Genomic DNA, 115,343 nt, shown 5'->3' on the forward strand with positions numbered 1-115,343 from the left:
ATGCTGAAGGATTGCCGAACGGTATGGGCCAACTGTCTTCGCGTCATCAAGGCAAACATTGGTGAGCAGAGCTTCCGGACGTGGTTTCAACCCATCGTGCCGGTGCAGCTCCACAATAATGTGCTGCTGATTCAGGTGCCCAGCACCTACTTTTACGAGTGGCTGGAGGAGCACTTTGTGGAGGAGCTGAAGCGGGCCATCCACCAGGAGCTAGGGCCGGAAGGGCGCCTGGAGTACAGCATCGTGGTGGACCAGGGCAATGCCCAAACCAAGCCGCGTACGCTTAACCTGCCCACGGCCCGCAAAACCGCTGGTCCACCCTCCGCCGCTACCCCCGCCGCGGCCGTGGCCGCCGGGGCCCTTACTGCCTCGGCCCGCAACGTGGCGGCTGCTGCCGTGGCGCCCGCGCCCACCCCGGCCACCTTGCGCAACCCCTTCGAGGCCAGCAAAACCATTGAGCGCGACTATCTGAAGTCCCAGCTCAACACCACCTATACCTTCGAGAACTACATCGAGGGCGACTGTAACCGGTTGGCGCGGTCGGCGGGCTTGGCGGTGGCCAACAAGCCGGGCACCACTTCCTTCAACCCGCTGATGGTGTACGGAGGCGTGGGCCTGGGCAAAACGCATTTGGTGCAGGCCATCGGCAACCACATCAAAGCCACCAACACGGATAAGTTTGTGCTGTATGTGTCGGCTGAGAAGTTCACGAACCAGTTTATCGAAAGCCTGCGCTCCAACCAGGTGCAGGATTTTGCCAATTTCTATTTGCTGGTTGATATTCTGATTCTGGACGACGTGCAGTTTTTGTCGGGCAAAGACAAAACGCAGGAAATGTTCTTCCACATTTTCAACCACCTGCACCAGGCCGGCAAGCAGATTGTCATGACCTCGGACCGCCCCCCGCGCGACCTGGTGGGGCTGGAGGACCGGCTGTTGTCGCGCTTCAAGTGGGGCCTCACCGCCGACCTGCAAAGCCCGGACTTCGAGACGCGCATGGCCATCATCCAGAATAAAATGCAGCAGGATGGCATCGACATCCCGCCGCAGGTGGTGGAGTACCTGGCCCACTCCGTGAACACTAACGTGCGGGAGCTGGAGGGCGTCTTGATTTCGCTGGTGGCGCAAAGCTCCCTCAACCGCCGCGAAATCGACTTGGAAATGGCCAAGCAGGCCCTGCGCCACATCATTGAAGAGGTGGAAGCCGAGGTCAACCTGGACTTCATTCAGAAAACCTGCGCCGAATACTTCGGCGTGCCCCTGGACCTGCTCAAAGCCAAAACCCGCAAGAAAGAAGTGGTGACGGCCCGGCAGGTAGCCATGTACTTCGCCAAGGAGCACACCAGCCATTCGCTGAAAAGCATCGGCCACCACTTCGGTGGCCGTGACCACAGCACCGTCATCCACTCCGTGCAAACTGTCTCGGATCTGATTGACTCCGACAAAAGCTTCCGCAACACTATTGCCGAGCTACGGAAGAAATTTGCAGGGAAGTAGCCTCACCCCCCGGCCCCCTCTCCCGTGGAGAGGGGGAGCCAGCCGACAGACGTTCGACGCCGCCCCTTCGGCTAGCGCCTCCGGAACGGCTACCGATACTGACGGCAATGAACAGCATAGCCGCATAGCGGCCTACAGGTTTGTAGCCAGATAAGGCAGATAAGTTCAGAGCCGCGTAGCGGTGCAAGAGACGTTCTGGTGTTTCTTGCACCGCTACGCGGCGCCACATTTTTATTGCTTGTTGTTTCTACAATCCTTTGAGCCGCTATGCGGCCACTGTGCTACTACAAGCAGGTAGCCGTTCCGGAGGCGCTAGCCGAAGGGGCGGCGTCGAACGTCTGTCGGCTGGCTCCCCCTCTCCACGGGAGAGGGGGCCGGGGGGTGAGGCTACACCTGCGTGTCGCGCAGCGGGATGTTGTGTTTGGCGGCGAAGGTGCGCACCTGCTCGCGGAGCTGGCGTTTGCGCTTCGTGCCTTTCACCTGGCGCAGGCTTAGGGCGTAGGTGCCGCCTTCCCGGAGCTGCACGCGTAGCTGCTGCGGCACCAGCTCCAGGGAAGTAATGCCCTCGGCCGGAAATGCCTGCTTGGGCCGGAACAGGCCGTCTTTGTGCACGATGTAGGCCGGCGTAAACTCCAGGTAGCTCTGGGTGCCGAACACCGGCGCGTTGTGCACCAGCACGTAGCCCAGGTACACGAGGCTGAACACCAGAAACACGTAGTGCAGAAAGTGCATGTCGCTGGCCCCGGCGCCCGTCACGATAAGCGAAATAGTGTAGCCAATCCAGAGCACGCCCAGGAAAACCTGGCCCCAAAACGGAATGCGCTGGGTATTGGCGGGCTGAAGACGGATGCGGGTAGAATCTGGGTTCATACGGTACGGCAAGTGACAGAGGCCCGCAAAAGTACAGAGTTGCGGGTAGTTGTGCGGGATTGGAATCAGAGGGTACACCGGGGGCAGTGATAGTAGGGTCGGAAGCCGCTACTTTCGCCTGGCCGAGCGAGCTTCTACGTACGGCCGCCGGGCCGGGCGGGGTGTCTCGGCCACGTACCTTTTTCTATGACCTCTTCCCCTTCTCTCACTGAATCTCAGCTGCGGGCCGCCTTGCTGGGCCTGGCCGTGGGCGACGCCCTGGGCGTGCCCGTGGAGTTTGAAAGCCGCGCCCGGCGCCGCCTCGACCCCGTAGTGACCATGCGCGGCTACGGCACCCACTGGCAGCCCCCCGGCACCTGGTCCGACGATGCCTCCCTAACCTTCTGCCTGGCCGAAGCCATTGCCGACGGCTTCACGGTGGGCAAGCTGGCCGAAAACTGCTGCCGTTGGTACTACCAGAACTTCTGGACCCCGCACGGCTCCATATTCGACATCGGCATCACCACCCGTGAGGCCATCATGCGCCTAAAAGCTGATGCAGACCTAATCTTTGCCGGCGCCACCGACGAGTACAGCAACGGCAACGGCGCCCTGATGCGAATTTTGCCCCTGGCTTTTTACCAGGTAGATGCCCCGTTAGAAACTCGGTTTCAACTGATTCAGGACGTGTCGGCCGTAACGCACGGGCATATCCGGTCGGCGGTGGCGTGCTTTCTGTACCTGGAAGTAGCCCGTCACCTGCGCGCCGGCCTGGCCCCGCAGCCGGCCTACGCCGCCGTGTGCCAGGCGGCTCCGGAGCAGCTGCGGCAACTGGCTGTTCCGCCGGCCGAAATTGGCAAGTTTGAGGTGGTGCTCAGTGGCCGCCTCGACACGCTGCCGGAGGCCAGCCTGGCGAGTGGGGGCTACGTGCTGCACACCCTGGAATCGGCCCTGTGGTGCCTGCTGCGCCACAGCTCCTACGCCGAAACCGTGCTGGCCGCCGTCAACCTCGGCGACGACACCGATACCACTGGGGCCGTGGCCGGCGGCCTGGCCGGCTTGTACTACGGCGAAGCCGCCATTCCGCCCGAGTGGCGGTCCGCGCTAGCCCGCCGCGCTGATATTGAGGACCTGGCCGCCCGCGTGGCGGCTGCTACGGTATGAAGCCACAAGGCCGGCCCCGCCCGCCACTACCAGAACAGTAGCTGCGGACGAGGCCGGCCTTGTGGCAAAGTGGGCCACGCTATTTCAGCGTAGCCGAAGCCAGTTGCATTTCAGGCACGGCGCTCAGCACGGCCGACACCGGGCACTGGTCCTTGGCCCGCTGGGCGTACTGCTGAAACTCTTCCTGCGACAACCCATCTACTTCGCCCTCGGTGGTAAGCACGATTTTGGTGATTTTCGGTACCCCGCCCGAGGGGTCCAGCGTCACCTTCGACTCGGTGCGAATCTGCTTCACCTGCTTGCCGTCCTGGGTCAGGATGCTGGTCAGGAACATCGTGTAGCAGCCGGCGTGGGCTGCGCCAATCAGCTCCTCGGGGTTGGTGCCGCGCTGGCCCTCAAAACGAGCCCCCACGGAATACGGCGCTTTCACGGTGCCGCTCTGGGTTGAAATTTCGCCGCTTCCTTTGATGTCGCCGTTCCACACGGCTGTTCCGCGTTGGTTGATCATATGTGCTACTTGAAAAAAGTGGAAAACCTGACTACTGAGTGCAATACGGGAGCAAGTGCGAAAAGTAGATAAAAAATTATGTAGCTACACTGGTCGAGCTTTGTCCTGGGCTTACAAGTAAAGTGGGCGGCAGATGGGAAGCTCGCCAACCAGCTCCGGGCCTGTACCTTTGAGCAAACGTCTGCCAACGCTTTCAGCGTAGCTGAAGCCCGTTTTTTAGATTTTGAATCCTCCGCCTATGGGCCTGAAGTCTACCTTGAGCCGGCCGCTGGCCGCTTATGTTGCCCGCCAGTACGCCCGCTGGCAGCACGACCCCATTGGCACCCAGCAGCGGGTGCTGCGGGAGCTACTGCGGCAAGGCGCCCGCACCCACTTCGGCCGCGACCATGACCTGGGCACGGCCCGCACGGCTCAGGACCTGGCCGCCCGCGTGCCGGTGCGCGACTACGAAGGCCTGAAACCGTATTTCGAGCGAGTAAAGGCCGGCGAGGCCGATGTGCTGTGGCCGGGGAAGCCGCTGTACCTGGCCAAAACCAGCGGCACCACCAGCGGGGCCAAGTACATTCCACTAACCCGTGCCAGCATCCCCAACCACATCAACGGGGCCCGCGACGCCCTGCTGCATTACGTTCATAAAACTGGCAAGAGCCGGTTTCTGGATGGCAAGCTGATATTTTTGTCGGGCTCCCCGGAGCTGGAGACGGTGGGCGGCATCCCGACGGGGCGGCTGTCGGGCATCGTCAACCACCACGTGCCGGCCTACCTGCGCCGCAACCAGCTACCTAGCTACCCGACCAACATCATCGAGGACTGGGAAGCCAAGCTGGACCGCATCGTAGAGGAAACCCTGCCCGCCCCCATGACCCTGATTTCGGGCATTCCGCCCTGGGTGCAGATGTATTTCGACCGGATTGTGGCGCGCACCGGCCGGCCGGTAGGGGAGGTGTTTCCCGGCTTCGACCTGTTCGTGTACGGGGGCGTCAACTTCGAGCCCTACCGCAAAAAGCTGCTGGACACCATCGGGCGGGCAGTGGACAGCGTGGAGCTGTTTCCGGCCTCCGAAGGCTTCCTGGCCTTCCAGGACGAGCCCGGCAACCCCGGCCTGCTCTTGCTGCTGGATGCCGGTATCTTCTTCGAGTTTGTGCCCGCCGAGCGGTTTTTCGAGCCCAACCCGCCCCGCCTCACCCTGGCCGAGGTGGAGCTGGACCAGCAGTACGCCTTGGTACTCAGCTCTAACGCCGGCCTCTGGGGCTACAGCCTCGGCGACACGGTGCGCTTCGTCAGCAAATACCCGTTCCGCGTCGTCGTCACGGGCCGCATCAAGCATTTTCTGTCGGCCTTCGGGGAGCATGTCATCGGCGAAGAAGTGGAGCAAACCCTGCGCGCCGCCATGCAGCAGCACCCGGAGGTGGAGGTAGTAGAATTCACCGTGGCCCCGCGCGTGAGCGACGACCCCGCTGTGCCTTCCCGCCACGAGTGGCTTATCGAATTCGCCCGCCCGCCCCACGATGCCGCCGCCTTTGCCGCCGCCCTCGACACCGGCCTGCGCCAGCGCAACGTTTACTACGACGACCTACTCAGCGGCCACATCCTGGCCCCGCTGCAACTCACGCCCCTACCCACCGGCGCCTTCCAGCGCTACATGAAAAGCCAGGGCAAGCTCGGCGGCCAGAACAAAGTACCGCGGCTGAGTAATGACCGGACGCTGGCCAAGGGGTTACTTGCGGCGGGGTAAGGTGCCGAGGGCGTGGCTTACGCTCTTTATTTGCGCCAGCCGCATTTGATCATCCCTTAAAGCACAGCGTTACAATTTTAACTGTAATGTTCACCCTACTACTAAACTGGTTGCTGTCATTCGGTACTGTGGCATCACCGGCCCCTGGATTCCCAGATGCTCCTGTTATCACTGAAGCCTCGGTGGGCAAGGCCAGGATAGGAATGCCAACAGTTGAATTGCGTAGGTTGTACAAAGGCTGCACGTTTGTGCGAGTCTACGTGGCCAGGTACGGATGGTATGGGGAAGGAGACGAGCCTAAGGGAATTCAAGTTAGCCAAGGCACCCAGCCGCTGTTCGTATACTTCGAGGACTGGGAAAAGCCCGGCAGGATTAGCGGCCTGACTGCCCTGCATCCTACCTATCGAACTCGAAAGAATATTGGCGTGGGCTCTACTTCCGGGGCGCTACGAGTGGCGTTTCCGTCTATCAAAGTTGGACTGGACCCGATGGATGACTACGGGCAGAACTTGCAGATGGCTTCTTTAGATGGCAGTGCCATCACATATACTTTCGCTCGGCAGAAGAACATTGGTAGGTACACGGATGAGGTATTTGAGTCTCCTATCATAGTTACTACCGCCAAAATTTCCTGGATTACTGTTTTTCCGAAGAACGGCCAGAAAAACTAACGTCTCCTTTTGCTTGCATGTAGTCACTAAGCTCTGCCTTCACGCCGCCGCTTAGCCTACATGCTACAGCGCATAGTTGCGAAGCTGCCCTACCTGATCAATAATAGGACGCAGGTGAAGGCTAATAGCCCAGCAGGTATAAAACCCGTATCTTACCTTATGCTCCGCCTCGACCGAACCGCCACTCGCAAAACCACCCTCCACCATGACCAGGACGCCGAGGACGTGGCGTATTGGCTGACCAAAACCCCGCAGGAGCGACTGGCAGCATTGGAGCATCTGCGGGCTACTTCTCTCTGGTTCTATTACCGCCATGACCCTAGCCAATTCCCTGGACCAAGACTACAAAGAGTTTATCGAGTTATTAAACGCGCATAATGTGCACTATATGGTAGTGGGCGGCTATGCGGTGGCCTACCACGGCTACGTACGCCACACCGGTGATATAAACATATGGGTTGAAATAGACCCCGATAACGCGGCGCGCCTGGTGCAGGTAATGCGGGCTTTCGGCTTTGGCAATCTGTACAAAGAGGCGGATTTCTTGCAACGCGGAGGTATTATACAGCTTGGCGTTGCACCCATCCGCATCGATATTCTGAGTGAGGTCGATGGGGTACAGTTCACTGACTGTTTTGCGGCGTGTGAGCCTACTGTCTGGGACGGAGTAGCCATTAACTTTATCAGCCTGGCAGATTTACGGAAAAATAAAGCCAGCACTGGCCGCGCGAAAGATGCCGTTGATTTAAAGCAGCTGGATAAAGTAAAGCGTAAGCCGGGCACCCACTAACCCATGCGCCTCGCCTTCGACCTCGACAATACGCTTATTCGCTGTGGCTATGACTTTCCATTGGACCAGCCGCGCTGGCCACTGTTAGCGCGTTTGCTGGGTGAAGAAGAGCTGCGTCAGGGAATAGCAGAGGCCGTTGCCCACTGCCAACAGCACGGTTGGGAAATATGGGTGTATACTACGTCTTACCGCAGTGCGTGGCATATTCGGCGGTTATTTTGGCTGCACGGCATCCGGCTGCATGGCGTTGTGAATCAGCAACGTCACAACCGACACGTACGGGTCAGTTGTACCAAGCATCCGCCTACTTTCGGCATTGATCTGCTGGTCGATGACTCTGAAGGCGTACGGCTGGAAGGAGAGCGGCACGGCTTCGAGGTGGTAATAGTCAGCCCGCAGAATGAGAAGTGGGTGGAGCAAGTAAAGGCCGCCTTGCTGCACCACAGCTCGACCAAGGCCATTTGAGCTGGCAGCGTCGAAAAAATCGGAGGGCTAAGGCCATAGGGCAGCTAAAAAAGTGCGCCGAAAATTGGCGGAAAGCGGAACGGAGCCCGCCGCAGTTGCAAAAACTGCCAGCCACGGCTAGTCGTGGTCTGCAAATGGGGTGCATAAGGCACTTTTCGCAACTGCTGGGTTCCAGCGGCTTCTGAGGCCGTTGGCGCCGCCCGGAGGCTGAGGGTAGCTTTGATTGGTAGGCCGGAATGTCTGCCGGCCGGTCACCGTACTTATTGCTCAGCCGCCATGAAAACCGTTTACCTCAGTGCCCTGCTGTGCGGGGCCAGTGCCGCCTACGGCCAAACCACCGCCATCAAGACCAACCTGCTGAGCCCCGTTGTGCGGGCCGGCAGCGTGGCCCTGGAGCGGCAACTGAAACCGGGCACTTCATTGCAGCTCCATGCCTTTTACACGCCGGGTACTGGCCGGATACTGGGCGGTACTCGTGTGGAAGGTTACGGCATCACGCCGGAGCTACGGTTTTATGTGGGCGGCCAGCAGCTGACCGGCTTCTACCTCGGGCCTTACCTGCGCTACCAGCAGTTTCGGGTGGTGGAGAAGCTGGAGCCCTGCGACAGCTGGTTTGGCGCGTCCGGTAACTGCGCCACCTGGGGCCAGCCCACGGAGCGGCGGGGTACGTTGCGGGCGTTTGGCGTGGGCATTCTGTTTGGGAGACAGTGGCGGGTAGGGCAGCACTTCATCCTCGACCCGTTCGTAGGCCTGGGCTTCAACGGCAGCGTGGCGGAGACAACCGATTCGTTTGAGAATGACTTCGACAATACCGAGCTCTACAATGGCCTGGAACCCCGGCTGGGCCTGGCTATAGGAGTGGCGTTCTGACCAAAGGCAGCCATCTGAAGCTGCCAATTGCCCGGCAGCGGCTTTCTTTGCGGCCGTGTCCGACCTCAAACCCCACCTTCACGCCGCCTGCCTGGCCTACGTGCAGCAGCGCATAGCTGCGGCCCAGCAGGCCATGCAGGCCGCCCAGGAATCGGCCAACTCCGAGACCAAGAGCAGTGCCGGCGACAAGTACGAAACCGGCCGCGCCATGGCCCACGAGGAGCGCAACCGCAACGCCGTGCAGCTGCAAGAGGCCCTGAAGCTGCACGCCGAGCTGGAGCGCCTCAACCCCGCCGCGCCCTGCGACACCGTGCGGCCCGGTGCCCTGGTCGAAACCTCGCTGGGACGGTTCTACGTGAGCATCAGCGCCGGCAAGCTGGTGGTAGATGGGCAGGAGGTATTTGCCGTGTCGCCGGCCGCGCCGGTGATGGCCGCGCTGGCGGGCAAGCGGGCCGGGGAGCAGGCTGTGTTCAATGGCAAACCAGTGCGGATAACGGCTATTCGGTAGTAAACCTTCGACGCTTCTCGAGTGGCGTGACCCAAGCTCCGGGATGCGCAGCTGACGGCATTGTTCCCTACACAGCCCAATGGGGCCACGCAGCTTACCTACGGCTCGTGTACCTGATGTGCAGCTGCCCGGTGCTGGCCGAGCTGACCCAGGCCCGCAACCGGCAGCTGCAAGCCTGGGTGACGGGTACCGAGGAAGGCGACGTGTGCCGCGGCTCGGTGCGGCTGAAAAAATAGCGGAGCCGGCGCGGGTTGTACCTTTGCCGGCATACCAAGTTTTTCAATGCCTTCCGCTACGTTTCCTAAACGAATTACCTTGCTGGGCTCCACCGGCTCCATCGGCACGCAGGCCCTGAACGTGGTGCGCGCCCAGCCGGGCCGGTTTACCATCACGGCGCTGTCGGCCCACTCCAACGCCGAGCTGCTGATTCAGCAGGCCCAGGAGTTTCGGCCCGCCGCCGTGGTTATCGGCGACGAAAGCAAGCTGGGCCAGGTGCGCGCTGCCCTGGCCCACCAGCCCGAAACCGAGGTGCTGGCCGGCCCCGCCGCCCTAGCCGACGTGGCCGCCCGCCCCGACGCCGACATCGTGCTGACGGCCATGGTGGGTTACGCCGGCCTGCTGCCCACAGTGCGCGCCATCCAGGCCGGCAAAGACATTGCCCTGGCCAACAAGGAAACCCTGGTAGTAGCCGGCCAGCTCATCACCGACCTGGTGCGCCAGCACGGCGTCCGCCTACTGCCCGTCGATTCGGAGCACTCGGCCATCTTTCAGTGCCTGGTAGGGGAGGAGCAGAACCCGATTGAGAAAATCATCCTTACGGCCTCGGGCGGGCCGTTCCGAGGCCGCAGCCGCGAGCAGCTGGCCCAGGTTACGAAGGCCCAGGCCCTGAAGCACCCCAACTGGGACATGGGCGCCAAAATCACCATCGACTCGGCCTCGCTCATGAACAAGGGCCTGGAGGTGATTGAGGCCAAGTGGCTGTTTGGGCTGCGCAACGAGCAGATTGACGTGGTGGTGCACCCGCAGAGCATCATCCACTCCCTGGTGCAGTTCGAGGACGGCTCCCTGAAGGCCCAGCTCGGCCTACCCGACATGAAGCTGCCCATCCAGTACGCCCTGGGCTACCCCCAGCGCCTGCCCAACGAGTTTCCGCGTTTCTCTTTCCTGGACTATCCCCAGCTCACCTTTGAGCCCGCCGATACGGGCACGTTCCGCAACCTGGCCCTGGCCTTTGAGGCCATGCGCCAGGCTGGCAACGCGCCCTGCATCCTCAATGCTGCCAACGAAGTAGCCGTGGCCGCCTTCCTGCGCGACGAAATCGGCTTCCTGGAAATGTCGGAGGTGGTGGAAACGAGCCTCGCGCGGGTTTCGTACCTTGCCGCTCCCTCACTCGACGACTACGTGCTGACCGACCAGGAAACGCGCCGCGTGGCCCAGGAACTGGCCCGCGCCCGCGCTGTCTGACCCATCGGCACTTCTGTGGGCGCCGGTGCGTTGTTTGTGTCATTCCGAGCACAGCGAGGAATCTGGCACGCTGACGCGTGAATGGTTAAGACCGTCGTGCTGAGCCCCGCGAAGCATCTCTACCGCTTCGTCTGGGGCTTGTTCAACGAAGCGGGAGAGATGCTTCGACTTCGCCTCCGGCTGCGCTCAGCATGACTGTTTACCTGTTACCATTTACCTGTTACCTCATCACCTCCTCCCTTCATCACCTCATTCACCTAAAATTCCCTCATTCCTTTGGAAGGATTTATCATGGCCGGGCAAATGCTGCTGGGCCTCTCCATTCTGGTGGGCTTGCACGAGTTCGGACACTTTGCGGCGGCCAAATACTTCAAGATTCGGGTCGATAAGTTTTACATCTTCTTCGACTTCCTGTTTCCGCTGCCCAACGTCCTCAACTTCGCCCTCTTCAAAAAGAAAATCGGCGAGACGGAGTACGGCCTGGGCTGGTTCCCGCTGGGTGGCTACGTGGCCATCCACGGCATGATCGACGAAACCCAGGACGCCAACAGCTTGGCCGCCGAGCCCCAGCCCAACGAGTTCCGGGCCAAACCGGCCTGGCAGCGCCTCATTGTAATGCTGGGCGGCATCATCATGAACGTCATCACCGGCATCGTCATCTTCTCCCTGCTCACCTACACCCAGGGCGAAAGCTACCTGCCAGCATCGGAGGTGCGCTACGGGGTGGTACCTAACGACCTGGGCAAGGCTATTGGCTTCCGGCAGGGCGACAAAATCGTGAAAATCAATGGCCGCCCGTTCCAGGAGTTCAACGACGTGTACAGCCCCGACGTGGTGCTGGGCACCAACGCCTACTACACCGTAGACCGTGCCGGGCAGCTCGTGGATATTCCGGTGCCCGCCAACTTCATGGACCGCCTCGCCGACGACAAGCAGTCGGGCTTCGTGCTGCCTCTGGACCCCTTTGTGGTAAAGGAAGTAGTAGGCAGCAGCCCTGCTGCCCGCGCCGGCCTGCAACCCAACGACCGGATTCTCCAGGTCGGCGGCCAGAAGATTCAGTTTTTCCCCGAGTTGCAACAGGCCCTCAAGCAAGCTGCTGGCAAAACCACGCCCTTGTTGGTAGAGCGAGGCGGCCAGCCGGTTACGCTGCGCGTGAATGTGGATGAGGACGGAAAAATCGGCTTCATGCCCAAGTCCTTGTTGCGCTACGCCACCCGCGAATACGGCTTGCTGGAGTCGATTCCGGTGGGCACCAAGCAGGCCTTTGGGGTGGTGACGACGCAGATGAAGGCCTTTGGTAAGATTTTTAGCGGCGAAGCATCCTTCCGGAAGTCCATCGGCGGGCCCATCGAAATTGCCCAGCAGTACGGCGGCAAGTGGGACTGGCTGCGGTTCTGGACGCTCACCGGGCTGCTGTCCATGGTGCTGGCCTTTATGAACCTGCTGCCCATCCCGGCCCTCGACGGCGGCCACGTGGTGTTCCTGCTCTACGAAATAATAGCTGGCCGCAAGCCTTCGGACAAGTTCTTGGAAAATGCCCAGCGGGTAGGCATGATGCTGATTCTGGGCCTGATGGCCTTCACGCTCATTATCAACCCCATTCTGAAAAAGCTGGCACTGTAAAGCCGTAAGTTGTGACGCCTTGCCCCCAAAGCCGTGCTGCCCGCTGAAGGTGGCACGGCTTTTCGTATCCGGCTGTTTCTCTCGTGGCTACTTTGCTTCCCCATCTATGCCTGTCACCCGCCGCCTGCTACTGCCGCTGCTGCTCCTGCTACCCTTGGCCGTGGCCTGGGCCCATGCCTACCACGCCAGCATCCTGGAAATGCGCCACAACTCGCAGAAGCAGCGCCTGGAAATGGCGTTGAAAATCTTCACGGATGATTTAGAAAAGGCCTTGTCGGAAGGCCAACCCGCTCCCGTGCGCCTCGACGTGACGCCCCGCGCCCAGCTGAACCCGCTGCTGACCAGGCTGCTCACCCGCTCCGTGCAGCTCAGCCTGCGCCCCGGTCAGCCCGCCCAGCCCCTCACGCTGGTAGGGTTGCAGAAGGAAACCGACGCCTACTGGCTCTACTTCACAGCGCCAGCCCCGGCTACCCTCACCGGCCTCACCCTGCACCACCGCCTCCTGCTCGACCTCTTCCCCGACCAGATGAACATCGTCAACCTCGACGCCGGCGGCCACAAGCAAAGCCTGCTGTTTCGGGAAGGCCAGGAAAAGCAGGAGGTGAAGTGGTGAGGCCTCACCCCCCGGCCCCCTCTCCCGCGGAGAGGGGGAGCCTGACGACAGTTGTTCTACGCCGCCCTGTCGGCTCCCGCCTCCAGTACGGCTACCGATACAGATGGCACTGAATTCCCAGCCGCGTAGCGGCCTACAGATTTGTAGAATAGAAATAGGTAAAAAGCTCAGCGCCGCGTAGCGGGGCAAGAAACGGTCAAGCGTCTCTTGCCCCGCTACGCGGCGCTACATTTCTCTACGGGTGACGGCTACAAGCCTTGAGCCGCTACGCGGCCACTGTGCTACTACAGGCAGGTAGCCGTTCTGGAGGCGGGAGCCGACAGGGCGGCGTAGAACAACTGTCGTCAGGCTCCCCCTCTCCACGGGAGAGGGGGCCGGGGGGTGAGGCCCTACCACCCACTGCCCGCCCCCGCGTCCGGCTTCTTATCGTCTTCGGGCTTAATCAGCCGGAACTCTACGCGGCGGTTGGTGCGGGCGTCTTCTTCGGTGGCTTCAATGTCCTTGAGGCGCTGGGTGCTGCCGTAGCCCATGCTTTCGATGCGGTTGGGCTTGAGCTTGCCTTTCTGCTCGATGTAGCGCCGGATAGCCTCGGCCCGGTCCTGCGAGAGGGTCATGTTGAAATCCGGGTCGCCCTTGGTGTCGGTGTGGCCCGAGATGCTGAGGCGGAACGTGGGATGGTCGACCATGAACACGGCAATGCGGTCCAGCACCGGGTGCATGCTGGGCCGGATGGCGGCCTTGTCCTGGTCGAACTCGATATTCTTAAAAATGAGCGGCAGCTTGTAGTCTATCGAGTTAGTCATCAGCTTCATCACCGTGTCGGCTTTCAGCGCAAACTTCTTCTCCACGCTGAAAAAGTCGGGGCTCTGAATCAGCATCACGTAGTGCGAGCCTTCAATCAGGTCGAAGTCGAAGGTACCGTCGTCGCGCAGGTACTTGCTGGCTACCTCAATGCCGTTGTCGGTGTCGATGATGCTCACAATGCCGTTCAGCGGCTTCTGGCTCACCGAGTCAATCAGGGCACCTTCCACGTGGGTGACGGCCAGGGGCTGGGCCTCCATGGGCAGCGGGAAAGAGTAGAGGTCCAGGTTTTTCATTTCCTTTTCCTCCGAGCGGGCGTAGTACAGGCTCTTGGAGTCACCGTCGATGGTGAAATAGTACTCCGAGCCCTTGCCATTCACCAGCGGCCCGATATTGATGGGCTCCTGCCAGCGGCCCCGCGTGCGGTAGGTTTTGTAGATGTCGAAGTCGCCGAAGTTGAGCAGCTGCCCGCGGGAGCTGAAGTAGAGCACGTGGTAGAGCGGGTGGTAGAAGGGGCTAACCTCACTCTCACGGGTGTTTACGGTAGGGCCCAGGTTCTGGGCGCGGCCCCACTGCCCGTTCTTCTGCTTTACCGTAAACCAGATGTCGGACAGCCCGAAGCCCCCGAGCCGGTCGGAGGCAAAGTACAGCGTGTCCTCGCCCGGCGACAAGGTGGGCTGCGAGTCCCAGGCTCCGGAGTTCACGCCCGCGCCCAGGCTCTTGGGCATAGTCCACTGCCCGTCCTTGAACGTGGACACGTATAGGTCGCAGTTGCCGTGGCAGGTGGGACACTCGCAGCGGGCAAAGAACAGCGTCTTGCCATCCTTGCTGATGCAGGCCGAGCCTTCGTTATAGGGCGAGTTGATGGGCTTGGGCAGGGGCTCGGCATCAGTCCACAGCTCATTCTCCCGCCTTGACAGGTACAGGTCCTCATCCACCACGCCGTGAATGCCGCGCATCTTGCGCTTGGAGGAGAAGATCAGCTGGTTGGCGTCGGCGTTGAGCGTGGGGCCGTAGTCCTCAGCCGGAGAGTTTACGGCGTCGCCCATGCTGGTGTACACGCCCTTGGGCGGCCGAAATGAGGCTATGTTCTTGCGGTACTCCACCAGGTCGTAGTACACCTTGAGGGGCACGTATAGGTCGGCGTCTTTTTGCTCCAGGGAGTCGTAGTAGAGCTGTACTTTTTTAAGGTCCTGGCGGCGGTGTTTCAGGGCCAGGCGGTAGTATACCTTGGCCTGGTCGGCGTTGCCGGCCTTTTCCCAGAGCTGGCCCAGGCGCCAGAGCAGGTTGGTGTCGCGGTAGAAATTCTCGATGCCGAACTGCCCCACGTAAGTGCCGAGCAGGTTGCGGGCCGCCGTCCAGTTTTTGCGCTTTTCGGCCCGCTGTATCTCGCGCAGGGCTTTTTTATTGTGGTAATAGGCCAGGCGGTTCACGTTCGGGAAAGTGGGCGTGCCGTCGGCGCGGGGGCGCACGGTGCGCACGCTCAGCTTGCCGGCCGCCGTGCCTTTCTTTTGCTGGGCGCGCAACGCCAGGTGCGGCAGCAGGAAAACTACCAGAAGAACAGAAAAAAAGCGGAGAAAACGCGGCATAACGAAATACAGCACTGCGCCAGCAACGGCCGGCGCGAAAGGCATCAAAAATAGACATTTTTTGATGCGCTGCCTCACTTTCCGGCCGCCTGCCACCACGACCCGGCGCGGCAGCGGCGGAGCGCCGCGTTGGCGGAAATTTTGCCCGTCCGGCGGCCGGCAAGCCATGGCACGGCGCTTGTCCAATCCGTATCTTCGGGCTGCGCTTCGGTGTAAGTACGGCCGCAGGGCCGCTGCCCTGCCACTATGGCACCTGTCCGCCCGCTTGTTTTGCCTCTTTTTGTTTGCATGAGCCAATTTACTTTACCCGAATCGTCCTTATCCACTGTGCTGCTGATGTCCGAAGACCCTGCCGAAGTGGTGTCTATCGTGGCCGCCGACCCCGACCAGACCCTCTCCGGCGACGATGCGCCCGCCGTATTGCCCTTGCTGCCCGTGCGCAACACCGTGCTGTTTCCGGGGGTGGTGCTGCCCGTCACGGTCACGCGCAAAAAGAGCATCCGGCTGGTGCGCAAGGCCTACCGGGGCAATAAAATTGTGGGCGTGGTGGCCCAGAAGAACGGGCAGAGCGACGACCCCGGCCTGCCCGACCTCTACCAGGTGGGCACCATGGCCAAAATCCTGAAGCTGCTGGTGCTGCCCGACGGCAATACCACCATCATCATCCAGGGCCAGACCCGCTTTCAGATTGAGGAGCCGGTGCAAACGACCCCCTACCTCACGGCCCGCGTGAGCTATTTTTCGGAGGCGTTTCCCAATAAAAACTCCAAGGAAGTAAAGGCCCTGGTGTCGTCGCTCAAGGAAGCGGCGGCCAAGATGCTCAAGCTCAACCCCGAAATTCCGCAGGAAGCCCAGGTGGCCCTGGACAATATTGAGTCGCCGGCATTTCTGACTCATTTTCTGTCCTCTAACATCAACGTGGAGGTGGGCATGAAGCAGAAGCTGCTGGAAACCAACGACGGCGTAGAGCGCGGCACCCAGCTGCTGGAATTGATGCTGCGCGAGATTCAGCTGCTGGAAATCAAGCGCGAAATCCAAACCAAGGTCCACACCGACATCGACCAGCAGCAGCGCGACTATTTCCTGCGCCAGCAAATCAAGGTCTTGCAGGATGAGCTGGGCTTCGATGGCCCCGACCAGGAAGTGGAGAAGTTGCGCCAGCGGGCCAAGGACAAGCAGTGGCCCGAGGCCGTGGCCCGCCACTTCGAGAAGGAAATCGACAAGCTCACCCGCATCAACCCCCAGGCCGCCGAGTACCCGGTGAGCCTGAACTACGTGGAGTTTCTACTGGACCTGCCCTGGGCCGAGTACACCAAGGACAACTTCAACCTGAAGCGCACCAAGAAAATCCTCGACGACGACCACTACGGCCTCGAAAAGGTAAAAGAGCGCATTATTGAGTACCTGGCCGTGCTCAAGCTCAAGCAGGACATGAAGGCGCCCATTTTGTGCCTGTACGGCCCGCCCGGCGTGGGCAAAACCTCCCTGGGCCGCTCCGTGGCGCAGGCCCTGGGCCGCAAGTACGTACGCATGAGCCTGGGCGGAGTGCGCGACGAGGCCGAAATCCGCGGCCACCGCAAAACCTACGTGGGCGCCATGCCCGGCCGCATCATCTCTCAGATTAAAAAGGCCGGCGCCTCCAACCCGGTTATCGTGCTCGACGAAATCGACAAGCTGGCCTCCGACTTCCGCGGCGACCCTAGCTCGGCCCTGCTCGAAGTGCTGGACCCGGAGCAGAACTCCACCTTCACCGACAACTATCTGGAAGTGGAGTACGACCTGTCCAAAGTCCTGTTCATTGCCACGGCCAACTCCCTGGATACCATTCAGCCCGCCTTGCGCGACCGGATGGAAATCATCGACGTGACCGGCTATACCCTGGAAGAGAAAACCCAGATTGCTAAGAAGCACCTCTGGCCCAAGCTGCTCCACGAGCACGGCCTGGGCCCCAAGGATGCCAGCATCAGCCCCGCCGCCTTGCAGCGCGTCATCGACGACTACACCCGCGAGAGTGGGGTGCGCAGCCTGGAGCGCAAGCTGGGTGCCGTGGTGCGCAACCTGGCCAAGAGCAAGGCCATGAAAGAGTCGTTCCCGGCCGTGCTGGAGCCCAAGGACGTCAGCCGCATCCTCGGAGCCGCCATCTTCGACCGGGACCAGTACCAGGACAACGAAACCGCCGGTGTAGTCACGGGCTTGGCCTGGACCTCGGTGGGCGGGGACATTCTGTTTATAGAAAGTCTACTGAGCCGGGGCCGGGGCAAGCTCACGCTCAGCGGCCAGCTGGGCGATGTGATGAAGGAATCGGCCGTGACGGCGCTGAGCTACCTGCGCAGCCGGGCCGATGAGCTGGGCATCGACTACCGCCTCTTCGACCAGTACGACCTGCACATCCACTTCCCCGAAGGCGCCGTGCCCAAAGACGGCCCCAGCGCGGGCATTGCCATCTTCACCAGCATTGCCTCGGTGTTTACGCAGCGCAAGGTGCGCAGCCACCTAGCCATGACCGGCGAAATCACCCTGCGCGGCAAGGTGCTGCCGGTGGGCGGCATCAAGGAGAAGATTCTGGCCGCCAAGCGGGCCGGAGTGCGCGACATTATCCTGTGCCCGAAAAACCGCAAGGACATCGACGAAATCCCCGCCGACTACCTCAAAGGCCTCACCATTCACTATGCCGACCGCGTGGACGATGTATTGAAAGTAGCCCTCCTGGAAGAGAAAGTAGCCCACCCCATCAAGCTCGTCGTCCGCGACGAGCCCGCTGCGGCGCCGCTGCCCAGCGTGGAGGTCAACTAGACCACAGATAAAACGGATGATGAACGGATAAAGGTGATGAGCGGATAAAACGGCTGGGCGACGCTTACAAACGGAGGCTGATGCTGCTTGCCTCGGCCTTCGTTTCTAATACGAGCCTACAACAACTCGGAGTCTGACCGCACCTAGCGCCTTGCGTTTCGTCTATTCATCATCCGTTCTATCCGCTCATCATCCTGTTTATCCATTCATCATCCGTTCTATCCGTTCTTCATCTGTTTGATCTGTGGTCTGTATATTTCGTCTGATGACAAAACCAGTACGCCGTATTGCGGGGGTGGGCGCGGGCCTAAGCCTGGTGCTGATTGGGCTGGCCCCGACGGCCCAGGCGCAAATTGGCGGCCAGCGGGCCTTTTCCTTTCTCAACCTGCCCACCAGCGCCAAGCTGGCCGGGCTGGGCGGCGTCAACGTGTCGTCGCGCGACGCCGACGGCACCATGCTCTATGGCAACCCCGCCCTGCTCCACGCCGACATGGACGGCCGCCTGGCCCTGGGCTATGTCGATTATCTGGCCGACATTCGGCAGGCTACGACCGCTTACGTGTTCAACACCGAGCGGGCCGGCCGCTTCGGCCTGGGGCTGACGTACATGAGCTATGGCAAGTTTGAGGAGACGGACGCGGCCGGCAACGTCATCGGCGAGTTTTCGGTGAATGAGTACGCGCTGAGCGTGGCCGATTCGTACACCAGCGGCAGCATTACGGTGGCGGGCACGCTCAAGCTGGGCGTGTCGGGCATAGCCGGCAACCACTCGGTAGCGGCCCTGGCCGATGTAGGCGGCCTGTTCAAGCACCCAGCCCAGGATTTTACGGTGGGCCTGGTAGTGCGCAACGCCGGCTACCAGCTGAAGCCCTACGCCGGTGCCAGCCGGGAGCCTATGCCGCTCGATGTGCAGCTGGGCACTTCCTTCAAGCCCGAGCACCTGCCCCTGCGCTTTTCCATCACCGCCCACCATCTTCAGCGCCTCGACATTGTCTACCTCGACCCCAACCAGCGCGGGCAGCTCGATGAAAACGGCAACGAGGTAAAGCCCAAGAAAAGCCTGGGCGACAAAATTGCGCGCCACTTTGTGGTGGGCGGGGAGCTGCTGCTGAGCAAAAACCTGAACCTGCGCGTGGGCTACAACCACTTGCAGCGCCGCGAGCTGCGCCTGGTCAATGCCTCGGGTGGGGCAGGCTTTTCGGTGGGGGCCATGCTGCGGCTCAGCGAGTTCCAGCTCGACTACACCCACGCCTGGACCCACGTGGCCGGGGGCGCCAACTACCTGACCGTGGCCCGCAACATTAACGCGTTATTCCAGAAGCAGCCGTAGCGGGTTGCGGATCTTTTATAAACGGGCAAACCTTTGACGGCTTCCGTGGGTACTCTGCCAACCTGCCGTTTCTTTTACCTACCCTATTGCACTATGTTGGATTCAGCCGAATTCCTAACCCCGGCTCAGATTGTCGCCGAGCTGGATAAGTACATTATTGGGCAGCACGACGCCAAGCGGCACGTGGCCATTGCCCTGCGCAACCGGTGGCGCCGCCTGCACGCCCCCCTGGAAATGCAGCGCGAAATCGTGCCCAACAACATTCTGATGATTGGCTCCACGGGCGTGGGCAAAACCGAAATTGCCCGCCGCCTGGCCAGCATCTCCGGGGCACCCTTCACCAAAGTAGAAGCCTCTAAGTTTACGGAAGTCGGCTACGTGGGCCGCGACGTGGAGAGCATGGTGCGCGACCTGGTGGAGCAGTCCGTGAACATGGTCCGGCAGCGCCGCAAGGAGGAAGTGAAAGTGCAGGCCGCGCAGGCCGTCGAGGACCTGATTCTGGACGCCCTGATTCCGCCCGTAACCGCCACCAGCAACACCCCCAAGCCGGCGCTGGGCTTCCCTATTGCTGACTCCGAAACGCCGACTTCTGACTACGAGCTGAATGAGCGGACCCGGGAGCGGTTTCGGGAAAAAATTCGGGCCGGGGAGATGGACGACCGAAAAATCGATATTCGGGTGCAGCAAAGCAACGCGCCCGGCATTGGCGTCATCGGTGGCCCCGCGGGCCTCGATGAGGCTTCTATGGCTGGCTTGCAAGACATGCTGGGCTCCATGCTGCCCAAGAAAACCCGCAAGCGCAAAGTCACCATTGCCGAGGCCCGCAAGATTCTGCTCGATGAAGAAGCTGCCAAGCTCATCGACATGGACGAGGTGAAGGACGAAGCCATCCGTCACGCCGAAAACGCCGGTATCATCTTCATCGACGAAATCGACAAAGTAGCCAGCCGCAGTAGCAAGGGCGGCGGTGGCCCCGACGTGAGCCGTGAAGGCGTGCAGCGCGACCTGCTGCCCATCGTGGAAGGCTCGGCGGTGAGCACCAAGTACGGCATCGTCCACACCGACCATATCCTGTTCATTGCCGCCGGCGCCTTCCACGTCAGCAAGCCTTCCGACCTGATTCCGGAGTTGCAGGGCCGCTTTCCCATCCGCGTCGAGCTGCAAAGCCTCACTAAAGACGACTTTTTCCGCATTCTGAAAGACCCCAAAAACGCCCTCACCAAGCAGTACGAAGCCCTGCTGCAAGCCGAGCAAGTGGAGCTTAGCTTCGACGAAGCTGGCCTGGAGCGCCTGGCCGAAATTGCGTTTGAGGTCAACAGCGAAGTCGAAAATATCGGGGCCCGTCGCCTGCACACCGTCATGAGCCGCCTGCTCAACGACATTCTGTTCGACGTGCCAGACCGCATCGGCCCCCACGCCCGCATTCTTATCACCCGCGACCTGGTAGAAGAGCGCCTCCGCGACATGGTTCGCAACCGTGACCTAAGCCAATACATTCTATAGAAAGCGTCGACAAAATCCTGCGGCGCTACATGGCGTGACATCACGCAGCTATTCCCGCCAACTAAAGAGGCAGCTCAGTCTGCCTCTTTCTCATTTTCACCGTATTTCCCGGTACCTACTTCACCCTCTTTCTATGCACTACTACATCATCACCGGTGCCAGCCGTGGGCTGGGCAAGGCCCTGGCCGAAGCCGTGTTGCGCCAGTCCAATACCTCGGTTATTGGCGTATCGCGCCATGCCACCATCGAGCACGCGCGGTACCACCACCAGCCACTTGACTTATCAGACATGCTGGCCGTGCAAAACAACCTGCACAAAGTAGTCCCCCGCTGGCCCGATGCGGAAAGCATTACCCTCATCAACAATGCCGCCGTGCTGGGCGAAATCGGCTATCTGGGGGAGCACCAGAATGAGCACTTTGAGTTTGTATTCGATGTCAATGTGGTGGCCCCCGCCATGCTGATGAACACCTTCCTCAGCGCCTACGGCGGCTTGACAATTCCGCGCACCATTCTCAACATCAGCAGCGGTGCTGCCCAGCGCGCCGTCGATGGCTGGGGCGCCTATTCCGCCTCCAAAGCCGCCCTCGACGCCCTCACCCGTACCGCCCAAAAGGAGCAGGACCTGCGCGGCAGCAACATCCGCATCCGCAGCCTCGCCCCCGGCATCCTCGACACCACCATGCAAGAGCACATCCGCCACGCCGATGCCCACAGCTTCAGCGAAGCCGCCAAGTTCAGGGCCTTCCACGCAGAAAGCAAACTGGCCAAGCCAGATGAGGTAGCAGAAAAAATCGTTGCCTGGCTGCAACGCCCGGCTCGGGTGGGAGAGGATGTGGTGCTTAGAGTGGATACACTGTAAGAGAAAAAGCCCCACGCACATGCGTGAGGCCTTTTCTACAGATTTAATTACTAGTTAATAACCCGGGTTTTGTTGAATCAACCCATTACTGTTCAGAATTTCTCGCTGCGGGATAGGCCACAACAACCGGAAAGCCTGATTGGATGCAGCTAGGCTCGGAACAGTAGCAAGAGCCGTACCCGTGCGGCGCAGGTCGAACCAGCGGAAGCCTTCGTGCGCCAGTTCTACCCGCCGTTCGCGCAGGATATCAGCAATTAAGGCATCCTGCGTAGTAACAACTCGTGCTGCCAGGCCAGCCCGGGTCCGGACTTGATTGAGTAGCCCAACGGCCGTAGTTAGGTTTGCTGCGCCGCCAATACGAGCCAGTGCCTCGGCACGTGTTAGCAGTACTTCCGCGTAACGAATCAGGATAACGTTGTCGTCGCCGGCTGGGCGCGTGTACTTACGCGTTGTGCCCGCGGGCGAAGCAGCTGCATTAACTGTCAGCCGCCGATCACCGGCTTCGTGAGCCTGTTGTAAGGAAGTAGTAAACGCCACTTCCGTGCGGCCGCCGTTGGCCGCTGGGAAATAGAAGAACGCCAGTGAGTTTGCGTCGGTTGGGTCAAAGTTCATTTCCCAGATCGACTCCGAGCTGTTTTTGGCCGTGTACATCGACTCGTAATCGACTGGCAACGTAAGCACAGGTACCGTGGCGGCGGCGGCGGCAGCTGTAGCATAGTCGCGGTTGCGTAAGGCCAGACGGGCCTTTAGAGCATTAGCGGCTGGCTGACCCACAAATACTCCCCGACGGGTAGCGGGCAGGTTGACAATGGCAAACTCGATATCAGCGTTGATAATGCTTAGTACCTCTTGCTCAGAGCTGCGGCCGATGGGCGTTGCATCAGCGGGAGTGATGGTAGGCGTAAGTCGAACCGGAACGCCCAAGCCATCGGGGAAGCCGTAGCCCTCCGGCTTTCCGCCCCAGTAGCCCAGCAGGTTCATGTAGTGGAAAGCCCGGAGAAGCCGAGCTTCCGCAATTATCTGTTGCTTGTTGAATGTACTGGTGGACGAAAACTTTTCAGCTTGCTGAATAACATAGTTAGTGCGGTTAATACCAGCGTAAATGGTATTATAGATGTTAGTCAGCTCAACATTATCAAACAGAATTTGATTATTGAAAATTTGGGCAAATGAGGGGAACGTACCACGGTGACGAACATTATCGGCCCCCATTTCTGCAAATAGCTGGTAGCGTAGCCCCCAATAATTGACGCTCTGCAAGGCATCGTAGGCGCCAATTAGGCCGGCTTGCACGTCTTCCGGCGACTGAAAGCCGGCGTCTGCATCCAGACTGTTCAGCGGCTTGATATCCACAACCTCTTCGCAGGAAGAGACGCCGAAGCCCAGAGTAAGTAGAAAAGCGGCAGAAGCAACTGCCCGCAACAAAGGTGTTGTATTCATAAAGAAGGAGAAGCTGGATTAGAAACCAAAGTTTACGCCAACCGTGTAAGAACGGGCTTGCGGGAACGTCAGGAAATCGGTGCCCAACGAGATGTTGCTGCCACTGAACGTGTTTACTTCAGGGTCAAAGCCGGAGTAGTCCGTGAACGTTAGTAGGTTCTGAGCCTGCACGTACAGGCTCACGTTATTCAGGCGCGCCCGGGAAGCTAGGGCGCGGGGCAGTGAGTAACCCAGGCGCACATTGCGCAGGCGTACGTACGAGCCATCCTCAATAAACCGGTCAGATACTCGGCGGTTGTTATTGGGGTCACCCAGCACTGCTCGCGGAATGTCGGTGTTAGTATTGTTCGGTGTCCAGCGGTTTAGCACTGTAGCACTCTGTCCAAACACCCCGTTCATGCCTTCAGAGAAGGCGCGCGTGTTGTTATACACCTCGTTGCCGTACTGGTACTGCACAAACACTGTCAGGTCGAAGCCTTTGTAGCGCAGCGTGTTGTTTACGCCGCCAAAGAAATCGGGCTGCCCGCTGCCCAGAATCTCCTGGTCGTCACCCGTAATGAGACCGTCCGGCTGTCCGGTTAGGTTGCCGTTAGCGTCTCTGCCATTTATATCCCGGAACTTAATGTCCCCTGGCCGGGTAGCGGCACTCTGGTAACGGGCTGTGGCCCCATACTGAGCCTGGGCGGCCCGGTCCAGCGCGTCAATTTCCTCCTGAGTCTGGAAGATTTTCTCTACCCGGTAGCCACGGAAGGCTCCGAGCGGCTGGCCTACTTCCAGCCAGCTGGCAAAACCAGCGCCCTGCGGTGGACCAGCCAATCGCAGTACCTCGTTCCGGTTGAACGTAAGGTTGAAGTTGGTATTCCACTCAAACCCTCCTTCCTGGGCGTTGCGCACGTTTACCGTGGTCAGGCTAAGCTCCAAACCCTGATTACGCAGCTTGCCAACGTTACTCAGCACGCCCAAAAAGCCGGAGTTGCTGGGCAGAGTTTGGGTGAGTAGCAACTCCCTGGCGTCCCGGCGATAGGCGTCAGCGATAAACAGTAAGCGGTTGTCGAAGAAACCCAGGTCAAGACCAACGTTTATCATGTCTGAGCTTTCCCAGGTCAACAGGTCATTACCCAATTGAGAGGGTGACAGACCGGCCACACCGTTGTAGTTGGCACCGGGGCTAATCAGGCTCAGCGCAGCAAAGTTATTAATGTCCTGGTTTCCGTTGGAACCATAGCTGGCACGCAGCTTCAGCTCGCTCATCGGCGTCTTATCCTTCAGGAAGCCTTCTTCGAGCACCCGCCACCCAATGGAAGCTCCTGGGAACCAGCCTACCCGGTTTTTGCGGCCGAAACGAGACGAGATGTCCCGGCGAATAGTACCGCCAATCAAGTACTTATCCGCAAACGAATAGTTGAGCCGCAGGAATGAACCAAACAGGTTATAGCCAGTGCCAGTAGTGCTGGCTCCGGTTTTCTGGGCGCCGGCTGTCAACTCCCGAATACTATTACCAGGGAAGTTGGTTGCTGATGCCGAAATGGTTCGTTGGCGGCTTTGCTGATATTCAACTACTGCCTGCGCCGTGACGTTGTGCTGCTCCCCGAATAGTTTGGTGTAATTAAAGGCGCTAATGTGGTTGAAGTTTAGGTCCTGGGTATTCGCCGCGAAGGCTGAGCCGTTTACGCCCCGACCAGTATTTGTCGTCGTCGGGAAAAACGTGCGGTCATCAAAATTGATATAGTCGAGGCCGAAGGTAGCCCGGTAAGTTAAGTTCTTGATGAACTCTAGTTCCGTATACTGGGTGCCAATAATGCGCGAGTTTATAGCACTGATGAGGGGTTCTCGGGCTGCAGCCAGGGGGTTCTCGGTGGAGGCGCCAGGGTCCTTAGCGTAGCTACCGTCGGCTCGGAAGATTGGAATATCACTGGCCACCAGTACGGCTGCACTTAATACTCCATTGATATTATTGTCGTTTTGAATGCGGTTGTTGTAAGCCCGGTTAACCCCGATGCTGAAGCCCGTCCGGACACGGGTGCTGACATTGTGGTCTAGGTTAAAACGGCCACTTAACCGCTTGAAGCCCGACTCAATGATGATGCCTTTCTGATCAAAGAAGCCACCCGACATACGAAATCGGGTTTTTTCGTTTCCACCCGCAAATGATATCTCGTAGTTGCTGACCGGAGCACGACGGAAAATCTCATCTTGCCAGTTGGTGCTCGGTGCAGTACTAGGATTCTGGAATACGGACACGTCGCGGATACCGTCACCGTTGTCGACGGCTTCCAGCACACCACCATTGTTGCGGGTACTCGCTTCACTGAAGTTAAACGCAGCTAAGTCCGCGTAGCTCCGCCACGGCAGAGCACTGATGTTGGAGGCAATAATCTGTCCTTGCGCGTTGCGTGGGTAACGGTTCTGCACCATTTCCAGGAACAGTTCCGTCTGCTGCTGGCCAGTCAGACCAGGCACACGGCGCCAGGTTTCGGCAAAGCCAGTGTAGTAATTGAAGTTGACGCGTGTTTGTTGCGCCCGGCCACGCTTGGTGGTAATGATTACTACGCCGTTGGCCCCACGCGAACCGAACGGAGCCGTGGAAGCAGCATCTTTTAATACCTCGAATGATTCAATGTCGTTCGGGTTCAAGTCAGCCAGCGCATTTGTTTGTTGGTTGCCAACGCCCACGCTGGAATAGCTACCTGTGTTAATAGGAATACCGTCCACCACGTAAAGCGGTTCGCTACCTGCTGTGATGGAACCAGCACCGCGTATTCGCACGGAAATGCCCGAGCCAGGAGTACCGGAGTTTTGCGAAATCTGCACCCCGGCAGCTCGGCCCTGCAGCGCCTGATCGACGCTGGCAACAGGCAGGTTCTCTACTTCCTGCGCTTTTACTGATGCAATAGCCCCTGTAACTGTTCGCCGCTCTTGAGAACCACCGAAACCCGTGATAACTACCTCGCTGAGTTGCTTGGTGTCTGGGGCCAAAGCCACGTTGATGGCGCCCTCGGCAATAGGCCGCTCCAGTGCTATGTAGCCAACCGAGCTAAACGAGAGCGTGGTGGCATCAGCCGGTGCAGTAAGTGAGAAGGTTCCATCTGAGTTAGTCGAAACCCCATTGGTTGTGCCTTTAACCAGTACTGTGACTCCTGGCAACCCTTCACCTGTGGTGCGGTCAGTAACCCGCCCAGAGATGGTACGAGTTTGGGCAGAAACCTGGACCACACTTATTGCAGCCAAGGATAGCCCGATTAGTAAGTTTTTTTTCATGAAAAGGTGTGTTTTGTTAGGGGATACAAGTCAATTAAACAAAAATAAGTAACAAAAGCGTAAAGAATACATCGATTAAATGATAATATTATAAAATCAAGTAGTAATAAATATTTAAGTATAATGATAATACCCTCTCACGAGGCCATATTATGTAAATAATCATAAAGAATGTTGTACTATTTTAATAATTAAAATTAACAGTTTTAATGAAAAAAGGCCCTGACTATTAGAGTCAGGACCTTTCTAAATACAAAGTTGAAAAGGTCGTGCTTTTAACGCACCACTACCGCCGTAAAGGTTCGCTGCTCAACGCGGCCGTCGGCAAGTGTGGCTTGAACAAGTAACGTATACGTGTTTGCACTACGGCTGGAATTTGGGTTCGTGCCAGCACCAACCACTGGGCCATCAGCTGTATTTCGCAAGGCGGAGGCCGGCACGTTGAGAGTAGCCGTCCCATTGCTTACCGGGAGAGTGGCAACGTCAACCAAGCGAACTGTGGAGCCGACCAAGTAGCGGCTTACAACTTTCAAAGATGTTGGCTGCTCACCTTGCAAGGTAATCTTAAGCGTGACGGGGGTATTGAGTCTAAAGTCAGCAGCACCTAGATCAATATTATCATTAAAGATGATATTGGTGCGGGGAGCATCTTCCAAGTCCGGCTCTTCTTTTTCGCAAGAACTTAGAGTAATAAATGCGAGAAAAAGAAAGAAGAAATAGTGCCAGTGCTTTTTCATGAAGCAGTATGTTTTAAAGAGGAAATTATTGACCTGGATCCCAGAATACTTTCGGCGTAATCAGGTCGGCAGGGGTGCGGGCAGGCGTGTTCTCCGGATTGGTAACACGCTCGAGGTCCGAGTACGGGAGAATGCGTGGAATCCGGGCTAGCACCGCGTTTGAAGCCAGTGAAAGGGCTGGGAAGCCTGTGCGGCGCCAGTCAGACCAAGGCTCCATAGCTACTCCGTAGTTGGCAACAAATTTCTCCTCAATGATCAGGCGAAGCGCGTCGGCTTGGGCAGTAGCAGCAGCAAAGGCGGCTGAGCGGGCTGTTACATAGGTTGTAACATCAGCCGCTGCTACACCAGCCATTTCCATAGAAGCACGAATTCCATTTTCAAAGAAAGTGCGAGCTACGGGCGCATTACCAGTCCGCAGATTGTGCTCAGCTAAAATGAACTGATATTCAGCGTACGTGAACATGCGTATTGGCGCATCGCCCGCATACGCAGTGCCGGTCAGCGCACCGCGCAAATACGTGTTCATGCGCGAAAAATTCACGGCCTGAACCACACCCGTTCCATTTTGCACACCGATATACTGAGTGGAGCTAGGAGCTAAGGTGAAATAAGTCGGCCGGCGTGGATCGTTTGTCGAGTTCATTAAGTTCACCAGCGTCGTGCTGGGGAAAAACGTGCTCTGACGACGGTTCTCAAACTGGTCGATGGGGTTCTGGCGGCCTGAAGTGGCTTCAAACCGCATCTGGAAGTTATCACCCACGTTCCGCATAAGCAACGCATTGCTGGACAGCAGCGCGTTGATACGCGTAGTAGCCTGACTGCTCAGCTTAGGATAGTGGTGGATGAACAGGCGAAGCTTAACCGTGTTGGCAAACCGGATCCACTTGTCGAGGTCTCCATTGTAGATAAGGTCATCCGCACCAGGTTTAAGGGTAGAATTCTTACCTAAGTCAGCAATACCGGCATCTAGCAAAGCCAGAGCCCCTGCATACACCGCCTCCGATGACTGGTAGCGGGGTTTCACATTTTCCTCGAACTTAAGCGCATCTTCCAGGGGCACGTCGCCAAAGGCATCGGCTGCAATAGCGAATAAAAAGCCCTGCATGATTTTGCCGATGCCTGAGTACGCGGGGCTGGTGCTTTCGGTCTGCGTGATAAGCTTCTGGGCGTCAGCCAGAGCGCCGCCGTACAAGTTGGTGCGCCACAGGTTGTTTATGTCTGTGGCTGTGATGTTGTAGCGGTCAAACTCGACCGTCTGGGTACCTAACCCGCCCTGGCCGGCAAACTGCTGAACGAACAGTGAGCTGTAACGGTGGATGTCGGAACCCATCAAAAAGGACAGCTGCGTCTCAGCCGATACCAGGATGTTGGTAGGCTGCGGGTTCAGCACCGAGTTAGGACTCTGATTGACGTTCAGGAAATCGTCGCAGGAGCCCAGCAGTCCCAACGAAGCTGTTAGAGCCAGGTATTTAGTGAAGCGAGGGAATCGCATGTAGGAGCAAAAATTAAATGGTTAGAAAGTCATGCGCAGCGAGGCACCGTACGTCCGGGATTGGGGTAGCGCGTTAAACTCCAGGCCTTGCGAGTTGCTTACCCCTTGGGCATTAACTTCCGGGTCGATGTGCGGTACGTTCGGGGCGTACAGGAACAGGTTACGGGCATTGATTCCCAGTTCAACTCCACCAATAAAGGTCTTGTCCAGTAACGTTTTGGGCAGAGCATAGGTCAGGGCTACCTCCCGTAGACGGAGCCAAGAAGCATCGAAGACGACAAACTCAGCGCGGCCGAAACCATACATGTCGTTGAAGTAGTCTTCGGCCCGAATTTGGGTGGTGTTAGGACGGCCATCGGCCGTAACCCCTTTGATAACGTACAGTCGGTCGCGGTCCGCAGTTTCCTCGGCAGCGCCTTGGCGACGCAGGTCGCTCACGTTACGCGAGATGATGTCGCCGCCGTAGCGAATATCCAGCAGCGTATTCAGCGACAACCCTTTCCACGTGAAGGTGTTAGTGATACCGCCCGTCCAGTCGGGGTTGGGGTCACCAACAATTTTGTTGTCGAGGGCCAACTGGGCACGGCCGTTGGCATCAACCAGCAGCTGGCCATCGGCGGCACGCTGGAAAACGGAGCCGAAGATAACCCCGTACGGTTGGCCGGCAATCAGGCGGGTACTTGGCGTAGTGAAGCCACCCAGCGTGATTTGGTCAACACCGGGAGCCAGTGACAACACGTTGTTGCGGATGCGTGACCAGTTGAAGGAGTTGCTGTACGTGAAGCTTCCAATCTTAACCGGCGTCGAGTTGAGCAGTACTTCAAAACCTTTCGACTCCATCTTGCCAATATTCTGGAAGATGTTGGTGAAGCCCGAGGCCCCGGCTACTGGCACCTCAAAGATGATGTCGCGGCTGCGCTGGTTGAAGTACGTTGCCTCAAGGGTTACCCGATTGTTGAACAGGCCGATGTCGGTACCAACTTCGTAGGTTGTGGTGAACTCCGGACCTAGATTGGCATTGCCGGCGGTGCTGCTAAACGTTTGCCCGGTAAATCCGCGGAATGGAAATTGAATCGCCGGGCCGAAGCCGTCGGCAGGTCCCTCAGGGTTGTAGTAGGTTTGAGTTCTGTACTCCGGGGCTTCCCGGCCTACTTGCGCTACTGCCCCACGAACCTTCAGCAAAGAGAAATACTTCGAGTCTTTTAAGCCAGAAAAGGCCTCAGACAGCACTAAGCTACCTGATGCGCTGGGATAGAAGTAAGAACGCTTATCTGGGTTAAAGGTAGAAGACCAGTCATTGCGGCCTGTGAGGTTTAGGAAAGCGAATTTTCGGTAGTCAAGTTGTAAGTCACCGTACACACCAATCAAGCGGCGTTCAAAACGTTCACCCAAAGGGAAATAGGTGAGTGTGTTATTGATGTTATTGAAGCCCCGAACTTGGATATCAGTGCCAGTTACGCGCACTTCCGTGCTACGACGCTGATTGATTTCATTTCCTAGCAACAGGCGTATCCCCAAATCTTCCGTGATATTGCGCCGCAGGTTGATGTTGAAGTAAGAATTCAACTCCCGCCGATTTAGAGTGCCTTCCCGGATAGTGCCAACTAGACTGGGTAGCGTATTATCAATGAAGTTAGCGCGACTGTCTCTGGGGCTCACTAGTTGGTAGCCTTGGGTTGACACGTCCGTGCCGATGCGGTAATCAACAGATAGCCAGTCAGTGAAATCGTAAGCAATACTGGCGTTACCTACTACACGGTTCACCTCATCGTTATACACGTTGTTTTTGATGGTCCACAGTGGGTTATCATCATTGCTGTACCACGTGTTGTTAACGTTAGGCGTACCGCCGGGCGAGTTGAGCGTCTGCTGGCCCCCGTTCGTTGATAGTTCAAACGGGTACTTGCGCAGGTCATACGTGCGGGGTAGGAACCAGGAACGGAAGAACGGGTTCGACAGCTGGTTACCCTGCGGTGTGCGCTTGGAGCGGGAGTTCGTATAAATCACGTTGACACCCGAGCGCAGCTTTTCCGTCAGGTTAGCCGAAGCGTTCAGGGTAAGCGTGTTCCGCTTCAGGTCGTTATTGTCCAGGATGCCAACTTCATGCAGGTTGCCGTAGGAAGCATAATACCGGGTCCGCTCCGTAGCGCCCGACAGCGAAACGTTGTTTTGGAAGTTGGAGCCCGTTTTGAAAATACTTTCTACGTTATCGGGGCTGATGGTAAAGGCTTCCTGCTCACCCCGGAAGTTGGTGATGGTTTGGCCGGTTGCCCGCGGGCCCCACGAACCCTGCGCCAGCACGTTGAAGGCTCCACCCGTACCCTGGCCGTAAATGTTCTGGTATTCGGGTAGGCGTCCTACTCTCACCACGTTGTAGTTGGAGAGTACGGTAATCGTCTGCCCTTTGGCACCGGCCCGAGCCCCTTTCTTAGTGGTAATCAGGATAGCACCGGAAGCAGCCCGTGAGCCATACAGAACTGCCGCTGCCGGACCTTTCAGAATCGATACACTTTCGATGTCATCCTGGTTGATGTCCACGGCGCGGTTGGAGTTAGACACGCCCGCCTGCAAGGCATTGCCACCACCGCTGTTGTCGATGGGGTTGCCGTCGATTACAAACAGGGGCTGGTTGCTGCCAGTGAATGTCGTGAAGCCACGGATAAAGATGTTGGACGACGAGCCCACCATACCGTTGGACGCCTGCACCCGTACTCCGGCAACCTTGCCGGCCAGCGAGTTAACAACGTTGGTAGCGCGTGCCTGCACCAACTCTTCGGCCTTTATCTCGGCAACGGAGATGCCCAGGCCTTTTTTCTCCTGCTCCCGGCCAAGTGCAGTTACAACTACTTCGCTGAGCTGCTTGGTGTCCGGAGAAAGCCCAACATTGATCTGGCTGTCTGAGCCAATCGATTTTTCAACCGAAATGTACCCTACGGAGCTAATGGCAAGGGTGCCACCCTCTTGCGGCACTGACAGAGTAAATGTGCCATCCGAGTTGGTAGATACCCCGTTGCTGGTGCCTTTAAGCAACACGGTAACCCCCGGTAATCCTTCACCCGTAGTGCGGTCTGTTACTCGCCCGGAGACGCTCCGGGTCTGGGCCACCCCCTGGACAACGCTAATAGCTGCCAAGGGAAGCCCGATGAGTAGGTTTCTTCTCATGAAATGGAAATGAGGTAGTAAGTGGAAGGTGAGTGAAAACGTACTTCTTGCGTTAAAAATAACAACAGATTACCTTATTCAACCAAATTCTGTCAATTTTATGGTTGCGCTTAGCTATTTTATTCAATTGCTCTTCTGTTCATCACCTGCTTCATAGGGAAGAAAGAGTATGATTAAGTTAAGCATTTCACTTCTGGACTCCATTAAATCTTGAGATATCACCATTTTTGGAGGGCTAAATGGGTTATTAGGGTTACTAGAGGTGTTATCGTAGACTCCTTCTACCATAATAGTGGACCCAACAGGAATGCGTAGTAAACGCTTGAGACGATACGCCTCTTGCCAGCGAAAATCCCATTCAGGAATACTTACCAGGGGTAGTTGCTGCCCTTGAGGAGTTACAGCCCACGCTTTAAATCTCTTGCCTAATAAATGCATATGCGGCCACACGTATAGCACCGATAAATCCATACTGGTAGTTAGCTTAACCTGAAATTTCTTCACGCTATCAGCCGGAATAACAAGAGGTGGTTCAATTTCCCCGATACCACCCGATCCTATACTGGTAGCTTGAATGGTCCGCTGAATAGGGGTCTTGGTAAAGTAAAAGTTGATTCGTGACCAATCGGTGGTGTCCTTGGCTGCAATGCCGTAATGCACAGTAAGCAGAATTACGCCACGGCGGGGCATGGTAAACCCGATACCTGCCGGGAAAGACTGGGGTGTGGCACCTGGTATCCAGCCGCCGTAATACACCACCTCCTGCATAAATGGCTGAAACTCGCCCAGGTTGGTTTGGAATTGGTCAGACAGCACGTAGTCGCTGCCAGCGTATATGTCGATGGTGTTTTCTACAGCCTGTACTGCAAAGTTGGCGTGATGAAGCAGCTGCCGGTTGCCGGGAATAAATTCTATGGCCTGAACCGCTTGTCCTGCCGGTAGCTCGAAGGGAATTTTGAACATGACAAATGTCTCCATCCCGTTCCCCTTTATCTCCAGGACTTTTTTGGGTTTCAGCACCAAGTCGGGCGTGGTTTTCGTCCCGGCAAAAGACCGAGTAACGGGTTGAGGACTGCGCAGCTTAGGTCCCTGTGGTGCGCCCGCATCTACCCAGCGTTGAATCTGGTTGATTTCCTGATCCGTCAGGCGCCGCTCATTGGCAAACGAAACGTAATGCGGATCTGCCTTCCAGGGCGGCATGTACCGGCTCTTCGTGACGGCCTTAATTGTTTGTTTATGCCGGCTCACCTCCGCATAAGTAGTCAGCGGGAAGGGGCCTGCTCCGTTAGGCTTGTGGCAAGGCACGCAGTTGGTTTGAAGAATAGGGGCTATATGCTGACCATATGTAAGCTGCTCTGCCTTCTGCGCCTGCGTCTGAAAGACCAACATAATCAGTGTGCACAGCAGTCCCCATCCGGCTTTCAGTTTGCTGGTTAACTGATAATAGAAAGGAGCCGATAAGTGAGGCATGTGTGAAATGGATGCGCGGATGAAAGAAGAAAAGTAGCTACAAAACGTAGAGCAGGCTACTATATAGGAATGATGCAAAAAGCCCCCGAAGAATTTCGAGGGCTTTTGTACTAGTTACCTAAGTGAGAGATTAAAACTTATCCCACCACAGCTTAGTCGTGAGTCGGTCGGCACCTTGGCGGGCAACTGCTTCGTTGTAGTTGGTTTGGTTCAGCGACTGCTCTTGAGCAGGGTAGATGAATCGCACCGGAATCCTGCCACCAGCGGCGGCCACGGGGTTGCGTGCTACAGTCAGCTGCGGATAATCCAGCCGGCGCCATTCCGACCAAGCCTCCAAGCCCTGGCCAAACAGGGCAATCCACTTCTGCTCGCCAATGCTTTGCTTGTAGTTGGCGGCATTGTATACCACACTAGGTTGAGCCAAATAGGTGGTGACAGCAGCTGCATCCGCAATGCCAAATTGGCTCATCGAAGCGCGAATGGCATTCTGGTATTCAGTAGCTGCAACTCCGTTGCTTACAAAGCCGCGGGCAATGGCTTCTGCTTTGAAGAACAGTACCTCCGCATACGTCATAATGACGGCAGGCGCGGTTTCCCTTCTGAAGTAGTCGCCGACGAGGGAAGTGCTATCCAAACCCAGGGTCGCAGCCTGCGTGTTAGTCAAGCCATTCTGAACTCCTACAAACCATGACCGGCCCGGGCGATGCAACACTACAGAGTCAGCATAAACCAGCAGACGTGGGTCTTTTAAAGTCGTCAGCTTGTCAACTATGGTTTTGCTGATGCGGTGGTCGTCACGGGTTTTCCGGTTCTCGTGAACGGGATTGTTGTTCGGGAACGTCGTACTCAGGTATACTACCTGGGCATTGTCGATATTGCTGGTAAAGTGTACTCCGCTGTTCAGCACTTCAGCAGCATGGGTACGCGCCAAAGCGGCATCGGCATCGGCAACCCGCATGGCCAGGCGCAAACGAAGGGAGTTGGCAAACTTTTTCCATTGCATCATACTGCCCCCATACATAATATCACCCTGAACAGCAGGCGTGTTCGAGTTAATCATGTCGGCGGCTGTTTTCAGGTCCGTTAGCAGGCCACGATAAACGTCTTCCTGCTTATCGTACTTCGGAGAAGCACTTCCTTCCTGCAAGCGCAGCGCTTCGGAGTAGGGAATGTCGCCGTACATATCCGTCAGCAGTGAGAAAAGCCAGGAGCGCATAATCAGGCCGACTGCTTGGTAGCCTTTATGGTCTTGCTCCTGCCCCAGGCTGATGACTTTATTGAAGTCCTGTAGGCCGCCGGCGTAAAAGCCGTCCCAGATATTCTGATAAGAGCCGGTCCGAAAAGCGTACCGGTCCTCATTAGTGTACTGAATTTTGGCCCAGTGCTGCACAATGAGCAGCCCCCCATCCATATTTGCTTCTACATCCCAGTAGCGCGTTACATTGGAGCGTTGCGCATTAGTTAGAATGAGCGACGGAGTTCCAACCTCCGCGTCGTTGGTGTTCGTGTTGATTTCATCAAAATCCTGTTCGCAGGCACCCAAGGCCAACACCATGGGCAGGATTAGCGCCAATTTTTTATATCGAGAAAAGTTCATGAGGAGGTCTGTAGCGAATTCGCCACCGAAACAGCGAATTCAGTCGAAACAGTTCTTACAGAGTCAGATTCAGGTTGAGGCCGAAGCTGCGGGTGGAAGGAATTTGTCCGAACTCCAAACCCTGCACGTCGCTGCTGTTAAAGGACGTTTCGGGGTCGATGTTAGGAGCTTTAGAACTGATGATCAGTAGATTGCGGCCCACAAACGTAACACCAATAGCCTTAAATGGCGTCTTGCCAATCAGGGTGGCCGGCAACTGATATCCCAGCTTCACTTCCCGCAGCTTGGTAAACGAGGCGTCGTACACGCTGGGCTCGTGGAGCGAGTTGATGTACGTTTCCTTATAATACGTCTCGGCATCTGCTGCCACGTCGTTCGGACTGTACGTGCCGTCCGCGTTTTGCTTGACGCCTTGGCCAATCACGCCGCCTTCACGGCCGGGCAGCGAGGTTTCAAGCACGCCAGCATAGTTGCCCCAGGTGTTGGTCACGGAGTACACTTCACCGCCCTGGCGGGTATCAATCAGGAAGCTGAACAGAATTCCTTTGTAGCGGAACTCGTTGTTCAGGCCCCCAAACCAATCCGGCGTAAAGTTGCCCAGCACTTTACGATTCGGGTCGGTAAGTGGGATACCGTCCTCATAGATCACCTGGCCCTGATAGGGGCCATCAGGAACCCGCAGGTAGCCATTGCCAAAGAGGGCTCCAAAAGGCTGTCCTACCCGCGCTTCCACGTTCAGGCCCCAGGTTCCCCCAAGCACGTACGTGTCCCGGCCCTCGGCCAGGCTCTCCACGCGGTTGCGGTTGGCCGCAACGTTGGCCGTCAGGTTCCACTGAAACGCGCTTTCGGCCCTCAGCGGCGAGACAGTCAGAATCGTCTCAATTCCCTTGTTCGAGATTTCGCCGGCGTTGAGCAGCTGCCGGGTATACCCGGTGGCGGCCGTCACAGGCAGACGGATAATCTGGTCGAAGGTGACATTACGGTACGCCGTGACTTCCAGGCCCACGCGGTTCTCAAAGACCCGAACTTCCGCTCCTAGTTCCGCCGACCGGGTCCGCTCTGGTTTCAGCGCCGGATTGTACAGCGTATTAGAAACGGTCTGGACGGGGTTGGGACCATAGGGCTGGCCGTTGGTCGGAAACACGTTGACCAGGAGAAGCGGGTCGGTGTCGTTACCAGCCAAGGCATAGCCGCCGCGCAGCTTGGCAAACGACAGCGTGTTACTCTGGATTCCGAAGGCTTCCGTGAGTACTAGGCTAGCGTCTACGGATGGATAGAAATACGAGTTATTGCCGTCGGGCAGCGTGGACGACCAGTCGTTTCGGGCAGTACCGGTCAAGAACGCAAAGTCTTTATACCCAAATTTCACCGAAGCATACAAGCTGTTCACCCGCTTGCGGAACAGGTCGCTGTCGGCAATCAGCGGGTTGGCTGAATTGCTTAAGGAATACAGCTCAGGCACGGCAAGGTCGGGGGCAGCAGTCGAGCTGATTTCATTACGGAAGTCGCGGCGGTTGGCGCCCACCAGGAAATCCAGGTTCAGGTCTTCCGTGAGGTTACGGTTGACGGTGGCCAAAAACTCGGTGTTGCGCTCCAGCAGGTAGATTTTTCGCTCTGTGTAATCATCCAGCGTGCTGTGCTCGATGTCGTCAGGCGCAATCCGTTGCGTTTGAAACTCGTTGTAAAAGTCGTTGGTGGTGCGGCCCGTCAGCGTCAGCCATGAGGTGGGCGAGTAGTTCAGCGTAATGTTGCCGATTACCCGGTCCCGACGGTCGTCGTTCAGGTTTTCGTAGAGCGTGAAGTACGGGTTGTTGTGGTAGTTGTAGTTCCAGTTGTACTTCTGGCCACCCCTGTTGTAATCCTTCAGCTCGGCAATATTAACCTGGCGGCCAAACCACACGAACTGTTGCATTACGTTCTGGCTGCTGTAGCCCAGCTGCGGACGACGCCCCCGGTTCTGTACGTAGCTGACGTTGGTGCTGAACTTCAGCTTGTCGGTCAGGTCGGCTCCCCCGTTCAGGTTCAACGTATTGCGACGCAAGAAAGTGTTGGGGAGAATACCGGTCTGATTCAGGTTGGTGTACGACAGGCGTACGCCAGCCTTGTCGTTGCCACCCGACAGCGCAATATTGTTGGTGAACGTGCGGCCTGTCTCGAAGAAATTACGCACGTTGTCGGGATGCGCGACCCAGGGAGTAGCCTGCCGAACGCCATTCACTACCGGCGAGTTGAACTGCGGAATAAGACGACCGTCGAGGCGGGGGCCCCAGCTTTCGTCTACACCGTCGTTGGTGCCACGACCTCGGCCATTAACAAACTCAAACTCGCCGCCGCTGCCCTGGCCGTACTCATTTTGGTAGTCGGGCAGCCTAAGTATGTTTTCTAGGGTGGTAGTGCTGTTGATGGCAATACCCAAGCCACGGGCTTTACGCCCCGACTTGGTGGTGATGACGACCACGCCATTGGCCCCGCGGGAACCATACAGCGCCGAAGCATTAGCCCCTTTCAGCACTGAAATGCTCTCAATATCGTCCGGGTTGATGTCCGAAGCCGCGTTGCCATAATCGACACCACCACCAGGGCCGCTGGTAGAAGAGGAAGAGTTACTGATGGGCTGACCGTCCACCACAAACAGAGGCTGGCTGCCGCTACCGATGCCTTTTGCTCCGCGAATTACAATCCGCGACGAGCTGCCCACTGCGCCTTGGCTGTTAGAGATTTGCACGCCGGCCAGCTTGCCTTGCAGCGAGTTAACGACGTTGGTTTCGCGGGCCTGCGTGAGTTCAGCGCCTTTCACGTCCTGTACTGCGTAGCCCAGGGTTTTCTTCTCCTGCTCACGGCCCAGGGCCGTTACTACTACTTCGCCCAGTTGCTTCGTGTCGGCGCCGAGAGCTACGTTGATAGCACTGCTAGTACCAATAGGGCGCTCCACGTTGCTGAAGCCAATAGAGCTAAACGTGAGCGTGGTAGCCGAAGCAGGGGCACTCAGGGTAAAGGAGCCATCAGCGTTGGTAGAGGTGCCGACGGTGGTGCCTTTGACGAGCACGGTTACGCCAGGCAAGCCCTGGCCAGTGGCAGCATCCGTGACGCGGCCAGTGATTTCGCGGTTCTGAGCGTCCGCCTGCTGCAACAGAGCGGGAGCAATCAGAAGTGCGCTAACTAAAACTTTGCGCATGTGAGTGAGTGAAAAGGTGAGGTTTGGAAAGTTGCTAGGTGTGAAAAGAGGGTGGAAGTTGGAAGGAAAAGAAGAAGCAGTGGTATAAAATGGATGATACCTTTTGCCGGCTCACCTCTAAAAACGGGTTCAATAGCAGCCCAATTTTTTATGCCAATTTTAAAAAAACCGGGCATCACCCCACTGTACACTACCGCCACGAAAGGGTATTGCCCTTGCGCTACACAAAACCATCAGAAATACACGGCGTCAAGATACAGACTTTATTACAAGTAATAAATCACGCCGCTAAACATTGGGGATAGAAAATTGAATATTTTATATAAGAATAGTATCTATAGAAGATTGTAACTAAATGAGCACTGTAGCACATCTTTTATCAACAAAACAATTTGTTTATTTACAAAATCACAAATCCTTCCACTATTAATCCTCTTTCTCATGCGAAAACGCTTACTAAGTACCGTTTTGGCTGTGCCTGTGCTAATGCACCAGGTAACCGCCCAGAATCGAGAGATAACAGGCCGCGTCACGGACGCCGCCACTGGCCAAGGCTTGCCTGGCGTAACCGTGCTCGTCAAAGGCACCACCGTCGGCACCTCTACCAACGCCGATGGCTCCTTTACCCTGAGTGCCCCCGCCTCAGCGACAACTTTAGTATTTAGCTCGGTAGGGTACAATGGCGTAGAGCGACCTATTGGCTCGGATGCAACCGTGAATGTTGCTCTCGGGGCCAGCACCCGAAATCTGGAAGAAGTAGTAGTAACGGGTCTAGCTACTTCCGTTAAGCGTTCCAATCTAGCTAACGCCATCACTACGATATCGGCGAAGGAGCTGGTAGGTAGCACCCGGCCAGTGACTGTTGATGCCGCGCTGAGCGGTAAAGTAGTAGGGGCTAATATTGCGCAAACTAGTGGGGCACCGGGTGGTGGTATATCGGTGCAACTGCGCGGTATCTCTACCATCAACGGTTCGTCGCAGCCGCTGTATATTATCGACGGAGTGTATGCCGTCAACCAGGAGGTGGGCAATGGTGCTGGGTCGGCAGCATTTTCCTCGGCTTCGTCGGGAGTTGGCCGCACCACCCAGGATAACGGTATTAACCGCCTATCAGACCTGAACCCAAACGACATTGAGTCAATTGAAATTTTGAAGGGGCCTAGTGCTGCGGCTATCTACGGTACGCGGGCAAATGCCGGCGTAATTATTATAAAGACAAAACGGGGCGCAGCAGGACAAACGCGCATCAGCTTCTCGCAAGACGTGGGCTTTGCCAAGGCGTGGCGGCTGCTCGGCCAGGAGGATTGGACACCGGAGAAGATAGACAACTTTTACACCCCCGGTACGGCCCGCAATACTGCCGAAAGAGCAGCCTTGGCAGCTGCACGAGACGCTGGCAACATCGTCGATTACGAAAAGGAAGTGTTCGGCAACACAGCTTTTCTGCGTAACACGGGCGTGAGCCTATCAGGCGGAAATGAGCGAACCAAGTTTTTTGTCTCGGGCTTCACCACCAACGAGGAAGGCATTGTGAAGCGCACGGGCTTTAATCGTAATTCAATTCGGGCCAATATTGATCAGAAAATTGGGCAGCGTATTGACATTGGGGTTAGCTCTAACTACATCAACTCTGAAAACCGCCGCGGTTTCACTGGCAATGATAATCGGGGTGTAGCTTTGGGCTACACACTGGCATATACGCCGAATTATGCCCAGCTATTTCCGAACGATTTAGGCGTGTTTCCCGATAACCCTTACGCCGGTGACAACCCCCTGGCAATAGTAGAGCGCGCCATCAACGAAGAGGAAACTAACCGCTTTGTGCAAACTGCTACTGCCACAGTGCGCATCATTGATAAAGAGCAGTCTTCCTTGCGCTTTGCCGCTCAAGGTGGCATTGATTTCTCCAATAGCACAGCTCTGCTGGCACTGCCGCCAGATTTACAGTCGCAGCGCGATTTACCGCTGCCTGGCGCGGCACGTTTAGCTAAAAACGAGTTTTTCAACTCTAACCTGCAAGGCTTTCTGATTTATGACTGGCGTTTGGGCGAGAAGATAAATCTAACCTCACAGATCGGGACGGTGCGCCTGAGCCAGCGTAGTAATTTAAGCTACAATCAAGGGCAGAACCTCACTCCCGGGTCGCCATACACACCGAACCGGGGTGCTATTATCACTCAGGAAACCCTGATTACGGAAGAAGCTGACGTAGGCTTTGTGGCGCAGCAAGAGGCCAACTTCAATGACCAGATTATTGCCACTGCCGGTATCCGTTTTGACAAGTCGAACCGCAATGGCGACCCGAATAAGTATTACGCATTCCCCAAAGCGTCATTGGCTGTAAACGTAGCCAAGTTTGGCTTCTGGACTTTAGAGCCTGTAAACTTGGTAAAGCTCCGAGCTGCTTACGGCGAAACAGGTGGACCGGCTTTTTTTAATGCGCTGTACTCGCCGCTTAACGCTATATCTACCGGTGGCCGGCCCGGCCTGCTGCCCTCTACCTTGCTGGGAAATCCTGACATCAAACCCGAAACCGCATCGGAGTTTGAAACGGGTATTGACCTGGGTTTCCTGGAAAACCGCGTTGTGCTGGAGGCCTCGTATTATAACAAGGAGGTGTTTGATCTGGTCAACACGTATGTGCTGGCGCCGGCGGTGGGGGTTACTTCGCTTCGTGCTTATAACATAGGTGATTTACGCAACCGGGGCATAGAATTGGCCCTAAATGTTACGCCTGTGCGGCGAGAAAACGTTAGCTGGACTACTTCCACGCAGTTTTGGTTTAACCGCACAAAAGTCACCCGCCTTGACCAAGATCCCTTGGTGGTGCCACCATTCAATACGGGCTTGGGCTTTGGGAATACTTTTGGTCGTAACCTGTTCATCGTGGGCGAGTCGCCCTCACGCTGGTACGGCTCACCGGTAAACTTCACACTGAACAACAACTTCAGCGGCCTGACGCGCTACGAGGAGGCTCAGCCCAAGTTTCAGATGTCGTTCCTGAACTCACTGACGCTTTTCCGCAGCCTGGAACTTTCGTTTTTGGTGCACTGGAAGAAGGATGGCTATAATAGCAACCTGAGCCGTCTGTTGCAGGATGAAGGTGGCACAACCAAGGATTGGAGTGAGCCTAGTGGCGAACTTGCCAACGACGGAACGCCCATTCCTAAAGGCATCTATCGGCAAGGACTCACGGCTCGTGAGTTCATTCAAAATGCCGGCTATGTGCGCCTGCGCGAAGCTTCCGTGTACTACACATTGCCTAGCAGCATTCGTACGAGTATGTTCAAAGAGTTTGTTAAAAACATTCGTGTGGGCGTGTCAGGCAACAACCTGATTACGTGGACAGACTATGTGGGCTACGACCCGGAGGTATCCAACTTCGGGGCCACTGCTAACTTCGCGCAGGTAGATGTGGCTTCGTATCCCACTACCCGGCGTATTTTCTTCCACTTGAATCTGGATTTTTAATCTGGCTTTCCTTTTTCGACCTTTTTATGCACTACATAGCAAGAAAATTAGCAGTTATTGCACTGCTACTGGGTACTACTGCTTGCGGGTTTTTTGAAACCGACGTGGTGGAGGACCCCAATAATCCTCCTCTGGACCGGGTGCTTAACAATGCTACAAGCGCCCAACTTAATGCACTGGCTGTAGGGGTAGAAGCTTCCTACCGCAACCATCACACCACCAATGCACCCTACAATTGGGTGGCTGGAGTGCTGGGAAGGGAGATTCTAGTACTAGCCGCAACAGAGTCGCGCTGGTACGGCGAGTTGCAGGGCACGCGCGGCCGCCTAGACGATGCAGCCTATTACAATGCCTACTACGTGCCGCTGGCTCAGATGCGCCGCGCCGCACAAGTATTTCGCGAGTCAGCCAACAACAGCCAAGCCTACGATGACCAGCAGAAGCGGGGCGTGGCTGGCTTCACCTACACGTATGAAGCCCTGGCTCACTTGCTGCTGCTTAATATGCAAGGCGAAAACGGCATCCGTATCGACGTGAACAACGTTCTCCGGCCCGGCCGCTTTGTCGATCAGCCGACTGCTCTAACCGAAATTAGCCGTCTGCTAGACCTAGGTGCCACCGAGTTAAATCAGGCAGGTTCTACGTTTGCTTTCACGTTGTCTCCAGGTTTTAGGGCCGCTCCTAGTGGTGTTGCGGGACAAGACTTTAGCACCCCAGCTACGTTCAGGCGATTTAACCGGGCACTGGCGGCACGGGTGGCCTTGTATCAGCGGGATTTTTCCAAGGCCCGTGCCGCGTTAGGTGAATCCTTCTACGATCCGACGGCATCTCTGACTATAGGACCGAAAATTACCTTTAACCCAGCTGTTGCCGGCGACCAGGGCAACCCATACTTTCAGGCGCGTAATAATACCGGCTCGACGGTAGTGGGGGTACCTAAGAACTTTATCAATGAAGCGGAACCGGGCGACTTGCGCTTAAGCAAAGTGCGGCTGCGGGACTCAACCAATATAACGCCACGTGGACCTGGAGCGCGCGTAACCGGAGGAATTTCCTCCGTACTGGAGGCATTCCGGTTCACAACAATCACAGACCCGCTGGACATTATTCGTAATGAAGAGTTGATCCTGATATCAGCAGAAGTGCATGCTAACTCGGGCCGGCTAAGTGACGCACTAGCCGATATCAACGTGATACGCACACGTGCTGGAGGGCTGCCTGCTTTGCCCGTAGGCTCGTTTACCTCTCCGGAAGTGGCCATTGACGAAATTGTGCGGCAGCGGCGCTACTCCTTGTTCTATGAAGGGCAATATGCCTTCGACTTGCGACGCCTGGGCCGACTGCCCACTACTGCCCAAACGGCGCCAGTTCGGGTGGCTCCACGCAGTACCCCACCGTATCCTTTCACACCACAGACACTTGCATTCAGTGCTCCAGTGGGTCAAGTAAACTACCGTCTATTTGACCGTTTGGAGCGCCCGGCCGCCGAAAAGGCATGGGATGCTGCTAATCCCTAAGGTATCTTTAAATTGAAACAAAAAGCCCTTGTGCTAACTGCACAAGGGCTTTTTGTTTGGATAGATGGACAGAAAAAATTCAACTCTGCATCAAATACGCTTTGATATACTCCTCCAGGTCCCCGTCCAGCACGCTTTGCACGTCGGTGCGTTCGACGCCAGTGCGCAGGTCCTTGATGAGCTTGTAGGGGTGCAGCACGTAGTTGCGGATTTGGGAGCCGAAGTCGATGCGCTTTTTGCCGGCCTCAACCACGGCGCGGGCCTCGTTGCGCTTGTCCAGCTCCAGCTGGTAGAGGCGCGACTTAAGCATGCGCAGGGCGTGCTCCTTGTTCATGAGCTGGCTGCGCTCAATCTGGCACTCGATGACGATGCCGGTGGGCGCGTGCTTGAGGCGGACGGCGGTTTCCACCTTGTTCACGTTCTGGCCGCCAGCTCCCCCGGAGCGGAACGTGTCCCAGCTGATGTCGGCAGGGTTGATGGTGATGTTGATGGTATCGTCGACGACGGGGTAGGCGAAGACCGAGGCGAAGCTGGTGTGGCGGCGGCCACTGCTGTCGAAGGGCGAGATGCGCACGAGGCGGTGCACGCCGATTTCACTTTTCAGGTAGCCGTAGGCAAACTGGCCCTCGATTTCCAGGGAGGCCGACTTGATGCCGGCGCCTTCGCCGGGCTGGTAGCTGACTTGCCGCACCGTGAAGCCCTGCTTTTCGCCCCACATGATGTACATGCGCATGAGCATTTCGGCCCAATCCTGGCTTTCGGTGCCGCCAGCGCCGGGGTTGATTTCCAGAATGGCCGATAACTGGTCTTCCTCGTCGGAAAGCATGCGCTTGAACTCCAGGCGCTCCACGGCCTGCTCGGCGGCCCTGAACTCCTGCTGCATCTCCTCTACCGACACGTCACCGTCGCGGTAGAAGTCGTAGAGGACTTCTACGTCGGCTACGGCCTTTTCCACGGCCTCGTAGTCATCGGTCCAGACCTTGACGGACTTGATTTCCTTCATCACGGCTTCGGCCTTCTTGGAGTCGTCCCAGAAGCCGGGGGCCGTGGTTTGCTGCTCGGTTTCGACTACCTGCGCTTTGCGGGCATCGTAGTCAAAGGTACCTCCTCAGGGCCTCGGCGCGGCCCTTCAATTCCTTCACCTGGTCGTGGGTCATGGAAGTTAAATGAGTGAATGAGTAAATGAGTGGATGAGTAAATGGGCTGGTTTGTGTTGAGCAAAAACTAAGTTCGTTCACTCATCCTCGGCCCGAAGGTCGGGTAAAAAAAGCGGAAGCCGACTTTCCAGCAGGAAAATCGGCTTCTCGTAAAGCAATGTCGAGGGAACAAGAGCGGCTAATTCACTCAGTCACTCATTCGCTCAATTACTCATTTACACCCGTACCATCCAGCCGTGTGGGTCGGGAGCTTCGCCGCTGCGGATGTCAGCCAGGGCCGCCGAGACTCGGTGGGAGAAGGCGCCAGCGGAGGGTGTAGGAAGCGTGTAGTCCTGGCCCTGGTAGCCGATGACGGCAATGGGGGCAATAGTGGCAGCCGTGCCCACGCCAAAGGCTTCTTCCAGGGTGCCGTTGGCCTGGGCCTGTAGGATTTCCAGGGCCGATACTTTGCGTTCCTCCACTGGCATGCCCCAGTCGCGGGCCAGCTGCAACACGCTGCGGCGGGTGATGCCGTCGAGGATGGAGGTGCTGAGGGCGGGCGTCACTACGCGGCCATCAATGACGAAGATGGCGTTCATCGTGCCCGATTCCTCCACGTACTTGTGTTCGGAGGCGTCGGTCCAGATGAGCTGGTTGTAGCCTTCCTGCTGGGCCAGCTTGGTGGGGTACATGGCCGCGCCGTAGTTGCCGGCGTTTTTGGCGTAGCCCGCGCCGCCCTCGGCCGAGCGCACGTACTTCTCCTCGAAGCGCACTCGCAGTGGCTTGTTGTAGTACAGGCCCACGGGGCAGGTGATAATCATGAAGCGGTACGAGTCAGAAGGCCGCACGCCCAGCATCCCATCGGTGGCAAACATGAAGGGACGAATGTACAAGGCGCTGCCCGCAGCGTTGGGCACCCACGCGGCATCCAGCCGAATCAGCTGGCTCAGGCCCTGCATAAACAACTCCTCGGGCACCGTCGGCATGCACATGCGCTCGGCGGAGGCGTTCAGGCGCTGTAGGTTGTCGTAGGGACGGAAGATGTAGATGTCGCCCTGCTGGTTTTTGTAGGCTTTCATGCCTTCAAAAATGGCCTGCCCGTAGTGCAGGGCCGAGTTGGCGGGGCTCACGGCCATGTCGCCGTAGGGTACAATCTGGGGCTCCTGCCATTCGCCATCGTGGTAGTCCGCTACCAGCATGTGGTCGGAGAAAGTTTTGCCGAAATCGAGCCGGGCGAAATCGGTTTCGGGCAAGCGCGAGGCAGTAGTGCGCTGAGTGCGAATGGTGAGCGTGTCGAGCATAGGGGTAGGGTGGGAGACAGGAAAAATGACACTGCGGGTGGGACTCCTGAAACGGGGGAAAGCCGGTGGCCGTTGTGCGAAGGTGGGTGGGAAAACAGTGGGAGTTTTAGGATAGTAAAGGTGCGCATTTTCTGCCGAACACTTGTTAGGGCTGGCCCAGTACTGAAGAGCTACATGCGCGGCTGCCACTTCACTTCTTCGGCGCCCAATTCGTGGGCCATTTGCCGGCTCAGCACAAACAGGTAATCGGATAAGCGGTTGAGGTACATGACCACCAAATCGGCCACAAACGAGTCTTCGCGCAACTGAATGACGAGCCGCTCGGCGCGGCGGCACACGCAGCGGGCCACGTGCGCAAACGACACCGACTGGTGCCCGCCGGGCAGCACAAACACCCGCAGCTCGGGCAGGGTCTCGTTCATGCGGTCCATTTCCTGCTCCAGCAGGGCAATATCCTCGGCGTGCAAGTCCGGAATCTTCATTTTGGACTTGTCAGGGTCCGAGGCCAGCGAGGCGCCGATGGTGAACAGGCGGTCCTGGATTTCTTTGAGCAGCTCGCGGCGGCTGGCATTCACGTCCTGGTCGCGCACCAGGCCCACGTAGGAGTTCAGCTCATCGACGGTGCCATAGCACTCGATGCGCAAGCTGGACTTGGGCACGCGGGTGCCACCAATGAGTGAAGTCAGGCCCTGGTCGCCAGTTTTGGTATAGATTTTCACGGGTGGTGAGGTGATGGGGTGAGGAGGTAAAGGGTGACAGGTGACGAGTAGACCGTCATGCTGAGCTTGTCGAAGCATCTCTACCTCTGACTAACTTCTGATGACTGCAACGAAGCAGTAGAGATGCTTCGGCAAGCTCAGCATGACAACATCACCACAACGTCAGCACGCCAGATGCTTCGACAAGCCGACGCCAGATGAAACAGGACGGTATAACGTCCGCAGAACGGATGTCAAGCCCAAACAATACAGGGGCAGATTGTTCTGACGGGTGGTCGAACAATCTGCCCCCGAAGTGGCAGCGGAAAGCCCGACGCATTAGTGGTTTACCGCTTCTGGGCTGGCTGCGTGTTGGTTGGTTACATCGGATTCGATGAGGCCGTCGCGCAGGCGCACGATGCGGTGGGCGTGGCGGGCAATGTCTTCTTCGTGCGTCACCATGATGATGGTGTTGCCGCGCACGTAGAGGGCCTCAAACAGCTCCATGATTTCGTGGCTGGTGCGGGTGTCGAGGGCGCCGGTGGGTTCGTCGGCGAGGATGATGCTGGGGTTGTTGACCAGGGCGCGGGCAATGGCTACGCGCTGGCGCTGCCCGCCCGACAGCTCGTTGGGCTTGTGCAGAGCCCGGTCGGCCAGGCCCACGTTGCGCAAGGCTTCGCGGGCCAGCGCCTGCCGCTCACTTTTGCCGTAGCCGGCGTAAATGAGAGGCAGGGCTACGTTGTCGAGGGCGGTGGCGCGGGGCAGCAGGTTAAACGACTGGAACACGAAACCGATTTCCCGGTTGCGCACGTCGGCCAGCTGGTTGTCGGACATGTTGCTCACGTCCTTGCCATTGAGAATGTACTGCCCGCCCGAAGGTGTGTCCAGGCAGCCCACAATGTTCATCAGCGTAGACTTGCCGGAGCCCGAAGGCCCCATAAATGCCACGTACTCGCCGCGCTGAATGGTGATGGACACCGATTGCAGGGCGTGAATTTCCTCGGTCCCCATGCGGTAGACCTTGGAAATATTGGTGGTTTGGATAACGGGAGGCAGCATAACCAGGGGCCGGGTTAGTTCCAGGGGGCAGCGGCAGCACGAGCCGCGCGGCGCGCTTCGTACTGCGCTTGAAAGGTAGCGTAATCTGCGGGGGAAAGCAACGCGCCCAGGTGCTCCAGCGGGGCCGCCGCGTACTCAGTCAGGCCCACGGGCACGGACGCCAGCACGTAGGCCTGGAGCAGCGCCGCCGACTCCGGGTTGTACTCAATGCCGCGCAACAGCGTGTTATAGGCCGCGGCGTAGTCGCGGCGGCGGGTGTAGAAGTCGGCGGCGGCGAGCAGGCCGGCTTCCACGAAAGGCGCCTGCTGCACCAGCTGGGCGTAGAGGCGGGCTGCTTCGGCAGGCTGTTGGTCGGCTTCGGCCAGCGCCGCCTGGAAGTACAGGGCATAAGCCCGCTGCGGACCTCGAAACGTGGCGTTTTGCAAAAGTTGCCGCAGCGGGGCCCATTGCCGGGCCCGCACGTACGTTTCGCCCCGCAGCACGTTCCAGGCCGAGGCCGCCGGCGTGCGAGTTGCCGGAGCGGGGGCGAATTGCTGAATAACCTGCTGCACCTCGGCGAGGCGGCCGGCCCGCAGGGCACGGGGCACCTGAGCCAGTAGGGCCGCTTCGCGCACGGGGCCGGCCGGCAAAGCCACGGCGGCGGGCAGCAGCTCAGCGGCCGGCAGCTCGTCGCCGCGCAGCACCAGAAACTGGGCTTTCAGCGAGTCGGGGGCTTGCGGGTAGCTGGCGCGGAAGTCGGGGTCCAGCACGGCCAGTAGGCGCCGAGCAGGCAAGATGGCCGGCAGGTAGCGTCCCTGCGCGGCTTGCCGCGCTACGCGCCGGGCCGAGTCGGGCTGGTTGCTAAGGGCCAGGGCGTAGGCGGCCGGCAGCGCCGCAGCATCAGCACCGTTGGCGCGGGCTTCGGCGAGGCGGCCGGCGGCCGGGGCCGGCAGGTGCTGGTCGAGCAGCCATAGGCCCTGCAACTGCTGGTAGTAGGCGGTTGAGGGGCCAGAGCCCGTAGCCAGGGGCAGCAGAGTAGCCTGAGCGGCCACCGACCGCCCGCCGTAGTGCTGGGTCACGGCCCGCAGAAAGGTAAGCTGGTCGATGTAGGCGGCGTTTTCGGGTCGGGCCGTCAAGCGGGCTAGAGCAGGTAGGGCAGAGGTGTCTTGGCGCTGGGCGCGGCTGAGGCCGGCATGGTACAGCCGGGCAAACCCAGCCGGAGTTAATGTGCTATCAGCTGGCAGCGGCAACTGGGTTGGCGCAGCGGCCGGCCGGCTGGTGAGCTGAGCGGCCAGCAGGGCATTGCTGCGCAAAGCATCGTCGGGCACGGCGGCAGTTGCTTGGGCCAGGTTCTGCGCGGGCTGCCATTGCTGCTGCTGGATGAGCTGGGCCAGGCGGTTGGCTTGCAGCACGGCATCGTGGGGGGCAGTAGCTTCGGCGCGGCTCTGGTAGAAGGCCACCGAGTCGGTAAGAGCCGAGCGGGTGTAGAGCTGGGCCAGGTCACCGTTGAGGCGGGCACTGGCGGGGTCGACTTTCAACGCCTCCCGCAGCACCCGCAGCCGGTCGAAGAAGTCGGTGGGCTCGTTGTAGAGAGCCGCCAGGCGCAGGGAAATCTTCTCGGAAGGTCGGCGGTTCAGGGCCCGGCGCAGAATGTTGATTTCGTTTTGGCGCTGGAGGCGGAAGCGGTACAGGGCCGCCCGGCCCAGGCTAGCCTTGTGGTTGTGCTGGTCGAGCAAGTCACTTTCGGCGTAGTAGCGCTCCGCCAGCAGGGCCTGCGAGAGGTCGTCAGAGTTCAGCTCGCTCAGCAGGCGGGCCAGGTCGCCGAGGTTGTTGTAGTAGCCGGCCCGCACCTGGTCGGCTACAAAGAAGTTGTTGCGCATCTCCACCAAGCCCAGCAAGGCCAGGCCCAGCCCCATCATGGCGTAGAAGGGAAAGCGCCGCGGCTCGTACACCACCCGGTACACGGGCAGCTTCTGGCGCAGCAGCGGAGCAAAGTTCAGCAGCACGTACACCAGAAACGCCGCGCCCAGGCACAGCAGGGCGCGGGCTGTGAAGTCGCGGGCGGCTTGGAGCAGCGGGTCGTTGGCCGTAGCCAGGGCGTAGCCCAGGGCCGCCGCGCCCAGCAGCACCAGCACCAGGTAGAGGTGGGCCATGCCGGGCCAGTAGGGCACCCAGGCGCCGTAGGTGGCCGCCCGGCGCCGCAGCCCCAGCCAGCCTACCACCACGGCGGGCAACAGCAGCAGGAGCGGGTCGAGGCGCAGGCCGGGCAGAATCAGCACTTCGCCGTTGTTCCAGTAATAGAGCAGCAGCGTGCCCAGGTACAAGGAGCTGGCCAGCACGAAGGGCAGCAACCCAAAACGCCCGGCCGGAGTAGCGGCCTGGGTGTTCAGCCACAACAGGCCGTGCACGTTTTCAAACCCCACCCACAGCACCAAGGCCGCAAACGCCACGGCGCCGCCCACAGTAAAAAACCCGCTCAGGTGCAAAGCCGTGACAGCCGCTGGGGTTGGGCTCAGGCCAAACAGCACCGCACCCAAACCCGCCACCAGCCCCGCAAACAGCAGCAGCCGAATCCCAAAGCTCACCTCGGGACGAAAAGCGTGCAGATAATAAGCTGGCAAACCCAGCGCGGCTAAGGCTCCTACCAGAAAATACTGCTGGCCCGCATCCACCACGCCCAGCAAGTCGGCATTCAGCGACATCAGCAGAAAAATCACCAGGGCCATGCCTACCACGAAAGCGGGCCGGGCCAGGCCGCTGATGACGGCCAGAAAGTAAGCCACGGCCACGCCCAGCAAACTCACCAGCGCATACGCCGCGGCGGGCCGCAGGAAGGGGCCGGCCACGTCGTAGGTCTGGCTGATGAGGTATCCGTTGGCCTGCACCGGCAGCTCCTCCAGGCCCACGCGCACCGTAGAAATGGTAATGGGCACAGGCGTCAGCTGGGCCACGGTCCGCACGGGCAGCACGGCATCATCGGCGGTGAGGTAGTGCCAGCCGGCCAGCAGCAGGGCTATGGCCGCCACCAGGGCCAGCACCAAAAACGGACCGCGCCCGGCAAGGGGGCGCGGCACGGCGGAAGCAGAAGCAGAAACAGTCACCAGCGGTTAGTCCAGCACTTTGGGTACGCGGAAATAGTCGGAGTCCTTGCGCGGGGCGTTGAGCAGGCCCGCCTGGTGGCTCACGGTGTTCTGCGGCTCGTCGGGGCGCAGCACATTGATTTCCTGCGACAAGTGCACCAGCGGCTCCACGTCGGTGGTGTCGAGCTGGCGCAGCTGGTCTACCCAGTCCAGAATCTTATTCAGGTCGCCGAGCATCTGCTGCTCTTTGTTTTCATCGAATTCAAGGCGGGCCAGATGGGCGAGGCCGCGGAGAGTGGCAAGGTCGGTGCTCACGGAGGAATTAAGAATTAGAAATTAAAAATTAAGAATTGGGCAGGGCCAACTCTTGCTGATTGGGTGCCGACGACTGCGCTGGACCCGACGGGGCGGTTTGGCGCAGGGTGCTGGGCTCAGGAATGCCGGCCGTGTGGGGCCCAAACTCGCCGGCAATGATGGCATAGGCCTGGTTTTTCAGCTGCTCAGCATCGGCGGAGGTGAGGCCCGTTGTGAACAGCGGCTCGTGCAGCACAATACGTAGCGGCGAGTAGCGCACCCGCAGGCCCCCAACATCGGGCAGGAAGCGGTGGTTCAGCGGCATGGAAATGGGTACCACTGGCACGCCGGCCGCAATAGCCAGCTGAAAGGCACCGTCCTTGAACGGCAGCATCACCTCACCGGGCCGCTCCGAGATGGTGCCTTCGGGGAAGATGACCACCGAGCGGCCGGCGGCGAGGCTGCGCCGGGCCTGCACCATGGCCCGGCCCCGGCTCACGGCGCTGTCGCGGTCCACGGTAATATAGCTGCTGCCGAAGATGGGGCCCCAGAGCGGCACGTGAGTCAGGGAGCTTTTGCCCATGATGTTGAGCCAGCCCGGAATGGCTTTGAACAGCAGCGGAATATCAATGTACGAGCTGTGGTTGGCCACGTACACGCAGGGCTGGCCGGCCGGCAAACGGTTTTTCCAAACCACTTCCACCGGCATCCCCCACATCCGAATGCTGAACGCCGACCAGCCCCGGTTGAGCTGGTGCAGCTGCCGGTGCCAGCGCGGCCGCCGGCTCAGGGCCCACTGCACCGGATACGTCACCACAAACGGCAGCACAAACCAGAGCGTCGCCCAGGTCGTGTACAAGCGGTGGCCGATATAGCGAAGCAAGCGCAGCATACAGGCAAATATACTAGTAAGGTGATGGGGAGATGAGGTGAAGGGTGAGGAGGTGACACGTGACAGGTGACAGGTAACACGTCTGTCATGCTGAGCGAAGCCGGAGGCGAAGTCGAAGCATCTCTGCCGAGGGTAACTCTTGATGACTGCAACGAAGCGGGAGAGATGCTTCGGCTTCGGCTCCGCCTTCGCTCAGCATGACCGTTTACCTGTCACCTGTCACCTTCTCACCCCATCACCTCATCCCCAAAATTCACACCCCCAGCAGCCGGGCGGCTTTGAGCAGGCCGGCTACGCTGATGGCGTCGGTAATGCGGCTGTCCATGACCATTTCAATGGCTTCGGTGAGGGGCAGCTTCCAGAGGCGCAGGTCTTCGGATTCTTCGGGCTCCACGTCGCCGTGCTCCAGGTCCTGGGCCAGGAAAACGAAGCCTTCTTCGTCGGTGACGGAGTTGGAGGTGTGCAGGCGCATAAGGTTGGTCCAGCGGCCGGCGGTGAGGCCGGTTTCTTCGCGCAGCTCCCGTTGCGCCGACTCCAGAATGTCCAGCTCCACGGGGCCACCGCCCATGGGAATTTCCCAGCTGTACTCGTTAAGCGGATAGCGGTACTGGCCCACCAGCCAGGTGTTGCCATCGGCATCCACCGGGATAATGCCCAGGGCCTTGTTTTTCATAGACACCACCCCATAAATGCCGGGGTTGCCGGCCGGGTTCAGCACCTGGTCCTCCCGAACCCTAATCCAGGGGTTCTGGTACTTCAGCTCGGAGCTGAGCACGTGCCAGGGGTTGTGGTGAGCGTCGAAATCGGCGGGGGCAGCGGCCATAGAAAGCAAATAAAGTACGGCACAAAGGTAGGACGACGAGGGGCGGCCGAAAACAGGGAAATTTCTCTCGCCGGGCAGAAGCTGCCGTTGACCGGGTAAGGAGGCTGGTTGAACCAATAATTCAACACGGGCCTTCCGGCGTCCCCTACATTTGATGCAGTAATTAGTTAGCGCGCGTAGGGTTTATGGAAAGGAAGGCTCATACCGCGTAGTGTTGGTCACCGGCAAAAGGAGTAGGGTGGATGAATTTTTTGCCGGCCAATGCGCTGAAAAAGGGCCGCTGCCTCGGGCAGCGGCTTTTTTTGTTTATGCGCTTTCGGGTTTCTGGCTTCCAGAGTCCGTGAAGTAAACCTACAGTTTCTTGTTTATGCCGGCATGCTGTTCACCCCACGCCCGGCCTAACCGGCGGCGTGCTGCCACTGGCTCATCGGCTGGGTGAATTACGTTTGGGCACGCTGGCTACCCAGAAACCCTAAAACCAATAGCTCAAAATCCTGTAAGCGCCGCCGTAAACCTGAGCTACCAGGGCGCGTAGGATAATGCACCCAGCTGTTTACATCCCGGCGGGTACTTGTTTTTCTATGGCTAATCAGGAGAAAAAGCAGGCAGCGGCCCCGCAGCAAACCGGCGACCCGCTCTTCAACCTCAAGCACGCCCAGGCTGAAGCTGAGCTGGCGCAGCAAACCGGTGGCCTCGGCCCCACCACCAACGTGTACATCACCACCGACGAAGAAGACGCCATGGACGACGGCCCACGCGACAAGCAAGGACACCGCCGCGGCGAAGCAGAAGGCCCGGAAACCGGCTCTACGGCCGGCAGCCATAAGTAAAGATGAGCCGCACGCTAGGTGCGGCATTTTATAGTACAGATTTCTGTGTCGAAAAGCCTCTCCGGGTGCCGTTTGGCCGCCGGGGAGGCTTTTCCCATTCGGCGGGGGCTGTACCTTTGCCGGCCATGCTGCTTTCTTCTTACACCCACGAGCCGCTGGAAGCGGGGCTGGACGAGGCCGGGCGCGGCTGCCTGGCCGGACCCGTGTTTGCGGCGGCCGTTATCCTGCCGCCCGACTTCCAGCCCCGCTACCTCAACGACTCCAAGCAGATGACGGCGCGGCGCCGGGAGCAGGTGCGCCACGACATTTGCCGCGAAGCCGTGGCCTGGGCCGTGGCCGAGGCTTCACCCCAGGAAATTGCTGCCCTCAACATTGCCCAGGCCAGCTATCTGGCCATGCACCGCGCCGTAGACCAGTTGCAGCCCCAGCCCACGCACTTGCTCGTAGATGGCAACCGGTTCCGGGCCCACGTCACGCTGCCGCACACCTGCGTCATCGGAGGCGACGGGCTGTACCGGCACATTGCAGCGGCTTCGGTGCTGGCCAAAACCTTCCGCGACGAACGGATGCGGGAGCTGGCCGCCCAGTTTCCGCACTACGGCTGGGAGCAGAACGCCGGCTACCCCACCGCCCGCCACCGCGCCGCCATCCGCAACCATGGCCCCACCGAGCACCACCGCATGGGGTTTCGACTGTTGTAGATTTCAGACCTGAGATGATGAGACATGAGAAGTGAGACTTACGTTCTGACATCCTATCAGCAGGGAATCAGAACATAGTCTCACTTCTCATGTCTCATAGTCTCAGGTCTGAAATCTCACTCTTTCAGCCGCAGCAGGTCCAGGAACAGGCTGAAGCCGTCGACGGTGGCGCCGCCTTCGCCGAAGGTGTCGAAGGAGAGGGGTTTAATAATATAGCCGCTCACGGCCAGGTCCTGGGCTTTCAGGCGGTCGGTTTCCAGGTCGGAGGTGGTGGTGATGAACACGTTGAGGCCCACAAATTCGGGGTCGGAGCGCAGGGTGTCGAGCAGCTCCAGGCCATTCATGCGGGGCATGTTCAGGTCCAGCATCACCACGCTAGGCTTCGGAATCCGGTCCTCGCCGTTTTCGCCGCGCAGCAGGTTGAGGGCTTCGCGGCCGTTGCGGGCCACGTGCAGGGGGGCACTAATGTTGTGCTTGCGCAGCTCCCGCTGCACGTTCATAATGTCCATCTGGTCGTCTTCGACCAGCAAAATGCTTGGTTCAGAGGTGGTGGTTGCCATACGAAGGAAAGGAACAGAACAGGTCGGAAAGGAAAGTGTCAGGAGTTTCTATACGGCATTCAGGAAGCAGAGGCGGTAACTACTGCCGGGCGGGCTACCTCAGCCGGGCGCGCCGCCACCGCCGCCGCCGACCTGCGGGGCCAGGTGAAAATGAATGAGGCACCCTGGCCCTCCGCCGACTCGACGCGGATGGTGCCCCCCTGGCGCTCCACAATTTTCTTGACAATAGCCAAGCCCACGCCGGTGCTTTCCAGGGTGTCGCGCTCCGTGAGAGTCTGGAAGATGACAAAAATCCGCTCGTGGTACTCTGGGGCAATGCCGGGGCCATTGTCGGCCACGGTGAAGGTGTAGAACTGCGGGCCTTCGGTGCAGCCGATGCGCACCACGCCAGCTTCGGGGCGGTGGTGGTACTTTACGGCGTTGCTGATGAGGTTGGTAAACACCTGCTGGAGCTGCACGCGGTTGGTAACCAGCGTGGGCAGGTAAAACGGCAGCTCCACCTCAAAGCCCGGCGGTAAGCTTAGCGAGTCGATGATTTCGCGCAGGAGCTGGCGCACAAACACCGGCTCGTCGGCCTGGGGTGTGCGGCCCACGCGGGCCAGCTCCAGAATACCGCTGATCAGGTTTTCCATGCGGCGCACCCGCTTGCGCATCAGCACCAGAAACTCCTGAATATGAGCGGGCAGGTCCCGGCCCATGTCTTCCTCAATCCAGCGCGAAGCCGACTCAATGCCCCGCAGCGGGGCCTTCAGGTCGTGCGACACCACGTAGGCAAACTGGTCCAGCTCCTGGTTGCGGCGCTCCAGCTGCGTGATGGTGGTGCTGATGGTGGTGGTCATGACGTTAAGCGAGTCAGTCAGCTCGGTTAGCTCGTCCTGCTGCGTGTCCTGCACCTGGGTGCTGTAGTCGCCGCCGGCAATGCGCCGGGCCTGCCGCACCATGCCCCCGATGCGCCGGGCCAGCTGCCGCACCAGACGGGAGGCGTAGAGCAGGCCCAGCAGAATCGTGAGCAGGGTGATGCCCACGGACATGATGCGCGTTTCCCGAATGCTTTCCTGAAGCTTCTCCCGCTGCTTGGTGCGGGCCTTCACCTCTTCTTCCTCGAAGGCCGCAAAAATCACCCGAATCTGGTCAACCAGCCGCTTGCCGGCCAGGTCGTCCATCAGGGCACGGTGCTCCAGGCCTTCCAGGCCGGTTTGCGTGGGGTTGCGCCGCATGGCTTCGCGCTTTTCGCTGATGAGCAGGTGAGAGTAGCTGGCCCACTGCTGAAACAGCCGCTGCGCCCGCACCATCCGCTCGTACTGCGGGCTGCCGGCCTCCAGCTCCTCGCGCAGCTCGGCAAAGCGCCCCAGCATTTCCCGCTCGCCCTGGTGATAAGGCTCCAGCATGGTCTCGCTGCCGATGAGCAGATAGCCCCGGAAGCCGGTTTCCATGTCGATAATGCTGCGCAGCAGGGTGGTAGCCTCGCTGGTAATGCGCTGGGACCGTTCGACGCGCTGGGAGTTGCGCAGCACCTTGCGCGAGAGCTGGTAGTTGATGACCACTACGGCCGCAAACAGCAGCGAAATAGCCACGAACCCGGCGAATAGCTTGGTGGAGAGTTTGAGCTTCATACGAAGAATCAACAGGCAATGCTCCGGCGGCCGGTACTTGCTCAAGGCATGGTAGAAGCCAGGTCAGGTGCCGGCGCGAAGCTTTTCCTGCATCGTACGCAGGAGGTGGGTAATCTGGTCGGCCAGTTGGTTTACTTCCGCAAGGCCGGCCACGGCCTCGTCGGGGCGGCCCCGCTGGTGCAGGTCCATCAGGCGGTTAGCCACCTCATGAATGCGGATGTGCAGCCGGTCCAATTGCTGGCTTTCGGGCAGGTGGCCGTAGGTGCGCAGGGCCCGCTCGGCAATCCAGTGCCCAAACGAGCAAGCCTGCGGGTCGCGGATAGGCGCTTCGCTGGTGCCGCTGCCAAACAGGTAGGAGCGCAGCTTCGACTTAAACAGCAGGTGCTTGACCGAAGCGGCATCAAAATCCTGTTTAAGGTCGTCGCTCATACGAACGGAAGCAGAGAAAGCGGAGAAAAAGACGGGCCCAGGCTGGAACCAAAAAGACAAAGGTAGCAGAATGCCTGCCGGTGGTGGCCCCGGCCAAAATGTTGGCTAATTTCGCCCGATACTCAACCCCACCACGCCAACTTTTCATGTCCGAAACTCTCAAAACCGTTCCGCTGAACGACGTACACCAGCAGCTGGGTGCCAAGATGGTGCCCTTTGCCGGCTACAACATGCCCGTGCGCTACTCCTCCGACCTCGACGAGCACCACACCGTGCGCCGGGCCGTCGGCATTTTTGATGTGTCGCACATGGGCGAGTTTTGGGTGCGCGGCCCCCAGGCCCTGGACCTGATTCAGCGCGTAACCAGCAACGACGCCAGCAAGCTCACGCCCGGCAAGGCTCAGTATTCCTGCCTGCCCAACGAGGAGGGCGGCATCGTGGACGACCTGCTGGTGTACATGCTGGCCGAAAACGACTATCTGCTGGTAGTCAATGCCTCCAACATCGGCAAGGACTGGAACTGGATTCAGCGCCACAACACCAAAGGCGCCGAAATGGAAAACGTGTCGGACGACATCAGCCTGTTTGCCGTGCAGGGCCCCAAGGCCATAACTGCCCTCCAGCCCCTGACGGATGCCGACCTGAGCAGCATTCCCTACTACTCGTTTGTGCAGGGCACGTTTGCCGGAGCGCCCAATGTTATTATCTCGGCCACGGGTTACACCGGCGCGGGCGGCTTCGAGCTGTACGTGCCCAATGAGCATGCCCGGCAGGTGTGGGAGAAAATCATGGAAGCCGGCCAGCCCCACGGCCTCAAGCCCATCGGCCTGGGGGCCCGCGACACGCTGCGCCTGGAAATGGGCTACTGCCTCTACGGCAACGACATCACCGACCACACTTCGCCCCTGGAAGCCGGCCTGGGCTGGATTACCAAATTCACCAAGGACTTCACCAACGCCGACAACCTCAAGAAACAGAAGGAAGCCGGCGTGGAGCGCAAACTGGTGGGCTTCGTGATGGACGGCCCCGGTATCCCGCGCGGACACTATCCGCTGGTCAACGAAGCTGGCGAAACCATCGGGGAAGTAACCAGCGGCACCCAGTCGCCGAGCCTGAGCAAAGGCATTGGGCTGGGCTACGTGCAAACCGAGCTAAGCGTCCCCGGCACTCAGATTTTTGTGCAGGTGCGCGGCAAAAACCTGCCAGCCACCGTCACCAAGCTGCCTTTCGTGAAAGGCACCGAGTAGGGGCGCGTTGCACGCGCCCGCCGGATATGCACCGAGCAGGCGGCTCCCAGCCGTCCACCTGGTCGGGCTTCGGGCTGACGATGTGGCGGCGTTGCCCTGCTACCACCGTTCTGCTAGCAACCAGCCGGGCCCACTTGCTGATAATAAGTGCATTAAGCTTCTGCTGACCATTCAACAGGCCACCTGTCCGAAATCGAATGCTCCGCGGAAGCACCGGCGGCCCCGGCGGCCGAGCCGCTTTCTTAGTCTTCTCAGCAGCAGGCGCGGCACCCGTGCCTGCTGTTTTTTACTCCCAATAGCCCATGAGCCCAGACGACGCCGGACGCGTGCGACGCGCCCCTACCAGCGGCCCCACTTTTGATACCTGCTTCACGCCGGAGCTGCTGCCGCTGTATGACCTGCGCGGGCGGGTGGCGGTGGTGGTAGATGTGCTGCGGGCTACGTCGTCCATTGTTACGGCCCTGGCCCAGGACGTAACGCACCTGGTACCGGTAAGTGAGGTGGCCGAGTGCCGGGCCCTGGCCGCCGAAGGCTACCTCACGGCCGCGGAGCGCGACGGGCGCCAAGCCGAGGGCGTGGACCTGGGCAACTCGCCTTTCGGCTACCTGGATGGGGCGGTGCCGGTGCGGGGCCGGGCCGTGGCCATCACCACCACCAACGGCACCCGCGCCCTGCACCTGTCGGCCGCTGCTGATGCGGTGCTGGTGGGGGCCTTTCTGAACCTGGGCGCCGTGGCGGCCCGCCTGCGCCAGCTGAATCAGGATGTAGTCGTGGTGTGCGCGGGCTGGAAGGGAAAGTTCTGCCTCGAAGACACCCTCTTCGCCGGGGCCCTGGCCCAGCGCCTCGCCGACGCCTTCGACCCCAGCGCCTCCGACGCTACCCTGGCCGCTCTCGACCTCTGGCATGCCGCCCGCCCCGACGTGGCTGGTTACCTGCTCAAATCCTCCCACGTGCGCCGCCTCAACAGCCTGGAAGCCCACAAAGACATGGCGTTCTGCGTTCGGGAAGACGAGTACGACCTGGTGCCCGTGTTTCGGGCAGGGAAAATAGAAGTGCTGTGAGGCTATGGCCTTTACTTCAGCTTCTCATTTTGCTGGTGGCGGGTGGCGTCGCGCTGGGTTTTCTTGGCCAGGTTGCGCTGAAGGGCTTCGGTGAGGTTGACGCCGGTTTGGTTGGCTAGGCAGATAACCACGAATAGCACATCGGCCAGCTCGTCGGCCAGCACTTTGTCTTTGTCCGACTCTTTAAAAGACTGCTCCCCATACTGACGGGCAATGATGCGAGCCACCTCGCCGACTTCCTCGGTCAGCATAGCCAGATTGGTCAGTTCGTTGAAATACCGGACGCCGTTGGTTTGTATCCACTGGTCCACGGTGCGCTGAGCTTCTTCGATAGTCATAGGTGATGCATGAGTAAATGAGTGGATGAGTGAATGAGTGAATGAGTGAATGAGTGAAGGGTGATGGTCAGCCCCAGCGGGGCGGCATATCGGTAGCAAAGTGCAGCTGGTTTTAGAGACAGAGCCTCAGCGGGGCGACACCATTCATCTGCGGACTCTTGTGTCGCCCCGCTGGGGCTTTGACCATGGATCTATCCGGTGGTTTCTACCGACATGCCGCCCCGCTGGGGCTACCGTTCTGTAGGCACTCACCACCTCACTACCTTTCTGGCGAGTCCAGCACAATCGTAACGGGACCGTCGTTGAGCAGTTCTACCTGCATATCGGCGCCAAACTCGCCGGTGGCTGCGGGGCGGCCCAGTAGCTGAGTTACTAGCTCCACAAACTGTTCGTACAACGGCACGGCTATGGGCGGCGGGGCAGCGCCGATGTAGCTGGGGCGGTTGCCTTTGCGGGCGTCGGCCAGCAGCGTAAACTGGCTCACGACCAGCACCTCCCCGCCAATATCCAGCACCGAGCGGTTCATCTTGCCTTCGTCGTCGGCAAAAATTCGCAGCTGCACCAGCTTGCGGGCCATCCAGTCGAGGTCAGCGGTAGTATCAGCAGGGGCGAAGCCGGCCAGCACCAGCAGGCCCGGCCCAATCTGGCCCGTTACGCGGCCGGCCACCGTAACGCTGGCGTGGCGGACCCGCTGCAAAACTATGCGCATTCTGTGAGAGGTGATAAGGTGATGAGTAACTGAACTAACAAAGGAAATTGGCCTACATGAGTCCGCTTGGACACTGCGAACCACTGCGCTTTCTTCTGCGAACCACTGCGAGAAATGAAGCCAGCTGGTATGCCAAGTATAGTTGTCAGTTCAGGTGAAAGGTGAGGGAAGGTCGGGGTTCAGCGCATAATTGCGACCTTCGCCGCGCTCCTGAATCTGCGTATGGCGGCCCCGAAGAACGGCATTCCCTTCCTGAACCTCACGCTGGCCTGGTTGCCGGGCGCCCTGCTGGCCGTGGCGGCCGTGCGCCTGTACGGCCTGCGCACCGTAGCCTTGCCTGACTACGACTCGGTGCGCAACTGGCAGATTGTGCAGGAAGTGGCCGCCGGCCATCTGCGCCAGCTGTTTCACCACGGCAGCCCGGCTTTTTACCTGGTGTATACTCCGGTAGCGTGGCTGACCACGGATTTTCGCGTGTTTCAGCACCTCAACGCCCTGGTGGCCGTGGCGGCGCTGGGCTTGCTGGTGCGCTTCGTCGCGCGCGAGGCAGAGCTGGCGGGCTGGCAAACTGCCCTGCTCACGCTGCTGGCCGGTACATCGGTGTTGCTTACCTTCTCGGGCCGCGACTTCACCATGGGCTCCTGGAGCTTGTTGTGCTTTGCGGGGCTGCTGCCGGCCTACTACCGCCGCCTACGGGAAGGCACCCGCCCGGCCCTGCTGCGGGCTACGCTGTGGCTGATGCTGGGGCTGTGCTTCAACTACAAATTCATCCTGGCCCTGCCCATTCTGGCCGTGCTGGAGTGGCAGCGTGCCGATGGGCTGTTGCTGCGCAATGGCAACTGGTGGCGGGTCGCGGCGCTGCTGGCCTTGCCGTACGTGGTGCTGGGCGCGGTGGGTGTGGCTGCGGGTTTGCCTTGGTACCTGTGGCCCGCCATCTATTATAAAGTAGCCTTTCCGGATGCGGCCAACGCCGCCGGCCGCGCCGCCACCCTGCACCCCGACGCCCTGTATTACCTGCGCTACCTCTGGGATTTTGAGTCGTGGGTGGTGTGGGTGGGGCTGCTGGCGCCGGCGCTGCTGGGCGGCCGGGTGCGGCGCGGCCAGCTGCTGCCGCTGCCCTGGTACCTGGCCGCGTGGGCGTGGTGCCTGCTGGCGGGCATGTCGCTGCTCTTGAAAGCCCCGCGCGGCCTGCTGTGGGCGTATGGGTTGCTGTATGCGCTGGGGTTTCTGGGGCTGCGGCGCTGGCTGCCGGCGGCAGCCCTGGCTGCGGTAGTATTCGTGTCTGTAGGGCTCAATCTGCGCCGAATTCAGCGGGAAATCTACGCCTATGCGCCCACGCGCTACCCGCAAGTAGCGGCTTGGCTGCACACCCACGGCGGCGGACCCGTAGCCAGCACCGTCGGCCTGGGCCTGGCTCCCTTCCGGGCCGCTACCGACACGGTACGAGCCGTACTGCACGAACGGGACCTAACCCGCTGGCGCCGGCAAGGCTACCGCTACGTGCTGCTGGATAGCTACTGGCGCGTAACCGGCGTGGCGCACTTCGACTCCTTGCGTCGCCAGCCGCCCGTGGCCGCGTGGCCGGAGCCGTTGCTCGTCTCGCCGCTGCTGTTTCTGGAGCACTCCGAATTCACCGGCCTCAGCTACGCCGAAACCCTGCTCCGCCAGCAGCAAGCCGCCCGCGACACGGTGCAGCTGCGGCTGCTGCGGCTACGCTAGCCCCGGCCCCACGCCGCCTGATGCGGGATTCTCTGGGAGAGGAGGAGCCAGTTCTGAGCTGTAAGCCTCAGGCTACAAGCCACAAGCCTGGATGACAATGCTTGCAGCTTGTAGCTTATAGCTTGCGGCTAGCTGAGGGTCAGCGTTTCACGCCTAGGCTATCCAGCCACCGTTGATACTTGCGGGCATTGCGCTTGTGCTCGGCGAAGGTCTCGGCAAAGTCGGAGTAGCCGCTGCCGCCGGGGCGGGCGCAGAAAAACAGGTACTCGTGCCGGGCGGGCTGCAACACGGCATCCAGGCTCTGGCGGTTGGCGGAGGTGATGGGGCCGGGCGGCAGGCCCTTGTGCTTGTAGGTGTTGTAGGGTGAATCCACCAGCTTGTCGCGGTTGAGTACGCGCTTCACCCCAAAGTTGCCGATGGCCCACAGCAGGGTGGGGTCGGCTTGCAGGCGCATGCCCCGGCGCAGGCGGTTCAGGTACACGCCCGCAATCAGGGGCTTGTCTTCTTTCATGGCCGTTTCGCGCTGCACAATGCTGGCCAGCACGTGCACCTGGGTGGGCGAGAGGCGGAGCGAGTCGGCCCGCTGCCGCCGCTGCCGGGTCCAGAAGCGCCGGTGCACCGCCGCCGCCGAGTCCAGAAACTCCTGCGCCGACGTGTTCCAGACCAGCCGGTAGGGCCCCGGCAAGAACATGGTCAGCACGGTAGTGGTGTCGAGGCGGTAGCGGCGGCGCAGCAGGGCGTTGTTCTGGAGCAGCCGCCGCAGCTCCACCGAGTCGGTTTCGAGCTGGCGGGCCACCTGCCGGGCCAGCTGGGGCTTGTACTTGAAGGCGTCGAGCTGAAAGGCTACCGTGTCCTGGTCGCCGCGCAGCAGCAGGTCCAGCAAGGCCATATTATCGAGGTCGGGCGTGAGCAGGTAGCGGCCGGGCTTCACCTGCGCCGGGTAGCCGCGCCGCTCGGCCAGCCACTCGAAGGTGGCCGGGTTGCGCAGCAGCTCATACTTCCGCAATGAGTCCAGCACGGCGCCGTAGTCTGTGCCCGTACCAATGAATAAGTAAGCCGGACCATACGCCGAAGGCCGTACGTTGGGTTTCCGCAGCACATACCAGGTGCCCAGCAGCCCGGCCAGCACCAGCACACCCAACAGCAACAGAAACTGCAACAACCAGCGGCGCAGTACGGGAGAGGAAGAAGTCAACAGAAGAAAAGATGAACAGTAACCGCTTCAAAAATAACTGCTTGAGCCGGCTGAATCACGGATTGAGCGGCTGACACAGATTTCGCGGATTCTGGTGACGATTGATAACAGCCGTCAGCTAGCCGAGAACATAGTCGCATAGTACCTGCCGGCAGATAGTGATTCAGCGAGTCATTACTCGTAAAAGCGAATCGTTCAAAAAGTAAGTCGTCACCAAAATTCGCGGAATCCGTGTCAGCCGCTCAATCCGCAATTCAGCCACCATTCACCAGCGCGGCTACGGCTTCTTCCAGCTCCTGCTGGCGCTGGCGGCGCTCCACTTCCACGGGGGCCGCCGCCCGCACCTCGCAGTTGGGGATGGTGCACCGCTCGCAGGTTTCGTTTACCTCTTTCTGGATGATGGCTGGGTCGTCGAGAAAGCGGATTTTCTGGCGCAGGTTGTCGTCGCAGAGCAGGCCCACAGTCACGCTCACGGCCGGCTCGATGGAGGAGCCTGCTCTGGCCACGGTTAGGCACAGGTACTCGTCGCCGTTGGGGTAGCAGGAGCGCTGGGCCCCCAGCGTAAACTTGGGGCCGAGGCCGGTGGGCTGCTGCCGCAGCTCGGCAATCAGGCGCAGGGAAATCCAGCGGCGGCAGTAATGCTCGTGCAGTTCGTTGCCGTGGGGGTTGTGCAGGCGCGAGAGGTGCAGCTCCTTGGTCAGCTTGTAGCCCGCCGAGGCATTGGCCTGGTCGAAACGCAGAAAAAACAGGCTTTGCAGCCCGAAATGGCGCGCCAGCAGGTTGGTGATGCGCTGCATAAACATTTCCGGCGACACGTCATACTTCGTGAGCAGGTTCAGCAACAGGGCCGGCTCCCACTTCTTGCTGGCAAAGAAGCGTTGCAGGTCGCGCACCAGCGTTTCTTCCTCCATCAGCAAAGCCCCGGCGAAGTAGGAAGCCCGGAAGTTGTTCAGCACTTCCTCGAAGGAGCGCACCGGAAACGAGGCATTCACGTAGGGCCGCTCCCGCAGCCGCAGGTAGTTGAACGCCACTTCGCGCCCCAGCACAAAGCCCTCTTGCGCCCCGGTCAGGCCCTGGCGCAGCAGCAAGCGGCGGATTTTGGGCTGGAATACCGAGCGTAGCCGGCCCAGGTGCGCATACTGGTCCAGGGCGGCCCGGTCGATGGTGTAGCCGTACTGCTCGGCCAGCACCCGCTCCAGCTGGGCCCGGTCGAAAGGCGCGGCGGCTTGCAGCTTGTGCTCTACCACAAACGTGCGCACGTCCTGCTCCAGCTCCTCGAAGTAGTTGTCGTGCATCTCTTGGAAGGAGCGTAGGGCGGCCAGAAAGAAGTGCTCCTGCCGCATTTCGTAGTTGCGCGCAATTTCAAAGAGCGTGCTGATGAAGGCGTTCATCTTAGCCGGCGCATCGGCAATCAGCTCCACAATGCGCAGCGGGTCCAGCCCGAACATCTCCAGCGGAAACTCCTTGAGCAAATCCGACTGTAGCAACTCCGAAATCGGCTCCAGGCGGCGGCTGAGCGTCAGGGAGGTCAGCTGGTCGTAGCTCACGCCCAACACCTTGCTCAGGCTCAGAATCTTATCGGCCTTGGGATACTTTTTGCCCTTCTCGATTTCATTCAGGTACGACACCGACACGTCGCAGGCGCGGGCCAGCTCGGCCGGCGTAAAGCCCCGTTCTTGCCGCAGCTCGCGCAGCTTCAGCCCAAAAATCAATCGGACAACCTGACCGTGACTCAGCATGTGTTCAGAAGTGAGATGAGCGGAAGGTACTACAGAAAGAAGATGAGGAAGTGACAAGTGGCAAAGCACAACGGCACCCGCCGCAAAGCTTCTCCAACGTTCGTTTCACCTCGTCACTTCCTCATCTCCTGGCTTCGGCCTTAAAACCGCACAAATCTACGCATGTAGGAACACCGATAAAAACCAGCAAGATGCGCTTGACAACTGAAATTCGCTTTTCCTATGCGTACTGGCTTTCACTTCCTCACTACCAGCCCGTTTGAGCTAGCCGCCTACCGCGGCCGGAGCATAGCCGGCCAGCGCCATCTATGATTCTGACTCGCCCCTACAGTCGGAATGATAAGTTGAGTCTGTGTAAGAAGCCATCCAACCTACACTGGAGCAGGACGAGCTTCTTAACCAGACAGCTTTATTACCAAACTAAAAAGACGCCCAGCGGGCGTCTTTTTAGCACTGATAAAACTTATAATTACGCAAACGGCGCGGCTATCTGCTGGAAGTCCAGGCCGTGCCGCTCGGCGGTTTCGCGCAGCAGCGTGTGTTGCCAGGGGCGCAAGGTTTGGTCGGCGCCTTGCTCAATGATGTCGGCCATGAGGCGGTTGCTGAGCACCAGATTAGCCATGATGGGGCTGTGGTCTTCGGCCAGATGGTTTTTCAGGGTCATCAACAGAGTCTCGCGGGCGTCGGCCAGGGCGGCTTTGGCGCCGGTGAGGCGTCGCCGGAACGGAAAGCGCCGCTGCTCCTGCGGCAGGGGCGGCTCGGGTTCCCGCTCGTCCTGCGACAAGCCCACCAGCCGCTCGGCAAAGGGGCTGCGCTTAAACTCCGGGTGCAGGCCGGGGGCGTTGCGCAGGTGGCCCGCGCTGGTCACGGGCAGGCGGGTCAGCTCGGCCAGCCGGTCGTTGCTGGCCACCATATACGTAGGCCGGTCGATGTGGCGAGCCACCTCGTCGCGCAGCAGAAACAGGTCGCGGAACAGGGGCAGCTCGCTGGGCTGGATGCGGTATTTGCCGGCCAGGCGCAGGTAGGGCCGTTCGTCGCGGCTGTAGCGCACATCTTCCAGGGCCTGGTTTTCCTGGTCGGCCCAGGCGGTGCGGCCCAACGCGGCCAGCTTGGCGCTGAGCCGGTCGGTTAGCTCAAACAGGTAGAGCACGTCGTTGGCGGCGTAGTGCATCTGGGCCTCCGTCAGCGGGCGTTTCAGCCAGTTCGACTTCTGCTCACCCTTATCTACTTCCAGCCCCAGTTCCTGCTGAATCAGCCGGCCCAGCGAGATATTATTGTCCGCCTCGGCCAGCAGCGTGTACTGCACGCTGGTATCGGTGATGCGGCGCACGTGCACGCCGTACAGCTCATCGAGCAGCAGAATGTCGGACTTGCAGCTGTGAAACACCTTTTCCACGGCCGGGTCGCGCAGCACGGCCCACAGCGGCTCCAGCTCCTGCGCGGGGTTGAGCAGCGGCAATGGGTCAATCAGGTACACGGTGTTGCCGTCGAACAGCTGAATAAGCGCCAGGTTGCGCCCGTAGCGGTGGCGCATGTCGTCAAACTCCAGGTCGATGGCTACCCGAGGCTGGGCGTGCAGGCTGGCAGCTGCTTGCGCAATGGCAGCAGGCTCGGTGAGGTACTGAATGGCAGACATTAAAAACGCATAAGACGCCGCAGACGCAGCGCAAGTCTACTGTAAAGGTAGAGAGCTTGGCCAGCAAACCCAATCCGGCCCCTTTAGCAACAGAAAAATGCCATTTTTTGTAAGATTTAGTTAGCTTGCTCTCCATTGGGTTGCAATAGTTGCAACAAGTGGTGGAGAGTCTGCTTGTGCAGGCCATCTAAAAGCTGCTACTTCGCACCCCTTTACCTATTGTGCCGGAACGTCGGACCGGCTTTTTTCACTCAGTTCGGCCTTAAGGAGGGCCAGGTTCTATGAAACAAAATTTCCTCATTCCACTGGCGTGTGGAGTGGCGTTTGCCTCGACGGCAGCAGCCCAAACGCGCACAGTAAGCGGCCGGGTGGCAGATGCCAGCGGCTCCGGGCTGCCTGGGGTGACCGTGCTGGAGCGCGGCACCACCAATGGCACCAGCACCTCTGCCGATGGCAGCTTCACCTTGTCCGTGCAGCCCGGCGCCACGCTTGTCATTAGCTCCATTGGCTTTACCACGCAGAACGTTGCCGTCGGCGACCGTACCTCCGTAAATGTTACGCTGGTCAGCAGTGCCACCGAACTCGGCGAAGCCGTCGTAGTGGGTTACGGTACGCAAAGCAGGACCGAGCTAACAGGAGCTGTTACGCAAGTAGGCAGCCGTGACGTAGAAAATGTCCCTGTTGTAAGCTTCGAGCAAGCTATTCAGGGCCGCACACCGGGCGTTCAGATCAACCAAGGCTCGGGTAAGCTGGGCTCTGGGGTACAGATTCGGGTGCGCGGGGCTTCCTCGATATCGGGCTCCAATCAGCCCTTGTATGTAATCGACAACATTCCAGTGACGTCGCAGGACGTGGGGGCCGCCAATGATGAGACGCTCAACCCACTGGCCGACCTCAATCCAAATGATATTGAGTCGATTACTATCCTGAAAGATGCCGCCGCGGCTGCTATCTACGGTTCGCGCGCCTCCAACGGGGTTATCTTGGTAACAACCAAAAGAGGCCGTCAGGGTCAGACCCGCGTAAACGTGGGCTTTTACGCCGGCCAGAGCGAAGCCACGCGCCTGCGCAAGTTCCTGAACCGCGACCAGTATAAGGAGTTCTTCAGCGAAGCCATTCAAAACTCGCTCAATAATCCGAACAGCTTCCTAGTGGATGTACTGGGCTATGACCCTTCTACGCCGGTGGAAGAGGTATTTCTGAATGAAGGCGGCATCGATTTCAACTCCACTTCGGACACACCGTGGTCGGAGCTGGCCTTCCGCAAGGGCAACGTGTACCAGTACGACGCCAACGTGACCGGTGGTGATGCCAAGACCCGCTTTTTCCTGAGCGGTACCTACAACGACCAAACCGGTATCATCGTTGGCAACCGCTACCGCCGGGGTTCGTTGCGGGCCAACATCGACCACAGCATCAGCGAGAAGCTTAAGGTGGGCTTGAACCTGTCGATTTCGCGTTCTGTAAACGACCGGGTGCCTGACGACAACGCCTTTTCTAATCCGGTGCAGCTAAATGCTCTGCCCCCATTGCAGCCCAAGGATGACCCTACGGACCCTACTGGCCTGAACCGCCAGACGCTGTATTATAACGCCCTGGTTGATGTAACTAACGCCTCTAACCGGGCCGGCACCTACCGCTCGTTTAGCAACTTGTCGCTGCAATATCAAGTGTTGCCTGGCCTGATTTTCCGTTCGGAAGTGGGGGCCGACTACCTGAACCTGAACGAGAACATCTACCGGGGCCGCTACACCCAAGATGGGGCGCCCACGGGCTACGGTTTCTCCAACCAGGTGCAGTCTATCAACTACACCACCAACCAGACGCTGAACTGGGCCAAAAACATTGGCGAAGACCACTCACTGGAAGCATTAGTAGGTTTCTCGTTCCAGCGCTTCAACCAGCAGAACACTTCAGCGGAAGGCCGCGGCTTCCCCAACGACCAGTTCCGCCGCATAGCCTCGGCAGCCCGCATTATTTCCGGCAACTCCTCGCAGACCGACTACTCCTTCCTCTCGTACCTGTCGCGCGTGAACTACACCTTCCGAGGCCGTTACCTGGCGTCGGTGAGTGCCCGCGTCGACGCCTCGTCACGCTTCGCCCCCGACCGGAAATATGGCTTGTTCCCGGCTGGCTCACTGGGTTGGGTGATTACAGAAGAAGATTTCTTGCGTGACAACTCTATTGTAAGCCTACTAAAGCTGCGGGCCAGCTATGGCATCACGGGCAATGCTGAAATTGGCAACTTCGTGTTTTCGCGTTTGTTCGGCGCCCAGCCCTATGCTGATCAGGCCGGTATCGTGCCAACTACCATTGGTAACCAGCGGCTGTCGTGGGAAACTACCAATCAAGCCAACATCGGGTTTGAGTTTGGCTTCCTAAATGGCCGCATTGGGGGTGAGGTGGACGTATATGATAAGACCACTGGCGTTATAAAATCAGGAGGCGCGCTGCTGGCTCTGCAACTGCCGTATACCGGCGGTTACCCCACAGTAATCAAAAACCTTGGTACTATTCGCAACCGGGGCTTAGAGGTAAGCCTGAACACGCGCAATATCGACCAGGAGTTTAAGTGGGCTACCAACTTTAACATCTCCTTTAACCGCAATAAAGTAATTGACCTGGATGGCCAGGAAATTATTGCCGGTGGCCGCAACGTGGGGCGCGTGCGGGAAGGCCAACCCATTGGAGTGTTCTGGAGCAAGGAGTTTGCCGGCGCTAACCCCGAAAATGGTGATGCCATGTACGTGCTGAACACTACTAATCCGGATGGCACCATCAACCGGGGGCTAACGAGTAACTATAGCGAAGCGCAGTTTGTGAAAATTGGTGACCCTAACCCCAAGTTCCAGGGCGGCTTTACTAATACCTTCTCATACAAAGGCCTTGAGCTGAGCATCCTAAACCAGTTTACCTACGGCAACGACCTCTACAACATTGCCGGGGTATTCCAGGAAACCAGCGGCGACTACTTCGACAACCACACCGTGCGGGAGTTGCAGCGGTGGCGCCAGCCCGGCGACCAAACCCGAGTACCGCAGGCTCGCTTATACGAAGGGAACGGCACCCAGCCGTCGTCGCGTTACATGGAAGATGGTTCTTTCTTGCGCTTCAAGAACGTGACGTTGGGTTACACTCTGCCCAAAGCTATTTCGGACAAGGCCAAAGTGGCATCGGCGCGCATCTACATTACCGGTCAGAACCTGATTACCATTACCAATTACACGGGTTACGACCCCGAGGTAAACACTACCACGTTCGGGCAGGCCAACGTGCTGCTGGGCCACGACTTCTACACGCCGCCGTTGGCGCGTACGTGGCTGATAGGGATCAACCTGGGCCTTTAACCGTTAATCATCTTCATCATGAAACACATATTTTCTTTCCGTGGCCTAACCGCTACGGCGCTGATTCTGACGCTTGGCTTGGGGACAGGTTGTGAGGACCAAATTAATCTCCGGCCCCAGCAGTCGGTTGATGCTGAGGTAGCGTTGAATACTCCTGAGGGAGTAGAGTCGGCGGTAATTGGTGCTTACGCCAAAATGGGCCAGGCCCAGTTGTACGGCACCAACTTCCTGCTGCTGCCTGAACTCCTGGCTGCTAACAACTACGTGCAATGGCAGGGCACTTTCCAGAGCTACCGGGAAGTATTCAGCCGCACCATTCCGACGGTTAACACAGAAGCGGAGCGCACCTTCAACCAGTCCTACCAGACCATTAACCTCACCAACCTGATTCTGGATGCAGCGCCGGTGGTGCAGAGTGAGGACTTGCGTAACCAACTGACCGGGGAGGCACGAACCATTCGGGCAATGGTATACTTTGAGTTGGTACGCCTGTACGCTCCGCAGTATGTAGCCAGCACAGCCGCTTCTACTCCGGGGGTGGTGCTGAACCTGAATGCCAACAAAACGGAAGAGCAAGCCGCGCAGCGTCTGTCCCGTGCCTCCGTAGCGGATGTATACGCCCAGATTATTACGGACCTGCAAGCTGCTATTCAGAGCTTGCCCACTACCAACGCTAGCAGTAGCACCCGCCTCGACCGGTATGATGCACAGGCTTTTCTTTCGCGCGTGTATCTGCAGCAGGGGCGCTACGCGGAGGCACTGGCTCAAGCTAATGCTGCCATTCAAGGCAGTGGCGCCGTGCTGAACCCCTCAGTATTGTCGGCCTTCACCAACCGCAACACCCGCGAGTCGCTATTTGAGATTCAGCAAAACGACCAGAACAATGCCGGTGCGGTAAATGACGGATTATCAACGTTTTACGCTAGCCTGCAAGGCACTGGCCGCGGTGACGTGCGCGTTCTGCCAGCGTTTGCCAACTTATATGAGCCGGGCGACCAACGGGGAGTTGGCACGGTTATCGGCTCGACGCTGATCTATCCCAGTGACCCGCGCGGCAACCGCCCAGGCCCGGCCACTAGCCGTAACCTACGGAATTATAAGTTCAATAACCCCGGTCAGAACATTCCCCTTATTCGTCTGGCCGAGTTATACCTGACCCGAGCGGAATGCAACCTGCGCCTAGGCTCAACCGTTGGCGAATCGCCCCTGAACGATGTAAACCGCATTCGTCGGCGTGCAGGTGCTTCAGTGCTGATTACTGTTACCCTAGACAACGTGCTGCGTGAGCGTGAGTTGGAACTGGCCTTTGAGGGTTTTCGCCTGCATGATTACCGCCGTACCCAGCGTAATCTTAGCGCCACGTTTACCTGGGACAGTCCTCGTCTGGTACTCCCCATTCCACAGCGCGAAATTAACCTCGCCAACTCGCTGCCGCAGAATACGGGTTATTAAAGTTGCATTGATATAACCTATCAACAAAAGGCCGCTCCGGATTCCGGAGCGGCCTTTTACTTTGTCTAGAATGTTGATGCACTTATAATCGGAAGGCATATTGAGTAGGTTCCTGACTTTTCAGAGAAGAACCGGAGAATGAGGTTGAACGCCCGGACGACTACTTGCTGGCGAAGGAGTGCTTGATATCCTACTCTGGTTCAGTACCCGCCAGCCTTAATATAAAAAATAATTCAAAAATTTCTTCCTTATATCTAATAATTAGTTAACTTTAAATGGTCCTAGTATTCATTGATTAAATCTAGTTTTATGCGTAAACATTTCACCCTCCACGCCGCCACGGCGCTTTTAGCAGCTAGCAGCCTATTAAGTTGCAGCAAAGAACACACTCCCTTACCTCAAGCTGCTGTGCCAGTGGCAGGGCCGAACAAGCAGGACATTGCCGCTAACTATCCATTCGATTGGGAAACGGCCACTAAGATGCCGGTGTCAGCAGCAAGCCCAGTTGATGTGTTTATGCCTTGGAGTAGCCAAGGTGGCGCGTCAGTCGACCCAGGCATTCTTGACGATTATAAAAGGATCGATGGGTGGGAGCTTGTCTACAATAGTTTTAGCCCAGACAACTTCCCTAGTGCTGGGTATAGGGGCACTATACCCACTGCGTCACAACAGCCTGCTGGCGGGCTATATTTTGCGTTGTATAACAGATTCCGAGGCATACTGCGCTACTACATGTATGTTCCAACTGGACACTTCGGTAGCAGTACCCAGCTTTCTCATGGTCTGCGCACTTTCACTAGTGGGGGTACAACTAAGATGCTTAATTTTGAAGGCCGGGATATCGTAAATGTTGACAATAATATAGAGGGATTTACGGCAACGAGCAAAGATGGAGTATCACAAGGTGGTGGGTGGTATGCTATGCAATATCAGTTAGCCTATGATCCTGCTTTTGCAGGGACTACTTTCCCTAATCCTGGTTTTGAATGGTATGTGAATTCATTAAGTGTAACTCAAATAGAAACCTATGGTACCGAAATAGGTACTATGAAGGGTACTGCAGTTACGCCGCAACCTAAATTTAATTGGGCAAGTACGATATTAAATGCTGGCTTTGCAGCCGTTGAGGTATTATCTGGTGTAGGAGCGTTTGGTACTTTTTTCAAAGAAGGTGTTGGTCTAGCTCTTTCTAATGGATCAAAAGGAAGCACTAAAAGCTTCCTCAGTGGTATGTTCGGAAAAACATCAGGTGGCAGCCAGACAATAGATCTGGCTATTAATTCAAAAATTGAAACTAAAGGTACTGCTACTACAAGTCAGGAATATAAATCTAACACATTCGTCTTCCCAGGACAAAATTCTGGTTCTGGTATTGCACCTCTGATATCTTATCCATTGGGATTGTTCAATTTGTCAACAGTGCCTGTCGTTACAGCGCGACGTAGAGTTACAATGGCTCCTGGTAAAGGAGGAGATAATGAGGTGAATGTTACTTATGTTTTGGATGAAGCAGCAGTGCGCAACGCACTCCAATTTAATCCAGCAGTTATTAATTCAAATTCCACAGGCGCTACCATTAATACTCTCCGCGTTGAATTTGTGGTACTTAATCCTCATTCAGAATGGCGCAATACTGGTGTACCGGAAACTATAGGTACCATCCCTGCTACTGCAGGTAACCCATTAGGTTTTACTTATCTTGGTCTGGCTCTTCCAACTGGCCCTTCTGGTACACCTGTGGTGCGTGTATCTTTCTATGTCCAGCCCAATAATGGAGCGCCCCAAACATTGGTGGTAAAAACTTTCGCTGTGAATGTTCGGCGGATATAATAACCTACTGCTACTACTTAGGGATAGCAGGTCCTGAAGATAACAAGAGGCGCCCATGCGTGGGCGCCTCTTGTTGTAACGAAGCCCCAAATATCTACTCGTCTTCGTCGCTTAAGTGGCTGAAGTCCAACTGAGGAGCTAGGCGGAGGGCTTCGCGGATAACGTCGTCCATAAGGAGCTGGGAGTCGGCGTCGAGGGTGCGCTCAAACAGGTGCAGAAGCTGTTCGCCTTCGTCGTTTACGTAGAGGTCGGCGTAAAGGCGCTCGAAGGCGGCAGCGTCTTTCTGGATCGTGGCGTCGATGGCGGCTACGGATGGCGCTTTCAGGGCCCGGTGCAGCACCTGGAGCACGTGGCGGGCTTCTTCCAGGTCGCCGAGGTCGGCCAGCAGCTTCATCAAGGCCAGGGCCACGCCGAGCCGCACCCGCTCAAAGCGGTAGGCAATATCGGCCGGGTCAGCCTGCTCGAAGGCCCGGTAGGCAGCCAGGGTGGTAGGGTGGAGGTAGCGGCTGGCGTCGGCGGGCTGCGCGAAGGCGGTTTGCAGCAGCCGCTGGTAGGGAGAAACAAGCATGAGTGGCAGACAAAGCGCCGGCCCGGATGCGGGCCAGCCACAAGAATGAAGCGCAAAACGCAACCCCACGCCGCAAAGGTACGATTGTGTGTACGCGCGTCGTTGACAAAACGTCCGCTTCCCGGTTGTTTCTCGTAGCTTCTTCTCACACCTTACCTGTTTTCTCCATGACGCACAAAAAGAAATGGCTGCTCCTGGCTCCCGCCGGACTGGTTACCGTAGGCGCTGGCACGTGCCTGATTCAATGGGCCGCCGAAAAAATGCGCACCGATGCTCCCACCAGTGAGTGGGTAGCTGCCGGAACCGTGGCACTGGTTGTGTTCAATGCCGGCTTGAGCTTATTTGGGCGCGGCGTAGCGGAAAGCGTGTTGTACCAGCTGAAAGAGAAACCCCAGGAAATCGACTACAACAACGTTCCTCGCCTGTAAGGCTACGTGGGCCTCGCCCCCGGCCCCGCGCCTGCTCCATGCGGTGTATTACGTGAAGAGAGGAAGCCGGACGGTAGACGTGCAGCGCCACTCTTTCGGCTCCCGCCTCAAAAGCTGCTGCTGTTCTGAGCAGAAAGCGCTGCTACAAAGCTGTAGCGGCGCTTTCTGCTATAATAGTTGTAATGAACACTGAGCCGGTGAGCCGCCTCGACGGCCTTACTGCCCCAGTATTCGCACTTTCAGCTGCGAGGGGTATTGGGAGGAATGGTAGACGCGGTGGGTGGCGGCTTGGAAGTCTTTTTCGTCGGCCTCGAAGATGTTGGGCACGAAGGTTTGGGGGTTACGGTCGACGAGCGGGAACCAAGTGCTCTGGACCTGCACCATCAGCCGGTGGCCTTTGCGGAAGGTATGGCACAGGTCGGGCACCGAAAAGGGCACGGCTGTAACCTGGCCCGGCACAAAGGGCTCGGGCTTCTCAAAGCTGTTGCGAAAACGGCCGCGCATCACTTCGGAGCGCACCATTTGCTGGTAGCCGCCCAGCTTTACACTCGGGTTCAGGCGCAGATTGTCGGGGGTGTCGTCGGGGTATACGTCGATGACTTTCACCACCCAGTCGGCGTCGGTGCCGGTGGTGGCCACGTGGAGCAGGGCCTCGATGGGGCCAGCCAGGGTAAGGTCTTCGGCCAGCGGCTCGGTTTGGTACACCAGCACGTCGGGGCGGCGGCTGGCGAAGCGCTGGTCGTCGGTCATGTATTCCTTGGTCATGCCCGTGGTGGTGGCTTCGGTGTAGGGCACGGGCTTGGCCGGGTCGCTCAGATACTGGTCAAACTCGCCGCTCGGGGCGGCGGCCGGCTGGTCCCAACTCAGCCCACCGGCCGGCTGCAAGTACAGCGTGCGGGGCACCGACTCCGCTGGCGGCCAGGCCGTAAAGGTGCGCCAGCGGTTGGTGCCGCTCTCGAAAATGGTTGCCTCGGGTGCGGGGGTGGCGGCGGGTTTGCCTTCTTTCAAATGAGTCCGGAAGAAGGGCGCCTCGATTTCCTGTTGGTAGTAGAGCGAAGGCGAAGTGCCATACTCCACGTTGCCTACCAGCTCGCCGGTGCCGCGGGCCCAGCCGCCGTGCACCCAGGGCCCCATCACCAGGCTGTTGCGCAGGCCGGGGTTCTGCTGCTCGATGCTTTCGTAGATTTTCAGGGCCCCAAACAGGTCCTCGGCGTCGTTGAAGCCGCCCACGGTGAGTACGGCGGTGTTTTTGTGCAGGCTTTTGAGGCGGGGCCGCAGGTTGCGGGCTTGCCAGAACTCGTCGTAGTTGGGGTGGGCCACCAGGTCTTTCCAGAACGCCACCTGCCCCTGGTAGTAGCGGGCATCGGCGTTTTTGAGCGGCCCCATCTTCAGGAAGAAGTCGTAGCCGTCGGGGGTGCCGTGCTTGAAGGCGGGGTAGCCGGTGGGCGTGGGCTTGGGCCGGGGCAGGCCGAAGGAGGCGTAGAAGTTGAACGCGTGGGGCAGGAAAAACGCGCCGTTGTGGTGAAAATCGTCCCAGAACCAGTCGGCAATGGGTGCCTGGGGCGAGGCGGCCCTGAGGGCAGGGTGGCGGCTGAGCAGGCCCGTAGCCGTGTAGAAGCCGGGGTAGCTGATGCCCCACTGGCCCACGCGCCCGTTGTGGCGGGGCCCGTTCTTCAGCAGCCACTCAATCGTGTCGAAGGTGTCGGTACCTTCGTCGGTGTCGGTTTTGCGGCGTTGCCGCTCATCCAAGGCCGGGCGCACGTCCACAAACTCACCCTCCGACATGTAGCGGCCCCGCACGTCCTGGTAGGCAAAGATGTAGCCTTCGCGCATCATGGTGCTGCTGGGGCCCAGGGTGTACTTGTACTTACCCGGCCCATAGGGCCCCACCGAGTAGGGGGTGCGGTTCAGCAGAATGGGGTAGCGCACTTTGTCGGCATCGTAGGGGGCATATACCACGGTGTACAGCTTCACGCCGTCGCGCATGGGTATCTGGTACTCTGTTTTGGTGTAGTGCTGCCGGATGTAGAGCGTGTCTTCCAGAAGCTGGGTCCGAAGTGCTTGGTCGGCCGCCGAGGGTAGGGGATACGTAACCGGCTGTTGCTGAGCTACTGCCGCACTGCTGGCAGCCAACGCCAGCGCCAGGGCTAGTCGAAGAGGAAAAACATGCATAGGAAAGGAAGAGTACAGTTCGGAATGCGGGAAGATATAGTATAGGGCGGAAATAATATGATATTCCCGATAGGAATAGAAATTTGCTGGCACCGGCCGTAGGTGCACTGACTGTACTGGCACTGGACTGGCGCGAGGTTAGCGCAGCGTACCTCGTGCCTGATATGAAGGGAGGCTGTGCCTCCCCACACCAGAACGATACTCGCCCGCACAACTCAGTCCCGCCTTGCCGCTGGCGCGGCAGTGGAGGCGCAGCCTCCACCTCATGCTTGGGCACGAGGTACGCTGCGCTAACCTCGCGCCAGTACAGCACACTTCCGCAGCTTCAACCGGCTGCCAGCCTATCTTTTCCGCTGTAATTCCCCGCGCTTTCTATTTTCTTTGACAAACAAACTCTACCGCCACTCGCCGGCCTGCGCCGGCGCAACTTTTCTTTCCGTGTTCAATTTCCGTTTCCGCGTTGCCGGGCTGCTGCTGTTGCTGCTGTGGGCACCACGCCTTTTCGCGCAGCCAGCCGCCGCCGGCGGGCCCCTGCTCACGCCGGCTCAGTTTCTGGGCTACGAGCTGGGCTCCCGCTTTACTACTCACGCCGATTTGCTCCGCTACGTCGACCACGTGGTGCAGCATAGCCCCGACCGGATGAAGCTGCAACGCTACGGCCAGACCTATGAGCACCGGCCCCTGGCGCTGGTGCAGGTGGCGTCGGCGGCCAACCTGAGCCGGCTGGACGACATCCGCCGCAACAACCTGCGTCTGGCGGGGCTGGAAACCGGCCCGGCCGCCACGGCCGGAGCGCCGGGCGTGGTGTGGCTGAGCTACAACATCCACGGCAACGAGGCTGTATCGTCGGAGGCAGTGATGCAGGTGCTCTACGACCTAGCCAACCCCCAAAACCAGCAGACCCAGCAGTGGCTGCAGAATACCGTTGTGCTGGTGGACCCCTGCGTGAACCCCGACGGCCGGGAGCGGTATGCGCAGTGGTACAACCGCGTGAGCAACCGCCAGCCCAACGCCTCGCTCTACGCCTGGGAGCACCACGAGCCCTGGCCCGGTGGGCGGTTCAACCATTACTTCTTCGACCTGAACCGCGACTGGGCCTGGCAAACCCAGCAGGAAAGCCAGTTTCGCCTGGCCGTGTACAACCAGTGGCTCCCGCAGGTGCACGCCGACTTCCACGAAATGGGCCTCGACGACCCGTACTACTTCTCGCCCGCCGCCAAGCCCTACCACGAGGACATTACGCCCTGGCAGCGCACCATGCAAAACGTTATTGGTGACTACAACCGCCGCGTCTTCGACCAGAACAACTGGCTCTACTTCACCCGCGAAACCTACGACCTGTTCTACCCCAGCTACGGCGACACCTACCCGTCGTTCAATGGGGCCATTGGCATGACCTACGAGCAGGGCGGCTCGGGCCGGGCCGGCGTGCGGGCCGTGAAGTCGGATGGCGACACGCTCACGCTGGCCCAGCGCATCAGCCACCACCACGCGGCCAGCCTGGCTACCATTCAGGCCACGGCCGAGCGCCACGACCAGCTGCTGAAGGAATACCAGAGCTACTTCAGCCAGGCCCGCACCAAGCCCCGCGGACCCTACAAAACCTTTGTGGTGGCCAGCGGCAACGACCCCGGCCAATTGCGCGCCCTCACCCAGTTCCTGGACCGCCAGGGCATCCGGTACGGCTACGCGCCCCGGCGTACCAATGCGCGTGGCTTCAACTACACTACCGGCCGGGAGGAAAGCGTGAAAATCGAGCCCCGCGACCTAGTGGTGAGCATGTACCAGCCCAAATCGACGCTGACCAAAGTGTTGTTTGAGCCCCGGCCTTCCTTGGAAGATTCCCTTACTTACGACATCACGGCCTGGGCCGTGCCCTACGCGTTTGGGCTGAAGGCCTACGCCCTGCGGGACCGGCTGGAAGGCAGCGCCACCCGGCCGGCGGCCACCGCCGCAGCTCCGGCAGCTACCGAGCGGCCTTACGCCTACGTGGCCCGCTGGAACAGCCTGCAAGACCTGCGCTTTCTGAGCCGCCTGCTTCAGCAAAAAGTAAAGGTGCGCGTGGCCCAGCGCGGCTTCGAGGCCGAGGGGCAGCAGTACCAGCCCGGCACGCTTGTCGTTACCCGCACCGGCAACGAGAGCCTGGGCACCCGCTTCGACCAGCTTGTGCGCCAGCAGGCCGACTCGGCGGGCGTGGCCCTACAAGCCGTGAAGTCGGGGTTCTCGACTACTGGCGCCGACTTGGGCTCGGGCTACGTGCGCTTCGTGAACCGGCCCAACGTGGCGGTGGTAGCCGGGCCGGGCATCTCGCCCACCGCATTTGGGGAGGTATGGCACTTTTTTGAGCAGCAGATTGGCTACCCGGTCACGGTGCTGGGGGCCGAGTATCTGCGCAATGTGCCCCTCAACAAGTTCGACGTGCTCATCCTGCCCGATGGCGACTATTCCGACCTTTACTCGGAGCGCAGCCTGGAAGCCCTAAAAACCTGGGTGCGGGGTGGCGGCCGACTTATTGCCCTGGAAGGCGCCGCCGCCTATCTGAGTAATAAGAAAGACTTCCTGCTGAAAACCAAGCCCGCTGCCGACAGCGCCGCCCGCAAAAAGAACCCCTATGCCGCCCTGCGCCGCTTTGCCGATGCCGAGCGGGAGCAAATCGGGGAGCGGGTGCAGGGCAGCGTCTACCGCGTGCAGCTCGACAACACCCACCCGCTGGCTTTCGGCTACGGCAGCACCTACTACGCCCTGGTGCGCGACACGCTCAACTACCGCTTCCTGCCCGAAGGCGGCTGGAACGTGGGCGTGCTCAAGCGCAACAGCTACGCCGCCGGCTTCGCGGGCCGCAAAGCCCAGCGCACCCTCACCGATACCTTCGTGCTGGGCACCCAGGACATGGGCCGCGGCCAAGTGGTGTACCTCGCCGACAACCCCCTGTTCCGGGCGTTCTGGCAAGGCGGCAAGCTGCTGTTCGGCAACGCCGTGTTCTTCGTGGGGCAGTAGGACCACAGCGGCGGTTGCGTCCTGGCAACAAAAAGCCCTGCCAGCTACCTGGCAGGGCTTTTCGCGCGGTAAAGAAGAGAGAAACTAGTCCGTGACTTTATCGACGCCTTTCTTCACCCCTTTTTTGGTGGCCTTGTAGCCTTTCTTGGCAACACGGCCGGTTTTCTGGCCTGCTTTCTTCGCGGTACGGCCCGTCCGGTCAATTACCTTGCCGGCGCGGGTTTTCTCGTCGGTATCCGTGGTGGTCGTGGCTGTCGTGGTAGTGGTTGAGGTGCTCTGGCTCATGGTGCCGGAGCCCGACATGCTACCCGAAGTAGTGCCCTGAGTCATGGTACCCTGCGTGCCTTGGGTGCTTTGCGTGGAGGTGCCCTGGGTCATGGTACCCTGGGTGGAAGCGCCGGTGGCACCCGTAGAGCCCGTGGTAGTGGTGCCTTGTGCGAAAGCCGAAACGCCAGAGAAGGCCACAAAGGCCAGCAACATGCTTATCTTTTTCATGACAATTAGATGCAAGTGAAATTAGAAACTGCACCATGTACGCACATTGATAAATAAGGATATACTCCTCGGCAGAGTGCCCGCCACTGTACAGACGCAACATCCTGTGGCTCATCGTTAAACGATGTCACGCAGCAGTTTCAAGAACAACGCGCTTGGCCGATATAGAGTCCCGAACCGCCCATCGGTGCAGCCAAGGGTCGCGGCTCTACAGCTACTGGCACCGCTTCTACTCGCCCGAACGAAGAGACGCATGGATGCGCCTCTACACTAAACTGGCCTCCTGTGGCAGCAGCAAAGACGAGTCGCCGTAGCTCAGGAAGCGGTAGTTGTGGGCCAGGGCGTGGTCGTACACGCGGCGCCAGTTGTTGCCGAGCAGGGCGGCTATCAGCAGGAGCAGGGTGCTTTCAGGCTGGTGGAAATTGGTGATGAGGCCCTGGGTGAGGCGGAAACGGTAACCGGGCGCAATCAGCAGCTGGGTGGTGGCGTGTAGCTCCTGGCTGCCATTGGCTTCCAGATGGGACAGCAAAGTCCTTAGTGCTGCTTCTACGGGCACTTCAGCCTCCGGCTTGTATGGCTCCCACTGCCCTACGTGCAGGGTGTCAGCACCTCCGGTAGCCGGCTGCCGGGCCAGGCGCGCCCCCAGCCAATATAAGCTTTCCAGGGTGCGCAGGCTGGTGGTGCCCACCGGAATAACGGGGCGCGGCAAGTGGGCCAGCAGCTGCCGTAACGTAGTCTGCGTCACGCTGATAGGCTCCCCGTGCATGGGGTGGCCAGCCATGCGCTCGGCTTTCACGGGTTGAAACGTGCCGGCCCCCACGTGCAGCGTGACGCGGGCCGAGGCCGTACCATGCTGGGCCAGTTGGACCAGCACCTCGTCGGAAAAGTGCAGGCCGGCGGTGGGGGCAGCTACGGCGCCTTCCTGGGCCGCGTACACGGTTTGGTAACGCACGGCATCCACGTCGGTGTCGGTGCGGTTGAGGTAGGGCGGCAGGGGCAAATGGCCGGCGGCCCGCAGCACCTCGGCAAAGGGCAGGTGGGCCGGCGTCCAGCTGAACCGAATCAGGGCGTAGCCTTCGCCCTGCTCCATCCGCTCGGCCGTCAGCACGGCCGGCTGACCATCGGCGGCAAACGCCAGCGTCACTGGCCCCGACTTCCACCGCTTGCCATTGCCCACCAGGCATTTCCACACGCAGCTGCCGGTTTGCTGCATGGCGGGCTCAATGGCCCGGTGCGGCGCCACCGGCTCCAGACAAAACAGCTCCACTATGCCCCCCGTAGGCTTGTGCGCAAACAGCCGGGCGCGCACTACTTTGGTGTCGTTGAATACCAGCATGGAGGCAGCGGGCAGCAACTGGGGCAATTCGTAAAAATGTCGGTCGGTGATAGCGCCGCCCTGGTACACCAGCAGCTTGGACTGGTCGCGCTGGGGCAAAGGCTCCGCCGCAATGCGCTCCGCGGGAAGCTGGTAGGTAAAGTCGTGAATGGAAAGCTGACGAGGATCAGGAGCTGAGACAGTCATAGGCTGCAAAGGTACGCCGCCCTTTATTGGCTCCGATACCTCATTTACTGACCCGTGCCCACATTGGCGGGCCTCTAGCCTGCTACCGTCCGAGCCGTTAGGACGAGGCGTGTGGTACCGTTCCAGCGTCTCGTTCTGATGAGGCAGGCCGGGACCTCCCGAATAACCAGCACAGGGCGCAGCCTCGCGCTGTCGGAATACTGTTGACGGATGGTCAGTGTCGCCTCACTGAGGCCTTACACACAAAGTATGCGCTGTTCTCTACCGATATACCGTCCCCTCGGGGCTGCCGTTTCGTAGGCCTCTGCTCACCACGGCCGCTTACCTTGCCCTTCGGAAAAACATGAGGTGCTGCTGCGGCAACGATTCCACAGTATTTACCAGCTCCAAACCTACGGCGGCCAGCTCCCGTTTGGCCTGGGCAATGCTCATTTTGTGAATGCGCTTGATGGGCACGTTCGGGGCCTCGGCCCGGTATTCTACCAGCGCCACACGGCCGGTAGGCGAAAGAGAGTTGCGAATGGCGCGCATCATCTCGCGCGGGTGGTCGAACTCATGGTAGGCATCCACGATGAGCACCACATCAACAGCGCCGGCGGGCAGGTTGGGGTTTTGGGTGGTGCCCAGCACGGGCTCTACGTTGGCAGCGTTGTAGCGGGCCTTGTTGGTGCGCAGGGCGGCCAGCATTTCCGGCTGAATATCCACGGCCAGCACCTTACCGCGCGGCACTAGCGGGCTGATGCGGAAAGTGAAGTACCCAGTGCCAGCGCCTAAGTCGGCCACTACGTCGGTGGGCTTTAGTTTCAGCTCCCGCAGCAAAAGGTCGGTGGCTTCTTCCTTCTCCCGGTCGGGGCGCTCCAGCCAGCCTGCTCCCTCGTGGCCCATCACGTGAGCAATCTGGCGGCCCAGGTAATACTTGCTGATGCCGTTCAGGTCTTCGGGGGCCCGCCGCTCGTAGCCGCTGGTATCAGGAGCCACGACAGATTGCACCGACTGGGCCATTACGGCGGCGCTTTCCATGGGCGGCTGGGTGCAGGCCACAGGCGCGGCTAGCACGCTCATAATCAGGCCACACAGGTGCGAAGGAGAGGGAAAAGACATGGCTCTGCAAGCAAGATAAGGTAACGTATCCTAACGCGACAATCTACAGAAGCGTTCGGCAGATAGAGCGTAGGTAGCCGTTGGCTAAGCTCTGCCGCAGAACTGATGAGTATAATAGAGTATAATATAATCTGGGAAAAATACGCGGCGGGTTCTGCTTTTTATGAATACACTTTCTACTTTGGCCCGTACAAACACACAAAATTCTCTTTTCACCAAACTTCCTTTCTCATGAAGCACCTATCCGGACTCCTGCACAAGCTGACGACGGTGGCCGCCGTGGCCGTGGCCCTGACTAGCTGCAACCGCGCCGAGTACGCCATGCTGCCCAAAACGTCGTCGGCGTACCATGGCACCCAGCGCGCAGTGGTAGTGAAGCCAGCTTCCGCCGCTGTTGAGGCAAACGAAACCACTGCTCCGGCTATTGCGGCGCCTGGGCAAACCGCACCCGTTGCCACTCCCAGCGTGGCTGCTAAGCCGGCTCAGGTGGCCTCAGCACCTGCCACCGCTGTTGCTGCGCCTGCCAAAGCTGCCACGCCAGCCAAAACCGCCGCCGCTCCCAAGCTAAACCTGGCGCAGAAGGCACTAGTGAACAAGCTGGCCAAGAAAGCTGATAAGCTGGCCGCTAAAGCGCAGCTGAACAAGAAGTCGGAAACTGCTTCCAAGGAAGACGCCAACGCCATTAGCCGCAACATCAAGCTGGGCATTATCCTGCTGCTCATCGGTATTCTGGTGGGCCTCATCATCCCAATCCTGGGTACCGTCATTGCCATCATCGGCATTGTGTTTATCGTGCTGGGCTTGCTCGATGAGGTGTAAGCCTTTGCCTACTGCATAACAGCAACCGCCCCGACTACGGCCGTAGTCGGGGCGGTTTGCATAGAAGGGGTTGCGTCTCTACAGTTGCTATGGCGACGACTGACGATGCCAGCTGTCCGCCTACATCGGGTCCACGTCAGCAGCGATGCGCACTTGCTTGAGCTCCTTCTGGTCGCGCACCAGGTTCATGGCCTCCAGAATATCGGCTTTAGCGGAGCGCAGCACGGTATGTTCGCGGCTGAGCTTGATGGTGATTTCCTGCAAGTAGAAGTTGCGGATGCGGAAAATGTAGGGCGCCTCGGGGCCCAGCACGGCCTCCCGGCCCAGGCGGTTTACCAGTTCCTGCGTGAGCAGGATGGCCGCCCGCTCGCCCACCAGCTGGTCCATGTGCTTCACCGTGAGCCGGATGATGCGCATAAACGGCGGGTAACCATGCTCACGCCGCTGGCTGATTTCGTACTCGTAGAAATCCAGGTAGTCGTTGCGAATCACCTTATCAAAAATGACCTGGGCCGGGTCGCCGGTCTGGATGATGACGCGGCCTTTCTTACCCTTGCGGCCGGCCCGCCCGCTCACCTGCACAAACATCTGAAAGGCCCGCTCGTGGGCCCGGAAGTCAGGATAGTGAATAATGGAATCGGCGTTGATGATGCCCACTAGGCTCACGTTGGCGAAGTCCAGGCCTTTGGTCACCATTTGCGTGCCCACCAGGATGTTGGTGCTCTGCTTCTCGAAGTCGGCAATAATCTGCTGATAGGCGTTTTTGGCGCGGGTAGTGTCCAGGTCCATGCGCTGCACGTTGGCCTGGGGCAGCATCACCTTCAGGTCGTCCTCCAACTTCTCGGTGCCGAAGCCCACGGTTTTGAGGTTGCGGGAGCCGCAAGCCGGGCACTGCACCGGCATCCGCTCGTGGTAGCCGCAGTAGTGGCAGCGCAACTCGTGGGCGTGCTTGTGGTAGCTCAGGCTCACGGCGCAGCTCTGGCACTTGGGTATCCAGCCGCAGTCGAGGCAGTTGATGAAGGGGGCATAGCCGCGGCGGTTCTGGAACAGAATTACCTGCTCCTGAGCCGCTAGCTTGCCTTCCATGGCCTGCATCAGCTCGGGCGTGAAGTGGTTGTGCATGGTTTTCTGCTCCCGGCTCTTGCGGGTGTCCACCAGCTCAATTTCCGGCAGGCCGGCCTCCCCAAACCGCTTGGTCAGCGTTACGAGCCCATAGCGGCCGGTGCGGGTCTGATAGTAGGTCTCAACGGCGGGCGTGGCCGAGCCCAACAGGGTTTTGGCGCCCTGAAAGTTGGCCATCATCAGGGCCACCTCGCGGGCGTTGTAGCGCGGGGCCGGGTCGTACTGCTTGTAGCTCGACTCGTGCTCCTCGTCCACAATCACTAGCGCCAGGCTGTCGAAAGGCAGAAATACCGCCGAGCGCACCCCAATCACCACCTGAAACCGCCCCGACAGCACCCCGTTCCACACCTCCACCCGCTCGTTGTCGGAGAACTTGGAGTGGTACACGCCCAGGCGGGAGCCAAACACCCGCATCAGTCGGGTTACAATCTGGGCCGTGAGGGCAATTTCGGGCAGCAGGTACAGTACCTGTCCGCCCCCATCCAGGGCCTCCCGAATCAGGTCGATGTAGATTTCCGTCTTGCCCGCTCCCGTTACGCCGTGCAGCAGCACGATGTCCTGGGTCTGGAACTGGCGCATGATGTCCTGGCGGGCCTCCTGCTGGGCTTCGCTCAGGGTGAAGTGCAGCTTGGCCGTGGCGTCGTCCTCGTCCAGCGGGAAGCGCGACACAATCTGGTCGAACTGCTCCAGGATGCCATTTTTGATGAGGGTGTTGACGGCGGAAGGCGAGAGGTGGGGGGCGCTGGTGAGGGCGGCCTTTTCCATGCCCTTGTGGTTGGCGTGCTCGTTCTGGTACACCGGCACCCGCTGCAAGTAGCGCATCAGCACGTCGAGCTGCTTGGGCTTGGCGGCCAGCTGGGCAAACAGCTGCTCCAACGCTGCTTCGGCCACAAAATGGTGGGCCAGGCGCACTTTCTTCACCACCTTGGGCGAGTACTTGTCCTGCAAATGCTCAAACAAGAACACCACGTCCTTCTGCATCAACGACTTGATGTACTTATGGAAGGACGCAATGCCGAGCAGCTCACCTACCTCGGTAAAGGTCAGGGACTTGCCTTCCTCGCCGGTGGTCAGGGTGTCCACAATCTTCTGTTCCTGCTCACCCAGCGGGTACGGGTTGGTGCCGGGGTCGAAGGCGGGGTGGAGCTGCACGCGGCTTTCCGAGCTAAGCTTGAGGGCCGACGGCAGGGCCGCGTTGATAACCTCGCCCAGGGTGCAGAGGTAGTAATCAGCCATCCAGCGGAACAGCTTGAGCTGGGGCTGGGTCACCACCGGCGCGTCGTCGATAAACTCCAGGATGTACTTGGCCTGGTAGTGCGCGGGCGGGGTTTCGTGCACGGCCGCCACAATGCAGCTCAGCGTTTTCTTGGCCCCGAACTGCACAATCACCCGGCCCCCGATTACCACCTGGTCGTTCAGCTCGAACGGCACGCGGTAAGTGTAGAGCCGGGGCAGCGGCAGCGGCAGAATCACGTCGGCAAACAGCGTAACGCGGTCAGCGGCCGGTTCGGGCTGGGGCTGTACAAAGTCAAACGTGAGGCTCAAGGACCGCAGGGCAAGAGGTGAGCAATAGGGGCGCTTTGCCTGCACCAACCGGCCTCAGTGGGCCACCGGCAGACAAGGTAGCGCGGGCGTTGGGAGCCACGCGCCGCAGCAGAACAAGTAGTAAAGATAAGCTACCCGCCCCCACCGCGGAAACGATGCTAAGAAATTCAACAATCAGCAGCAGACAAACAAAAACCGGCCTGCCAAGGCCGGTTTTTGGGGAGGAAAGCTACAGCTGGTAAAAGGTACCTGGACAGCATTTGCTTGCCAAGCCAATAAACTGGTAGCCGCCAGTAGCTTTAGAGTGAGCCGCGTGCCAGTGCGCAGGTCAAGCAGATTCCGGCGCGTCGGGGGCTGGCTTACGGCGCGGGGCGTGGGGCCTACGCGGAACTGGTTCGGGAGGGGCCGGACTGAGCGCTGGTGCTTCGGGCGGCGAAGGGGCTGCCACCGCCGGTGCGCCCGGACGGCGTGCCGGGCGTCTACGGGCCGGAGTTGCTGGCGGGGCTGGGGCAGCTTCGTTAGGCGCTGCTGGGGCCGGTGGCTCCACCGGAGTATCTGGCTGAGGTGCCGGCCGCCGCCGGTTTCGCGGAGCTGGCGCCGGAGTAGCTTCTGCCGGCGGGGCAGCAGCTGCGGGTGTGGGCAGAGCCGGCGTTTCAGCGGCTGCCGGTGCCGTTGGGGCGGCCGGCTCGGCAGGAGCCCGGCGCGGGGCGCGGGGCTTGGCCGATGCATTCCGGCGCTTTGGCGGAGGCGGCGCATGTCCGGCCTCTGGTTCGGGTGCTGCTGCGGGCGAAGCTATTTCGGGCGCAGGCTCAGGGGCGGGTTCTGGCGCTGAAGGCACAGCAGCCACCACTGGTTCTGGTGTTGCGTCAGCGTTAAGCACAGCTGGGGCTGCTGGACTAATGGGCTCGGCCTCCTGAGTCGAGGCTTCGGCCGATATAGCGTACAGCGGCTGCCTGTTGCGGCCCGCCGGTTTCTCGTTACGGCCCCCGCGGCGGTTGTTACGGTTGCGGCGGGAGCGGCCTTCCGCTGATTCCGCTTCCGCTTCTGCGGGAGCCTGCGAGACTGCTGGCTCAGCTGGCAGAGCAGGAACTGGTTCCTCCGGGCGGTTGGTGCGGCGTAACTCTTCCTCGGTGATGTAGATAACATCAGCCTCCGGGGCAGTTGGCTCAACGGCTGGCTCCGCAAGGGTAACATCTTCAGTTTGCGCAACTAGCGCCGCCTCCGATTCAGGCGCAGCATCAGGCTGGGTTGCGGCCGCAGCAGCTTCGGCGGCAAGGCGTGCCTGCTTGCGCTTAGTGCGCTTGGCGCCGCCCCGCGACCGGCGCTTCTTCTTCCGGACCGGCTCCCCGGTTTCCGCATCCGACTCGGAAGACTCCTCGGTGTCGTCGGTTTCGTCTTCCAGCAGAGCCGCTGTGTATGCCTGCTCGTACGCCAGTTCCGGCGAGTTGGCGGCCTCGCCGTTGGATTCGGCTTCGCTTTCTGGTTCGAGTAGTACCCCGGCGCCGGCGCCCACCAAGGTAGCGGCGGGGGCAGAAGCAGTAGCTTCTTCCTCCAGCGTTCCGATGTCAATCCGCTCCTCCTCATCTTCCTCCTCTTCCGGCTCGGGAGCTGGTGGGGGAGGAGGCAGGGGCAAGGCGGCCAGCTCCCGCTCCACGTGCAGCAGCTCCATGCGCACATCGGCTTGGGCACTGATCTTGCGCAGCCGCTCCAGGGTGCTTTCCAGAAACTGCCGGTGCTCCGGGGCCGCCGGGTGCAGCGGCCGGTGGTGCAGGGCCTGCCGGATACTTTCCCACTCCTTCTTGAACCGCCCAAACGCTGCGTCAAAATACGTGCGCGTAAACCGTTCCCAGATATAGTCCTCGGCTACTGCCGAGGGGTGCAGCATGTCGGCGGCGTAGAAGCGGTAGTCGCGCAGGTCGTCCAGGAGCAGCTCGTAGGCCGGGAAGTACGACACGTCGGGCAGCAACTCACTCAGGTAGTGGCACGCTACCCGCAGCATGGATTTGCTGGCTGAGTTCAGCACCAGCGTCTCCTTGAGGTGGCGCACGGGGCTTACCGTCAGCACGAAGCGCAGGCGCGGGTTGATGCGGCGCAGATAGGCGTGGGTTTCGGCTACGGCGGCAATAATTTCATCGGCCGTCAGCAGCTCCTTATCAAACTTCTCGGCCGGTACCTTGTGGCAGTTACTGATGATTTCCTGGGTTTCGCGCAGGCGGTAGGCGTAGGCCGTGCCCAAGGTCAGCACCACCACGTCGGCCGTGGCCAGAAACACGCCTGTTTCCCGCGTCAGGCTCTGGATGCGCTGGAGCAGCTCCACCGGCGAGTCGGCCCCGATTTCGGCGTGTAGGTCGTAGCTCTGCCAGCGGCCCCTGGCTTCCACCAGGTGCTGCTGCCAGTCCATATCCTCACCGGCCGCCGCCCGCAGCAGCTTGCAGGCCGAAATCGGGTTGAACACGGTACCAAAAGGGTTGGCTAGCGTTGCCACCTTAAACTCAGCGAGGCGCAAGCCAATAGAGTCCGAAAAGCAAGAGCCTATCGTCAGCACCCGAGCCGTAGGCGGCAGCTGGTGGGGATGGGGCGTAAGCGGAAGTTCAGTACGAAACATTTCATCTAATACGGCCCGCAACGGGCCAACGGACAGGCAACCTACTCAACATCCCCCGTTCGGCCAAAATCACTGGATTTTGCCAACAAGGTGCCCCCGAACGCGAAAGGGGTACAAATGTCAAGCTATAGAACGTGCCGGCAAGTATACGTTATGCTCGGAAGCTGTTGCCTATCGTATAAGCAGTACCTTCTTATAAGGTAAAAAAAGCGCCCGGCTGCCAAAGCAACCGGGCGCTTGTAAACGCAGCAAGCCGCAGCTTATTCGGCTACCACGTTGAAGCGAACCTTGTGCTTCACCTCACGGTGCAGATCCACAGTGGCGGTGTACTCGCCCACGGCACTCGGCTCCGAGTCGAACGACAGGCGTCTGCGCTCCACGTCGATGCCCTTGGCCTTCAGCGTATCGGCCAGCTGCAAGGTGGTCACCCGGCCGAAGATACGGCCGCTTTCGCCCACCTTAGCCGGAATTTCCAGCACCACGTCCCCGATTTTGTCGGCCACAGCTTGCGCATCAGCCTTAACCTTCTCGGCTTTGTGGGCCGCCTGACGGATGTTTTCAGCTACGATTTTCTTGTTGCTTTTGTCGGCTAGGATGGCCAGCCCCTGCGGCAGCAGGTAGTTGCGGCCGTAGCCGGGCTTCACCGTCACGATATCGTTCTTGTAGCCCAGGCCCTTTACGTCGTCTTTCAGGATTACTTCCATGTCTTTAATGTAGAAGTGAGACTAAGAGAAGTGAGAGGTGAGACGATGTTCTGACGCCAGCGCCACTAGAACATCGTCTCACTTCTCGCCTCTCACCATCTCATGTCTATGCTTATTTCAGCGAGTCGGTTACGTAGGGCATCAGGGCCAGGTGGCGGGCTTTGGCCACAGCCTGCGCTACTTTACGCTGGAACTTCAGGCTGGTGCCGGTAATGCGACGCGGCAGCACGCGGCCCTGCTCGTTTACGAACTTCAACAGGAAGTTCGGGTCTTTGTAGTCCACGTACTTGATGCCGTTCTTCTTGAAGCGGCAGTACTTCTTGCGCGTATCCTGCTTGTGGATTTTTTCGTTGGCGAGGCTCATCTACTTATTGGGCTACGGCTTCCGATTGTTGTTTGGCTTTTTGCTGGTTCATCTCGCCATTGCGGCGGCGCTGGTTGTACGCTACAGCGTGCTTGTCCAGTACCGTGGTCAGGAAGCGGATAATCCGCTCGTCGCGGCGGAAGGCCAGCTCCAGCGTGTCCACGATGTTGCCTGAGCCAGTGAACTCCACCAGAAAGTAATAGCCGGTCGACTTCTTCTGAATGGGATACGCCAGCTTCTTGAGGCCCCAGGCCTCGGTGTTGATAATGTCGGCGCTATTTTCCTTAAGCACCTGGGTGAACTTCTCGACCGTCTCTTGCACCTGGCTCTCGTTCAGCACGGGAGTCAGAATGAAGACCGTCTCGTAATTTCTTACTTCCATTACGACGGGGTGAAAAAATGGTGAAAAACTGAAATGAGGGGCAAAGATAAGACGATTCCTGGTAAAGTGTAGCTGTGAACTATACTTTATTCAGGATAAATCTTTGCTAACAATTTGAGGATCATAGCCAAACTTTAGCCCCGGATTAGCAGTTGACCAGTTGCATACTAGCACCGGGCCAGTGGCCTCGATGGTGGTAGAATGGCGATGGGGCTACTCCTTATAGTAAGGAGAACAAGAGAACAGAATCGGGGATGGATTGCTAGTGCTTTTAGAATGTTTCTAAGCAAGCAGCCAGGGCGAAAATTAGCGAAAGCCGGTTTGTTCTCTGGGTTTCCCAACCTACATTTGTGGCCTTGAAGCACCCCCGCGTTTCTTTTTTCCAGTCAACTTGTGCTATGAATAGCATCCGACTTCGTTCCTTACCTCATCTCTTTCTGGCTCTGTTCCTGACCATTGCTACCCTGGGTACGTCGGTGGGCCAGAACACGGGCGATGCTCCGGCCGTGAGCAAAGAAGGAGTAACTCCCGGCGCTACGGCCGCCGCTACTACCGCAACTGCCACGGCTCCGGCTGCCGGCGGAGGCGACGCCGCCGCTATTGCGGCCGGCGATGCTCTGTTTAAAGGCAACTGCGCCCAGTGTCACGCTATTGAGGGCGTAGTGGTTGGTCCGGCCCTGGGAGGTATCACCAAGCGCCGCCCGGTTTCCTGGCTGATTCCCTGGATTCGCAACTCCAGCAAAATGGTGGCCAGCGGCGACGAATACGCCGTGAAAATCTTCAACGAGTATCAGAAGCAGCAAATGCCCAGCTTCCAGCTGAGCGACGACGAAATCAAGTCGATTCTGGCCTACATTACGGCGGAAGAAGGCAAGTCGGCTGGTGCGGGCGCAATGGATGCCAAAACGAACATCACGCCCGCCGATGGAGCAGAAACGCCCGGCAACGGCGCTGCTGGGGCAGAAGCTGGTGCCGGCAAGTACATGAACGTGCTGCTCATCGTGCTGGTGGTGGTACTGATTGTACTGGTGGTAACGCTGGTTATCATTGCCAACATCATGAAAGACGTGCTGCGCGGCCGCAAAGACCTCGACGGCCGCGACCGGGAGCTGATTGAGCAGCGCTTCGACTTCACTAAGATTTACAAGTCGCCGGTGGTGCGCGGCATTGTCGGGACGGTGTTCGTGCTGGCTGTGCTTTACGAAACCATTCAGGGCGTAATGGCCGTGGGCTTGCAGCAGGGTTACCAGCCTACCCAGCCCATTGCTTTCTCGCATAAGCTGCACGCCGGGGAGCACCAGATTAACTGCGCCTACTGCCACACTTCGGTATATAAGAGCAAGTCGGCCAACATTCCTTCGGCCAACATCTGTATGAACTGCCACTCGCAGATCAAAACCGAGTCGCCGGAGATTCGCAAAATCTACCGCGCCATCGAGCGGAAGCAGCCCATTCAGTGGGTGCGCGTGCACAACCTGCCTGACCTAGCTTACTTCAACCACGCCCAACACACGCAGGTAGGCGGTATTGAGTGCCAGACCTGCCACGGCCCCATCCAGAACATGGAAGTGGTGTACCAGTACTCGGCCCTGACTATGGGCTGGTGCATCAACTGCCACCGCGAAACCCCGCTGAACACCAAGGGCAACGGCTACTACGACAACCTCGTGAAGCTGCACGATAAAGCCAACAGCGCCGTGCCGTTCACGGTGTCGTCGAACGGTGGTACGGAGTGCTCGAAGTGCCACTATTAATCGGTTCTAAGGTTTGGGAGCTTGGGTTCTTGATTAAGATGCCCAAGCTCACCCAGACCACTTAAGCCAACAGCCTCCAAAACAAAGCATTGCACTTGCGGACTACTTCGGGTCAGGAAACCAAGACCCTTCGTCCCCAAGACCCCAAGACCCCACACAAATGCAAGAGTCGCCTAAGTACTGGAAGGGAATAGAGGAACTGGAGAACTCGCCGGAGTTTATCAAGAACGCCCTCACGGAGTTTGCAGACTTCCTGCCGGTGAAGGATACGCATGGCACGTCGGATGCTACTGTGGCTCCGCGCCGCGACTTTCTCAAGCTCATGGGCTTCGGCATTGCCGCCGCCACCCTGGCCAGCTGCGAAGCCCCCGTACGGAAGGCCATTCCGTACCTGAATAAGCCCGAGGAGGTTGATCCGGGCATTCCCAACTTCTACGCTTCCACTTACTTCAACGGCCAGGATTACAACAGCGTCCTGATCAAGACCCGCGAAGGCCGCCCGATCAAGCTGGAAGGCAACCCGGAGTCGCCGATTACCCGCGGTGGCTTATCGGCCCGTGCCCAGGCTTCGGTGCTGAGCCTCTATGATGGCGGCCGGTTAAAGAACTTTGCCATTGATGGCAAGCCGGCTGACAAAGACCTGGTGGACCAGCGTGTGCGCACCGCCCTGGCTAGCACAACCGGTAAGATTGCCATTGTGTCGCCGACTATTATCAGCCCGTCGACCAAGAAGGTAATTGCCGAGTTTGCGGCCCGCTTCCCCAATACCGAGCACGTGATGTACGACGCCAATTCGGTATCGGGCCTGCTGCGCGCCAATGGCGGCGTTCTGCCTTCGTTTGACTTCAGCAAAGCCAACGTCATTGTCAGCTTCGGCGCCGATTTCCTGGGCACCTGGATTTCGCCGGTAGAATACGCTCAGCAGTACGTCGCCAACCGGAAAGTATCGACGGAGAAGAAAACGATGTCGCGGCACTTCCAGTTTGAGTCGGCTATGACGTTGACTGGGGCTAATGCCGACGTACGGGTGCCACTGAAGCCCTCAGAAGTTGGTGAGGCGGTGCTGGCCCTCTACAACGAAGTGGCTGGCGGCGGCAGCGCCTCCACTTACAACAATGCCCAACTGAAGAAAGCCGCGCGGGAGCTGAAAGCCGCCGGTGGCCGCGCCTTGGTGGTAGCCGGCTCCAACGACCCGGCTGTTCAAACGCTGGTAGCAGCCATCAACCGCGCCCTTGGTTCTGTAGCCATCGACACTGCGGCACCCTCCCTGGTTCGTCAGGGCGACGATGCCCGCATGGCTCGTCTGGTGCGTGAGATGAACAGTGGCCAAGTAGGTGCCGTCATCTTCTACCACGCCAACCCCGTCTTCGACCACCCATTGGGTGAGCAGGTGGTGGCAGGACTGAAGAAGGTGAAGACTACTATTTCTCTCAACGACCGGCTCGACGAAACCGGTTCTCTGTGCACCTACGCCGCTCCCGACCACAACTGGATGGAGTCGTGGAACGACTACGAGCCGAAGCGCGGCTACCTGAGCCTGGCGCAGCCGGTGATTACGCCGCTGTTTGCTACCCGGCAGGCCCAGGATTCGCTGCTAACCTGGGCTGGCAACCCCACCAGCTACTACCACTACCTCCGCAACCAGTGGCGCGGGGTGCTGGGCGGCAACTTCCAGAAGGCCTGGGACAAAGCTGTGCACGACGGCGTGGCCCGCGGCACCGCCACACCGGCTACTGCCGTACCGGTTGCCCCGGCGCTGGATGTTAACGGAGCTATTGCCGCCATTAAGTCGGCTCCCAAGGCTGCCGGCGTTGAGTTGTGCATCTACGAAAAGGTGGGTATTGGCAACGGCAACGTAGAAGCTAATAACCCCTGGCTGCAAGAGCTGCCCGACCCGGTTTCGAAAGCTACGTGGGGCAACTACGTAGCGGTGCCCCGCGCCATGGCCGTGGAGCAGCAGTGGGAGCAGGGCGACGTGGTGAAGGTAACGGCTAATGGCAAGTCGGTTGAGCTACCCGTGCTGATTCAGCCGGGCCAAGCGGCCGGCAGCATCAGCATTGCCCTGGGCTATGGCCGCACCAAAGCCGGCCGGGTTGGTGACCAGGTAGGGGCCAACGTGCTGCCGCTGGCACCCACGCGCAACGACGCCATTAGCTACCACACTGCCGTGCAGCTGAGCAAGACCGACGCTAAGTCGCCCATTGCCCAGACGCAGACCCACCACACCATGATGGACCGCAAGCCGGTGGTGCAGGAAGCTACCCTAGCGCAGTACATCAAGAACCCCAAGGAAGTCACCGAATACGAGCGTATCTCAACGCCAGAGGGCCTGGAGAAACCTAACAAGGTGTCGTTGTGGCAGGACTACGAGTACAAGAACCACCACTGGGGCATGGCCATCGACCTGAACTCGTGCATTGGCTGCGGCTCGTGCGTCATCGGGTGCCAGGTAGAAAACAATGTGGCCGTAGTAGGCAAGCAGGAAGTGCTTAACCGTCGCGAAATGCACTGGATGCGCATCGACCGGTACTACAGCTCCGACCACCACAAGGAAGAGTTCGAGCAGGAAGGCAAGCTAGCTACCTACGCCGCCATGGAAGACCCTTCGGAAAATCCGCAGGTTATCTTCCAGCCTATGCTCTGCCAGCACTGCAACCACGCCCCCTGCGAAACGGTGTGCCCCGTACTGGCTACTACGCACAGCTCGGAAGGTCTCAACCAGATGACTTACAACCGCTGCGTGGGTACCCGCTACTGCGCCAACAACTGCCCCTATAAAGTGCGCCGTTTCAACTGGTTCTCGTACTACTCTAACGAAAAGTTTGAAGCCGTAAACAGCCACATGTTCACCGACCTGGGCCGCATGGTGCTGAACCCGGACGTTACGGTGCGTGCCCGCGGTGTAATGGAAAAATGCTCGTTCTGCGTGCAGCGGATTCAGCTCGGTAAACTGGAAGCCAAAAAGCAGAAGCGCCGCCCGAAAGATGGGGAGGTGGTAACGGCCTGCGCGCAGTCCTGCCCCACGCAAGCCATTGTGTTCGGCGACATGCGTGACCCGGCTTCGCGCATCTCGCAGCTCTTGCGCCGTGAAGACGGTGAGCGGGCTTTCCATGCCCTCGATGCCCTGAACGTGCAACCCAATGTCACGTACCTGACGAAGATTCGCAACACGGAAACGTCGGAATTCAACGCCTAACCTCGGGACTAGATTGTTGGGGACTTAGGGACTTGGTTTTCAGTTCGGAAGCCTTTTCCAATTCGCCGAAAACCAAGTCCCCAAGTCCCTAAGACCCCAACAACATAATTCACAACACTATGCAGCACGTATCGCCTGTACGGGAGCCGCTCGTTACCGGGGGGAAAACGTACCACGACGTCACCCAGGACGTGTGCCGCCAAGTAGAAGCCAAGCCCAACATTCGCTGGATGGCTGCTCTGAGCGTTGCACTGCTTCTCCTCGGCGTCTTCTTCTACTCCGTGTACCGCACCCTGTGGTACGGTATCGGGGAATGGGGGCTCAACAAAACCGTTGGTTGGGCTTGGGATATCACCAACTTCGTGTGGTGGGTAGGTATTGGCCACGCTGGCACGCTGATTTCGGCCGTACTGCTGCTGTTCCGCCAGAAGTGGCGGACCTCCATCAACCGGGCGGCTGAAGCCATGACCATCTTCGCCGTAATCTGCGCCGCTATGTTCCCGGTGCTGCACATGGGCCGTCCTTGGCTCGCATACTGGGTGTTTCCCTTCCAGAATACGTTCGGTTCGCTGTGGGTGAACTTCAATTCGCCACTGCTCTGGGACGTATTCGCTATTTCGACTTACTTCTCGGTTTCGCTCGTATTCTGGTACACGGGCCTGATTCCTGACTTTGCTACCATCCGCGACCGGGCCAAAGGCCCGATTGCCAAGCGTGCGTACGCCCTGCTAAGCTTCGGCTGGCGCGGCTCGGCCAAGCACTGGTCACGCTACGAAACGGTGTCCCTGATTCTGGCCGGTGTTTCGACTCCGTTGGTACTGTCGGTACACACCATTGTATCAATGGACTTTGCTACCTCGGTGGTTCCGGGCTGGCACACCACCATCTTCCCGCCCTACTTCGTGGCCGGTGCTATCTTCTCGGGCTTCGCCATGGTGCTCACGCTGATGCTGATTACCCGCGTGGTGTTTAAGCTGGAAGACTATATTACGCTGGAGCACATTGCTCTCATGAACAAAATCATGATGATTACGGGCTCCATCGTAGGGGTAGCGTACATCACCGAGTTTTTCATTGCCTGGTACTCGCAGGTTGAGTTCGAGCAGTACGCCTTCATTAACCGCGCCACGGGTCCTTACTGGTGGGCCTACTGGTCGATGATGACCTGCAACGTGATTTCGCCCCAGCTGGTGTGGATTCGTCGCATTCGCTATAGTATCCCGGCCACGTTCGTGCTGTCCATCATCGTAAACATCGGGATGTGGTTTGAGCGCTTCGTAATCATCGTTACCTCGCTGCACCGCGACTACCTGCCGTCGAGCTGGGTGATGTTCTCGCCCACCATCATCGACATTGGCATATATGTGGGCACAATTGGTTTGTTCTTCACTCTGTTCCTGCTGTTTGCCAAGTTCTTCCCGGTAATCAACATGGCGGAAGTGAAGTCGGTGCTGAAGTACACCGTCGACAATGGCCCCACCTACACCGGTGTCGACAAGCACCAGCACGCTCATCAGCCCGCTACCACCCACGGAGTTCCGGCTTCGGCCCCTGTAAACTACAACAAGCATGACTAAGCGCTTCGCCCTCGGCATCTTCGACGACGAAGACGTGCTGCTGCACGCCGTTGAAAACGTCCGCGAAGCGGGCGTAAAGATCTACGAAGTTTTTACGCCGTTTCCGGTGCACGGCATCGACGAGGCTCTAGGCATCGAACGTTCCCGGCTACCCATTGCGGCATTCTTCTACGGCCTTACCGGCCTGAGCTTCGCTCTGTGGATGCAGATCTACATGCTGGGCTTTGACTGGCCGATGATTATTGGCGGTAAGCCGCACATTGCGCTGCCGGCCTTTATCCCGGTTGCCTTTGAGATGACGGTTCTCTTCTGCGCACACGGCATGATGATTACCTTCTTCCTCATCAGCAAGCTCTGGCCGCGGTGGAAAGTGCCCGTTCTGGATGTGCGCTCCACCGACGATAAGTTTGTGATGGCAATCGAGGTAAATGAAAATACCGACATAGGCAAGCTAACGCAGCTGCTGCGTGAAAACGGCGCTTCGGAGGTGAACCAAAAAGAAATGTCCAAGTTCTAATGACGCATTCGCTGAAAATAAGTCTGCAAGCGTCGGCCGTGCTGCTGGCTTCGGTGTTCATCACCGCCTGCAACCGCGCCGATGATACTGGTCTGGAGTATGCTCCGGAGATGTATGACCCGATTCCATACGAACCGTTGAAGCAGCTAAATGCCAATAAGGTCAATCCCATGGGCCTCAACCAGCGTGTTCCGGCTGTTGGTACAGTGCCACGTGGTAAGATGGACTATTACACCCACATCGGTAAAGACGATGTGGAAACGGCAGAGCGGGTTCTAAAGAATCCCTTTGCCTATACTAAAGCCAATCTGGAAGAAGGCAAAGTGCTGTACACCCGGATATGCTCCCAGTGTCACGGTGAGAACGGCGACGGCCAGGGGCCGGTAGGTTTAAAGTTTAAAGGCGTACCCAATTATTCGGCTGGCGCTTATAAGAACATGAATGATGGGCACATATACCACGTCATTCAGTGGGGCCGCAACCGCATGATGCCGCACGGCTCCATCGTGAATCCCAAGGAGCGCTGGAAGATTGCCATGTATGTTCGGGCACTGCAATTGGGTAAAGGTCCCGATGGTGTAGCCGATTTCCTCGGCGCCCAAGCAGTGGCTCAAGACTCTTCACAGATGACGGACCGCGCCAACCAATCACCGGTACTGGAGGCTCAGGCAGATAAAGCCTCGTCCCTACCAGGGCAGGGAGATGGAGCACGAAACGGCACGGCAAACTAAACCTACCTATGGCAACTCTGACGCATCAAGAAAGCGCCACGGCTGAATACCTGGAGGTTTCGCCGAACACCCGCAAACGATTCATCATGCTCATCGTGGCTGGGGCCATTGTGCTGGGGATAGGCCTGTTGCTGGCCGCCCTGGGCATTGGAGCCGAACACCACGAAGGAGCCGCTGCTGCTCATGGTGCTACCAGCCACGGTGCCGGGGCCGCCGAAGGACACCACGGCAGCCCTGCCTGGCTGAAGCGCTTCATTGTTAGTCTGTGGCACAACAACGTCTTCTTCACCGGCGTAGCGGCCGTTGGAACGGTGTTCGTGGCTATTCAATACGTAGCCTATGCCGGCTGGTCCGTGCTCATTAAGCGAATAGCCGAGGCCCTCAGCGCCTGGCTGATTCCGGGTCTTGTGCTCATGCTGGTAATTTTCGGCATCAGCCTGATCAACCACGACATCTTCCACTGGACGATGCCGGGCATTATGGAAAAAGGCAATGCCAACTACGACGCCATTATTGCTGGTAAGCAAGGGTACCTGAACCTGTGGTTCTACATTGCCCGCATGGTGATTTTCCTTGGCCTGTGGGCTTACTTCACGAAGCGTCTGCGCGACTTGTCACTGGCCGAAGACCTGAACGGCGGCACTCAGTACTTCCACAAAAGCATCAACGTTTCGGCGCTGTTCCTGGTAATCTTCGCTGTGTCGTCGCCGATTGCGGCCTGGGACTGGGTGATGTCGGTTGACACGCACTGGTTCTCGACAATGTTTGGCTGGTACGTTTTCGCCTCGTGGTGGGTGTCGGGCATTGCAGCCGTTACGCTGTGTACCATCCTGCTCAAGCAAGCCGGCTACCTGCGCTTCGTGCGCGAAGGCCACCTGCACGACCTGGGCAAATTCATGTTCGGCTTCAGCATTTTCTGGACCTACGTGTGGTTCTCGCAGTTTATGCTGATCTGGTACGCCAACCTACCCGAAGAATCGGTGTACTTCAACCAGCGTCTGGGCGGGTTCAATGGTCAATACACTTGGCTGTTTTTCTTCAACCTATTCATCAACTTCGTATTCCCCTTCCTGGTGCTCATGACCCGGGACGCCAAGCGCCAGATGATCATGCTCAAAATTGTGAGTATTGCTATTCTGATTGGCCACTGGTCGGACTTCTATTTGATGTTGATGCCCGGAACAATGAAAGCAGAGAACGGGTTTATCATTGAGATTGGCACCGCGCTAATTTTCTTGGGAGCCTTCCTGCTGCTGATGACGAAGCGTTTGGCTTCGGCCTCTCTGGTGCCGGTTCACCATCCGTTCCTGGACGAAAGCGTACACCACACCACCTGATTTCAGACATGAGTATTGAGAAGTGAGAAGTTAGACTTGACCGTATAGCAGCATCTCACTTCCTACCTCTCAACTCTCACTTCTACATTTAGCTAATGACTGCTCTTGGTATTGTTCTGGTATTGGTGCTGCTGCTGATCGTCTTTGGTCTGCTGTTCCGCCTCCAGATTTTGACCTCTATTTTCTCGGGAAGCTTTACCCGGGAAGTTGGGGTTAGCAACCGGGTGAATGCTATTCTGTTCCTCATCTTTCTGGTGGCGGGTGGTGCGGCCTTCGCTTGGTCGTTTGTGGATAGCTACGACGCAATGATCGTCCCGATTGCCTCAGTCCATGGCTACGCTACGGAGCGTATGTTCTGGACGACGATGATTATCCTGGGTATTGTGTTTGTGCTGACCCAGGTGTTGCTCTTTGTGTATTCGTATAAGTACCAGCACAAAGAAGGCCGGCGGGCCTTTTTCTTTCCGCATAACAACAAGATTGAGATTATCTGGACGCTGATTCCGGCCATTGTGATGGCAGCCCTCGTGTTTGCCGGCTGGAAGGAATGGTCCCGCATTACAGGGCCGGCTCCGAAAGACGCCGTGGTGGTAGAAGTAATGGGCAAGCAGTTCAACTGGTTGGTACGTTACCCTGGCCGCGACCAAAAACTGGGTGTGGTAAACTACCGACTCATCGATGCTGTCAACGAATTTGGCTTCGACCTGAGTGACCAAAACGGCTTGGATGACTTTACAGTGGGTGAAGTGCACGTTCCGAAAGGTCACCCTGTACTGCTGAAGATTCGTTCGCGCGACGTACTACACGCCGTGTACATGCCGCACTTCCGGGTGCAGATGTATGCCGTACCTGGTATGCCCACCAAGTTCTGGTTCACGCCGACCAAGACAACTGATGAGATGCGGGCCCAGACTGGCAACCCCAAGTTCAACTACGAGTTGGCTTGCAACCAGATCTGCGGCCGTGGCCACTTCGCCATGAAGCTGAACATCGTGGTGGATGAGCCCGACGATTATGTGGCGTGGTTTGCCCAGCAAAAGCCTTTTGCCGAGCAAAACCCCGAAGTTTTGGCCAACTTTAAACAGAAGGCCACCAAAATGGTTGAGAAGGAAGCTGCTGCGGTAGTTCCTGCTACTGCCAACGCTTCGCTTTAACTACACTAACTGCACGCTTCTTACATGGCTGCTAATTTTCCTACTCAAGCGCAAGTGCAAGGTGGTGCCGGCGTAACCGAGCCCGGCGTCTCGCACGACGAGCACACCGAGCACCACGAACAGAATTTTCTGCAGAAGTATGTCTTCAGCACCGACCACAAGGTCATTGCCAAGCAGTTTCTAATTACCGGCATTTTCTGGGCTATTATCGGCGGCACGCTGTCAAGCTTGTTCCGTTTGCAACTGGGCTGGCCTGAATCCACGTTCGAGTGGCTGCAGCCCATCTTGGGCCGTTGGATTGAGGCTGGTAAGCTTAATGCAGAATTTTATCTGGCCCTGGTAACCATGCACGGCACCATCATGGTGTTCTTCGTGCTGACTGCCGGTTTGTCGGGTACGTTCTCCAACTTCCTGATTCCGCTGCAAGTGGGGGCCCGCGACATGGCCTCGGGCTTCATGAACATGCTCTCGTACTGGTTCTTCTTCCTGTCGAGCGTGGTTATGTTCAGCTCTCTGTTTATCGAAACGGGTCCGGCCTCCGCAGGATGGACAATTTACCCGCCGCTGAGTGCCTTGCCGCAAGCTATTCCGGGTTCCGGTGCTGGCATGACGCTGTGGCTGGTGTCGATGGCTCTGTTCATTGTGTCGCAGCTGCTGGGTGGAGTAAACTATATCACCACCGTTATCAACCTGCGCACTCAGGGTATGTCGATGTCGAAACTGCCCCTGACTATCTGGGCTTTCTTCCTGACGGCTATTCTGGGCTTGCTCTCGTTCCCGGTGCTGTTTTCGGCTGCTTTGCTGCTGATCTTCGACCGTTCGTTTGGCACGAGCTTTTTCCTTTCCGACATCTACATTGCCGGGCAGGCGCTGCCGAACACGGGCGGTTCGCCTATCTTGTTCCAGCACCTGTTTTGGTTCTTGGGTCACCCCGAAGTGTACATCGTGATTATGCCCGCTATGGGTATGGTTTCGGAAATTATGGCGACCAATGCCCGCAAGCCTATCTTTGGCTACCGCGCTATGATTGGCTCTTTGCTGGGTATTTCCTTGCTGTCCTTTGTAGTGTGGGCTCACCACATGTTCGTGACGGGCATGAACCCCTTCCTAGGGTCGGTGTTTATGTTCTTGACGCTCATTATTGCTGTGCCTTCAGCGGTGAAGACGTTTAACTGGCTGGCTACGCTGTGGCGCGGTAATATCCGCTTCACCTCGGCTATGTTGTTCTCTATCGGCTTTGTGTCGCTGTTCGTGGCAGGTGGTCTAACTGGTATTGTGCTCGGTAACGCTGCCCTTGATATTCAAATGCACAACACCTACTTTGTGGTGGCTCACTTCCACCTGGTAATGGGCAGCTCGGCCTTCTTTGGCCTGTTTGCCGGGGTGTACCACTGGTTTCCGAAGATGTTCGGCCGCATGATGGATGAAAAGCTGGGCTACGTGCACTTCTGGCTGACCTTCCTCGGCGTGTACCTGGTGTTCCTGCCCATGCACTACGTAGGTATTGCTGGCTTCCCCCGCCGCTACTACGCCTGGACGGGTTTCGACAGCTTCGCGCAGTTTGCTGACCTGAATAAGTTTATTTCGATTGCTGCCATCCTGGCCTTTTTCGCCCAGTTTGTCTTCATCTTCAACTTCTTCTACAGCATCTTCCGCGGCCGCCGCGCCAGCGAAAACCCCTGGAATTCAACTACGCTGGAGTGGACGACTCCGGTGGTTCCCGGCCACGGCAACTGGCCCGGTGCTATTCCGGCCGTGCACCGCTGGCCTTATGATTACAGCAAGCCCGGTGCCGCTGACGACTTCATTCCCCAAAACGTTCCGTACTCCCAGACGCAGTCATCGAACCTGCCCTACGAGCGTGAAATGGAATAGTGCACTGAACAAAATGTAAAAAAGGCCGCTGGGTAACCAGCGGCCTTTTTCGTTGCATAGAAGCCAAATGCAGGCCACGGAAAAGCAAATGATTTTTTGAGCCAAACAGTGGCTATAGTTGTTTTGCACTCAAGTAGCACCTTGCGGCCTGAGCCTGCAGGTATTACCTGAACAGTACGCTCGCCTTTATTCGCTTTATGTCAACTCCCATTTTTGTCCGGCGCTTTCGTTTTGTAGGTATTCTGACAGTAGTGGCCGTGTATGTCCTGATCCTGGTAGGCGGGGTTGTGCGCAGCACGGGCTCGGGCATGGGCTGCCCCGACTGGCCTAAATGCTTCGGCACGTGGGTGCCGCCGACGCACATCAGCCAGTTGCCGGCCAATTACAAGGAAATCTACACTGCCCAGCGGGTTGAGAAGAATAAGAAAGTAGCTGCCCGACTTGAGCGGATGGGCTTCAGCCAAGTGGCGCAGGAAATCTTTGCTCATCCCACTCAGTACATTGAAACCGACTTCAACCCGGTGAAAACCTGGATTGAATACATTAACCGCTTAGTAGGGGCGCTGATCGGCGTATTTGTGTTCTTGACAGTGGTGTTTGCCTGGCCTTACTGGCGCCGCGACGCGCCCGTGTTCTGGTTGGCATTTGCCTCGTTTATCCTGACCGGGGTACAGGGCTGGCTGGGCTCCTTGGTAGTATCGACCAACCTGCTGCCCATCATGGTGACCATTCACATGGGGCTGGCGCTGCTCATTGTGGCTATGCTGCTGTACGCCGTGGATAGGTCGCAGTGGGATGCGCACCAGGCGGTGCGGGTGCGGCCAGTGCCAGGCCTTACGGCTTGGTTGTGGGTGGCGGTGCTGCTCACCTTCGGCCAGATTGTGCTAGGCACTCAGGTGCGGGAGGAAGTAGACATGGTGGCGTTTGCCGCCAACTATCTAAGCCGCGAAACCTGGATTGAGCAGCTCGGCAGCATTTTTCGGGTGCACCGTACGTTTTCGGCCGTGCTGCTGCTCGTAAATGTATACCTGGCGTATCGACTCTACCTGCTACCGTCGCGTCGCCTGCATTGGCTGGCCTCCGCTATTCTCGGGCTGATTGGGGCTGAAATCCTGGCTGGTATCGTGCTGGCGTACTTTGCTTTTCCGGCTGTGGCCCAGCCCCTGCATCTTACCTTGGCTACACTCTTGTTTGGGGCGCAGTTTCTGGCCCTGATTGCCTACCGCCGCGCCACGAAGTTGCAGCCGCAGGGCGCTACTCCGGCGGTTGTTGCGTAACTTTGCGGCCTTGTTGAGCGGGCCCGGTTGCCAGCCAACATTGCATCCACGCTTGATGAACAAGGTCAGGGCTTTCTTTCAGCTGCTCAAATTCCGGCTTGCGCTTACGGTGGCCTTTTCCAGCGCCATCGGCTATTTGCTGGGAGCTCAGGAGCTAGACTGGGGCAAGGCCTTGCTGGTGCTGGTGGGAGGGCTGGCCGTAACGGGCTCGGCCAATACCATCAACCAGATTTTCGAGAAAGACCTCGACCGGCTGATGAAGCGGACGGCTAAGCGGCCCTTGCCGCTGGGAGTGCTGAGCGTAACCGAAGCCTGGATATTCACCGCTGTGCTTGGCGTGGCCGGACTGGCGCTACTGGCTTACTTCTTTAATCCGCTGGCCGCTGCGTTGTCGTTGGTGTCGCTAATCCTGTATGGGTTCGTGTACACTCCGCTCAAGACGATTTCGCCCATCTGCGTGGCCGTAGGAGCCATTCCGGGCGGAATGCCGCCGCTCATTGGCTGGGTAGCTGCTACGGGCGTGCTGGGCCTGGAAGGCTGGATTCTGTTCGGTATTCAGTTTATGTGGCAGTTTCCGCACTTCTGGGCCATTGCCTGGGTGCTCGACGATGACTACAAAAAGGCGGGCTTCAAGATGCTGCCCACGCCCGGCCGCAAAGACCTGCGCACCGCGTTCCAGATTATGACGTACACGCTGGTGCTGATTCCGCTGAGCCTGCTGCCGTTCTACTTTGGTATGACCAGCACCGTGTACCCCATGGTGGCGGCCGTGTGCGGGGTGCTGTTCCTGATGCAGACCTTTTACCTCATGCGCACGGTCAGTAAGAAAGCGGCCATGAGCATCATGTTCGGGTCGTTTCTCTACCTGCCCATTGTGCAGATAGCTCTGGTACTAGACAAAGCGTAACGGCGTCGGGGAGGGAAGAAGTAAGACAGGAGAAGTGAGACAAATGGCCACTAGCTCTTGTTTACTACGTGTCTCACTTCTCATGTCCTACTTCTCACTTCCACTACACTATGCATCCTTCCGAAGCATTACACACCAAGCAGCCCGCTACCGGTATTCACCCGCTGCGGTTTCTGCTGTGGCTGATGATGGTCAGCATCACCATGATTTTCGCGGCCTATACCAGCGCCTACATTGTGCGCCGCGAAGAAGGTAACTGGCTGGAGTTTGAGCTGCCGGGCGGCTTTCTGATTACCACGATACTCATTGCTTTGAGCAGCGCCACCATACAGTGGGCCTGGGCCTCGGCCCGCCAGGATGAGCTGAACCGCGTGCGGACGGGTTTGCTGCTGACCTTCGCGCTGGGAACGGCTTTTCTGGTGGGGCAGTGGCAAATGTGGGTGCAGTTGGTAGACCGGCGCATCTTTTTTGGGGGTACTGATGCCAACCCTTCCGGCTCATTTCTGTATGTACTAACCGGCGTGCACGGATTTCACTTGATTACCGGGCTAATCTTCCTGCTGGTTGTGCTGCGGAAAAGCTTTCAGTATCAGGTGCATTCCCGCCAGATGCTCTCCATCGGCAACGTCACCATCTACTGGCACTTCCTGGGCGCGCTTTGGTTGTACCTGTATTTGTTCCTACTTTTGAACCACTGATTTTCGTCAACCCCCGCACGCTATGTCCACCATTTCCACGACGCAGACGATTTCTGATTCCGCCCTGGATAAGCCGCGCACCGGCACCTGGGACGGCGGAAACGAGCCCTTCAAGGCCAGCTACGGCAAGCTGATGATGTGGTTCTTCCTGCTGTCGGACGCCTTTACGTTCGCCGCCTTCCTGACCACCTACGGCCTGATCCGTCACCGCCACGAAGCCTACACCGGCACGCCCGAAGCTTTCCAGTTTTCGACCAGCTACTGGCCCATCCCGGAAAAGGTGTTCGATGCCTTCCCCGGCCTGCACGGTATTCACCTGCCGCTGGGTTTTGTGGCTTTGATGACGATGATCCTCATCTTCAGCTCCGTAACGATGGTACTGGCCGTGGAAGCAGGCCACCGGATGGATAAGAAAGACGTTCAAAAGTGGCTGTTGTGGACCATTCTGTTTGGCAGCACCTTCCTGGCCTGCCAGGCCTGGGAATGGACCCACTTTATTACGGGCACCGACGAGGGCACACTGATGAATAACGGCACAGTATTCCACGGCGCCAACCTGGTGATGAACCAGTACGGCCCGGTGCTGTTTGCCGACCTGTTCTTCTTCATCACCGGCTTCCACGGCACCCACGTATTCTCAGGTGTCTGCCTGTTGATTTACGCCTTCATTGCCACCACCAACGGCACCTTCGAGAAGCGCGGGCACTACGAAATGGTGGAGAAGATTGGCCTGTATTGGCACTTTGTAGATTTGGTGTGGGTGTTCGTATTCACCTTCTTCTACCTCGTTTAATTGCATACCCGGCAGTGGCTGGTGGCGTCGCCTGAGTGCTGACCTAACCAGCCACTTGCCTTTTCCTTTTGAAGCTCATGGCTCAGCACGCTCCCACTCATTCTGGTCCCGTAGGGGAAATTCCGAAGCCGAACACCGCCTGGATCTGGAAAACTTTCTGGATTATTTCGGCCATTACGGCGCTGGAATTCCTGATTGCCTACATCATGCCGGCCAGCACCCTACGCAATTCCATCTTCATCATCCTGACCATCTTCAAGGCCTTCTTCATCGTGGCCGAGTTCATGCACTTGAAGCATGAAACCAAGGGGCTGATCTGGACGATTCTGATTCCAATGGCACTGCTGATTTGGTTGCTGGTGGCCCTTGTCACGGAAGGCAACTACCTCGGCGAAACCATTCAGAACGCCTTTAAATAGAGCTGATGCGGCCCAAACAAACCTTGGTGTTGGGCCTGATTCTGCTAGTGCCGGTGCTGGCTTTTCTCTTTCTGAAGAGCTTTGGCACCAACCGTTACGCGCTGCCAACTTACTTGCCCGACCGTGTGGACTCCACGCAGGTGGGCGGAAGGTGGCAGCGCGATACTGTTTATCACCAAATCGGTGAGTTCCGGCTGCCCTCACAAGTAGGCCGGGAGGTATCACAGGCGGAACTAGCGGATAAGGGCCTGTACGTGGCCAGTTTCTTTTTTGCCTCGTGCCCCGGCGCCTGCCCACGCCTCAACAGCCAGCTGGCGCGGGTGCAGGAGAAATACCGCCGGGAGCCGCGGGTGCGCCTGGCCTCGTTTACCATCGACCCCGACCACGACTCAGTGGCCGTGCTGGCCCGCTACGCGGAGCGTTACGGCGCCATTGCCGGCAAATGGTTCTTTTTCACGGGTGACAAAACGGCCCTGAGCCGGTTAGCTACTGAAGAGTTTCGGGTGCCGCCCGCGCCGGGTGGCGCCACGACCTCGCTGCATACCCAGCAGGTGTTTCTCGTGGACCGTAACCGGCGCGTGCGCGGCATCTACGACGGCACCAAGGAAAAAGAAATCAACCGCCTCATTACTGAAATCGGCGTCCTGCTCTACGCCTATGACCATGACCACGAATAATTCTGCCCCCGTCGTCAACCCCAGCAACTTCACGAAGTACAAAGTGCTGATGGTGGCGCTGGCCGCCATCATTCCGGTGGCGGTGGCCATTCTGTACCTGTTTCCGGGCGTGTTTGTCATTCCGGGGCTGGAGGTGCGGCGTCTGCCCGCCGTTAATGCCGTGCTCAACTCTCTGACGGCGGTGTTGCTCATGTTAGGCTACTACTTTATCCGGCGGCGGAATGTAGCCCGGCACCGCGCCATGATGGGGCTGGCGTTTTTGCTGGGGTCGTTGTTTCTTGTGTCGTACGTGGCCTACCACTCCCAGGTGCCCAGCACCAAGTTTGGGGGCGAAGGGCTGATTCGGGGCGTGTACTACTTTTTGCTGCTCACGCACATTCTGCTGGCCGCCGTAACGGTAGGGCTGGTGCTGTTCACGCTCTACTACGCCCTTACAGAGCAGTTCGGCAGGCACCGCCGCATTGCCCGCTGGACCTATCCCATCTGGCTGTACGTGTCGGTGACGGGTGTGCTGGTGTACTTTATGATTGCGCCCTATTACCCGCAGTAAGTGAATCCTTTACCGCCACCGGTATGTTTCTATTGTCCGGGGCCGCGGTAACGGCAACTTCGCCCGCGGCTGCATCGTTGACCTGGTAGAGCAAGAGAAGGTATGAAAAACAGAATCTGGAACGGAATGGTGGCGCTGGTGCTCAGCTTGTTCTTGAGCTTGGCGCCCCTGGCGGCACAGGCCCAGTGTACCATGTGCAAAACGCAGGTGGAGGCCTCGCGCCAAGAGAAGGACGGCTACGATACGACCGGTCTGAACAAGGGTATTTTGTATCTGATGGCCATTCCGTACGTGCTAATCGGCGCCGTGGGCTACTTCTGGTACCGTCACAGCCAGAAGCGCAAAGCCACCGCTCATGGCCGCTACTAGCTCCACGCTGCTGAGCCTGTTGGCCCTGCGCTGTCCGCGCTGCCACCGGGGGCCACTGTTCACGCACTCGGCTTTTAACCTGACCAGGTTCACCGACATGCCCAAGGCCTGCCCGGTTTGCCGGCAGGTGTACGAGCCGGAGCCCGGCTTTTATTGGGGGGCCATGTACATCAGCTTTGTTTTTTCCACGGCAATTATGCTGGTGACGGGCTTTCTGGTGTATCACCTGCTCGACGACCCCGCAGTGTGGGTATACGTGACTTGGGTGGCAGTAGCGGCCGTGCTTCTCACGCCCCTGAGCCTGCGCTACTCCCGCGCCCTGATGCTCTACCTGTTTGGCGGCACCGGCTACGACCCGCGCTACGCCGGCTCGCCTTACCACCCTACCACCGAAACTGACGACGAGTAGGAAATGCCGCCAAATGGGCGGCATTTTTGCTTGTATCGCCGAGCCTGTTCATCTTTCGGTTCTGTAGGCCAGCGCATTGTCCGTAATATCCCTGATTCTTGAAGTTTAACCGGCTTTCCTTTCATTCTCCCCTTCCCTTACTACTGCTGGCGCTGTTGTGCTTTGCGTGCGCCTACCTTAGCAACCGGTACGGCCAGACGCCGGAGCTGGGGCTGCGGGCCGCCGCCGACCGGCTGCAGACGCTGGTGCGGGAGGCCGAAGCCGTGGGCCGGCAGGAAGCCGATGCCTTGGCCGAAGACCTGGCCGCTGGCGCCATCAGCTTCCAGACCCTGACCGGCCACACCACGTACCCGACTTTTGTATTCCGGGGCGAGGAACTGCTGTACTGGTCCGACCACACGGTGCGGCCCGAGCCCGAGCACGCCAGCCAGCCCGTACGCGAAAAGCTGGTGGAGATGCGCTTTGGGCAGTTTCTGCTGTTGCGCCGGCCGGCCGGCCCTTACACCATCATCACCTATATTCCGCTGGAGCTGCGCTACGGTATCAGCAACCGGTATCTGCGTGAGGGCAGCGAGCAGGCGCTGTTCTGGGGCATGAACGTGCGGCTGGTAGCCGAAGGCAACACGGGCCATCTGCCCCAGGTGCACTCGTCCAGCGGCAGCTACTTGTTTTCAATTGAGAGCCTACAGTCCGATCCGGTAACGGGGCGCTATGTGCCGCTGCTGCTGCTGCTGCTCGGAATTGGCTTTTATATCCTCGGGTGGCTGCACGTGGCGCGGCGGCTGTTCCGGCAGGGGCGCGTCTGGCACGGGGCGCTGGCCATTGTGCTGCCGCTGGCTGGCTTTCGAGCCCTGCTGCTCTATTGGAGCCTCCCGTTCTCGTTTATTGAGCTACGCCTGTTCGACCCGCGGGTGTACGCAGCGTCGTGGTTGTCGCCGTCTCTGGGCGACTTACTGCTGAACGCGGGGCTGTTTGTGATAACGGCTACGTTTACGCTACGGCTGTTTCGGCGCTCCGGGCTGTTGCAGCAAGCGGGCCGGGTGCAGGGCTGGCGGCAGCGGGTGGTAGCGGGGGCCCTGCCCGTGCTGGTATTCTTTGGGCTGCTGGAAATGCTGTTCAGCTTCTACAGCGACAGCGCAAACAACTCCCAGCTGGTGCTCGACATCACCCAGGACATTGAGGTGAGCAGCTTCAAAGCCCTGCTCTGCCTGGCCATTGTGCTGCACACGGCCGGCTACCTGATTGGGTTTTACATCTGTTCCCTACTGTTTACGGCCATTGTGCGCCCCTCCACGCGGCGGGTGGGGCTGCTGCTGCTGCTGCTGGGGGCGGGCCTGTTCCTGGGGCTGGGGCTGATTCTCGGGCAGGTGCACGCCATCCTGATGGGTATCACCCTCTCGTTTTTTCTGGTGCTGCGCTTCACCGGGCTCAAGCAGATCGGGGCCGTGCTGCCCTACCACGTCTACCTGTTTTTGTTTCTGATGCTGGGCGTCAGCTCGGCCGTGGGGGCGCTGGCCCTGTACGAGTACTTCAACCGGCAACTGCTGCTCAACAAGCAAACCATGGCCGGCAATCTGCTTGTCGACAACGACTTGCAGGGCGAATACCTGCTGGCCGAGCGGGCCCGCGAAATGGCCGAAGACCAGACCCTGCGCGCCCTGCTGGCCAGTCCGTTCGTCAACCAGGACATTATCCGGCAGAAAGTGGCCAAGTACTATTTGCGAGGCTATTTTGATAAGTATGAGGTGGTGGTGACCTTGTTTGGGCCCAACGGCCTGGCCGTGGGCATGCCCGGCAACCTGGTGCAGATGCGCAATTACCTGCTGCGCGACGCCGTGCCCACCGAAAACCCGGCCATCTACCTGCTGCGCGGGCCCAACTCGTTCAGCAGCCGGCGGTACGTGGCATTTCTGCCCATTCCGGTGCCGCCGCTGGGCACCAGCCACGTGGTGCTCGAACTCGCGCTGAAGAAGCTGACCGCCAACAGCGTGGTGCCCGAGCTGCTCGTAGACCAGAAATTCTTTCAGCCCGGCCTGGGCACTGGCCTCAGCTACGCCGGCTACGAAAACAACCAGCTGGTGTACACCGAGGGCGACTTCGACTACGTGAACAGCCTGCCCACGGCCTGGCTGAGCGACCCGAGCCTCTATGCCGAAGGCTTTTCGGCCGGGGGCTTCCAGCACCTGGGCGTGCGCGGCTCCGGCAAACGGGTGGTTATCATCACCACGGCCACCTACTCGGTGTACGACTGGCTGGCCAACTTCTCCTTCCTGTTTCTGCTGCACGCTTTTGCGTTGATGGTGGTGCTGGGGGCCTATGCCCTAACCCAGGGCCGTTACCGGATGCTGCTGCAAACCAACTTCAGCACCAAGATTCAGCTGTTCCTGAACCTGGGTATTCTGGTGCCCATGGCGGTGGTGAGCATTGCCACGGCCAGCCAGATTACCTCCTCCTACAAGCGCGACCTGCGCCGTTCCTACGAGCGGCGCGGCCGGGCCGTGCAGGAAAACCTGCTCAAGAACCGGCTGCTGCTGGCCGAGTCGGCCGACCGGGCCGCGCTGGTGGACCTGGCCGAGAACGTGGCCGCCCTGACCGAAACCGACCTCAACCTCTACAACGCCAAGGGCGAGCTGCTGGTGAGCAGCCAGCCGCTGATTGTGGAGTCGGGGCTGCTGAGCACCTTGCTCAACCCGCAGGCGGTGGCCGCGCTCATGGAAGGGCGGCAGCCGCGGGTGCTGCTCACCGAGCACGCCGGCACGCTGTCGTTCAACTCCCTGTACCTGCCGCTGCGGGCCGTGGCCGCCCGGCCGGGGCAGCCGGGCGCGGTGGTGGGCTACGTGGGCATTCCGTTCTTCGACTCTAAAAAAGACCTCAACAACAAGCTCACGGAGCTGATTTCGACCACCCTGAACATCTTCACCGTGATGTTCATCCTGTTCTTGGTGCTGGCTTACCTGGCCTCGAAAGTGCTGACCGGGCCGCTGCGGCTGATAACCGAAAAGCTCAAGCAAACCACCCTAACGGGCCAGAACGAAATGCTGGCTTACAACTCCGACGACGAAATCGGGCTGCTGGTGCGCGAGTACAACCACATGCTCTTGAAGCTGGAGGAAAGCAAGCAGGAGCTGGCCATGCAGGAGAAGGAGGCGGCCTGGCGCGAAATGGCCCGGCAGGTGGCCCACGAAATCAAGAACCCGCTGACGCCCATGAAGCTCAGCCTGCAATTCTTGCAGAAGGCCATTGCCGAGCGCCGCGACAATGCCGAGGAGCTAATTGGCAAAATCTCCCAGACGCTTATCACCCAGATTGACGTGCTGTCGGACATTGCCACCTCGTTCAGCACCTTCACCAACCTGCCCGCCATGCGGCCCGAGCGCCTGGACGTGGTGCCCATTCTGCGGCGGTGCGTGGGCCTGCACCAGGACCGCACCGGCGGCAGCGGCATCCAGCTCAAGCTGCCCGACGATGCCGATACCGGCCGCTACGTGGTGTACGCCGACGAAAACCTGCTGGTGCGCACCTTCAACAACCTGCTTATCAACGCCCTGCAAGCCGTGCCCGCCGACCGCGCTCCGGAAATCGAGGTCAGCCTGGAGGCCCACGGCTCCGACCGGCTGCGCATCTGCATTCAAGATAACGGCTGCGGAATTCCGGCTGCGGTGCAGGACAAGGTGTTCGTGCCCAATTTCACCACCAAAGAGCACGGCTCCGGCATTGGACTGGCCGTGGTTCGGCGCGGCATTGAAAGCGCCGGCGGTACCATCTGGTTTGAAACCGAGGTAGAAAAAGGCACCACCTTCTGCATCGACCTGCCGCTGGCTGGCTGAACCGCGGATTGTGCAGGCTAATTGGATTGCACAGATTGAGGTGGAACCTGGGTTATAAGCAAATGAGCTGTAGGAGGGAGAAGTGTAACTTCCGTCTCGCGCACCCTGCTACAGGTGACTTACGAACGAGGAAACGGTTATCGTTAAGGGCTGGGAAAAGCAGGACATACCTGAATCTGTGCAATCCAACTAATCTGCACAATCTGTGATTATGATGGGGCGGCTACTGTCTGGTTTTCTGCGCGTTTGGGTGCTGCTGGCGGTGCTGGCGGCCTCAGTAGGCGCGGGACAGGCCCAGCAGCGGCCCGGCGGTCCGGCCGCCCCGCCCAGCACCCGGCGCTGCGCCTGGGTGCGCCTGCCGGCCGGGCGCGACACGGTGGAGTTCAGCCTACGCGACTCGATGACCGTGGTGCCGTCCTCCGTGAGCATAGCTGGGCGCTCCGTCAGCTACGACGGCCGCACCGACCTTTACCGTTACGTGCGGCCCGCCACCCGCTTTCCGGCTCCGGAGCCGGGGCAGCCTGACGTGGTATTTTCCCTGCACGCCGACTCGGTACAGGTGTGCTACCGGGTGCTGCCGGTGCAGCTGGCGGCTCCGCGGACGTTGCGGCCCCGCACGCTCATGGACAGCGTGGAGTTTTGGCAGCGGCCGGCCTTTGGGGTGCAGGACTTTGCGGTGAAAGAGCAGATTCTGAGCACGCCGGGCATCAACAAAACCGGCAACCTGAGCCGGGGCGTGTCGTTCGGCAACGCCCAGAACGTGTTCGTCAACTCCTCGCTCAACCTCCAGCTGGAAGGCCGCCTCACCGACCAGATCAACCTGACGGCGGCCATCAGCGACCAGAACGTGCCGTTTCAGCCCGAGGGCAACACCCAGCAGCTCCAGGAGTTCGACCGGATTTACATCACCCTCACCCACCCGCGCTGGAGCCTGACGGCCGGCGACGTAGTACTGCGCAACAAGCCCGACTACTTTCTGCGCTTCTATAAAAACGTGCAGGGCGCGGCCCTGGAAGCCAATTTCGGGCGCCTACCCACCGGGGGCGGATTTGGGGTGGGCGTGGGGCCGGGTGTCAGCAACCTGTCCTTGTATCAGTACCCCAACGCCAGTGGCACCAGCACGGGCACCTTCGTGACGGCTCCGCCCACGGTGCCGGGCCAGCCCCAGCCGGCGGGCAGCACCCTGCCGGCCAGCGGCGTGTCGGGGGCGGCAGCTTCGCAGACGATTTCCGCGGTGGTGCCGCTGCGGCGCGGGGCGTCATTTGCCACCACTACCGTGGCGGCGGGCGTGGCCAAGGGCAAGTTTGCCAGCATCGACATTACGCCCCTGGAAAACGTGCAGGGCCCGTACCGCCTGCGCGGGCCCAACGGGGAGCAGTTTATCATCATCCTGGCCAACTCCGAGCGGGTATTTCTGGACGGGCGGCTCATGGTGCGGGGTTTCGACTTCGATTACATCATCGACTACAACCAAGCCGAAATCACCTTTTCGCCCCGCCACCTCATCACCCGTAATTCCCGCATCAAGGTTGATTTCGAGTACTCCGACTTCAACTACGCCCGCTCCCTCTACCACGCCAGCCACTACCAGCAGCTGGGCCGCGTGCAGGTGCACGCCAACCTCTACCGCGAATCCGACAACCCCGACAACTCGCCCAACCTCACCCTGCGCGAGGAAGACCGGGAGCTGCTGCGCGGCATCGGCGACAACGTGAACCGGGCCGTAGCGCCCGGTGCCGACTCCGTGGCCTACGACCGGCGCCAGGTGCAGTACAACCGCGTGGTGCAGCCCGACCCCGTTACCGGCCAGCGCACGGCCGTGTTCGTGTACCCGCCCGACTCCGCCCGCGGGGTGTACAGTGTGCGCTTTACTAGCGTGGCGCCGGGCCAGGGCTCCTACAACCTGAGCACCAAGCCGGGCGCCGTGAATGCCAACGGCCGGGTGTTCGAGTTTGTGGGCCAGGGGCGCGGCACCTACGCCCCGGTGCGGGTGCTGCCCACGCCCCTGCAAAAGCAAGTAGCCACCGTGGGCGCCGCCCTCCGTATCGACTCCACGGCCACGGTGTTCGTGGACTTGGCCGCCTCGGAGCTGGACCTGAACCGGTTTTCGCCGGAGGCGGCCCAGGGCCGGGCCATGCGGGTGGGCTACGCCGTGCAGGACCGGGCCCTGAACCTGCCGGGCCTGCGCCAGTACAAGCTGCGCTCGGCCCTCGACTACGAGTACACCAGCCGCCACTTCGCGCCCATCGACCGGTACCGCGACATTGAGTTTGACCGCAACTGGAGCACCTCGAACACGCTCATCACCAACTCCCAGCAACCCCACGAAGACAACATCCTGAACTTCGCGGTGGGAGCGGTGAAGGACGCCGACAATGCCCTGGGCTACCGCGTCAGCCGCCGCTACCGGGCCCGGGAGGTGAGCGGGGTGCAGCACTGGCTCGACGTGGCCCAGCAGCGCGGGCCGGTGCAGATGCGCGCCAACCTGTTTGTGCTGGGCTCCGAAGCGGGCCGCCGCCGCTCCCGTTGGGCGCGGGGCGAAGCCACCGCCCGCTTCACCGGGGCGCCCGTTGTGCCTGGCTACGCCTACCGTTTCGACAAAAACCGGGTGCAGCTGCCGTCGGGCGATTCGCTGTCGTCGGCCAACTACTTCGACGAGCACGCTGTGTTTGTGCAGAGCCGCGACTCGGCCGCCACCCGCTTCCGCCTCGACTACAGCTACCGCCGCGACCAGGCCCCTAACCCCGAGCGCACCGAGCTGCGCCCGCGCGGCCGGGCCCAAACCTGGCAGGGTGCCCTCACTACCCGCCTGGGCCGCACCCAGGATTTGGCCGTGCTGGCCACCTACCGCGACCTGGCCGCCCGCGACTCGGCCCGGCAGCGCACCGTGCTGGGCAAGCTCGACTGGAACGCCAGCTTCCTGCAGAACGTGCTGCGCTCGGAGCTGACCTACGCCGTGGCCACGGGCCGGGAGCTGAAGCGCGACTTTTCGTTTTTGCCCGTACCCAACGGCCAGGGCACCCACTACTACGGCGGCGACGCCAACCAGAACGGCCGCGAGGACAAGGAAGAGTTTTTCGAGGCCCAGACCCCGGATGCCCAGTTTCGCACCCACATCAAGGTGTTTCTGCCCACCGACGAGTACATCCTGGCCTTCACCAACCGCTTCAGCTACCGGCTCACTACCACCGCGCCGCGGAATTGGCGGGAGGCCGGTGGGCTGCGCGGGCTGGTGGGGCGGTTTTCGGCCCTGAGCACCGTAACCCTGGACCGCAAAACCACCGACAACAGCCTATCCTCGCGCCTTAATCCCTTTGCCTTCCAGACCGCCGACGCCCTGCTCCTGAGTCTGAACAAGCTGCTGCGCAACACCGTGTACTTCAACCGCTCCAGTCCCATTTTCGGGGCTGAGCTGACTGTGCAGCAGGCCCAGCAGAAGGTACTGCTCACCCAGGGCTCCGACACCCGCAACCAAGCCAGCCAGAGCGTGCTGCTGCGCCGCACCCTGGCCCAGACCTTCACGGCCCGCCTCACCACCACCCGCAGCATCCGCGAAAACCTATCCGACTACCTCGTGGCCCGCAACTTCCGGCTCCAGCAGCTGGAGGTGGCGCCCGAGCTGAGCTACCAGCCCAGCAACGTGCTGCGCCTCACCGGCACCTACCTGCGCACCTCCCGCCAGAACACCCGCCCCGGCCCCGACCAGGACGCCCGCGGTACCTTCGACGAGCTGGGCCTGGAAACCCGCGTCAGCCAGGTGGGCAAGCGCACCCTCTCGGCCGTTACTCGCTACGTGCGCGTCGATTTCCGCGGCGACCAGGTGTCGTTGG

Annotated in this window: 85 protein-coding genes (1 of these 85 running past the window's edge); 48 read left to right on the top strand and 37 right to left on the bottom strand. The window is 59.1% G+C overall.

The window, feature by feature from the left end; translation table 11 throughout:
- On the top strand, positions 1-1,497 hold the full coding sequence (gene dnaA / locus OIS53_RS00005; protein WP_264680332.1) for a chromosomal replication initiator protein DnaA: 1,497 nt from the start codon (positions 1-3) through the stop codon (positions 1,495-1,497).
- Between the two features lie 387 nt (positions 1,498-1,884).
- Here the strand turns inward: dnaA and OIS53_RS00010 are convergent, their stop codons facing one another.
- Positions 1,885-2,367: a hypothetical protein gene (locus tag OIS53_RS00010; RefSeq protein WP_264680333.1), complete on the bottom strand. Its 483-nt coding sequence runs from the start codon at positions 2,365-2,367 to the stop codon at positions 1,885-1,887.
- Positions 2,368-2,553: 186 nt separating this feature from the next.
- Between OIS53_RS00010 and OIS53_RS00015 the strand changes: the two genes are divergently transcribed.
- Positions 2,554-3,510, top strand: coding sequence for an ADP-ribosylglycohydrolase family protein (locus OIS53_RS00015; protein ID WP_264680334.1), 957 nt, complete (start codon positions 2,554-2,556; stop codon positions 3,508-3,510).
- A gap of 79 nt (positions 3,511-3,589) precedes the next feature.
- Here the strand turns inward: OIS53_RS00015 and OIS53_RS00020 are convergent, their stop codons facing one another.
- On the bottom strand, positions 3,590-4,018 hold the full coding sequence (locus OIS53_RS00020; RefSeq protein WP_264680335.1) for an OsmC family peroxiredoxin: 429 nt from the start codon (positions 4,016-4,018) through the stop codon (positions 3,590-3,592).
- 238 nt (positions 4,019-4,256) lie between these two features.
- On the opposite strand from OIS53_RS00020, the gene OIS53_RS00025 reads away from it, so the two are divergent.
- From OIS53_RS00025 to OIS53_RS00070, 10 genes are all read left to right on the top strand, one after another.
- Positions 4,257-5,753 carry a GH3 auxin-responsive promoter family protein gene (locus OIS53_RS00025; RefSeq protein WP_264680336.1) on the top strand — a complete coding sequence of 499 codons (1,497 nt, stop codon included), beginning with the start codon at positions 4,257-4,259 and terminating at the stop codon, positions 5,751-5,753.
- Positions 5,754-5,839: 86 nt separating this feature from the next.
- The gene (locus OIS53_RS00030; protein WP_264680337.1) at positions 5,840-6,424 is read left to right on the top strand and encodes a hypothetical protein; all 585 of its coding nucleotides are present in this window, start codon (positions 5,840-5,842) and stop codon (positions 6,422-6,424) included.
- A gap of 313 nt (positions 6,425-6,737) precedes the next feature.
- Positions 6,738-7,214: a hypothetical protein gene (locus tag OIS53_RS00035; protein ID WP_264680338.1), complete on the top strand. Its 477-nt coding sequence runs from the start codon at positions 6,738-6,740 to the stop codon at positions 7,212-7,214.
- Between the two features lie 3 nt (positions 7,215-7,217).
- The gene (locus OIS53_RS00040; RefSeq protein WP_264680339.1) at positions 7,218-7,679 is read left to right on the top strand and encodes a hypothetical protein; all 462 of its coding nucleotides are present in this window, start codon (positions 7,218-7,220) and stop codon (positions 7,677-7,679) included.
- A 276-nt stretch (positions 7,680-7,955) separates the two neighbouring features.
- The gene (locus OIS53_RS00045) at positions 7,956-8,549 is read left to right on the top strand and encodes a DUF3575 domain-containing protein (protein ID WP_264680340.1); all 594 of its coding nucleotides are present in this window, start codon (positions 7,956-7,958) and stop codon (positions 8,547-8,549) included.
- A gap of 55 nt (positions 8,550-8,604) precedes the next feature.
- Entirely contained in the window at positions 8,605-9,057 is a 453-nt protein-coding gene (locus tag OIS53_RS00050; protein ID WP_264680341.1) for a 3-oxoacyl-ACP synthase, read from the top strand.
- A gap of 107 nt (positions 9,058-9,164) precedes the next feature.
- Positions 9,165-9,293, top strand: coding sequence for a hypothetical protein (locus OIS53_RS00055; protein ID WP_264680342.1), 129 nt, complete (start codon positions 9,165-9,167; stop codon positions 9,291-9,293).
- 46 nt (positions 9,294-9,339) lie between these two features.
- Positions 9,340-10,521 (top strand): 1-deoxy-D-xylulose-5-phosphate reductoisomerase, encoded by a 1,182-nt coding sequence (locus tag OIS53_RS00060; RefSeq protein ID WP_264680343.1) that lies wholly within the window; start codon positions 9,340-9,342, stop codon positions 10,519-10,521.
- A gap of 276 nt (positions 10,522-10,797) precedes the next feature.
- Positions 10,798-12,144: an RIP metalloprotease RseP gene (rseP, locus tag OIS53_RS00065; RefSeq protein ID WP_264680344.1), complete on the top strand. Its 1,347-nt coding sequence runs from the start codon at positions 10,798-10,800 to the stop codon at positions 12,142-12,144.
- Between the two features lie 106 nt (positions 12,145-12,250).
- On the top strand, positions 12,251-12,757 hold the full coding sequence (locus OIS53_RS00070; protein WP_264680345.1) for a DUF6702 family protein: 507 nt from the start codon (positions 12,251-12,253) through the stop codon (positions 12,755-12,757).
- A gap of 389 nt (positions 12,758-13,146) precedes the next feature.
- On the opposite strand, the gene OIS53_RS00075 is transcribed toward OIS53_RS00070, so the two are convergent.
- Positions 13,147-15,147: an OmpA family protein gene (locus tag OIS53_RS00075; protein ID WP_264680346.1), complete on the bottom strand. Its 2,001-nt coding sequence runs from the start codon at positions 15,145-15,147 to the stop codon at positions 13,147-13,149.
- A gap of 288 nt (positions 15,148-15,435) precedes the next feature.
- On the opposite strand from OIS53_RS00075, the gene lon reads away from it, so the two are divergent.
- From lon to OIS53_RS00095, 4 genes are all read left to right on the top strand, one after another.
- Positions 15,436-17,940, top strand: coding sequence for an endopeptidase La (gene lon / locus OIS53_RS00080; protein ID WP_264680347.1), 2,505 nt, complete (start codon positions 15,436-15,438; stop codon positions 17,938-17,940).
- A gap of 265 nt (positions 17,941-18,205) precedes the next feature.
- Complete coding sequence (gene porQ, locus OIS53_RS00085) at positions 18,206-19,270, top strand: type IX secretion system protein PorQ (protein ID WP_264680348.1); 1,065 nt, start codon at positions 18,206-18,208, stop codon at positions 19,268-19,270.
- A gap of 93 nt (positions 19,271-19,363) precedes the next feature.
- Positions 19,364-20,773 (top strand): ATP-dependent protease ATPase subunit HslU, encoded by a 1,410-nt coding sequence (hslU, locus tag OIS53_RS00090; RefSeq protein WP_264680349.1) that lies wholly within the window; start codon positions 19,364-19,366, stop codon positions 20,771-20,773.
- A gap of 133 nt (positions 20,774-20,906) precedes the next feature.
- Positions 20,907-21,635 carry an SDR family NAD(P)-dependent oxidoreductase gene (locus tag OIS53_RS00095; RefSeq protein WP_264680350.1) on the top strand — a complete coding sequence of 243 codons (729 nt, stop codon included), beginning with the start codon at positions 20,907-20,909 and terminating at the stop codon, positions 21,633-21,635.
- A 54-nt stretch (positions 21,636-21,689) separates the two neighbouring features.
- On the opposite strand, the gene OIS53_RS00100 is transcribed toward OIS53_RS00095, so the two are convergent.
- The 8 genes from OIS53_RS00100 to OIS53_RS00135 all read right to left on the bottom strand — a co-directional run bounded on the left by OIS53_RS00100 (position 21,690) and on the right by OIS53_RS00135 (position 37,966).
- Complete coding sequence (locus OIS53_RS00100) at positions 21,690-23,075, bottom strand: RagB/SusD family nutrient uptake outer membrane protein (protein ID WP_264680351.1); 1,386 nt, start codon at positions 23,073-23,075, stop codon at positions 21,690-21,692.
- A gap of 18 nt (positions 23,076-23,093) precedes the next feature.
- Positions 23,094-26,333: a SusC/RagA family TonB-linked outer membrane protein gene (locus OIS53_RS00105; protein WP_264680352.1), complete on the bottom strand. Its 3,240-nt coding sequence runs from the start codon at positions 26,331-26,333 to the stop codon at positions 23,094-23,096.
- 275 nt (positions 26,334-26,608) lie between these two features.
- Positions 26,609-27,070 carry a hypothetical protein gene (locus OIS53_RS00110; RefSeq protein ID WP_264680353.1) on the bottom strand — a complete coding sequence of 154 codons (462 nt, stop codon included), beginning with the start codon at positions 27,068-27,070 and terminating at the stop codon, positions 26,609-26,611.
- Positions 27,071-27,095: 25 nt separating this feature from the next.
- Positions 27,096-28,562, bottom strand: coding sequence for a SusD/RagB family nutrient-binding outer membrane lipoprotein (locus OIS53_RS00115; RefSeq protein WP_264680354.1), 1,467 nt, complete (start codon positions 28,560-28,562; stop codon positions 27,096-27,098).
- Positions 28,563-28,583: 21 nt separating this feature from the next.
- Entirely contained in the window at positions 28,584-31,724 is a 3,141-nt protein-coding gene (locus OIS53_RS00120; RefSeq protein WP_264680355.1) for a SusC/RagA family TonB-linked outer membrane protein, read from the bottom strand.
- A 123-nt stretch (positions 31,725-31,847) separates the two neighbouring features.
- Positions 31,848-33,194, bottom strand: a complete 1,347-nt coding sequence (locus OIS53_RS00125; RefSeq protein ID WP_264680356.1) for a c-type cytochrome — start codon at positions 33,192-33,194, stop codon at positions 31,848-31,850.
- A gap of 130 nt (positions 33,195-33,324) precedes the next feature.
- Positions 33,325-34,791: a SusD/RagB family nutrient-binding outer membrane lipoprotein gene (locus OIS53_RS00130; RefSeq protein ID WP_264680357.1), complete on the bottom strand. Its 1,467-nt coding sequence runs from the start codon at positions 34,789-34,791 to the stop codon at positions 33,325-33,327.
- A gap of 55 nt (positions 34,792-34,846) precedes the next feature.
- The gene (locus tag OIS53_RS00135; protein ID WP_264680358.1) at positions 34,847-37,966 is read right to left on the bottom strand and encodes a SusC/RagA family TonB-linked outer membrane protein; all 3,120 of its coding nucleotides are present in this window, start codon (positions 37,964-37,966) and stop codon (positions 34,847-34,849) included.
- Positions 37,967-38,407: 441 nt separating this feature from the next.
- On the opposite strand from OIS53_RS00135, the gene OIS53_RS00140 reads away from it, so the two are divergent.
- Together OIS53_RS00140 and OIS53_RS00145 are read left to right on the top strand one after the other, a co-directional pair.
- A complete protein-coding gene (locus OIS53_RS00140; protein WP_264680359.1) occupies positions 38,408-41,437 on the top strand; it encodes a SusC/RagA family TonB-linked outer membrane protein in 3,030 nt (1,009 codons plus the stop codon).
- Positions 41,438-41,463: 26 nt separating this feature from the next.
- Positions 41,464-42,954 carry a RagB/SusD family nutrient uptake outer membrane protein gene (locus OIS53_RS00145; protein WP_264680360.1) on the top strand — a complete coding sequence of 497 codons (1,491 nt, stop codon included), beginning with the start codon at positions 41,464-41,466 and terminating at the stop codon, positions 42,952-42,954.
- A gap of 79 nt (positions 42,955-43,033) precedes the next feature.
- On the opposite strand, the gene prfB is transcribed toward OIS53_RS00145, so the two are convergent.
- The 8 genes from prfB to OIS53_RS00185 all read right to left on the bottom strand — a co-directional run bounded on the left by prfB (position 43,034) and on the right by OIS53_RS00185 (position 52,216).
- Positions 43,034-44,111 (bottom strand): peptide chain release factor 2 gene (prfB, locus tag OIS53_RS00150; RefSeq protein ID WP_264680361.1). Its coding sequence is split into 2 segments (ribosomal slippage): positions 43,034-44,050 and positions 44,052-44,111, totalling 1,077 coding nucleotides; the frame shifts between segments, so codons are not numbered across the junction.
- 215 nt (positions 44,112-44,326) lie between these two features.
- Positions 44,327-45,391 carry a branched-chain amino acid aminotransferase gene (locus OIS53_RS00155; RefSeq protein WP_264680362.1) on the bottom strand — a complete coding sequence of 355 codons (1,065 nt, stop codon included), beginning with the start codon at positions 45,389-45,391 and terminating at the stop codon, positions 44,327-44,329.
- A 170-nt stretch (positions 45,392-45,561) separates the two neighbouring features.
- A complete protein-coding gene (locus OIS53_RS00160; RefSeq protein WP_264680363.1) occupies positions 45,562-46,110 on the bottom strand; it encodes a cob(I)yrinic acid a,c-diamide adenosyltransferase in 549 nt (182 codons plus the stop codon).
- 318 nt (positions 46,111-46,428) lie between these two features.
- A complete protein-coding gene (locus tag OIS53_RS00165; protein ID WP_264680364.1) occupies positions 46,429-47,148 on the bottom strand; it encodes an ABC transporter ATP-binding protein in 720 nt (239 codons plus the stop codon).
- Positions 47,149-47,162: 14 nt separating this feature from the next.
- Positions 47,163-50,201 (bottom strand): tetratricopeptide repeat protein, encoded by a 3,039-nt coding sequence (locus OIS53_RS00170; RefSeq protein WP_264680365.1) that lies wholly within the window; start codon positions 50,199-50,201, stop codon positions 47,163-47,165.
- 33 nt (positions 50,202-50,234) lie between these two features.
- Complete coding sequence (gene gatC / locus OIS53_RS00175) at positions 50,235-50,522, bottom strand: Asp-tRNA(Asn)/Glu-tRNA(Gln) amidotransferase subunit GatC (protein ID WP_264680366.1); 288 nt, start codon at positions 50,520-50,522, stop codon at positions 50,235-50,237.
- Between the two features lie 28 nt (positions 50,523-50,550).
- Complete coding sequence (locus OIS53_RS00180) at positions 50,551-51,393, bottom strand: lysophospholipid acyltransferase family protein (protein WP_264680367.1); 843 nt, start codon at positions 51,391-51,393, stop codon at positions 50,551-50,553.
- 253 nt (positions 51,394-51,646) lie between these two features.
- Positions 51,647-52,216, bottom strand: a complete 570-nt coding sequence (locus OIS53_RS00185; protein ID WP_264680368.1) for an NUDIX domain-containing protein — start codon at positions 52,214-52,216, stop codon at positions 51,647-51,649.
- A gap of 581 nt (positions 52,217-52,797) precedes the next feature.
- On the opposite strand from OIS53_RS00185, the gene OIS53_RS00190 reads away from it, so the two are divergent.
- Together OIS53_RS00190 and OIS53_RS00195 are read left to right on the top strand one after the other, a co-directional pair.
- Positions 52,798-53,046: a hypothetical protein gene (locus tag OIS53_RS00190; protein WP_264680369.1), complete on the top strand. Its 249-nt coding sequence runs from the start codon at positions 52,798-52,800 to the stop codon at positions 53,044-53,046.
- Positions 53,047-53,171: 125 nt separating this feature from the next.
- Positions 53,172-53,747 carry a ribonuclease HII gene (locus tag OIS53_RS00195; RefSeq protein ID WP_264680370.1) on the top strand — a complete coding sequence of 192 codons (576 nt, stop codon included), beginning with the start codon at positions 53,172-53,174 and terminating at the stop codon, positions 53,745-53,747.
- Positions 53,748-53,863: 116 nt separating this feature from the next.
- On the opposite strand, the gene OIS53_RS00200 is transcribed toward OIS53_RS00195, so the two are convergent.
- The 3 genes from OIS53_RS00200 to OIS53_RS00210 all read right to left on the bottom strand — a co-directional run bounded on the left by OIS53_RS00200 (position 53,864) and on the right by OIS53_RS00210 (position 56,349).
- Positions 53,864-54,307, bottom strand: a complete 444-nt coding sequence (locus OIS53_RS00200) for a response regulator (protein ID WP_264680371.1) — start codon at positions 54,305-54,307, stop codon at positions 53,864-53,866.
- Between the two features lie 59 nt (positions 54,308-54,366).
- Complete coding sequence (locus OIS53_RS00205; protein ID WP_264680372.1) at positions 54,367-55,920, bottom strand: sensor histidine kinase; 1,554 nt, start codon at positions 55,918-55,920, stop codon at positions 54,367-54,369.
- 63 nt (positions 55,921-55,983) lie between these two features.
- Positions 55,984-56,349: a CZB domain-containing protein gene (locus OIS53_RS00210; protein WP_264680373.1), complete on the bottom strand. Its 366-nt coding sequence runs from the start codon at positions 56,347-56,349 to the stop codon at positions 55,984-55,986.
- Between the two features lie 146 nt (positions 56,350-56,495).
- On the opposite strand from OIS53_RS00210, the gene gcvT reads away from it, so the two are divergent.
- Together gcvT and OIS53_RS00220 are read left to right on the top strand one after the other, a co-directional pair.
- Entirely contained in the window at positions 56,496-57,596 is a 1,101-nt protein-coding gene (gcvT, locus tag OIS53_RS00215; RefSeq protein ID WP_264680374.1) for a glycine cleavage system aminomethyltransferase GcvT, read from the top strand.
- Between the two features lie 302 nt (positions 57,597-57,898).
- Complete coding sequence (locus tag OIS53_RS00220; protein ID WP_264680375.1) at positions 57,899-58,657, top strand: 2-phosphosulfolactate phosphatase; 759 nt, start codon at positions 57,899-57,901, stop codon at positions 58,655-58,657.
- Between the two features lie 11 nt (positions 58,658-58,668).
- Here OIS53_RS00220 and OIS53_RS00225 read toward each other — a convergent pair whose 3' ends face one another.
- Both OIS53_RS00225 and dtd read right to left on the bottom strand, forming a co-directional pair.
- Complete coding sequence (locus tag OIS53_RS00225) at positions 58,669-58,995, bottom strand: nucleotide pyrophosphohydrolase (RefSeq protein ID WP_264680376.1); 327 nt, start codon at positions 58,993-58,995, stop codon at positions 58,669-58,671.
- A gap of 259 nt (positions 58,996-59,254) precedes the next feature.
- Positions 59,255-59,704, bottom strand: coding sequence for a D-aminoacyl-tRNA deacylase (gene dtd / locus OIS53_RS00230; RefSeq protein ID WP_264680377.1), 450 nt, complete (start codon positions 59,702-59,704; stop codon positions 59,255-59,257).
- Positions 59,705-59,926: 222 nt separating this feature from the next.
- Here dtd and OIS53_RS00235 point away from each other — a divergent pair, with 222 nt between their 5' ends.
- Positions 59,927-61,423 (top strand): hypothetical protein, encoded by a 1,497-nt coding sequence (locus tag OIS53_RS00235; protein ID WP_264680378.1) that lies wholly within the window; start codon positions 59,927-59,929, stop codon positions 61,421-61,423.
- Between the two features lie 139 nt (positions 61,424-61,562).
- Here OIS53_RS00235 and mltG read toward each other — a convergent pair whose 3' ends face one another.
- From mltG to OIS53_RS00250, 3 genes are all read right to left on the bottom strand, one after another.
- A complete protein-coding gene (gene mltG / locus OIS53_RS00240; protein ID WP_264680379.1) occupies positions 61,563-62,618 on the bottom strand; it encodes an endolytic transglycosylase MltG in 1,056 nt (351 codons plus the stop codon).
- Between the two features lie 254 nt (positions 62,619-62,872).
- Positions 62,873-64,357, bottom strand: coding sequence for a helix-turn-helix domain-containing protein (locus OIS53_RS00245; RefSeq protein WP_264680380.1), 1,485 nt, complete (start codon positions 64,355-64,357; stop codon positions 62,873-62,875).
- 469 nt (positions 64,358-64,826) lie between these two features.
- Positions 64,827-65,993, bottom strand: coding sequence for a ribonuclease D (locus OIS53_RS00250; protein WP_264680381.1), 1,167 nt, complete (start codon positions 65,991-65,993; stop codon positions 64,827-64,829).
- Positions 65,994-66,274: 281 nt separating this feature from the next.
- Here OIS53_RS00250 and OIS53_RS00255 point away from each other — a divergent pair, with 281 nt between their 5' ends.
- From OIS53_RS00255 to OIS53_RS00265, 3 genes are all read left to right on the top strand, one after another.
- Positions 66,275-69,340: a SusC/RagA family TonB-linked outer membrane protein gene (locus OIS53_RS00255; protein WP_264680382.1), complete on the top strand. Its 3,066-nt coding sequence runs from the start codon at positions 66,275-66,277 to the stop codon at positions 69,338-69,340.
- 18 nt (positions 69,341-69,358) lie between these two features.
- Positions 69,359-70,792, top strand: a complete 1,434-nt coding sequence (locus tag OIS53_RS00260) for a RagB/SusD family nutrient uptake outer membrane protein (RefSeq protein WP_264680383.1) — start codon at positions 69,359-69,361, stop codon at positions 70,790-70,792.
- A 309-nt stretch (positions 70,793-71,101) separates the two neighbouring features.
- Complete coding sequence (locus tag OIS53_RS00265) at positions 71,102-72,622, top strand: hypothetical protein (protein ID WP_264680384.1); 1,521 nt, start codon at positions 71,102-71,104, stop codon at positions 72,620-72,622.
- Positions 72,623-72,716: 94 nt separating this feature from the next.
- Here the strand turns inward: OIS53_RS00265 and OIS53_RS00270 are convergent, their stop codons facing one another.
- Positions 72,717-73,190: a hypothetical protein gene (locus OIS53_RS00270; RefSeq protein ID WP_264680385.1), complete on the bottom strand. Its 474-nt coding sequence runs from the start codon at positions 73,188-73,190 to the stop codon at positions 72,717-72,719.
- 167 nt (positions 73,191-73,357) lie between these two features.
- Here OIS53_RS00270 and OIS53_RS00275 point away from each other — a divergent pair, with 167 nt between their 5' ends.
- Positions 73,358-73,618, top strand: a complete 261-nt coding sequence (locus OIS53_RS00275; protein WP_264680386.1) for a hypothetical protein — start codon at positions 73,358-73,360, stop codon at positions 73,616-73,618.
- Between the two features lie 216 nt (positions 73,619-73,834).
- On the opposite strand, the gene OIS53_RS00280 is transcribed toward OIS53_RS00275, so the two are convergent.
- Positions 73,835-75,790 (bottom strand): CocE/NonD family hydrolase, encoded by a 1,956-nt coding sequence (locus OIS53_RS00280; RefSeq protein WP_264680387.1) that lies wholly within the window; start codon positions 75,788-75,790, stop codon positions 73,835-73,837.
- Positions 75,791-76,171: 381 nt separating this feature from the next.
- Here OIS53_RS00280 and OIS53_RS00285 point away from each other — a divergent pair, with 381 nt between their 5' ends.
- Positions 76,172-78,787 carry a M14 family metallopeptidase gene (locus OIS53_RS00285; protein WP_264680388.1) on the top strand — a complete coding sequence of 872 codons (2,616 nt, stop codon included), beginning with the start codon at positions 76,172-76,174 and terminating at the stop codon, positions 78,785-78,787.
- Between the two features lie 84 nt (positions 78,788-78,871).
- Here OIS53_RS00285 and OIS53_RS00290 read toward each other — a convergent pair whose 3' ends face one another.
- From OIS53_RS00290 to OIS53_RS00300, 3 genes are all read right to left on the bottom strand, one after another.
- Entirely contained in the window at positions 78,872-79,282 is a 411-nt protein-coding gene (locus OIS53_RS00290; protein WP_264680389.1) for a hypothetical protein, read from the bottom strand.
- A 265-nt stretch (positions 79,283-79,547) separates the two neighbouring features.
- Complete coding sequence (locus OIS53_RS00295; protein WP_264680390.1) at positions 79,548-80,804, bottom strand: S-adenosylmethionine:tRNA ribosyltransferase-isomerase; 1,257 nt, start codon at positions 80,802-80,804, stop codon at positions 79,548-79,550.
- 321 nt (positions 80,805-81,125) lie between these two features.
- The gene (locus OIS53_RS00300) at positions 81,126-81,905 is read right to left on the bottom strand and encodes a class I SAM-dependent methyltransferase (protein ID WP_264680391.1); all 780 of its coding nucleotides are present in this window, start codon (positions 81,903-81,905) and stop codon (positions 81,126-81,128) included.
- A gap of 231 nt (positions 81,906-82,136) precedes the next feature.
- On the opposite strand from OIS53_RS00300, the gene OIS53_RS00305 reads away from it, so the two are divergent.
- Entirely contained in the window at positions 82,137-82,724 is a 588-nt protein-coding gene (locus OIS53_RS00305) for a hypothetical protein (RefSeq protein ID WP_264680392.1), read from the top strand.
- Between the two features lie 120 nt (positions 82,725-82,844).
- Here the strand turns inward: OIS53_RS00305 and priA are convergent, their stop codons facing one another.
- The 5 genes from priA to rpsF form a co-directional block, all read right to left on the bottom strand.
- On the bottom strand, positions 82,845-85,391 hold the full coding sequence (gene priA, locus OIS53_RS00310; RefSeq protein ID WP_264680393.1) for a replication restart helicase PriA: 2,547 nt from the start codon (positions 85,389-85,391) through the stop codon (positions 82,845-82,847).
- Positions 85,392-85,719: 328 nt separating this feature from the next.
- A complete protein-coding gene (locus OIS53_RS00315) occupies positions 85,720-87,996 on the bottom strand; it encodes a GSCFA domain-containing protein (protein ID WP_264680394.1) in 2,277 nt (758 codons plus the stop codon).
- A gap of 260 nt (positions 87,997-88,256) precedes the next feature.
- The gene (gene rplI, locus OIS53_RS00320; protein WP_264680395.1) at positions 88,257-88,700 is read right to left on the bottom strand and encodes a 50S ribosomal protein L9; all 444 of its coding nucleotides are present in this window, start codon (positions 88,698-88,700) and stop codon (positions 88,257-88,259) included.
- A 112-nt stretch (positions 88,701-88,812) separates the two neighbouring features.
- Complete coding sequence (gene rpsR / locus OIS53_RS00325) at positions 88,813-89,064, bottom strand: 30S ribosomal protein S18 (protein WP_086593116.1); 252 nt, start codon at positions 89,062-89,064, stop codon at positions 88,813-88,815.
- 4 nt (positions 89,065-89,068) lie between these two features.
- Positions 89,069-89,446 (bottom strand): 30S ribosomal protein S6, encoded by a 378-nt coding sequence (rpsF, locus tag OIS53_RS00330; RefSeq protein WP_264680396.1) that lies wholly within the window; start codon positions 89,444-89,446, stop codon positions 89,069-89,071.
- Between the two features lie 398 nt (positions 89,447-89,844).
- On the opposite strand from rpsF, the gene OIS53_RS00335 reads away from it, so the two are divergent.
- From OIS53_RS00335 to OIS53_RS00425, 19 genes are all read left to right on the top strand, one after another.
- Positions 89,845-91,200, top strand: a complete 1,356-nt coding sequence (locus OIS53_RS00335; protein ID WP_264680397.1) for a cytochrome c3 family protein — start codon at positions 89,845-89,847, stop codon at positions 91,198-91,200.
- Positions 91,201-91,360: 160 nt separating this feature from the next.
- Entirely contained in the window at positions 91,361-94,396 is a 3,036-nt protein-coding gene (locus OIS53_RS00340; protein ID WP_264680398.1) for a TAT-variant-translocated molybdopterin oxidoreductase, read from the top strand.
- 119 nt (positions 94,397-94,515) lie between these two features.
- Entirely contained in the window at positions 94,516-95,973 is a 1,458-nt protein-coding gene (gene nrfD, locus OIS53_RS00345; RefSeq protein WP_264680399.1) for an NrfD/PsrC family molybdoenzyme membrane anchor subunit, read from the top strand.
- Positions 95,966-96,490, top strand: coding sequence for a DUF3341 domain-containing protein (locus tag OIS53_RS00350; RefSeq protein WP_264680400.1), 525 nt, complete (start codon positions 95,966-95,968; stop codon positions 96,488-96,490). The genes nrfD and OIS53_RS00350 overlap by 8 nt, the downstream gene beginning before the upstream one ends.
- A complete protein-coding gene (locus OIS53_RS00355; RefSeq protein WP_264680401.1) occupies positions 96,490-97,221 on the top strand; it encodes a c-type cytochrome in 732 nt (243 codons plus the stop codon). The genes OIS53_RS00350 and OIS53_RS00355 overlap by 1 nt, the downstream gene beginning before the upstream one ends.
- An 8-nt stretch (positions 97,222-97,229) precedes the next feature.
- Positions 97,230-98,558, top strand: a complete 1,329-nt coding sequence (locus tag OIS53_RS00360; protein WP_264680402.1) for a quinol:cytochrome C oxidoreductase — start codon at positions 97,230-97,232, stop codon at positions 98,556-98,558.
- Positions 98,559-98,653: 95 nt separating this feature from the next.
- Positions 98,654-99,712, top strand: coding sequence for a cytochrome c oxidase subunit II (locus OIS53_RS00365; protein WP_264680403.1), 1,059 nt, complete (start codon positions 98,654-98,656; stop codon positions 99,710-99,712).
- A gap of 24 nt (positions 99,713-99,736) precedes the next feature.
- Complete coding sequence (locus tag OIS53_RS00370) at positions 99,737-101,587, top strand: cytochrome c oxidase subunit I (protein ID WP_264680404.1); 1,851 nt, start codon at positions 99,737-99,739, stop codon at positions 101,585-101,587.
- A gap of 197 nt (positions 101,588-101,784) precedes the next feature.
- The gene (locus tag OIS53_RS00375) at positions 101,785-102,864 is read left to right on the top strand and encodes a COX15/CtaA family protein (protein WP_264680405.1); all 1,080 of its coding nucleotides are present in this window, start codon (positions 101,785-101,787) and stop codon (positions 102,862-102,864) included.
- A 55-nt stretch (positions 102,865-102,919) separates the two neighbouring features.
- Entirely contained in the window at positions 102,920-103,771 is an 852-nt protein-coding gene (gene cyoE, locus OIS53_RS00380) for a heme o synthase (protein WP_264680406.1), read from the top strand.
- Between the two features lie 110 nt (positions 103,772-103,881).
- Positions 103,882-104,469, top strand: a complete 588-nt coding sequence (locus OIS53_RS00385) for a cytochrome c oxidase subunit 3 (RefSeq protein WP_264680407.1) — start codon at positions 103,882-103,884, stop codon at positions 104,467-104,469.
- A gap of 22 nt (positions 104,470-104,491) precedes the next feature.
- Entirely contained in the window at positions 104,492-105,262 is a 771-nt protein-coding gene (locus OIS53_RS00390; protein ID WP_264680408.1) for a cytochrome c oxidase subunit 3, read from the top strand.
- 77 nt (positions 105,263-105,339) lie between these two features.
- A complete protein-coding gene (locus OIS53_RS00395; protein ID WP_264680409.1) occupies positions 105,340-105,681 on the top strand; it encodes a cytochrome C oxidase subunit IV family protein in 342 nt (113 codons plus the stop codon).
- A 5-nt stretch (positions 105,682-105,686) separates the two neighbouring features.
- Entirely contained in the window at positions 105,687-106,358 is a 672-nt protein-coding gene (locus OIS53_RS00400) for an SCO family protein (RefSeq protein WP_264680410.1), read from the top strand.
- Complete coding sequence (locus tag OIS53_RS00405; RefSeq protein WP_319805467.1) at positions 106,339-106,908, top strand: DUF420 domain-containing protein; 570 nt, start codon at positions 106,339-106,341, stop codon at positions 106,906-106,908. Before OIS53_RS00400 ends, OIS53_RS00405 begins: the two co-directional genes overlap by 20 nt.
- A gap of 102 nt (positions 106,909-107,010) precedes the next feature.
- On the top strand, positions 107,011-107,277 hold the full coding sequence (locus OIS53_RS00410) for a hypothetical protein (protein WP_264680411.1): 267 nt from the start codon (positions 107,011-107,013) through the stop codon (positions 107,275-107,277).
- Entirely contained in the window at positions 107,264-107,686 is a 423-nt protein-coding gene (locus OIS53_RS00415; RefSeq protein ID WP_264680412.1) for a DUF983 domain-containing protein, read from the top strand. The genes OIS53_RS00410 and OIS53_RS00415 overlap by 14 nt, the downstream gene beginning before the upstream one ends.
- A 155-nt stretch (positions 107,687-107,841) precedes the next feature.
- Positions 107,842-111,513 carry a sensor histidine kinase gene (locus tag OIS53_RS00420; RefSeq protein ID WP_264680413.1) on the top strand — a complete coding sequence of 1,224 codons (3,672 nt, stop codon included), beginning with the start codon at positions 107,842-107,844 and terminating at the stop codon, positions 111,511-111,513.
- Between the two features lie 211 nt (positions 111,514-111,724).
- Positions 111,725-115,343, top strand: the 5' portion of a protein-coding gene (locus OIS53_RS00425; protein WP_264680414.1) for a hypothetical protein. 173 nt of this gene lie beyond the right edge of the window; the window shows 3,619 of its 3,792 coding nt (coding positions 1-3,619); its start codon is at positions 111,725-111,727; its stop codon lies off the right edge, out of view.

Origin of the sequence: Hymenobacter sp. YIM 151500-1, assembly GCF_025979885.1 — a bacterium.
In the GTDB taxonomy this organism is placed as follows: domain Bacteria; phylum Bacteroidota; class Bacteroidia; order Cytophagales; family Hymenobacteraceae; genus Hymenobacter.

Coding starts and splice junctions, on each gene's coding strand:
- OIS53_RS00185 (WP_264680368.1), bottom strand. CDS start 52,216: ATGGCCGCTGCCCCCGCCGATTTCGACGCTCACCACAACCCCTGGCAC.
- OIS53_RS00140 (WP_264680359.1), top strand. CDS start 38,408: ATGCGAAAACGCTTACTAAGTACCGTTTTGGCTGTGCCTGTGCTAATG.
- OIS53_RS00015 (WP_264680334.1), top strand. CDS start 2,554: ATGACCTCTTCCCCTTCTCTCACTGAATCTCAGCTGCGGGCCGCCTTG.
- OIS53_RS00295 (WP_264680390.1), bottom strand. CDS start 80,804: ATGACTGTCTCAGCTCCTGATCCTCGTCAGCTTTCCATTCACGACTTT.
- gcvT (WP_264680374.1), top strand. CDS start 56,496: ATGTCCGAAACTCTCAAAACCGTTCCGCTGAACGACGTACACCAGCAG.
- OIS53_RS00200 (WP_264680371.1), bottom strand. CDS start 54,307: ATGGCAACCACCACCTCTGAACCAAGCATTTTGCTGGTCGAAGACGAC.
- OIS53_RS00220 (WP_264680375.1), top strand. CDS start 57,899: ATGAGCCCAGACGACGCCGGACGCGTGCGACGCGCCCCTACCAGCGGC.
- OIS53_RS00390 (WP_264680408.1), top strand. CDS start 104,492: ATGTCCACCATTTCCACGACGCAGACGATTTCTGATTCCGCCCTGGAT.
- OIS53_RS00235 (WP_264680378.1), top strand. CDS start 59,927: ATGGCGGCCCCGAAGAACGGCATTCCCTTCCTGAACCTCACGCTGGCC.
- OIS53_RS00205 (WP_264680372.1), bottom strand. CDS start 55,920: ATGAAGCTCAAACTCTCCACCAAGCTATTCGCCGGGTTCGTGGCTATT.
- OIS53_RS00300 (WP_264680391.1), bottom strand. CDS start 81,905: ATGTCTTTTCCCTCTCCTTCGCACCTGTGTGGCCTGATTATGAGCGTG.
- OIS53_RS00010 (WP_264680333.1), bottom strand. CDS start 2,367: ATGAACCCAGATTCTACCCGCATCCGTCTTCAGCCCGCCAATACCCAG.
- OIS53_RS00210 (WP_264680373.1), bottom strand. CDS start 56,349: ATGAGCGACGACCTTAAACAGGATTTTGATGCCGCTTCGGTCAAGCAC.
- OIS53_RS00335 (WP_264680397.1), top strand. CDS start 89,845: ATGAATAGCATCCGACTTCGTTCCTTACCTCATCTCTTTCTGGCTCTG.
- OIS53_RS00370 (WP_264680404.1), top strand. CDS start 99,737: ATGGCTGCTAATTTTCCTACTCAAGCGCAAGTGCAAGGTGGTGCCGGC.
- OIS53_RS00315 (WP_264680394.1), bottom strand. CDS start 87,996: ATGTTTCGTACTGAACTTCCGCTTACGCCCCATCCCCACCAGCTGCCG.
- OIS53_RS00405 (WP_319805467.1), top strand. CDS start 106,339: ATGACCATGACCACGAATAATTCTGCCCCCGTCGTCAACCCCAGCAAC.
- OIS53_RS00035 (WP_264680338.1), top strand. CDS start 6,738: ATGACCCTAGCCAATTCCCTGGACCAAGACTACAAAGAGTTTATCGAG.
- OIS53_RS00355 (WP_264680401.1), top strand. CDS start 96,490: ATGACGCATTCGCTGAAAATAAGTCTGCAAGCGTCGGCCGTGCTGCTG.
- OIS53_RS00415 (WP_264680412.1), top strand. CDS start 107,264: ATGGCCGCTACTAGCTCCACGCTGCTGAGCCTGTTGGCCCTGCGCTGT.
- OIS53_RS00245 (WP_264680380.1), bottom strand. CDS start 64,357: ATGCTGAGTCACGGTCAGGTTGTCCGATTGATTTTTGGGCTGAAGCTG.
- OIS53_RS00060 (WP_264680343.1), top strand. CDS start 9,340: ATGCCTTCCGCTACGTTTCCTAAACGAATTACCTTGCTGGGCTCCACC.
- rpsR (WP_086593116.1), bottom strand. CDS start 89,064: ATGAGCCTCGCCAACGAAAAAATCCACAAGCAGGATACGCGCAAGAAG.
- OIS53_RS00110 (WP_264680353.1), bottom strand. CDS start 27,070: ATGAAAAAGCACTGGCACTATTTCTTCTTTCTTTTTCTCGCATTTATT.
- rpsF (WP_264680396.1), bottom strand. CDS start 89,446: ATGGAAGTAAGAAATTACGAGACGGTCTTCATTCTGACTCCCGTGCTG.
- OIS53_RS00270 (WP_264680385.1), bottom strand. CDS start 73,190: ATGCTTGTTTCTCCCTACCAGCGGCTGCTGCAAACCGCCTTCGCGCAG.
- OIS53_RS00115 (WP_264680354.1), bottom strand. CDS start 28,562: ATGCGATTCCCTCGCTTCACTAAATACCTGGCTCTAACAGCTTCGTTG.
- OIS53_RS00395 (WP_264680409.1), top strand. CDS start 105,340: ATGGCTCAGCACGCTCCCACTCATTCTGGTCCCGTAGGGGAAATTCCG.
- porQ (WP_264680348.1), top strand. CDS start 18,206: ATGACAAAACCAGTACGCCGTATTGCGGGGGTGGGCGCGGGCCTAAGC.
- OIS53_RS00145 (WP_264680360.1), top strand. CDS start 41,464: ATGCACTACATAGCAAGAAAATTAGCAGTTATTGCACTGCTACTGGGT.
- OIS53_RS00385 (WP_264680407.1), top strand. CDS start 103,882: ATGCATCCTTCCGAAGCATTACACACCAAGCAGCCCGCTACCGGTATT.
- OIS53_RS00265 (WP_264680384.1), top strand. CDS start 71,102: ATGCGTAAACATTTCACCCTCCACGCCGCCACGGCGCTTTTAGCAGCT.
- OIS53_RS00105 (WP_264680352.1), bottom strand. CDS start 26,333: ATGAAAAAAAACTTACTAATCGGGCTATCCTTGGCTGCAATAAGTGTG.
- OIS53_RS00260 (WP_264680383.1), top strand. CDS start 69,359: ATGAAACACATATTTTCTTTCCGTGGCCTAACCGCTACGGCGCTGATT.
- OIS53_RS00365 (WP_264680403.1), top strand. CDS start 98,654: ATGACTGCTCTTGGTATTGTTCTGGTATTGGTGCTGCTGCTGATCGTC.
- OIS53_RS00045 (WP_264680340.1), top strand. CDS start 7,956: ATGAAAACCGTTTACCTCAGTGCCCTGCTGTGCGGGGCCAGTGCCGCC.
- OIS53_RS00360 (WP_264680402.1), top strand. CDS start 97,230: ATGGCAACTCTGACGCATCAAGAAAGCGCCACGGCTGAATACCTGGAG.
- OIS53_RS00100 (WP_264680351.1), bottom strand. CDS start 23,075: ATGAATACAACACCTTTGTTGCGGGCAGTTGCTTCTGCCGCTTTTCTA.
- OIS53_RS00025 (WP_264680336.1), top strand. CDS start 4,257: ATGGGCCTGAAGTCTACCTTGAGCCGGCCGCTGGCCGCTTATGTTGCC.
- OIS53_RS00305 (WP_264680392.1), top strand. CDS start 82,137: ATGAAGCACCTATCCGGACTCCTGCACAAGCTGACGACGGTGGCCGCC.
- hslU (WP_264680349.1), top strand. CDS start 19,364: ATGTTGGATTCAGCCGAATTCCTAACCCCGGCTCAGATTGTCGCCGAG.
- dnaA (WP_264680332.1), top strand. CDS start 1: ATGCTGAAGGATTGCCGAACGGTATGGGCCAACTGTCTTCGCGTCATC.
- OIS53_RS00275 (WP_264680386.1), top strand. CDS start 73,358: ATGACGCACAAAAAGAAATGGCTGCTCCTGGCTCCCGCCGGACTGGTT.
- OIS53_RS00155 (WP_264680362.1), bottom strand. CDS start 45,391: ATGCTCGACACGCTCACCATTCGCACTCAGCGCACTACTGCCTCGCGC.
- OIS53_RS00120 (WP_264680355.1), bottom strand. CDS start 31,724: ATGAGAAGAAACCTACTCATCGGGCTTCCCTTGGCAGCTATTAGCGTT.
- OIS53_RS00130 (WP_264680357.1), bottom strand. CDS start 34,791: ATGAACTTTTCTCGATATAAAAAATTGGCGCTAATCCTGCCCATGGTG.
- OIS53_RS00020 (WP_264680335.1), bottom strand. CDS start 4,018: ATGATCAACCAACGCGGAACAGCCGTGTGGAACGGCGACATCAAAGGA.
- OIS53_RS00375 (WP_264680405.1), top strand. CDS start 101,785: ATGTCAACTCCCATTTTTGTCCGGCGCTTTCGTTTTGTAGGTATTCTG.
- cyoE (WP_264680406.1), top strand. CDS start 102,920: ATGAACAAGGTCAGGGCTTTCTTTCAGCTGCTCAAATTCCGGCTTGCG.
- OIS53_RS00340 (WP_264680398.1), top strand. CDS start 91,361: ATGCAAGAGTCGCCTAAGTACTGGAAGGGAATAGAGGAACTGGAGAAC.
- OIS53_RS00350 (WP_264680400.1), top strand. CDS start 95,966: ATGACTAAGCGCTTCGCCCTCGGCATCTTCGACGACGAAGACGTGCTG.
- OIS53_RS00125 (WP_264680356.1), bottom strand. CDS start 33,194: ATGCCTCACTTATCGGCTCCTTTCTATTATCAGTTAACCAGCAAACTG.
- OIS53_RS00255 (WP_264680382.1), top strand. CDS start 66,275: ATGAAACAAAATTTCCTCATTCCACTGGCGTGTGGAGTGGCGTTTGCC.
- dtd (WP_264680377.1), bottom strand. CDS start 59,704: ATGCGCATAGTTTTGCAGCGGGTCCGCCACGCCAGCGTTACGGTGGCC.
- OIS53_RS00280 (WP_264680387.1), bottom strand. CDS start 75,790: ATGCATGTTTTTCCTCTTCGACTAGCCCTGGCGCTGGCGTTGGCTGCC.
- OIS53_RS00135 (WP_264680358.1), bottom strand. CDS start 37,966: ATGCGCAAAGTTTTAGTTAGCGCACTTCTGATTGCTCCCGCTCTGTTG.
- OIS53_RS00225 (WP_264680376.1), bottom strand. CDS start 58,995: ATGACTATCGAAGAAGCTCAGCGCACCGTGGACCAGTGGATACAAACC.
- OIS53_RS00195 (WP_264680370.1), top strand. CDS start 53,172: ATGCTGCTTTCTTCTTACACCCACGAGCCGCTGGAAGCGGGGCTGGAC.
- OIS53_RS00400 (WP_264680410.1), top strand. CDS start 105,687: ATGCGGCCCAAACAAACCTTGGTGTTGGGCCTGATTCTGCTAGTGCCG.
- OIS53_RS00180 (WP_264680367.1), bottom strand. CDS start 51,393: ATGCTGCGCTTGCTTCGCTATATCGGCCACCGCTTGTACACGACCTGG.
- OIS53_RS00030 (WP_264680337.1), top strand. CDS start 5,840: ATGTTCACCCTACTACTAAACTGGTTGCTGTCATTCGGTACTGTGGCA.
- OIS53_RS00410 (WP_264680411.1), top strand. CDS start 107,011: ATGAAAAACAGAATCTGGAACGGAATGGTGGCGCTGGTGCTCAGCTTG.
- OIS53_RS00095 (WP_264680350.1), top strand. CDS start 20,907: ATGCACTACTACATCATCACCGGTGCCAGCCGTGGGCTGGGCAAGGCC.
- OIS53_RS00070 (WP_264680345.1), top strand. CDS start 12,251: ATGCCTGTCACCCGCCGCCTGCTACTGCCGCTGCTGCTCCTGCTACCC.
- OIS53_RS00290 (WP_264680389.1), bottom strand. CDS start 79,282: ATGAAAAAGATAAGCATGTTGCTGGCCTTTGTGGCCTTCTCTGGCGTT.
- nrfD (WP_264680399.1), top strand. CDS start 94,516: ATGCAGCACGTATCGCCTGTACGGGAGCCGCTCGTTACCGGGGGGAAA.
- OIS53_RS00190 (WP_264680369.1), top strand. CDS start 52,798: ATGGCTAATCAGGAGAAAAAGCAGGCAGCGGCCCCGCAGCAAACCGGC.
- OIS53_RS00040 (WP_264680339.1), top strand. CDS start 7,218: ATGCGCCTCGCCTTCGACCTCGACAATACGCTTATTCGCTGTGGCTAT.
- OIS53_RS00165 (WP_264680364.1), bottom strand. CDS start 47,148: ATGCTGCCTCCCGTTATCCAAACCACCAATATTTCCAAGGTCTACCGC.
- rplI (WP_264680395.1), bottom strand. CDS start 88,700: ATGGAAGTAATCCTGAAAGACGACGTAAAGGGCCTGGGCTACAAGAAC.
- OIS53_RS00250 (WP_264680381.1), bottom strand. CDS start 65,993: ATGTCTGCCATTCAGTACCTCACCGAGCCTGCTGCCATTGCGCAAGCA.
- lon (WP_264680347.1), top strand. CDS start 15,436: ATGAGCCAATTTACTTTACCCGAATCGTCCTTATCCACTGTGCTGCTG.
- OIS53_RS00075 (WP_264680346.1), bottom strand. CDS start 15,147: ATGCCGCGTTTTCTCCGCTTTTTTTCTGTTCTTCTGGTAGTTTTCCTG.